Here is a 112,202-nt window from a genome sequence, read left to right as displayed (position 1 = left end):
AGCGAGGGGGTTGCGATGAACCAGATCGTGCATTCCAGCAGCCTCACCTCCTGCGTCGCCATGGCAGTCGACGGCATGGGCCCCGCGCTGCTCCCGCGCCCCATGGTCGCCGAGGAGATCGCCGCCGGACGTCTGCGCGAATTCTCCTGCGGTTGGTTGCCCGAGACGCTGGAGCTTTTCGCGCGCTTCGATCCCAGACGCACGCCCCGCTTCGTGCAGGATGCGGCCGAGCTGGCAACGCGCATCGCAGGATAAGAAATAGCTATCACCCCCTGAAACTCAATTGATTGGACGTCTCCTGCCCCTTGGCGTTCTATGGCCGCGCGCACTTTCATCGTTAAGGACCCGCCATGACCTCTGCCTCCTACCGCCTCGGTGTCGATATCGGCGGCACCTTCACGGACGTCGTGCTGGAGGGCGCGGGCGGGCAGGTCTCGACCAAGGTGCTCACGACCTATGCCGCGCCGGAGAACGCGATCATCGACGGGATGCAGCAGGTCTGCGCGAAGGCGGGCATCACGCCGGCGGAGATCACCCAGATCATCCACGGCACGACCCTTGCGACAAACGCGCTGATCGAGCGGCGTGGCGCGAAGACGGCGCTGATCACCACCGAGGGCTTCCGCGACGTGATCGAGATGCGGACCGAGAGCCGCTTCGAGCAATACGACCTCAACCTCACCCTGCCCGAGCCGCTCCTGCCGCGACAGATGCGCTTCACCGTGGCCGAGCGGGTGAACGCGAAGGGCGAGATGATGATCGAGCTGGACCCGGAAGAGGTCCGCAAGGTTGCAGAGCGGATCAAGGCGGCGGGATTCGAGAGCGTCGCCGTGGGGCTGATCCACGCCTACCTGAATCCGGCCCACGAGCAGATGATCCGCGATATCCTTGCCGAGGTGGTGCCGGACGTTGCCGTCTCGCTCTCCAGCGAGGTCTCGCCCCAGATGCGCGAGTACGAGCGCTTCAACACGGTACTCGCCAATGCCTATATCAAGCCGCTGATGGCTTCCTACCTTGGACGGCTGGAGGAGCGGCTGGCCGGTGAGGGCGTCACCTGCCGCATCTTCCTGATGCATTCGGGCGGCGGCATCATCTCGATCGCCAATGCAGCCGAGTTCCCGGTCCGGCTGGTGGAAAGCGGTCCCGCCGGCGGTGCGGTTTTCGCCGCCCATATCGCGGCGCGCTACGGGCTGGACAAGGTGCTCTCCTTCGACATGGGCGGGACCACCGCGAAGATTTGCCTGATCAAGAACCAGACCCCCAAGACCAGCCGCGTGTTCGAAGTGGCGCGGACCTATCGCTTCAAGAAGGGCTCGGGGATGCCGATCTCGATCCCCGTCATCGACATGGTGGAGATCGGGGCCGGCGGCGGCTCGCTGGCCCATGTGGACGCGATGCGGCAGATCCGCGTGGGGCCCGAGAGCGCAGGTTCCGAGCCCGGCCCCGCCTGCTACGGGCGCGGCGGCGCGCGGCCTGCGGTGACCGATGCCGACCTCATGCTCGGCAAGCTGGACCCGGCCAATTTCGCGGGCGGCTCGATCGCGCTCGACCCCGATGCCTCCGCCGCCGCGTTGGAAAGCGAGTTGGGCCAAACGCTCGAGATGGACGCGGTAGAGGCCGCCTTCGGTGTGGCCGAGGTGGTGGACGAGAACATGGCCAACGCGGCCCGCGTCCACGCGGTGGAGAACGGCGAGGACTTGGGCGATTACACGATGATCGCCTTCGGCGGCGCGGCTCCGCTCCACGCCGGGCGGCTCTGCGAAAAACTGGGCATCGACCGCTGCCTCGTGCCGCCCGGCGCAGGGGTGGGCAGCGCCATCGGTTTCCTGCGCGCCCCCTTCAGCTTCGAGGCCAACCGCTCGGTCTACATGAAGCTCTCGGACTTTGCGCCGGACACGATCCGCACCCTGCTCACGGACCTGCAGGCCGAGGCCACGGGCTTCGTGCGCACCTGTGACGCCGAGGCGCCGATCCTGTCGGAGTTCAAGGTCTACATGCGCTACACCGGACAGGGGTGGGAAATCCCCATCGACCTGACCGAAGCCCAGGCCATGAACCCCGACGCCGCGACCTTCCAGGCGCGGTTCGAGGAGGAATACGCCAAGCTCTTCGGACGCACCGTTGCGGGCATGGATATCGAGATCACCGTCTGGTCGGTCAACGCCACCACCCCGCCCGAAGAGGTCGCGCGCCTCGACGAGGCCGCACCCGGCGCCACGGCCACGGCCCAAGGGGAGCGCCAGCTTTTCGACCCCGCCGAAGCGCGGTTCTTCGATGCCGCCGTGGTCGACCGCACCACAATGGCAGAGGGTCAGGTCGCCCACGGTCCGGCCGCCGTGACCGAGGACGAGACCACCATCATCCTGCCCGCCAGCCGCAACGCCCTGCGCCAGCCCGACGGCTGCATCGACATGATCGCGAAGGATTGAGCCATGACCACGGATAGCCAGAAGCCCTCGACCGTCGCCTACCAGGTCATGTGGAACCGCCTGATCTCGGTGGTGGAGGAACAGGCCCAGGCGCTGGTGCGCACCGCCTTCTCCACCTCCGTCCGCGAGGCAGGTGATCTTTCCGCCGGGGTCTACGACACCCATGGCCGGATGCTCGCGCAGGCCGTGACCGGCACGCCGGGCCACGTCAACGCCATGGCCGACGCCGTGCCTCACTTCATCCGCCGCATCGGGCGGGAGAACATGTTCGAGGGCGACGTCTACATCACCAACGATCCCTGGGAGGGCACCGGCCACCTCCATGACATCACCATGGTCTCGCCCTCCTTCCGGAACGGCGCGCTGGTGGGCTTTTTTGCCTGCACCGCCCATGTGGTCGACGTCGGCGGGCGCGGCTTCGGGGCCGATGCCCATTCCGTCTACGAGGAAGGCATCTACCTGCCGATCATGAAATTCGCCGAGCGGGGCGAGGTCGACCAATCCCTGATCCGCATCGTGCGCGGCAACGTGCGCGAGCCCGACCAACTGGTGGGTGACATGTATGCGCTGGCCACCTGCAACGAGATTGGCCACCGCCGCCTGATCGACATGATGGAGGAATTCGGCCTCGACGACCTCGACGGCATCGCGGGTTTCATCCTCGACAACTCCCGCCGCGCCACGCTGGAGCGGATCGCTGCCCTGCCCCGCACCTCCGCCGAGGGCGAGATGACCGTCGACGGCTTCGATACGCCGATCACCCTCAAGGCGCGGGTCACGGTGCACGAGGATCGCATCGTCACCGATTTCGACGGCACCTCGGGCGTCGACAAGAAGGGCATCAACTGCCCGATGGTCTACACCAAGGCCTATGCCTGCTACGCGCTGAAGGTGGCGATTGCGCCGGAGATCCCCAATAACGCGGCCTCGCTCGCGCCCTTCGAGGTGACCGCGCCCGAGGGTACCATCGTCAACGCCGTGCACCCCGCCCCGGTGGCGCTGCGCCATATCGTCGGCCACTTCGTGCCGGACGTGGTGTTCAACGCCTTCGACCAGATCGTGCCCGGCCTCGTCCCCGCCGAGGGTGCGGGCTGCCTGTGCAATTTCCAGATGTCGGTGCGCCCCACGGCGTCGGGCGGACGCCGGGCCGAGGTGCTGACCTTCAACTCCGGCGGCTCGGGCGCGCGGCCGGATGTCGACGGGCTGAACGCCACGGCTTTCCCCTCGGGCGTGATGACCATGCCGATCGAAGCGACGGAGCACGCGGGCCCGGTGATCATCTGGCGCAAGGAGCTGCGTCCCGGCTCGGGCGGCGCGGGCCGGACGCGCGGTGGTCTCGGGCAATTCATGGACGTGAGCGCAATGCCCGGCCACGAGTTCGACATTCAGGCGATGTTCGACCGGGGCGATCACCCGGCCCGCGGGCGGCGCGGCGGCCATGCGGGCGGTGAGACACGGATCGCGCAGGACGACGGCACGCCGATGCGGGTGAAGGGCAAACAGTTCGTCCCCGAGGGCCGCCGCGTGCAGATGGCCTTCCCCGGCGGCGCGGGCTACGGCGACCCGGCCGAGCGCGACCCGGCGCTGGTCCGCCGCGACCTCGCACGGGGCTATATCAGCGCCGAGGAGGCGACACGGGACTACGGCCTGTCGGATGAGGATATTGGTGACGTCGCCGCCGCCGTGGCGCGGGGTGAGGACGTCTGAGGGCGGGATACAGCGCGATTTCCCGGTCCGCGCGTCGCGGGCCGCGTAGCCGATTTACTGACCGCCCTCGCGCGACAGTCCTGCATACCTGAATACTTCTCACATCCGCTCCAGCCCCTTTATTGCTTGACGATGGACGCGTCGGGCCTCCGCTCTGGAACCGCTGCAGCCTGTCAAACCACCGCTAAAACCGGTTCTGTCAAGCGCCCGCCCTCCTGACAAACTTGCCTAGCCGGTTGCATCTAGAGCTTGAAACGCAGACTATCGCGGGCAGAATGACCTGACAAACAGGCCGGGCAAACCGGTCAGAAGTCACAACAGTGGAGACATCAATGACCAAGTTCAACCGACCCGGTGGCGTGAGCCGTCGGACCATGCTTCAAGGCACCGCTGCCGTTGGCACCGCCGCCCTCATCACGCCTTGGGGCACGCCGCTCCGCGCGCAACCGGTCCGGGGCGGTACGCTGCGTATCGGTATGGCCCATGGCTCCACCACCGACTCGCTCGATCCCGGCACATGGGAAAACGACTTCACCATCCTGCAGGGCCACACCCGCAACAACTACCTGACCGAGATCGCCGCCGATGGCACCCTCGTGCCCGAGCTGGCAGAGAGCTGGGAAGCCTCGGCCGACGCGAAGACCTGGACGTTCCGCCTGCGCGAGAACGTGGCCTTCCACTCCGGTCACATCATGACCGCCGAGGATGTCATCGCCTCGATCAACTATCACCGCGGCGAGGATTCGACCTCGGCGGCGGCCCCCATCGTGGCGCCGATCACCGACATCACCGCCGATGGCATGACCGTGGTCTTCACGCTGGAATCCGGCAACGCCGACTTCCCCTTCGTGGTCTCCGACTACCACCTGCCGATCCTGCCCGCCGTGAACGACGGGGCGATCGATCCGATGACAACGGACGGTTGCGGGCCCTACGTGCTCAACGATCTCGAGTTCGGCGTCTCGGCCAGCTACACGCGCCACGACGGCTACTGGAAGACCGACCGCGCGCATTTCGACGCGATCGAGCAGATCGTGATCCACGACAACGCCGCGCGCCAGAACGCGCTGATCTCGGGCGAGGTGGACTACATCGACACCGCGGACCTGAACACGGTGCACCTGCTGGAACGCGCGCCGGGCATCCAGATCCTCTCGGTCGCGGGCACGCAGCACTACGGCCTGCCGATGGACACCCGTGCGGAGCCGTTCAACAACAATGACGTGCGCATGGCGCTGAAGTTCGCCATCGACCGGCAGCAGCTGGTAGACACGATCCTCAACGGCTACGGCGAGATCGGCAACGACCACCCGATTGGCTCGGGCCAGCAGTTCTACAACGCCGAGCTGGAACAGCACAGCTACGACCCCGACCGCGCGCGCTTCCACCTGCGTGAGGCCGGCATGGAGAACCTCGACGTGCAGATCCACCTCGCGGACGCGGCCTTTGCCGGTGCGCTGGATGCGGGCGTCCTGTTCGCGGAATCCGCGGCGGCGGCGGGCATCAACCTTGAAGTGGTGCGCGAGCCCGACGATGGCTACTGGTCCAACGTCTGGATGCAGAAGCCCTTCGCCGGCACCTACTGGAGTGGCCGTCCGACGGAAGACCTCATGTTCTCCACCGCCTACTCCGAAGGTGCGGCATGGAACGAGACCTATTGGTCGCACGAGCGGTTCAACGAGCTGCTGGTTCAGGCCCGCTCCGAGCTGGATCAGGACCTGCGCCGCGAGATGTACTACGAGATGCAGGACATCTGTGCCAACCAGGGCGGTGCGCTCATCCCGATGTTCGCCTCCTACGTGGGCGCGCATACCGAGGCGCTGGCGCGACCGGACGAAATTGCCGCCAACTGGCGCAACGATGGCCAGCGCATCGCAGAACGCTGGTCCTTCGCTTCCTGAGCCAAATTCCCCCCCGGCCAGCCATCTGGCCGGGGGTTTCCATTTCATCTGCACTCACGTCCGTTCCGACCGGAACCAAAAACAGCAAGAATCCGGGCAAATGCCCGCCCTGAAGGGACCCCATGTCACATATCTCGACGATGATTTTGCAGCGTCTGGCCCTTGGCCTCGTCACGTTGTTCGTCGTGTCATTGATCATCTTCCTCGGCACCGAGCTTCTGCCCGGCGACTTCGCGCAAGAGATCCTTGGCCAATCCGCCACCCCCGAAACCGTCGCCGCGCTGCGCAATCAACTGGGCCTCAACGACCCGATGCTGGTGCGCTATGCCAACTGGCTCGGCGACGTGGTCCGGGGTGATCTGGGCCAGAGCCTTGCCAACGGGCAATCCGTATCCGAGCTGATCGGCCGCCGCCTGAGCTGGACGCTCTCGCTGGCGCTTTACGCGGCCATCATCGCGGTGCCGCTGTCGCTGATCCTCGGCATCCTCGCGGCGCTGTTCCGCAACTCCTTCTTCGATCGTTTCGCCAATGCCTCGGCACTGACCTCGATCTCCTTTCCCGAATTCTTCGTCGCCTACATCCTGATCTTCTATCTCGCAGGCGCGGGCGGGCCGTTCCCCTCCATGTCGTCAATGCGCGGCGAAGTCAGCTGGGGCGAGTACCTGCACCGGGCGTTCCTGCCAGCCCTGACGCTCACCCTCGTGGTCACCGCGCACATGATGCGCATGACGCGGGCCGCGATCATCAACCTGCTCGCCAGCCCCTATATCGAGATGGCGCGGCTCAAGGGCATGTCGCCGATGCGGGTGATCGTGAAACACGCGCTGCCCAACGCGCTGGCCCCGATCATCAACGTGATCGCGCTGAACCTCGCCTACCTGATCACCGGCGTGGTCGTGGTCGAGGTGGTCTTCGTCTACCCCGGCCTCGGGCAGCTCATGGTAGACAGCGTGTCCGCGCGGGACATGCCGGTGGTGCAAGGCATCGCACTGATCTTCGCCGCAGCCTACGTGCTGCTGAACCTCACCGCGGATGTGTTGGCGACCTTGTCCAACCCCCGCCTCGTGCACCGTCGCTGAGGGGGCTGAGACATGGCATTATTCATTGGTCTTCTCTGGCTGGCCCTCGCCATCGCGGTCGCGATGGGCGCCGGGTTGGTATTCCGCCAAGGCGCTGTCGCCGTCGCCCCCCGAGGCGTGGCGAAAGAGCTGCGCACCGCGCCCATGACGGCGAGCTTCGGCATGATGATCATCGTGATCTACATCATCGTCGCCGTCTTCGCGCCGCTGATCGCTCCGTTTGGCGAGACCGAAATCGTCGGCCGCGAATATGAGCCCTGGAGCGAGGTGAATCTTCTGGGCACCGACAATCTCGGGCGCGACATGCTCTCGCGGATGATCTACGCCGCGCGCAACACCGTGGGCATCGCCTTCCTGACCACCGCGCTCGCCTTCATCATCGGCTCGGTCCTTGGCCTTCTGGCGGCAATCATGGGCGGCTGGCTGGACCAGATCCTGTCGCGCACCGTGGACGTGCTGATGGCGATCCCGGCGCTGATCTTCGCGCTGCTCCTGCTGACCATCGTTGGCACCTCCATCGTCAACATGATCATCATCATCGCCCTGATCGACAGCACCCGCGTGTTCCGCCTAGCGCGCGCGGTGGCGATGAACATCGTGGTGATGGACTACGTCGAGGCTGCCAAGCTGCGTGGCGAAAGCCTGTGGCGGCTGATCACCCGCGAGATCCTGCCAAACGCCATGGCGCCGCTGGTGGCAGAGTTCGGGCTGCGGTTCTGCTTCGTCTTCCTGATGATCTCGGCGCTCTCTTTCCTCGGCCTGGGCATGCCGCCTTCCACAGCGGACTGGGGCTCGATGGTGAAGGATAACGCGACGCTGATCACCTTTGGAGACATCACGCCGCTTCTGCCCGCCGGCGCCATCGCGCTGTTGACGGTGAGCGTCAACTTCGTGGTCGACTGGCAGCTCCACCGCGCCTCCGGCTTGAAGGAATAACGACATGACCGAGAAAGAAATCCTTCTGACGATGAAAGACCTGCGCATCGAAGGCCGCGCCGATGAGGAGTGGCTGGAGATCGTCAAGGGCGTGGACCTGACGCTGCACCGGGGCGAAGTTCTGGGCCTGATCGGCGAGTCCGGCGCGGGCAAATCCACCATCGGCCTCGCCGCCATGGGGTTCGCGCGCGACGGCTGCCGGATCTCGGGCGGCGAAATCATGTTCGACGGCATCGACCTGCGTAACGCATCGGAGGCCGAGCGCCGAAACCTGCGCGGCAAGCGGATCGCCTATGTGGCGCAATCGGCGGCGGCGAGTTTCAACCCGGCGCATCGGCTGATCGACCAGTATTGCGAGGGCCCGGTCGAGCATGGCGTCATGGGCCGGCGCGAGGCGGCTTCGGACGCGACGGTGCTCTACGAGAAGATGCATCTGCCCGAGCCCGGCACCATCGGCTTCCGCTATCCCCATCAGGTCTCGGGCGGGCAGTTGCAGCGCGCGATGACCGCCATGGCGATGTCCTGCCGCCCTGACCTGATCATCTTCGACGAGCCGACCACGGCGCTCGACGTCACCACCCAGATCGAGGTTCTGGCCTCGATCCGGGACATCGTCGAGCAGTTCAACACGGCGGCGATCTACATCACCCATGACCTCGCCGTGGTGGCGCAGATGGCGGATCGCATCAAGGTTCTGCTGAAGGGGGAAGAGGTCGAGGAAGCCGAGACTGGACGGATGCTCACCGCTCCGACGGAAGAATATACCAAGTCGCTCTGGGCCGTGCGCAGCCATGCGCGGGTCGAACAACCCCCTGCCCCGGCCGACGCCGTGCCCGTGGTCTCCGTCCGACATGTCACCGCCGGCTATGGCACGCTGAACGTGCTCGAGGACGTCTCCTTCGACATCCACGCCAAACGCACCGTCGCGGTTGTGGGTGAATCGGGGTCGGGCAAATCGACGGCCGCGCGGGTGATCACCGGGCTGCTCCCGCCGCGCGCCGGTGAGGTGCTGTTCAACGGCACGCCGCTGCCGCTCGACTACCGCAAACGGACGAAGGACCAGCTGCGTCAGGCGCAGATGATCTACCAGATGGCCGACACGGCGCTGAACCCGAAACAGAAACTGCGCGAGCTGATCGGGCGTCCGGCGCAGATGTACCTCGGCCTGCAGGGCCGTGCGTTGGAAGAACGCGTGCGCAACCTATTGTCGCTGATCGAATTGGAGCCCGACGATTATATCGACCGCCTCCCGTCCGAGCTTTCGGGAGGTCAGAAGCAGCGCATCGGCATCGCCCGCGCGCTTGCCGCCGAGCCGCAGTTCATCATCTGCGACGAGGTCACGAGCGCGCTGGATCAGCTTGTGGCCGAGGGCATCCTGAAGCTCCTCGACAAGCTGCAGACCGAGTTTGACCTCGCCTATATGTTCATCACCCATGACCTCGCGACGGTGAAAGCGATCGCCGATGAGGTCGTGGTGATGCGGCAGGGCGTTGTCGTCGAACAAGGCCCAAAGCAGGAGATGTTCCAGCCGCCGCATGATCCCTACACGGAATTGCTGCTCTCCTCGGTGCCGGAGATGGACCCGGATTGGCTCACCAAACTGCTGCAGGAGCGCGCCGAAGGCGGCGCGGGCGCGGGTGTGGAAGCCGCGGGCAACTGACAGGAGCCCGCGCAAGGCCGCGCCCTACGGGACGATCATCTCGATCAGGTAGGACTTGCCCGTGGCGGCAGCGCGGGCAAGCGCGTCGGCAAGGCCCGCCTCTCCCTCGATCCGCTCCGCCGCCATGCCATAGGCGCGGGCCACCGCGACGAAATCCGGTGCCGAGGGCTTTACCCCTTCCGGCACGATCTGGTTGTCGACCATGTAGCGCTCGATCTCCTGATAGCCGTGGTTGTTCCACACCACGAAGATCACCGGCGTTTCCTCGTCAACCGCCGTACCCAGCTCGGACAGGCAGAATTGCAGACCGCCGTCGCCAGTGATGCAAACGGTCGGCGTGGCGGCCCCGCCCAGCGCCGCCCCGATCGCGGCCGAAGGGCCATAACCCAAGGCGCCATATCCCGTCGCCGCGTTGAACCAACCGCGGGGCTGGCTGATGTCGGCGTACATGTTGCCCGCATAGATCACCTGCGTGCTGTCGCCCACGATCCGGCTGTCGGGCAGCGCCTTCGTAATGGTGTCGATGACGTCGATATGGCTGAGATATTCCGCCGACAGCTCCGCCAGAGCATCCTTCCGCGCCGTTTCCGCCAACCACGCGCCCGCGGCCTCTGACGCGCGCGGGGTGACCGCTTCAACCAGCGCCGAGACGGCCGCGTGGGCGTCGGAGACGATAGCGAGGTCCGGCAGGCGACCGCGGGTGATCTGGACGGCATCGCAATCCACGCGGATCAGGTCGGAGAGGGCCGGAGCCTTGCCATCTTCATACATGTCATAATCGGTGCGCCCGAATTGCGTGCCAATGGCGAGCACGGCGTCGGCCTCGGCCATCAATTGCCGCACGGAGGGCAGAGACGGGCTGGCGGGAATGCAAAGCGGGTGGCCGCCCAGAACGCCCCGCGCGTTGGTTGTGGTCACGACGGGCGCGTCGAGCGCCTCTGCCAGTGACCGGATCGCCTCCGCCGCGCCCACCGCGCCGCCCCCTGCAAGGATCATCGGGCGTTTTGCTGCGCTCAGCCGGGCGGCCGCGTCAGAGATCTCGCCCGCGTCCGGGCTCCGACGCGTCTCGACCGCCGCGCGCTCAGGCGGCGTCTCGATCTGTTGCTTCATCACGTCGAGCGGCACCTCGATATGGACGGGGCCGGGGCGACCCGTCGTCATCGCCGCGAAGGCTCGGTCCACGACCCGCTCGAGGTCTTCGCCCCTGTGCAGCGTCTGCGACAGAACCGCGACCTGCGCCATCATCGCTTGCTGGTCGGGAAGTTCGTGGAGGAACCCTTCCTCCTGTCCGAATGTCTCGGCGCGATTGACGCCGGAGATCACCAGCATCGGGATGCTGTCGGCGCGGGCCTGCGCCATCGGCGTGATCGCGTTCGTGACGCCGGGACCGGTGATCAACAGGCAGACGCCGGGCTTGCCGGTGGCGCGGGCGTAGCCGTCGGCCATGAAGCCCGCGCTCTGCTCGTGGCGCGGAGTGATATGGCGAATGGGCGACCCGTCGAGCCCGCGATACATCTCGACCGTGTGCACGCCGGGAATGCCGAAGATGGTGTCGACGCCGCGCCGCTCCAACAGGGTGATCAACACCTCACCTACCGTACGTTTCATCGCCCCTCCGATCTGCGCCCGGTCTGTGCCGAGCCTTCTGTCTTCACCGCCGCCCGCGCGGCCGATGGTGTGATCCCGAATTCCGCCTTGAAGGCGCGTGTCATAGCCGTCGCATCGCGGTAGCCCGAGCGCAAGGCCACCTCTGCCACGCTGTCGCGGGTCTGCTCCAGCCGCCGCCGCGCCTCGGCCAATCGGATGCTGCGATAAAGCGCGCCGGGTGACAGGCCGGCGTGGTCGCGAAACGCCAGCTCCAGCGCACGGCGGGTGAGGTGCAGCTTGGCGGCGAGCGCGTCGATCTGCAGGGGGTCTTCCACATGGCGCCGCATGAGGGCCGCCGCCGCCTTGACCGTCCGATGGGAGGGAAACAGGCGATCCGGCGGGACGGAAGGCGCCCTCTCGCCATACATGAACAGCGCCGCCACCTCGAGCGAGAGCGCCGCGCCGTGACGCCGCTCGATCAACTCCAGCATCAGTTCCAGCGTCGTCGTCGCGCCCCCGCAACTGACGCGGTCCCCGTCGATCACGAAGCGGTCCTCGGTGAAATCGACCTCCGGAAACGTCTCGGCCGCCTGCGGCAGCGTATCCCAATGGCAGGTCGCGCGCCGTCCGTCCAAAAGGCCCGCGGCGGCCAGCAGATAGGCACCGGTGTCGAGGCCCACGAGCGTCTCGAACCGTTTCGACGCCGCCCGCAAGGCACGCGCGGTCGCAGGCGTCGCCAGAGCCTCGAAGCCGTAGCTTGGCATCGCGAAGAGATAGGCACCCGACAGCAGCGAGGACAGCGGCGTCGCCTGCACCGGCAGGCCGCTGGACGAGTGGATCGGTGCCTCGGTCAGCGACAGGAAACTCCATTGGTAGAGCTCGCGCCGCGCCAAGGTATTGGCCGCGCGCAGAGGCTCCACCGCATTGGCGAGACAGAGGTTCGAGAACCCGTCAAACAGAAGCATGGAATACGTATCCGGCATGGTTTCGTCGCATACAGCAAGATTGACGGTATGACGAGCGTTATCCTCGGCGCAACTGAAAGGACACGCCATGGATTTCGGCCTCAGCCCAGAACAAGAGATGATCGTCTCCACCGTCCGCAGCTTCGTGGAGAAGGAGATCTACCCCCACGAGGCCGAGGTGGAGCGCAACGCCCATGTGCCGCTGGAGCTTGGTCAGGAGATCAAGCAGAAGGTCATCGACCTCGGGTTCTACGCCTGCAACTTTCCCGAAAGCGTCGGCGGCGCGGGGCTGTCTCACCTCGATTTCACGCTGGTGGAGCGTGAGTTGGGGCGCGGGTCGATGGCGTTGACGCATTTCTTCGGCCGCCCGCAGAACATCCTGATGGCCTGCGAAGGGGAGCAGGTTGAGAAGTACCTCCTGCCCGCCGTGCGGGGCGAGCGGATGGACGCGCTGGCGATGACCGAGCCGGATGCGGGCTCGGACGTGCGCGGCATGAAATGCAGCGCGGTGCGCGACGGTGGTGATTGGGTCGTCAACGGCTCCAAACATTTCATCTCGGGCGCGGAGCACGCGGATTTCTTCATCGTCTTCGTTGCCACCGGCGTGGACGAGACCCCGCGCGGACCGAAGAAACGGATCACCTGTTTCCTCGTGGATCGCGGGCATCCGGGGTTCGAGGTCCGCGACGGCTACAATTCCGTCAGCCACAAGGGTTACAAGAACTGCATCCTGAGCTTCGACGATTGCCGCCTGCCCGACGCGCAGGTTCTGGGCGAGGTCGACGGCGGCTTCGCGGTGATGAACGAATGGCTCTACGCCACCCGCCTGACGGTTACCGCTTTCAGCGTCGGCCGCGCCCGGCGCTGCTTCGACATGGCGCTGGAATATGCGGCGGAGCGCAAGCAGTTCGGCCAGCCGATCGCGAAATTCCAGGGCGTCAGCTTCCAGGTCGCGGACATGATCACCGAGATCGACGCCGCCGATTTCCTGACCCTTGCCGGCGCCTGGCGGCTGGACCAGAACCTGCCGGCGAACCGCGAGATCGCCTCGGCCAAGGTCTACGCGACCGAGATGCTCGCGCGGGTGACGGACACCACGCTGCAAATCTTTGGCGGCATGGGGTTGATGGATGACTTCCCCATCGAGCGGTTCTGGCGCGATGCGAGGGTCGAGCGGATCTGGGACGGCACCAGCGAAATTCAGCGGCACATCATCAGCCGCGACCTTTTCCGTCCGTTGGGCGCGTGAGGATGCTTTCGCTTTGCTTCACAAAGCGACCGCGCGGGGGTTCCCCCCGCACCCCCACCGTATTTGTGAAAAGATGAAGGAGGGGCGTTCCTTGGATCGGTTGCTGCGACCCGGATCGATCGCCGTGATCGGCGGTGGCGCATGGTGCGAGAGCGTCATCCGTGAGTGCCGCAAGATCGGCTTTGAGGGGGAAATCTGGCCTGTGCACCCGACGAAGCCGGCGGTAGCCGGCGTGGATGCTTTCGCCTCGGTTGCCGAACTGCCCGGGGCGCCTGATGCTGCCTTCGTTGGCGTCAATCGTCATGCCACCGTCGAGGTCATTGCGGCGCTCGCGTCTCGTGGCGCGGGCGGGGCGATCTGTTTTGCCTCGGGCTTCAGCGAAGCGGTGGAAGAACTGGCCGGTGCCGATGATCTGCAGGCGTCCTTGCTGGATGCGGCGGGTGACATGCCGATCCTGGGGCCGAACTGCTACGGTTTGGTCAATGCTCTCGACGGTGTGGCGCTATGGCCGGATCATCATGGCACGCTGCCGGTCGCGCGTGGCGTCGCGCTGGTGACGCAATCGTCGAATATCGCGATCAACCTGACCATGCAGACCCGTGGCCTGCCTCTGGCCTATGTGGTCACCGCGGGAAATCAGGCGCAGACGGACCTGGCCCAGATCGGCATGGCGCTGCTGGATGATCCGCGCGTCACGGCGCTTGGACTGCATATCGAGGGTATTCGGGACATCCGGGCCTTGGAGGCTCTCGCAGAGAAGGCGCGGGCGATGGGCAAGCCTGTGGTGGCGCTGAAGGTGGGCGCCTCGGACCAGGCCCAGGCGGCGACGGTTTCGCACACGGCCTCCCTCGCGGGGAGCGATGCCGGAGCGCGCGCCTTGCTGGCGCGGCTTGGGATCGGCCAGGTCAGTGGCCTGCCTGCCTTGTTGGAGGTTCTGAAGCTGCTGCATGTCACCGGGCCGTTGCCGTCCAACAGGATCGCGTCCATGTCGTGCTCTGGTGGTGAGGCCTGTCTCATGGCTGACACGGCGATGGCGCATGATGTCGTCTATCCAGGCCTCTCGGAATCGCAGCGAACCGCCCTGCGCGCGGCGCTCGGACCCAAGGTGGCCCTGGCCAACCCGTTGGATTACCACACCTATATCTGGGCGGACCGCGCAGCCATGGCGGCTTGTTTCACCGCCATGATGGACGAGAGCCTGGCGCTCGGGCTCGTGGTGCTCGATTTTCCGCGACCGGACCGGTGCCCTGCGCCGGATTGGGACCTTGTCATCGACGCGATCTCCGACGCGCAGGCGGCCTCGGGGCGGCCCATCGCGGTGCTCTCAAGCCTGCCGGACACGATGCCCGAGGCAACGGCGCGGGCGCTCATCGACCGTGGGATCGTGCCGCTCTCTGGCTTCACGGACGCATTGGAGGCGGTCGCCGTTGCGGCGAGACTGCACGCGCGCACCGCGCATGATCCGGTGCTGCTGCCGGGGCCGGAAGGGGCAACCGACGTGCTTGGCGAGGCAGATGGCAAGGCATGCCTCGCCGCACATGGGGTCGAGATCCCGCAGGCTCGCTTGGTCGAGACGCCGGAAGACGCCGAAGCGGCCGCCGCCTCGATCGGCGGCAGCATCGCCCTCAAGGGTGTCGGCTTCGCGCATAAGACGGAAGCGGGCGCCGTGCGCCTGAACCTGAGCGCCGAAACAATCGGGGATGCGGCGCGTGCCATGGGCGCCGGCTCATTTCTTGTAGAAGAAATGATCGACGGGCCGGCGATCGAATTGCTGATCGGCGTCACCCGCGATCCCGCCCACGGCTTCGTCCTGACCCTTGGCGCCGGCGGCACCCTGACCGAGATCCTTGACGACACGACACATCTGTTGTTGCCCTGCACCGAAGACGACATCAGCGTCGCCCTGTCGCGCCTGCGCCTCGCGCCGCGGCTGGCGGGGTATCGTGCCGCGCCGCCCGCCGATGTGGCGGCGATTGTCCGCGCAGTCCTTGCCGTGCAGGACTACGTCATAGCCGAGGCGGCGGATACCTTCGAGGTGGAGATCAACCCGCTGCTTTGCACACCCAACCGCGCCGTCGCCGTCGATGCGCTTATCCGAAAAAGGGAGACACCATGACCGATACGCCGATCAAGACCGCCCGCCGCGGCCATATCCTCGAGGTCACGCTGGATCGTGGCAAAGCCAATGCGATCGATTTGCAGACCAGCCGGCTCATGGGTGAGGTGTTTACGGACTTCCGCGATGATCCCGACTTGCGCGTCGCCATCGTCACCGGCGCGGGCGAGAAGTTCTTCTGCCCCGGTTGGGACCTGAAGGCCGCCGCCGATGGCGATGCCGTGGATGGCGACTACGGCGTCGGCGGTTTCGGCGGGCTGCAGGAATTGCGCGGGCTCAACAAGCCGGTGATCGCGGCGATCAACGGGATCTGCTGTGGCGGCGGGTTGGAACTGGCCTTGGGTGCCGACATCATCATGGCCGCCGAGCACGCGACCTTTGCCTTGCCGGAAATCCGCTCAGGGACGGTGGCGGATGCCGCCTCGATCAAGCTGCCCAAGCGCATCCCCTATCACATCGCCATGGAGATGCTGTTCACCGGGCGCTGGCTCGATGCAGAAGAGGCGGCCCGGTGGGGCCTGATCAACCGGATCGTTCCGGCCGAGGACCTCATGGATCAGGCCCGCGAGATGGCCGAGCTTCTCGCGAGCGGGCCGCCGCTGGTCTATGCCGCGATCAAGGAAGTCGTGCGCGAGGCCGAGGACATGAAGTTTCAGGACGCGCTCAACAAGATCACCAAGAGCCAGTTTGAAACCGTCGAGAAGCTCTATCGCTCTGAGGATCAGCTAGAAGGCGCGCGTGCTTTTGCCGAGAAACGCGATCCGGTCTGGAAGGGCCGCTAACCCATTTACGAATGATCATTCACGGGACCGCGGATCCGCAGGGAAACGCGGCTGTGACAGAAGGAAACAACATGCCACTGACCATGAACAAAGACGTCTTCATCACCTGCGCCGTGACCGGCTCGGGCTCGACCCAGGACCGCAGCCCCCACGTGCCGCGCTCGCCGCAGCAGATCGCCGAGAGCGCCATCGACGCGGCAAAGGCTGGCGCGGCCGTGGTCCATTGCCACGTGCGCGATCCCGAAAGCGGCACGCCCTCGCGCGACCTCGCCTATTACCGCGAGGTGACGGAGCGCATTCGCGACGCTGACGTCGATGTGGTCCTGAACCTCACCGCCGGCATGGGCGGCGACATCACCTTCGGCTCCACCGAGGCGCCCTTCCCGGTCAACGAGGCGGGCACCGACATGGTGGGCGCGGCCGAGCGCGTGGCCCACATCGCCGACTGCTTGCCCGAGATCTGCACGCTCGACTGTGGCACGATGAACTTCGCCGAGGCCGACTATGTGATGACCAACACCCCCGGCATGTTGCGGGCCATGGGGCAGATGATGACCGATCTCGGCGTGAAGCCCGAGATCGAGGCTTTCGACACCGGCCACCTGTGGTTTGCCAAGGAGTTGGTGAAGGAGGGCGTGCTCGACAGCCCGGCGCTGGTGCAGCTTTGCATGGGCGTGCCATGGGGCGCGCCGGACGATCTGAACACCTTCATGGCGATGGTGAACAACGTGCCCGATGACTGGACCTTCTCGGCCTTCGCGCTCGGGCGCAACCAGATGGCCTATGTCGCGGCCTCGGTGCTGGCAGGCGGCAACGTCCGCGTCGGGCTGGAGGATAACCTCTGGCTGGAGAAGGGCGTGCTGGCGACCAACGCGCAGCTGGTGGAGCGTGCCGTGGGCATCATCGAGGGGATGGGGGCAAAGATCATCGGACCGGATCAAGTCCGCGAGAACCTTGGCCTGACGAAACAGGCGCCGCGATGAGGCTTCCGCTTTACGGGCTGCTCCCGGCGCTGTTCGCTATCGCGTCCTGCGGGGCTGTCATCGGGCCGAGTTACCGCGATGACAGCGTGACGATCGCCTCCTCGGCCAGTTTCGATGCGTCCCGCTATGTCGGGCGCTGGTACGAGGTGGCGCGCTATCCGAACCCGTTTCAGGCCGATTGCCCCGGTGCCATCGCCGACTACGCCCTGACCGAAACGCCGGGCGTGCTGAGCGTGACGAATACCTGCCTCGATGCTGCGGGCCGCGCGGTCGACACGATCTCCGGCACCGCCACGGACGAGGGGCTTGGCCGCCTCTCGGTCCGGCTGGAGGGCGTGCCGGTGGCAGCGCCCTACTGGGTGCTCTGGGTCGACGAAGGCTACCGCACCGCCGTGGTTGGCGCCCCCAATGGCCGGGTCGGCTGGATCCTGAACCGCGAGCCGGAGATCCCTTCCGACCGTCTCGCCGCGGCACGCGAAGTGCTTGATTTCAACGGCTATGACCTGGCCCCTCTGACGCGGAGTGTGACCCCATGAAAGCAGCAATCATCGGCGGTGGCGTCATCGGCGGCGGATGGGCCGCGCGGTTTCTCCTGAATGGATGGGACGTGGTGATCCACGACCCCGACCCGGAGGCCGAGCGCAAGATCGGCGAGGTGCTGGAAAACGCCCGCCGCGCCCTGCCCTCGCTCTACGATACTGCTTTGCCGTCCGAGGGCAGCCTGCGCTTCGCCAAGGATCTCGCCGAGGCCTGCTCCGACGCCGATTGGGTGCAGGAGAGCGTGCCCGAGCGGCTCGACATCAAGCACCCGATCCTCGCGCAGATCACCGAGCTTGCGCCCGAACACGCGGTCATCGGCTCCTCCACCAGCGGCTTCAAGCCCTCGGAGCTGACCGCGAAGGGCGCCCGCGTGATCGTCGCGCATCCGTTCAACCCGGTCTACCTGCTGCCGCTGATCGAGCTGGTGGGCGACGCCGACCACTGCGCCCGCGCGGCGACGGTGCTCGAGACCGTGGGGATGTATCCGCTTCACGTCCGCAAGGAAATCGACGCTCACATCGCCGACCGTTTCCTCGAAGCCGTCTGGCGCGAGGCGCTCTGGCTGGTGAAGGACGGCATCGCCACGACGGAGGAGATCGACGAGGCGATCCGCATGGGCTTCGGCTTGCGGTGGGCGCAGATGGGCCTGTTCGAGACCTACCGCGTCGCCGGGGGCGAGGCGGGCATGAAGCATTTCATGGCGCAGTTTGGCCCCTGCCTGTCCTGGCCCTGGACCAAGCTGATGGACGTGCCAGAGTTCACCGAGGAACTGGTCGACCTGATCGCCGGCCAATCCGACGCGCAATCGGGCCACATGAGCATCCGCGAGTTGGAACGCCTGCGCGACGACAACCTCGTGGGCATCATGCGCGCGCTGAAGCATTCCGGCTCCGGCGCGGGCGGCGTGGTCGCGCGCCATGAAGCGGCACTGCCACGGGCCGAGGCCCCGGTGACGCTCGACCGGCAGGTGCCGCAGGCCTGGACTGACTACAACGGCCACATGAACGAGACCCACTACCTCGAAGCGGGCTCGAAGGCCTCGGACCGGTTCATGGAGATGGTGGGCGCCGATGCGGACTACATCGCCTCGGGGCTGAGCTATTTCACGGTGGAAAACCACGTCCGCTACCTCGACGAGGTGCACGCGGGCGACCGGCTGCGCGCCGAGACGCGGATGCTGGACGGTGCGGGCAAGAAGCTGCACCTCTTCCACACGCTCTATCGCGGTGACGGCACGGCTGCGGCGACGGTGGAAAGCCTGCTGCTGCACGTCGACCTCACCACCCGCAAGACCTGCCTTCCCGGCCCGGCGGTGGCCGAGGCGCTGGCGAAACTTGCCGAAGCGCAGGCCGATCTCCCGACCCCGGAAGGCGCGGGCAAGGTCGGACGCTAACGGGTTTTTGCCCTGTCGGAGGAGGCCGTCCGTGGCCTCCTCCACGCGACAGGAAGGCGAGGGAGGGGGGCCGATGCCCGCCCACCGCCATCACCAAGCTTGCTGTATCCAATGACAAAATTGGATGACGCCACGGCGTGGCCTCCCTTGCACCTTCCGCGAGCGCCGTGCATCACTCGGCCCATAGGAGGAACCGATGACCATCCGAGTGGCGATTAACGGGTTTGGCCGGATTGGACGATCCGTCCTGCGGGCATGGATCCTGGGTGGTGGACGTCTTGGACCCAACTGGCCTGACGTTGAAATCGTCGCGGTGAATGACATCGCCCCGCCCGAGACCTGCGCCTACCTCTTCGAGTTCGACAGCGTGTTCGGCGCCTTTCCGGGGGATGTCCTCGTCGAGGACGGCGACCTCGTCGTGAACGGTCGCCACATCCGTCTGACCCAGGAATGCAACACCGGCGCGCTCGACCTTTCGGATATCGACATCCTGATGGAATGCACCGGGCGCGGCACCCGCGACGTGGCCGAGGCCGCGCTGGCGGCCGGTGCGGGCCGGGTCCTGATCTCGGGCCCCGCGCCCGAGCCGGACCTGACGGTGGTTCTCGGCGCCAACCACGAGGCGCTTTCGCCCGAGCATCGGATCGTCTCCAACGCCTCCTGCACGACCAATGCCGTCGCGCCATTGGTGCGGCTGATCGACGAGGCCTGGGGCCTCGACAGCGCGCTGATGACCACGGTGCATTGCTATACCGGCAGCCAGCCCACCGTGGACATGCCGATGCGCGACCCCGCCCGTTCGCGCGCCGCGGCCCTGTCGATGGTGCCGACCACGACCTCGGCCGAGCAGCTCGTCGACGTGGTGCTGCCGCATCTGGCCGGACGGATCACCGGATCGGCGGTCCGCGTGCCCGCGGCCTCGGTCTCTTGCGTCGATCTGGCGGTGATGACGCGCGAGATGCCAAGCGCCGAGACCGCCCGCGCTCTCTTGCAAGAGAAGACCAACGGGATACTTGGATATACCGACAAGCCCCTCGTCAGTTCAGACCTGCGGGCACGCCCCGAGTCGCTGATCGTAGCGGGGCCGGAGATCAAGCGGTCGAAAGGCGGCATGCTGCGCGTCTTTGGATGGTACGATAACGAATGGGGGTTCTCCTGCCGGATGCTGGATGTCGCCTCGGCGATGGGACCCCGCCCTTAGAAATTTTTCGCGAGTGCAGGGCTGCACCGCGCACAACGAAGGAGAAGCAGATGGCCGATTGGATAGCATGGATGAAAGAGGCGGCCTTCGTGGACGGCGCCTGGATCGGCGCGGACAGCGGCGAGACCATCGACGTGACGAACCCGGCGACCGGCGAGGTGATCGGCACTGTTCCGAACTGCGGCACTGCCGAGACCGAACGCGCCATCGCCGCTGCCCAGGCCGCTTTCGGCGAGTTGGCCGCGATGTCACTGATGGACCGCGTCGGGCTGCTGTGGAAGCTCCATGACGCGCTGATGGACAACCAGGATGCGCTCGGCGAGCTGCTGACTGTCGAGATGGGCAAACCGCTCGCAGAGGCCAAGGGCGAGGTCGCCATCGGCGCGCAATACGTGCGCTGGTTTGCTGAGGAGGCGCGCCGCGCCAAGGGCGAGATCGTGCCCGCCGGCACCAACGGCCGCCGCATCCTCGTGACCAAGCATCCTGTGGGCGTTGTGGGCATGATCACGCCGTGGAACTTCCCCTCCTCGATGCTGGCACGCAAGGTCGCCCCGGCGCTGGCGGTGGGCTGCCCGGTTGTGGCCAAGCCGGCGACGGCCACGCCCTACTCGGGTCTCGCCTGGGCCGCGCTGGCCGAGGAAGTGGGCTATCCGGCGGGCGCGGTGAACGTGCTGACCGGCTCGGCCCGGAAGATCGCGGGCGCGATGATGGAGGCGCCCGAGGTGCGCAAGATCACCTTCACCGGCTCCACCGAGGTCGGCAAGGAGCTGATCCGCCAGTCCGCCGACACGGTGAAGAAAGTCTCGATGGAACTGGGCGGCAACGCGCCCTTCATCGTCTTCGACGACGCCGACATCGACGCCGCCGTGGAGGGCGCCATGGTCTCGAAGTTCCGCAACTCGGGCCAGACCTGCGTCTGCGCCAACCGGATTTACGTTCAGGCCGGCATCCACGACGCCTTCGTCGAGAAGCTGGTCGCGAAGACCCGCGAGATGAAGGTTGGCGACGGTCGCGAGGAAGGCGTGGTGCAAGGCCCGCTGATCGACGGCGACGCGGTGGAGAAGGTGCAGGAACTGCTCGACGACGCGAAGTCCAAGGGCGGCAACGTCGCTTGCGGCGGGGCGCCCCACGAGTTGGGCGGCAGCTTCTTCGAGCCGACGGTGATCACGGGGGCCACGCAGGAGATGGCCTTCGCGCAGGAAGAGATCTTCGGCCCGCTGGCGCCGGTGTTCAAGTTCGAGACCGAGGAAGAGGCCATCGAGATGGCCAATGACACGGTCTTCGGCCTCGCCAGCTACGCCTATACCTCAGACCTCGGCCGCGCCTTCCGCCTGAACGAGGGGCTGAAATACGGGATGATCGGCATCAACTCGGGCCTGATCACCACGGTCGAGGCGCCCTTCGGCGGCGTCAAGGAAAGCGGCCTCGGCAAGGAGGGCGGCAGCCAGGGCTTGGAGGATTACCTGGAGACGAAATACGTCTGCATCGACGGGATCTGATCCCGCTGGTTTCGCCCGGGCTTCGCCGGGGCGACCAACCGGGGGGCTTTGCCCCCCGGACCCCCCAGAGTTGTACGGCCAAGATGAAGACGCGCCGCGCGCTCAGGTCCAGATGACGCCGGCGGGCGGGATCGTTTGGCCATTGAAGGTGACGGGCTCGGGGCCGTGGTTGAAGACGAAACGGGTGTTGCCCGTGTCCCGGATGCGGATGTCTTGTGGCAGCACTTGCGGCGCAAGGCCCGCGGCTTCAGCTCTTTGAGCCAGGATGCGTTGCAGGAGGGTCGGGTCAGGCCAGCCTGCGAGATAGAAGAGGTTGCGGGCGCCGACGAGGATGGCGGCGCCGTCCTCGGTTTCTTCGATCATCTGTTCGGTGCTGTCCAACTGCTCGAACCAGAGTTTCACCGCACCGCCGCCCTCGGCCGGGATCGGCATGTCGGGGCGCAGGGTCTCGACCCGCGAGATGGTGACGTCGAGGCCTTCGATGGCCGGGGGAAGCGGCACCGGGGTCGAGAGGTGCTCGGTCTTGGCATTGGTCCGCGGGCCGAGGATCACCTGAGCCGACGTCTCTGAAATCGCCTTGAGGAGCGGCTCGGAGAGGGTGAGCGCGCCCGGGGCCAGCACCAGCGCGTAGCCTGCGAGCGTTTCGGTATCCGGCGGGATGATGTCGACGGAGAGGCCGAGCTTGCGCAGGCCGCGGTAGACCTCGAACACCAGCCGGAAATAGTCGCAGCCCGCGCCCTGGGGCTGCACCGACCAGCCCCAGGCGCTGGCGTAGTCGAAGACCAGGGCGACGGGCGCTTGGGTGTGTTCCACGTCGGGCATCTGCTTCAATTCGGCGGCGACGCGAGCGGCCTCGGCGAAGCCCTCGGCCTCGGCGCTGTCGGGGCGCAGGAGGCCCGCGTGGTATTGCTCTTGCGCGAAGGGGGCCTGGCGCCAGCGGAAGTAGGCGACGCATTCGGCGCCGTGGGCGAAGGCCTCCCATGTCCAGAAGCGCACCATGCCGGGGAGCGGCGCGGGGTTATGGGGTGCCCAGTTCACCGGACCGGGTTGTTGTTCCATCACCCACCAGCGGCCCCGGCCCACGGCGCGGTAGAGGTCGTGGTGGAAGGCCTGGAAATCCGGGTCACCCTGGCGCGCGTAGCGGCGCTTGTGCTCGGGCGAGGCTTCCAGCCGGTCCTCGAGAAAGCCCAGGGGGTAGCTGTCCCAGGTGGCGATTTCCATCTGGCGGCCGGTGGCGAAATGGTCGAACTCGACGATGCGGCCCATGTAGTTGTGGCTGATCGGCGCGTCGGAATGCTGCCGGATCGTGGCCACCTGCGCTTCGTTGAAGCGGGCGACCTGGTCGGAGGAGAAGCGCCGGAAGTCCAGCGCGTGGGCCGGGTTGGGTTCGGTCACCGTGAGGTTGGGCAGGTCGATATCGTCGAAGCTGTCGTAGTCCATCGACCAGAAGATATTGCCCCAGGCGCGGTTCAGTGCCTCGGTGGACTGGTATTTCTGCGCCAGCCAGTCGCGGAAGGCCGCTCGCGCGGGGTCGGAGTAGCTGTAGATCGTGTCGTGGCAGCCGTATTCGTTGTCGGTCTGCCAAGCCTCCACCTTGCGGCCGAAGCGCTCGGCGAGCAGGCGGGTGATGCGCACCGCCTCGGCCCGGTAGCCGTCGTGGGAGAAGCAATAATGCCGGCGCGAACCGAACTTGCGCGGGTTGCCCTGGGCGTCGACGGCGAGCATGTCGGGGTGCTTGTTCAGCATCCACCGCGGCGGCGTGGCCGTGGGCGTTCCGAGGACAACCTTGAGGCCCGCGTCATGGAGCACATCGATCGCGCGCTCCAGCCAATCGAATTGCAAATTGCCGGGGGAAGGTTCCAACCGGCTCCAGGCGAATTCGCCGATGCGGACCCAGGTGAGGCCCAGGTCAGCCATCCGGGCGGCGTCCTCTGCCCAGGTCTCTTCCGGCCAATGCTCGGGGTAGTAGCAGGTGCCAAGGGTCCGCTGCAGGGTCATAGCGAGACTTGCGGTTCGGGTAGCCCCTCGACAGAGACGGCAACGCGGAGGGTTTTGCCCGAATGCGGCGCGGTGTCGAACGCGTCATCCGGCAACCCCTGCAGGGCACTCGTAACGTAGAGGTAACCATCGGCGATGGCCGGGCAGGTCGGCTGCGGCACCGGTAGCGTGATTTCTTCTACAAGATCACCGGCCGAGCTATAGCAGGCCACGCGGGAGGCGCCCCATTCGGCGCACCAGAAGTTGCCCTCCGCGTCCAGCACAGCGCCGTCCGGGTTCAGCCCGGCTTCGCGGTGGTCGAGAAAGACTTCCGGCTCCGCCGCCGGCCAGCCGTCCGCATCCAAGCGGTAGCGCCAGACGGTGCTTTCGGCTGTATCCGCGAAATAGGCGTTTTTGCCGTCAGCAGTGAAACACGTGGCGTTGGGGATGGTCACATCAGCCCGGATGCAGCGCAGCTCACCGCGATAACAGCGATAGAGCGCCCCTGCCCCGGCCTCGGCGTTGCGACCCATGGTGCCGATCCAGAAACCACCCTGACGGTCGGCGCGGCCATCGTTGCTGCGCGTGGCCGGGTTGTTGTCTTCCAGCGGGGTCACGCGCGTCTCGGTGCCCGTTGTCAGGTCGAAGGTGAACAGGTCCACGTCCGAGGCGATCAGAAGCCGGTCGCGATCGATCCATCCTGCGGCGGATACCGGCCTATTGAAGCGCCATTCCTGCGGCCCCGCGTCCGTGCGTGTCATCAGCTTCTGGCCGATGATGTCGAACCAGAAGAGCTGCCGCCGCTCCGGGTGCCAGAGCGGCCCTTCGCCGAGGATGCAGGCGCGGTCGTCGAAAACGTCGACCGTCATACGAGCGGCCCCTTGGTGGCGGTGTCATAGGCCTCGACCATGGCGCGGGCGCGGGCGGCGACCTCGTCCACCGTAAGGCCGGGTTTGTAGAGGGCGGAGCCGATGCCGAAGCCGTCAGCGCTGGCCTTGATCCATTGGCCGAAGTTCTCGGGCCCCACGCCGCCGACGGCAAAGACCTGCGTGCCCTCGGGCAGGATCGCGCGGATGGCGCGCAGCCCCTCGGGGCCGAGCAGCGAGGCGGGGAAGATCTTCAGCCCATTGGCCCCGGCCTGCAGCGCGGCGAAGCATTCGGTGGGGGTCATCACGCCGGGAAAGCTCTGCAGACCCAGACGCTTGGTCTCCCGGATTACCTCGGCGTCCGCGTTGGGAGAGACGATCAGCTTGCCGCCGGCTTCGGCCACGGCATTCACATCCTCCGGGGTCAGGACCGTGCCCGCGCCGATCAGGGCATTCTCGCCGCAGGCCTTGGCCATGGCGCGGATGCTCTCCAGCGGGTCCGGCGAGTTCAGCGGCACTTCGATCCGGTCGATACCTGCATCAATCAGCGCCTCGGCCATGGGGACGGCCTCGGGCGGCGTGAGACCGCGCAGGATCGCGATAAGGGGACGAGACATCAGGCGGACTCCGTCAAGGCTGCGTGCAACCGGGCAAGGCCGGTGCGGGTGAGAGGGGCAGCATCGAAGCTGCGCGCTTCCACGCCCTGGCTCCGCAACGCGGCCTCATAGGCCGCGGTAAGCGCGGGGCTGCCGGCCAGCGCCACCTCCTGCCCCAACCAATAGGGCTTGGTGGAGGCCAGTTCCGCGCCGATCAGATACCCCGAAAGCCGCGCCCGCGCCGTGGCGGGATCGAGCGCGTTCAGAACGTTTTCGCCGCGCAGGTTGAACAGCCGCTGTGACAGTTTCTCGGGCCGCGAGATGGTGTCTGAGACGGCCTCGACAAAGGCGTCCGGGTCGTCCCCCTGCGCGGCAATGGAATGGCGCAGGACAGACTGCTCGGCGAGGAGTTGGAACATCTCGCCGGTCATGCAGGTCTGGAAGCTGACGACCTCTTCAGCCGAGATGCGGACCCACTTGGCATGGGTGCCGGGCAGGCAGAGGACGCCGTCGAAATCCTTGTTCTCGGCCAGAAAACCGGCGATCTGGGTTTCCTCGCCCCGCATCACGTCGGCGGGATCGGCCTGTTTGAGGCCGGGGACGATCATCAGGTTCAGCCGCTTGTCATCCGTCGGCGCCTGCACGGGTTGCAACTCGCCGGGCTTGGCGGGAACGGCGACGTAGGGCGCCTCGAACCAGCCCTGTCGCGCACCGATCATGCCGCAGGCCACGACCGGGGTCGCAGCCGCCCCCAACCATGGTTCGATCAGGCGCAACAAGGCGGGCTCGAATGCTTCGCGGGTCAGGCTGGCCATGCCGTCTTCGCTGAACGCCTCGGCCTTGACCGTGTCGCCGGACATGGCCCAGGCGCGCAGGTGCGTGGTGCCCCAGTCGACGGCGATCCATTCCGCATATGTCGTGTTGCTGCTCATGCCTCGTTCATCCCGTCGTCACCACGCCGCCGTCAATCACCATCGTCTGGCCGGTCATCGCCTTGGAGACCCCCGAGGCGAGGAAAAGCGTGCCGCCGACGATGTCCTCCGGCTTCAGATGCTCCTTCAAACACATCCGCTGCATATGTGCATCCAAGTCCTCGGGGGAGGCCCAGAGTTCAAGCTGCTTGTCGGTCAGCACCCACCCCGGCGCGAGCGCGTTGACGCGGATGCGATCCGGCCCGAATTCGCGCGCCAGCGAGCGGGTCATGGCGGTAATGCCACCGTTCGCCGTGGTGTAGGCGGGATAGCCCGCGTTGCCCATCATGTAGCTGATCGAGGACATGTTGATGATCGACCCGCCACTGGCGGCGCGCATCCCCTCGATCACTGCCTGACAGCCGAAAAAATAGGCCTTGAGGTTGATCGATTGGGACCAGTCCCAGAACGCCTCGTCCACCTCCAGCGTCTTGTGGCGCTGATCGTTGGCGGCATTGTTCACCAGCACCGTGACCGGCCCATGGGCCTCGGCCGCCTCGTTGATGCAGGCGCGCAGCCGCGCCGTGTCGGTGATGTCGCAGACCAGCGCGAGGGGGCGGTTGCCTGTCTCGGCCTCCATCTCATCGGCGAAAGGCGTGGCGTCGGTGCGCTGCACGAAAGTCACCTTCGCGCCTTGGCGCAGGAAACCCGCCGTCAGGCTGGCACCGATGCCCGAGCCGCCGCCGGTGATGAAGACCGAAGCCCCCTTGAGATCGGGATATGTCGCAAGTTCGTTCATAGACGTTCGCCTTCCAGTACCCACATCGTGTCGGGGAAGTTCCAGGGCAAGGTCAGCCCCTGATGCATCAGCCACGCGCCGGAAACCTCGATCGGGCCTTCTTTCAGGGCCGGCATGCCGCGGCTCAGCGCGGGCGCGGTGCCCCGGTTGAGCAATGTCACGCGGTAGCGCGCCGCCGCGTCCAGCGCGGTCAGCCGCAGGGGCCGCGGGCCGATCTGCTCGGACGTCGCGGCCTTGCCCGCAAAGACCACGAAGCGGTCGCCCTCCCGTGCCATCTGTTGCTCGGCCATCACCGCGGGGTCCGCGCTGTCGAGCCGCAGGATATCGGCCTTCAGCAACCACGCCCGGTTGTCTTTCCACCAGGACGTGACCTCGCGCAGGACCGTCGCTTCATGGGCATCCAGCTCGCGCGGGTCCATCTCGAAGCCCATGTGGCGCTGCGCGGCCACCCAGGCGCGGAACGAGATGTCGAAAATCCGCCCCGAGGTGTGGCAGCGCCGCGGTCCCACATGGGAGCCGGTTACCGCCATCGGCAGGAACAGCGCCGCATCGTGCTGGATGCGCAGCCGCTCCAGCGCGTCATTGCTGTCCGAGAGCCAGACCCGCTGCGTGCGCTTCATGATGCCGAAGTCGATCCGCCCCCCGCCCGAGGCGCAGGACTCGATCTCTACCTGCGGGAAATCGGCGCGCAGCCGGTCGATCAGCGCGTAGGAGCCGCGCGTCTGATCCGCGTCGGGCATCGGCAGGACGCGGTTGTGGTCCCACTTGATGTAGTCGATCTCATGGGCCGAAAGGATCGCGGCCATCCGGTCGTAGATGAAATCCCGCACCTCCGGCAACGCCATGTTGAGCGCCTTTTGCTGACGGCCGAGGGTCTGATCCTCGCTTCCGAGCGCCCAATGGGGATTGGCGCGGTGGATGTCGCTGTCGGGGTTGATCATCTCCGGCTCGAACCAGATGCCAAAGGTCATCCCGAGCCCGTGGACATGTTCGATCAGCGGCCCCAAGCCATCGGGATACTTGCGCGCGTCGACCTCCCAATCCGAAAGCGACCGGGTGTCGTCATCGCGCTGCCCGAACCAGCCGTCATCGAGCACGAAACGCTCGGCCCCGAGGTCGGCGGCGCGGTCGGCGATATCGGTCAACACCGGCAGCGAATGGTTGAAATAAACCGCTTCCCAACAGTTGTAATGCACCGGCCGCAGCCGGTCTCGGTCGGGCCACGTCACGATCCGGTCGCGCAGATGGCGCTGGAAACTCACCGCGCAGCCATTCAGCCCGCTGCGGGAATAGGTGACGTAGAGGGTCGCGGATTCGAAGGCTTTGGCGGCCTGGGTCTCCATCCGTGTGGCATGGCCGAACTGGATCTGACGGCGCCCGTCGGGGAGCTCCTCGGCGATCATCTTGTGACCACCGGACCAGCCGTAATGGAAGCCGTATGCCTCACCCTCGGTGTTGGTGCAGCCCTTCAGGGGCACAAGCAGGCCGGGGAAATGTTCGTGTCCGGTGCGCCCCGTACGGTTCTCGCGGTAGCGCATGCCGGGGGACCAAGGCGTGCGGTTGGGCTGGAATTCTCCGCACCAACGGCCCGAGAAATCGATCATTTCTTCCGATTGCTGCGGCGCAGGCAGGACCGGCGCGGCCAGCCAGTGCAGATGCACGGGCCGGCTCGCCTTGAGCTTCGTCTTCGCCGTCACGATCCGGGTAGAGGCGTCGGTCTCGAAATGAAACGACAGGCTCAGGCCGTTGTCAGCGTCGGTATAGGTCAGCACCAGCCCGGTGGCGCTGCGCTCTTCCTGACCGAAGCAGAACTTCGGCAGCAGCGGCGTGCCATCGCCATCGCGCAGGATCAGGCCGGGCTGGCCGGGAAAACTGCGCACCGCCTCGGGGCTGAGGGAGAGGTCGGGGTTCTCGTCCAGCATCCCCCCCGTCACGTCGAGCGCATGGGCCGCGTGTAGCGTGCCGAGGTCCTCGTCCATCGGCAAGGGCGCGCCCCAGTAGACGACCTGCGGCAGCCGGTCACCCGTTGCGGCCAGCACCAGCGTCTGGCGACCGTCGTCGTCCAACCGCCACGTGCGCGTGGTCGAAGTATGCTGCGTCATGGCGCCGTCCATTACTTCACCGCGCCCAGTGTCAGCCCCGCGATGAAGTGCTTCTGCATCAGGAAGAACATTGCCACGGGCGGAATGGCGGCGACGATGCTGCCGGCGCTCATCAAGTGATACATGGCGCGGAATTGCGAGTTGAAGGCGGTGATGCCGGCGGTCACCGGCTGGCTCTCGGGGGATTGCGTCAGCACCACGGCCCAGAAGAAATCGTTCCAGACGAAGGTGAAGATCAGCACGCAGAGCGCCGCGATGGCTGGGCGCATCAGCGGCAGGACGACGTACCAGAAGATGCGGTACTCGCTGACGCCCTCGACCCGCGCCGCCTCGATCAACTCACGCGGGAGGGCGCGGATGAAGTTGCGCATGAAGAGCGTGCAGAAGCCGGTCTGGAACGCGATGTGAAACAGGATCAGACCGGTGCGCGTGTCATAAAGGCCCATCTGGTCGGTCAGGTCGCGCACCGGCACCATGAGAATCTGGAACGGCACGAAGTTGCCCGCGACGAACATGAAGAAGATCAGCAGGTTGCCCTTGAAGCGGTAAACGCCCAGCGCGAAGCCCGTCATGCACGACAGCGCCACGGCCCCCAGCATCGTCGGCACGGTGATGACGACCGAGTTCCACAGGTAGCGCGGCATGTCGGATTCCGTGAAAACCATCCAGTAGTTGGCAAAGCCCTGCAGCCCTTCGCGCGACCATCCCCAGTAGTTGCCCTGGGTGAAGTCATCCCCGGATTTGACCGAGAACCACATCACCGCCAGCAGCGGGATCAGCCAGACCAGCAGCATGAAGGGCAAGAGCATCTGGTAGCCGATGCGCATTGCGGGGGAGGCTTGTTCGATAGGACGTGGAAACATGGCTCTATCCCTTCTCGTCCCGCCACATCTTCCACAGGAAGCCGGCGATATAGACCATCATGATGAGGAACAGGATCACGGCGATTGCCGAGCCATAGCCCATGCGGAACCCGAATTCGGACAGCGCCACGTCGTACATGTAGAACGCCAGCACCGAGGTGTTGTAGAAGCCCGGCCCGCCATTGGTCATGATGGTGATCAGGTCGAAAGACCGCAGCGCGCCGATGACCGTGACGACGATGGCGATGAAGGTCGCGGGCCAAAGTTGCGGCAGCACGACGTACCAGAGCATCTTCGGCCCCTTCGCCCCGTCCAGCCGCGCGGCCTCGATCTGCTCGGGGTCCACGGCGTTCAGGCCCGTGAGGTAGAGGATCATGCAATAGGCCGTCTGCGGCCAGAGGCCAGCGGCGATGATGCCATAGGTGGCCGTATCGGCATTGCCAAGGATGTTCACTGGCCCGGCGCCGAACCAGCCGAGGATCACGTTCAGCAAGCCCTCATCCGCGCCCGGCAACATGAACCACGAGAACACGAGGCCCACGACGACCTGCGACAGCACGAAGGGAAAGAAGAACAGCGACTTGTAAAGCCGCATCCCCACCACCTTCTGGTTCAGGAAAAGCGAGATCATCAGCCCGGCCGGAATGGCGAGGAAGTAAAGCACCAGCCAGATCACGTTGTTCTTGAGCGAGGTCCAGAAGAACGGGTCGGTGTAGAGGTTCCGGTAGTTCTCCATCCCAACGTATTCGGCATTCCAGACGGTATCGCCGGTCAGCTCGCAGCCCGGCTCGCGCCCGGCGCGGTTGCCAAGTTCGAGGCACTGCTGATCGGTGAAACCGTCGACGCCACGGTATTGCGGCGAATAGAGGCCGTTCCACTCGAAGGTCGAGATGTAGAACGACTGCACGATCGGATAGAGCACGTAGGTCGCGAAAAACAGGAAGGCCGGCAGCAGGAACAGCCATGGCGCGATGGTCTGCTGGCTGACCACGCGACGTGGGGGCTTCGAGTCGATTGGCGTGTCAGTCATGACGGTCGTCATGGATCCGGTCCCCCGCGGAGCGATTGAGAGAATTGGGCTCGGTCAGTCCCGAGTCAGAGGGCGCGATTGCCCCCTCTGCGTAGGAAACAGGCGGCGAGGGAATGTCTCGCCGCCTGCCACGATTGGCTTAGTAGATCCGGCTGCGCGCCTGCTCGAGGATCATCAGGACCTGATCAAGCGTCGAGGGATCGACCATGAACTGCTGGAAGCCCTGCATGGCGACCTGCGCCATCTCGGCCGGAGCGTCGCGGTCGAAGAACTGCGCGATGCCGCCCGTCGCATTGTTCGACAGCATGTCGAAGCCTGCGTTCAGGAACTCGTCGTCATCGACCTGCGAGTTGGCGTTAACCGGAAGCTGACCGAGGTTGTCGCCGTTGTTGATCAGCGTCTGGTTCTCGGCCGAAGCCACGAACAGCAGGAAGGCTTCCGCCGCTTCCACGTTCTCGGCGTTGGCCGCGATGTGGAAGGTGTCGGTGGGTGCGTCCTCGCCCGGCTCGATCGAGGGGTCGATCTGCGGGAACTGGTAGAAGCCCAGTTGATCGTCGCTCAGGCCCGCTTCACGCAGCGGTGCCACGGCGAAGTTGCCCATCAGGTAGGCGGTCGCCTCGCCGTTGACCATGAAGGGCAGCGCCTCCTGCCAGCTGTAGGACTGGTGGTCGTCGATGAAGGCACCCATTTCGATCAGGGTCTGCCAGTTCTCGAAGGTGGCGCGCACGCGCGGGTCGGTCCATTCGACTTCGCCTGCGGTCAGGGCCATGTGGAAATCATAGCCGTTGGTGCGCATGTTGAGGTAGTCGAACCAGCCGCCGGCGGTCCACAGGAACTGCGTACCGATGGTGTAGCAGGCACGGCCCGATTCCACGATCACTTCGCAGTTTGCCAGCTCTTCTTCCCAGGTGGTGGGCGCTTCAAGGCCAAGCTCTTCGAAGATGTCCTCGCGGTAGTAAACGCCCCACTGATAATACGTGTAGGGAACGCCCCAGATGCCGTCGTCCATGGTCATGGAGCCCTGCGTCGAGGCGAGCGTTTCCGTCAGGCCGCCCTCCTCCCAGAGGTCGCTGATGTCCATGAACAGGCCCGCGTCCACGTAGGGGGCCATGCGGTTACCGGCGTACCAGTTCACCACATCGGCGGTGCCGGATTGCAGCACGTTGCGGATCTGCGTCTTCCAGGCTTCGCGGTCGGTGATGACCAGCTCGACCTCGACCTCCGGGTTGGCCTCGGTGAAGCGGGCAACCATGTCTTCCATGACCGCGCGGGGCGCCGGGTTCGACATGTCGGAGAAGATGCGCAGCGGGCCGGAAACGCTGTGGCCGTCTGCGTGGGCAACGCCGGTAAGCATGGTCGCTGCTGCCAGTGCTGCCGCACCGGTCTTGAAAATGGATCGCATGGTGTCCTCCCTAGGATCTTACAAAAAATCTAGTTCCACTATGTGAAACTTGGTTTCTTATATTGAAATCTTAGTCCGAACCTGCCTAGTCTTGTCAACAGCAAAGCGCGGCATCGGCAGTCTGGCCCATGATCGCGAGCGGGAGGAAGCGGCGGGCGCGGCCCAATGCAGCAAGGGGAGACAAGACTTTGGCAGCCGATCACGCCGACAGCTCTGACGGGACCGTGGGTAAAGCACTCTCGGTGTTGGATGCCGTGGCAGGCTTCGGTCGCCCGGTCCGATTCGGAGAGATCCTGGCCGAGAGCCCGTTTCCCAAGGCGACGCTCTACCGGCTGGTTCAGGTGCTCACGAAGCAATCCATGCTGACCTACGACCCCGACCGACAGACCTATGCACCGGGCCTGCGCCTTGTCCGCCTTGCCCATGCCGCGTGGCAGACCACGTCCCTGGCCCCCGTGGCGCGCCCCTATCTCGAAGCGCTCGCCGCAGACGTGGGCGAGACGATCCACCTCGCACAGCTTGACGGCGGCTCGGTCCTCTACGTCGACAAGATCAACGCCCATGACCCTCTCAAGATGTATTCCCAGGCCGGCAAGGTCGCGCCCTGCTATTGCACCGGCGTCGGCAAAGCGATGATCGCCTTCCTGCCCGAGGACGAGTTGGAACCGATCCTGCGTCAGCAGAGCTTCCACGCCTTCACGGCCCACACCTACGCAGACGCCGCCTCCTTGCGCGAGGAATTACGCGCCATCGCCGAGCGCGGGCACGCCTATGACCGGGAAGAACACGAGCCGGGAATCATCTGCGTCGCCGTCCCGATCCGCACCCGCTCGGGTCGCGTATTGGGCGCGGTCTCGGTCACATCCTCGACCGAACGCACCACGCTTGCCGGGCTCGATGCCCATCTGCCGCGCATCCACGCCGCGGTATCATCCATCGCGGCGGAGGCGCAGGACTGGCGCTTTCCCGACGCAGCAGAATAACCTCAGGGAGGACGCGGCACATGTCGGGCCTGCAACTTACGAACGTCATCAAACGCTACGGAAACACCCAGGTTATCCACGGGATCGACCTGCAGATCGAGGACGGCGAGTTCTGCGTCTTTGTCGGCCCCTCGGGCTGCGGCAAGTCCACCCTCCTGCGCATGGTCGCGGGGCTGGAGGAGACGACCGAGGGAAAGATCGAGATCGGCGGCCGTGACGTGACCCGCGCCGACCCCGCCGCGCGCGGCGTGGCGATGGTGTTCCAGACCTACGCGCTCTATCCCCATATGACCGTGGCGGAAAACATGGGCTTCGGTCTCAAGATGAACGGCCACCCCAAGGCCGAGATCGACAGCAAGGTGTCCGAGGCCTCGCGCATCCTGAAGCTCGACGACTACCTCGCGCGCAAACCCAAGGCGCTGTCCGGCGGACAGCGGCAGCGCGTTGCCATCGGCCGGGCCATCGTGCGCGGCCCCGAGGTTTTCCTCTTCGACGAGCCGCTCTCCAACCTCGATGCCGAGTTGCGCGTCGAAATGCGGGTCGAGATCGCGCGGCTGCACAAGGAGATCGGCGCCACGATGATCTACGTCACCCATGATCAGGTCGAGGCGATGACGCTCGCCGACAAGATCGTGGTCCTGCGCGCGGGCTATATCGAGCAGGTCGGCGCGCCGCTCGACCTCTACAACGACCCCGACAACAAGTTCGTCGCGGGCTTCATCGGCAGCCCCGCGATGAACTTCTTCGAGGGGCAATGCACCGGCGGCGTCATCATCGTCCCGGCCCTTGGCGGCGCCGAGTTCTCCGCCCCCCTCTCCATGGTCGGCGACGGGCCGGTCACCGTAGGCGTGCGCCCGAACAAGGTGAGACTGGTCGAGGGCGACACGCACCGGGTCGACCTGTCCGAGCGTTTGGGCGGCGTCAGCTATCACTATGTCACCGCCGCCGACGGCGCGCGGATTGTCGTGGAGGCCCATGATCAGGAGGCACCGCCGTCCGGCAGCCCCACCGGCATCGCCTTTGACGTCGCCGACGCCTATTTCTTCGACGCCAAGTCCGAGCAGCGGCTTCGCTAACGCCGCTGAGGGCGGGCGCCGCAAGGCTTGTGTCTGCCCTTCAGCCCGCGGTCTCACACTGTTTGACCTGAGCCATCAGGTCATAGCCCCGTGGGGTTGCGAGGCGATCACACCGCCGCGCCACGCGAAGCGCCGCCTCATGTGAGAGCACCTTGCGCCACTGGTTTTTCTCCGGCTGCGCGTCCTTGGGCGTCCAAAGCCCCGGCGCGTGGTCGACCTGCGCAAACTCGAGAATCGCCGCGATACAGCCCGGCGCATCTGCGAGGATATCCTCGTATCGGATCTCCCGCGTGCGGCCCGACGCGACGCCCGCCACGGCGTCCCAGATTTCGACCGCCTCCGTCCAGCAGTTGATCGCGCCTTGCAAATCGGGGATCGAGACCTGGCGGCCCAGTTGCAAGCTCGCCACGACATTGAGCGGATTACGCACCAGATGCAGGATGCGCGCCCGCGGAAACTCCGCCATGATCAAGGGCAGGCCATAGATATTCTGCGGCGTCTTGTCGAACCACCGGAACGGCGCCTCGACGCCTTTGGCCGCCGCGAAAGCCGAGATGTAGCGCCGCTGGAGTTCTCCCTTCGATTGGCTGCGCCCGAGGATCAGGTCAAACACCTCCTCATCCACGCCATCCATCTCGCGATGCTTGCGCAACAGGGCATTGTTGCGGTGCTGCGTCATCCCGCTCGGGGTGCGAAACGGCTCCGCCCACCGCATGAAATGGGTTTCCTCCGGGCAGATCAGGTTCGGCACCCGCCGCAGCATGTCGCGCAGCCACGTGGTGCCGGACCGCATGGACCCGACGATGAAAAGCGGCGCCTTGTCCGCTGCGGGCGGGGGGAGTTTCGCTGTCATTCTGCCGCCTCCTTTGGCGCAATCTCCAGGTAGAGCGCCTCGATCAGACGCGCGACGGACGTGTCCTTCGGCTCCAGCGGAACGGCGGTGCCATTGGACGCGGCGGCCAGTGTTTCGCCCTGCGCCCCGAGAGAGAATCCCACCACGGGCAGGCCGGTGTCCAACGCCTCATGGGTCGTGAAAGAGAACGTCTCGGGCCAGATCGCCGGCACGAGCCACCCGCTGACCCCGTAGCGTTCGGCAAGGTCCGCAATCTCCTCCCGCCGATAGGCGCCATGCAGGATCACGTTGCGCGGCATGGGAATGGCGCTGTCGGCGTGCCCGATGACAACGAAGGTCTGACCCGGGTGCCGCATCGCCGCTTCACGCAACACCCACGCGCCCTTTTGATGGTTGATGTTGCCAAGGATGCCGATGCAGCCGCCATGGGCCGCCCGAACCCGGCGTACCTGCGTCGGCAACCTGTGGGGCCGCACTACAAGGGGAGCGTCCGGATAGGCCTCTCGCGCCAACGCGGCGGCTGCATGAGAGAAGGCCGTGACTTCCGACGCCGCAGCAACCAGCGCGCCCCATCTGTCGCGCCAGTGCGCGAGGCTGACAGTGGTCCCGTCAGGACGGCCAGCCGTGTGGTGCGGGTCAATGTTGTCGCGGTCGGGTGTGCCTAGGAACTCGCCTTGCTCCAGCAGCGTGTAGGAGGGCGAGAGCGGGAAATAATCGTGGAGCCTCAAGGCGATGGTGTCGTCGCGCCCCGCGCGGCGCAAAGCCAGAAGCGCGTCGGGCAGCGTGATCGGATCGCGGTCGCCCACGCCGCAGGAATAAATCAGGTCGAGCGCCGCAGCCGGGCGCAGGAGTCGTTTCACGACCGACAGGTCATCGGTCTGGCCGGATGTCGTCTGCCCTTTCACCTGCACCTCGACCTGCCACAGGCGAGGTCCGCCGACACGCAGGATCACCGCGGCGCCCAGCGCCTCGATCTCCATCTGCATCGCGATCTCGGCCCCGCCGCCCAGCGAATGCGCGAGGAAGACGGGAAGCCGCGCGCGGTGACGTGAGGCGAGGGCAATCCCCAGGGCGAGCCGCGGCGTGGCGAGCGGATCCTCCGAGATGAACCGCTGCACATTCGCGTCGAATACCGGGTATCGCCGTGAAATCAGAGCGTTGGACGCGCGCATCTGGCGCAGCTTCTCCTCCGAACCGAAGCTTTGCCCGCCGACATGCTCCACGAACAGCCGCGGCTGACAGAGATGCCGGGCCCCGAGCGCCTTTGTCTTCTGGCACCAGTCGACCTCTTCCCCATAACCCCGCCCAAACGCCGGATCGAGCCTTGGCACCTTCGCCAGCCAGGGCCGCGCCATGGCCATGCAGAAGCCGACGCCCGTCGGCACGTCCGTGACCGGCCCCACGCCCAACGTCGTCGCCACGCGGTCAATCGCGTCGACGTCGCCGTCGCCCAGCGCGATGCCGGGGCCGATTTTCGGTACCGACAAGACCTCCGCAGCGTTCGAGAGCGGCGTGACGGAGGCCGCGGCAGGATCCTCAAGCGGCGCGGTGAGGCGGCTGGCCCAGCCGTCGGGCAACATCGCATCGGTGTTCAGCAGCACGATCGGACCATCGCCCCCGCGCCTTTCAGCGGCTTCAAGGCCCAGGTTCACGGCGCCGATAAACCCGAGGTTCCTTGTCTGCGGCAGGTACGTCACCTTGCCGCGCCTCTCGGCCACCCACTCCTCCAGCCACGGCCCGAGCTCGGGGTCTGTGGAGGCATCGTTGACGGCAATCAGGTGCCAAGGCAGGTCCGTGCCCGCTTCGACCCGCGCCAGACATTTTTTGAGGTACGGCAGCGCGTTGTAGATCGGGAGGATGATGGTGACTTCCTCGCCAGCGGCAGCGTCAGGCTCACAGCGATGAGCCGGCAGCCAGGCAGGGTCGATCAGGTGGCCGCGGGCGGCCGTCTCCAGGCCCAAGGCGCGCTTGACGGCGGTCTTTCGCTGCGCTGTCGGGCGCCATTGATACTGCGCGATCGTCGGCAGGGACTTTGTGAGGTCTCGTAAAAACGCGCGGCGCAGGCGACGCCGCGCTCCGTTCGGCACCGCTTCATCGGGGTGGGATAGCGGCACACTTGCAACTTCGCCATCGTCGCGTTCCGCGTGCAATTTCAAGTGTCTGGCCGAGGCGGGGATGGCGCCCTCGAACCCTGTCTCCGGCGCGATCGCATTTTGCGCGGCCACATCGCCGCGGTAGATGTTCGGTGTCAGCCGGCGTTCCCCGCCCGCCCAGGTGACCTTCACATCGCGGGCCTTGGCCCAACCGGTGATCTCGATCACGTCGCCACGCCGCACGACCCGTTCAACCTGGCCGATACGCCGTCCGATCCGGCCCAGAGGCACGCCCCGCAGGCGATCCGCGTGCACCGCTGCATATCTCAGGTAGAGTGCTTGCAGACGACGGATCACCACGGGCGCCTATCCCTTCGCGGTGGTCGCCAGATAGCGGCCGTATTGGGTCTTGCCGAAGAGCCGCGCCCGTTCGACCATGTCGTCGGCGCTGATCCACCCGGCGGCAAAGGCGATCTCGTCAGGTGAGCCCACCTGAAGGCCCTGGCGCTGTGTGAGGGTTCGGACGAAATTGCCGGCGTCGAGCAGGCTTTCATGGGTCCCGGTATCGAGCCAGGCATAGCCACGCCCCATCCGCTCCACCGTCAGGGTGCCATCGGCGAGGTAACTTTCCAACAGGCTGGTAATCTCCAGCTCACCCCTCGCGGAGGGGGTGACGGCGGCGGCACGTTCCGGGGCCGATCCATCGAGGAAATAAAGCCCGGTCACCGCGTAGTTCGAGGGCGCGACCTCGGGCTTCTCGACGATGGCATTCACGCTGCCGTCCGGCGCGAAATCGACCACGCCGTAGCGCTCCGGGTCCGTCACGCGGTAGCCGAAAACGGTGCCGCCGGTCGTGATCGCATCGGCGGCAGACAGCGCCTCTGGCAGGCCGTGACCGAAGAAGATGTTGTCACCCAGAACCATCGCCGACGGCGCGCCGTCAAGGAAGTCTCTCGCAAGAATATAGGCCTGTGCCAGACCGTCCGGGCTCGCCTGTTCGATATAGGTCAGCGCCAAGCCCCATTGGCTGCCGTCCCCCAATGTCCGCTGGAATTGTGCCTGATCTTCCGGCGTCGTGATCACGGCGATTTCGCGGATGCCGGCCAGCATCAGGACCGACAGGGGATAGTAGATCATCGGCTTGTCGTAGATCGGCAGCAACTGCTTGGAGACGCCCACCGTGACCGGATAAAGCCGCGTGCCGGAGCCGCCTGCCAAGATGATACCTTTGCGCGCCATTCTCAGCGTCTCCGTCTTGTGAACTTTCGTCACGGGTAGCCTGTCTGCGAGGATTCGCCAACGATGCCTTGCCCTGCGACTAGTGCAGCAAGAGGGTTAAGATACCCTGAAACGTCTCAGATAATTCTCAACTCGGTGAGGACTTCGCGCAGGCCGCGGTGCCAATCGGGCCGCGAGATGCCGAACGCGGCATGCGTCCCGGCGCAATCGAGGCGCGAGTTCAGGGGGCGGGCGGCCGGGGTCGGGTAGTCCGCGGACGGGATCTCCGTCACCGCGACGTCCATCCGCGCCTCGGCGAAGATTGCCCGCGCGAAGTCGGCCCATGACACGTCAGGCGCGCCGGAAAAGTGGTAGGTCCCGGTGACCGAGGGATCGTGCTGCAGGCGTTCGGCCATGTCCACGCAGGCCCGTGCAATCGCGGCGGCAGGGGTGGGGCCGCCGATCTGGTCCGACACGATCGACAGGGCGTCCCGCTCCGCGCCCAGTCGCAACATCGTCTTCACGAAGTTCGCCCCATGGGCCGAGAAAACCCAACTCGTGCGCAGGATGGAATGGACCGCGCCCGTCATCCTGATCTCGCGTTCGCCCGCAGCTTTGCTGCGCCCGTAGACGCCCAGCGGCGCCACGGGATCACTTGGCGTGAAAGGGGCTACGCCAGAGCCGTCGAACACGTAGTCCGTTGAAATATGGACCAGCGGGATCTTCTTCGCGGCGCAGGCCTTCGCCATGGCGGCCGGCGCCGCGCTGTTGACCGTGAAGGCGAGCGCCTCCTCCTCCTCCGCACGGTCGACGGCGGTATAGGCGGCCGCGTTGATGACCGCAGAGGCGCCCGAGGCCATGATCACCTCGGCGCAGGTCTGCGGATCGCTCAGATCGGCGTCACCGCGCGACAGGGTGCGCACGCCCAGACGCGCCAATTCGCGCGCGACCTGCCCCGTCTGCCCGAAGGCCAACAGGCTCATGGCTTTGCCCCCAATCGCTCTCCCACGCCGTCCCGGTCCTGCAGCGCGCGCCACCAGCTTTCATTCTGCAAGAACCAGTCGACAGTCCTCTCCAGCCCTTCTTCCACGGTGACGGACGGCGTCCAGCCAAGCTCCCGCTCGATGCGGCTGGCATCGATGGCATATCGCAGATCGTGGCCGGGGCGGTCGGCAACGAAGGTGATCAGGTCCGCATGGGGGGCGTTCTCGGGGCGGCGGGCATCGAGCAAGCCACAGATGGTGCGCACGAGGTCGATATTGCTGCGCTCGTTGTGGCCGCCGATGTTGTAGCTGCGCCCCACCTCGCCTTTCTCCAGCACACAGAGCAGCGCGTCGGCGTGATCCTCGACATAGAGCCAGTCGCGAATGTTCCGCCCGTCGCCGTAGACCGGGATCGCCTCGCCCGCCAGCGCCTTGAGGATCACGACAGGGATCAGCTTCTCGGGGAAATGATAGGGCCCGTAATTGTTGGAGCAATTGGTCAGCAGAACCGGCAGGCCGTAGGTCTCGTGCCAAGCGCGCACCATGTGATCGGAGGCCGCTTTGGACGCGGAATAAGGGCTGTTCGGCGCGTAGGGTGTCTCCTCCGTGAACAGGCCGGTGTCGCCGAGGGTGCCATAGACCTCGTCGGTCGAGACATGGTGGAACCGGAATTCCTCTGGCCTGCCGCGCGCCTCCCAATGGGCGCGGGCCGCGTCGAGCAGCGTGGTAGTGCCGGTGACATTGGTGCGGATGAACGCGGCGGGACCGTCGATGGAGCGGTCGACATGGCTCTCGGCGGCAAGATGCAGGATCGCGTCGGGAGCGTGCCGTTCAAGGATGGCGTCAACGGCGGCGCGGTCACAGATATCCGCGTGCTCGAAGCTGTAGAGGTTCGACTCCGCCACCGGCGCCACGTTTTCAAGACAGGCGGCATAGGTCAGCGCGTCGAGGTTGATCACCTCATGCCCCCGCGACACGGCAAGACGGACGACCGCAGAGCCGATGAACCCGGCCCCGCCCGTGACGAGGATCTTCATGGCGTGGCCTCAAAGACAAAGGGGCTGTCCAGATCGGCAAACAGGGGCGCGGCGGCATCCTTGCCAGACAGAATCGGCGCGCTGTCGAGGCCCCAGTCGATGGCGACATCGGGATCATCCCACCGAACCGCGCCCTCGGTCTCGGGCGCGTAGAAATCGCTGCATTTGTAGATGATCTCCGTCCCCGGCTCTCGGGTGATGAAACCGTGCGCGAAGCCCTCGGGTACAAGGAGCTGCCGCCCGTTCTCGAAGGTCAGCTCCGTCCCGAACCATTTCCCATAGGTCGGAGAGCCTCTGCGAATGTCCACCGCCACGTCGAACAGGCGCCCCCGACCGCAGCGCACCAGCTTGGCCTGGGCGTGGGGCGGCGCCTGAAAATGCAGTCCGCGGATGGTCCCGGGCTCGGCGGAGAGCGAGTGATTGTCCTGAACGAAAGTCGTCGTGATCCCCTGCTCCGCGAAGCGCGCGGCGCTGTAGGTCTCGGCAAAGAACCCGCGGTCGTCACCGAAGCGCGGCGGCGTGATGATCAGGAGCCCGTCGAGCCCGGTTTCTTCTATTTGCATCCGCGTCGCCTGCCCTGCCTTCTCAACTTGCGCGACATTGCCATGGCCGCCCGCCCCCCGCAACGGGCGGCACCAAAGCCTTGCAAGGCTTTGTGCAAACCCTTGCAAGGGTTTGCGCGCCTCAGAGCCAGTCGAAGAAGCCCTCGCCGGCGCGCGCGCGCAGGTCCCGCGCCATCGCTGCGCCAAGGGCGGCGCCGTCCTCCACCGGAGCGCTGCGGTCATCGGTCAGCACCTCCGAGCCATCGGGGCGCAGGATCTCGCTGCGCAGGCGCAGCGTGCCGCCGTCCAGTTCGGCCAGCGCCGCGATGGGCGTCTGGCAGGAGCCGTCGAGCCCCTCGAGGAACGCGCGCTCCGCCGCCAGCCGCTGCCCCGTTTCCGGGTCGTGGATCGCGGCGAGCATGTCACCGGCGCGGCTGTCATCGGCCCGGCGCTCGATCCCGATCGCGCCCTGGGCCACGGCGGGCAGCATGTCCTCCACCTCGATCGCGGATTTCGCCACCTCCGCCATGCCAAGCCGCCGCAGGCCCGCCATCGCGAGGAAGGTCGCATCGGCCACGCCCTCTTCCAGCTTTTTCATCCGCGTCTGCACGTTGCCGCGGAACTCGACCACCCGCAGGTCCGGACGCCGCGAGATCAGCTGCGCCCGCCGCCGCAGCGACGACGAGCCGACGACGGTGCCCGCCGGCAAATCACGCAGGCTCTCGTGGTTCAACGAAACGAAGCTGTCGCGCACGTCCTCGCGCGGCAGGTTGCAATCGAGCACCAGCCCGTCGGGCTGCAGCGTCGGCATGTCCTTCATCGAATGCACCGCGATGTCGATCTGCCGGCTCAGCATCGCCTCTTCGATCTCCTTGGTGAACAGGCCCTTGCCGCCGATGGTCTTCAGCGCCACGTCAGCGTCGATCATCGCGCGGTTGTCGCCGGTGGTCTTGATCACCACGATCTCGAAAGCGGCCTCGGGCAGGTCGAACGCGGCCATCAGGCGGTCGCGCGTCTCATGGGCCTGGGCCAGCGCCAGCGGCGAGCCGCGGGTGCCAATGCGCAGGGGGGCGTCGGGGTCGGGTAAATTGATCGTCATGGGGCCTCTTCTCGCACGCCAACTCGGTTGACACGGCGGGTGTCTGTGACACTCATACCGAAAATTCGCGCCCCCACCACCGCAGCCGCAAGGATATCTGGCATGACCGACAAGAAAAAACTCCTCCGGTCCCTGGCGGGCGAGGCGATGGACGTGCCGCCGGTCTGGCTGATGCGGCAGGCCGGGCGCTACCTGCCCGAATATCGCGCCACCCGCGCGCAGGCCGGCGACTTTCTGTCGCTGTGCTACAACCCCGAGCTTGCCGCCGAGGTGACGCTGCAACCGATCCGTCGCTTCGGCTTCGACGCCTCGATCCTTTTCGCCGACATCCTGCTGATCCCCCAGGCGCTCGGCGCGGACCTCTGGTTCGTCACCGGCGAGGGGCCGCGACTCTCCACCATCACCAGCGCCGCCGATATGGCCGGCATGAAGACCAAGGATGACATCCACGAGACCCTGAACCCGATCTACGAGACGGTGCGTATCCTCGCGGAAGAGCTGCCGAAGGACGTCACGCTGATCGGCTTCGCGGGCGCCCCCTGGACGGTCGCCACTTACATGATCGCGGGTCAGGGCACGCCCGACCAGGCCCCCGCCCACAAGCTGCGCGAGGAAGATCCCACAACCTTCGACGCGCTGATGGACCTGATTACCGAGGCCACGATCGAATACCTCGACCAGCAGGTGAAAGCGGGCGCCGAGGTCGTGAAGCTCTTCGACAGTTGGGCCGGCTCGCTCAAGGGCGCGGCCTTCGACAAATACGCCCTCGCCCCGGCCAAGCGGATCATCAGCGAGTTGAAGGCGCGCCATCCGGACCTGCCGGTCATCGCCTTCCCGCGCGAGGCAGGTGACAAATACATCGGCTTCGCCAAAGCGGTCGGCGCAGATTGCCTCGCCATCGATACGGCGGTCGACGTCAAATGGGCGGCAGAGAACCTGCAGGTCGACGGCTGTGTGCAGGGCAACCTCGACCCGAAGCTGATGATCACCGGCGGCGAGGAGCTGGCATCGGAAGCGCGGCGCATTCGCGATGCGCTAAAGGGCGGCCCCCACGTCTTCAACCTCGGCCATGGCATCACGCCACAGGCTGATCCGGAAAACGTGCACGTCCTGTTGGAGGCGATCCGCAGCTGATCCCTGCGGGTGCGCTTCAGTCGGTCGCGAAGGGCACGACGCGCCGCTCTGCCCCCGGCAGACGGCGTAGCTGCCGCAGTCCCATGCGCAGCTGTCCCCGGACGCGACGCAGCTTCTGCCCGGCGGATTTCGCCGCTTTCGGACGCGCCTCACGGTCGATTGAGCTTTCGGTTTCGATCGGCGGCGTCAGCCCCAGGGCCGCGCAATGGTCCAACTGCACCGCCAGCGCCGGCACGGCCTGCCACGCCGTCACCTCGTAGGCCGCGCAGAGGATGCCGTCGGCCAGCCCCGGCGCCTGTGCCGCGCGGTCCAACAGCCTGCGCGCGCCCGCCGGACGCAGCACGTAGGCTGCCGCGCCACTGCGGTCCTGCCAGAGGCGGTGCATCGGCGCCTGCGGATGCGGCGCCCGCGCGATCAGCTTGGCGCGCCCGCGTGTCTCCAACGAGACCAGTTCAGCCTCGGGAAGCCCTTCTACCGCGCGCAGGAACGCCGGCGCATCACGGTGCAGAACAGCGTCATCCTCGCAGATCAGCAGCGGCGCATCCTCCGCCACGACCCGCTCCCACGCGATCCGGTGGCTGGCGAGCGCCGCCATTTCCGTGGTGCGCAACGGCCGCTCGCCCCGCTGCCAGTAAGCGTGGTCAGACGGTGGCGACAGCCTGTCGGGTGTGATGGCGTCCACCCTCTCGAAGGCAATGCCGAGGCGGGTGAGCTGCCCGGCCATGAAGGCCATGCGGGGCGCCTCAGAGGCAAGGTTGATGACCAGTGCCTTCACCCGTGAAGCTCCCCTCGGAAGGCAGCAAGATAGGCGTCCACGATGGCATCTTCGCTGAACATCCCGGCCAGCCGCGCCTGCCCCGCCGCCCCGAAGCGCGCGCGCAGGTCGGGGTTGTCTTTCAGCCGTTGCAGCCCGGCGGTCAGCCCGTCGAGGTCGTCGATCTCGACCATGATCCCGTCCACCTCGGGGCGCAGGAACCAGTCCGGCCCTTCGGCCCGCGTGCTGACCACAGGTACCCCGGCCTGCCAGGCATCGAGGATGACATTGCCCAGCGGTTCATGGCGCGAAGGGAAAGCCACCGCGTCGGCGGAGGCGAGATGATGGATCGGCTCATCGACCCAGCCGATGAAACGTGTGCGGTCCGCAATACCCGCCTCGGCGGCCAGCGCCTCCAGCGTGGTCCGCTCCTTGCCGTCGCCGATCAGCCAGAGATAGGCCCCCTCGATCCGCGCCGCCGCGCGAATGGCAAGGTCGAGGCCCTTGCGGTTCACGAAGCGACCGGCGGCGGCGATCAAAAAGGCATCCTCCGGCGTATCATGCAGGGCGCGATCCACCGCGACGGGTGTCACGGGGCGCGCGAAGTTCGAGATGACGAGGCCCGGACGCTCCCACCCCAAGCCTTCGCAATGGGTGATGATGTCAGGCGTGTTCGCCACCAGCGCGTCGCACCGGCGGAAGTGATTGAGGTGCTGCGGATAATCGCCAAGGCGCGTCAGCTTCACTGCGTCGGGCCAATCGGGAATGGCGCGCGCGGCGCGTGGCATCCAGGCGAGGATCGCATCGGGCTGCCATGTCCGACAGGTCTGGCGCAGCTTCCATTCGAGCCAGAAGCGGCTGAGCGAGAGATAGCGGTAATCGTTGCGGATCACCGGGCCGAGGGGCGCAATCTCGCCGTCCCACGAGCGGTTCGGCCGGATCGCGAAGCGCTGCTCCACGCCGCGACGGTCGAAGGCCTTGGCGAGGTTCACGAAGAACCGCTCGGCCCCGCCCTCCTTGCCGAAATGTATGTGGAGCACTTTAGGCGCTGTCATTTTCTCCTCCGGTGCCAGCGCAGCGCCGCCTGATAGGCGATCTGCGTCTTCAACCCGCGCCACAGCCGCTTCACGCCGCCGCCCGAGGCGTCGCGCCTTGCCTTGCCGATGGTACCCGTCACCGCCTGCTGATCGCCCACCTTGATCGGTGCGGGCAGCGTCAGGGCGACCCGCAGGCCGGTCTCCCAGAAATACTTCTGATCCTCGTCCACCGGACGGAAGAAGGGAACCGCATCGGCCACCAGCTTCCTGGCCGCAGCCTTCGTCAGCCCGTAACCGATGAGGCAGGTCGGCACCCGGTAGGGCACGACGAGGCGGATTTCCGGGGTCAACTGGCGCTCCGACACCAGCCGCGCGTCAGGATCAAAGGTGAAGAGCTTCACCATGTCCCAATCGCTGCCGCCATCCTCGGTCAAGGCCGCGAGGACCGGGGCCAGCGTGTCGTCGGCCTCGAAGTCATCCTCGAAGATGAACCCGCCCTCGGCCGCGCCCGCGGCAATCGCGCGCCAGGCGTCGATGTGAGAGAGGTAGCAGCCGATCTCGGCCGGCACGAGGTCATGACGCGCCCGCGCCGCATTGGCCCGGGCGTCATAAACCCTCTCGATGTCCGCCTCGGGCAACTCCCACCCATTCACCGCCTCGATCCGCCGAAACGCCAGCCCCTGCGCCGCAAACTGCGCCTGCGCGTTGCTCATCCGAACGGTATTGGCATCGAGGTTGATGACGTAGGAGGGCCAGGTTGGTAGAGACATCTCAGACCAGTCCGGTGTTCTCGAAAAGGATGGTTATACGCCGCAGCTCAGCCTTGATCGGTCGAAATCCCAGAGGAAGAAGACGGTCGCAGACATCAATGAACGTATGGCGCTGTTCAGGTCCGCGTTCGTAGCCACAATCGACGGCAATATAGTGCAACTTGGGCAACGTGGCTGTGGCACCGTCAAGGATTTCTGGCTCGGCTCCTTCTGCTTCCAGCTTCAGAATGTTGGGGCCTTCCTCGGACAGCGTGATCCCTGTGTCGTCAAGCCGAACAGCTTCCACGTTCCAACTGGTCGTGGCACGTCGGGACTCGAACGCGGAACTGTCGGCGCTGTCCGGCGCGGAATAGAACGTCAGCGTTTCGGTTTGGTGCCACAGAGCTTGGCGGCGGGTACGCGGGCTACCGTCAAAGTTGTTGATATCCACGCAGTCGGCTTCTAGAGGCTCAGGCTCGAAAGCGTGGTATGTGAGACCATTCGCCCTCGCCCAGATACCAAGCTCACCGACGTTTGCGCCACAATCTATCAGGACGCCACCCTCAGGCGCAGGAATGCTGGAGAGGCCGTACTCATCCGCCAGTCGGTCAGTTCGTGCTTTTATCCCGTTTTTATACAGTCGATGACGGGACCGACGGCAAATGACGATACTCTCGTCACCATGGCTGACTTTGTGCAAACCATCTTCGCGCAAGGCCTCCAGGCGGTGGGGACGCCCCCGCATTCCATTCATCGTGTTTGTCAGCTTGCAATACCGTTCGAGGGGCAGGCCATTGATGAAGCGGCGTTCTGCTCGCTTGAGGGCTTTCGACATGATCTGGCTCCGCCGAGGGGGCATGCGTAGTGCGTCTTGCACGCATCTGGCATGAAGGGGCAGTTCTAAGCAAGCAACCGGCGGTAGACCGCCAAGATCGCTTCGGCTTCCTGCTCGATGCGGAAGTTCTGCTCCACGTGGCGCCGCGCGGCACCTCCCTGCTGTTGGCGCAAGGCGGGGTCCGTGGCGTAACGGGTGATGGCGGCAGTCATGGCGAGGGTGTCTTGGGGGTCTACCAAAGTTCCCGTCTGCTCGGTCAGCAATTCCGGGAAGGCGCCGACGGTGGTGGCGATGCAGGGCACGCCGCAGGCCATGGCTTCCAGCGGCGTGAGGCCGAAGCCCTCCCACCTCTGGGGCGCCACGAAGAGGTCCAGCACGCGGTACCAATCGGCCATCTCGTGGACCGGCACCTCGGGCAGGAACAGCAGCCGGTCCGAGAGGCCCGCCGCCGCAACCCTCTCCTTCAGGCCGGCCTCGTAGGCCCCGTGCTCCGATGTGGCGCGGCCCATCACAAGGCCCACAGCCTCGGGATTTGCCTCTAGCACAGGGATCATCGCCTCGACGAAATCGCCCGTGCCCTTCTGCGCCCTGATGCGGCCATAACAGCCGATCAACACGCCGTCAGGCAGTCCGAGCCGCGCACGCAGAGCAGCGCGATCCTCGGGCGGGGTGAAGGTTGCCACGTCGATGCCGTGCAGGATCACGTCGGCGGGCCGCTCGAGGTAGCTCGCGGTCTTCTGCGAGGTGGCGATGACGTGGTCCATCTGCTCGATCAGCCACTTGGTATAGCCGGTGTGCTTGCGCTGCGAGGCGGAGGTAAAGAGCAATTTCAGCCGCTTGCGCAGCACGTGCTTCAGGGCCAGCCCCGCCAGCATCTCGGTATTGCGCCGGGCGTGCCAGACACGGGCCCCGCTCGGGCCGCGCCGCGCCATCGTCAACAGTTGCGAGAGGCGGATCTGCGGCACATGCCCCGGCAGATCAGGCGACACCGCAGCGAGCGCCATGGCGCGCGCCTGCAACGGCACCAGCCGCACAATGGTCGCCGTGACGCCCGAGAGCCGCTTCTTGAAGTTCGGCACCAGCACGTCGAGCGTATCGGGATCGGGGGTCAGGTCCACTTGGCGATCGGCGGCAAGGACATCAGGACGGCATTCGCATCGTGGCCGGTTTCCAGCCCGAACTTCGTGCCCCGGTCGTAGACGAGGTTGTATTCCGCATAGAGGCCCCGATGCACCAGCTGCGCCTCGCGGTCGGCCTCGGAGAACGCCTCGTGACGACGCTTCTCCACCACGCCGAGGAAAGCGGGCAGGAAGGCGCGGCCGACATCCTGAGTGAAGGCGAAATCCGCCTCCCAGTCGCCGGTGTTGTGATCGTCGTAGAAGATGCCGCCGACGCCCCGCGCGCGCTTGCGGTGGGGGATATAGAAATACTCGTCGGCCCATTTCTTGTAGCGCTCGTAAAGGTCCGCGCCATGGGGGTCGCAATGCTCTTTCAACGTCCGGTGGAAGAAGGCAGTGTCCTCGTCATATTCGATCGCGGGGTTGAGGTCCGAGCCGCCGCCGAACCACCACGCGCCGGGCGTCCAGAACATCCGCGTGTTCATGTGAACCGCCGGCACGCGGGGGTTCTGCATATGCGCCACGAGGCTGATCCCCGAGGCCCAGAAGCGCGGATCATCCTCCATCCCCGGCACGCCGCGGGCCGCCATGGCCTTCTGGGCGCGCTCGCCCAACTCGCCGTAGACCTCCGAGACATTGACACCGACCTTCTCGAACACCCGGCCGCCCCGCATCACGCTCATCAAGCCGCCACCGGCGTCCGAGCCGTCCTCGGAGGTGCGCTTGGTCTCGGTGACCTCGAAACGGCCAGCGGGCGCGTCGCCGCCCTGCGTATCTTCCACCTGTTCGAAGGCCGCCACGATCTCGTCGCGCAAGCTGCGGAACCACGTCGCCGCGCGTGTTTTGTGATCGAGCGTCAGGTCGAGCATCTTGGAGGCTTCCTTTTTGCAACACTGGCCGCCTTGTAGCAGAGCCACATTTCCTCCGCCACAAGGAGCCGCCTCTGCCCGGTGCCACATGTGGCACCATCGCGCCGGCAAACGACGAAATCTGTCAATTAAGTCCACTGGTTTGATTTTTCGGATCAGCCCCATGGATTTCACGCGAATTTTGACGTAGATTTCAGATCAATCGCCGCAACAGACGGCAACCAGAGGCAAATAGAGCAATCATGTTCGTACGGAATCTTCACGCCGCCCTTTTGGGGGCTGTCATGGTGTTCTTCACCGTGATCTCGGGTCCGGTAACAGCCGCACCCTACGCCGCGATGGTAATGGACGCTCGCAATGGCGAGGTCTTGCACTCGCGCAACGCCGATACCCGGCTCCACCCCGCATCGCTGACCAAGATGATGACCCTCTACATCGCCTTCGAGGCGCTGCGGTTGGGGGAAATCACGCTTGATACCGAGGTGCGCATCTCGGCCAATGCCGCCAACGAGCCGCCCTCCCGGCTCGGCTTGCGCGCGGGCTCCACGATCCGCCTGCGCTACCTGATCCGCGCCGCCGCGGTGCGCTCGGGCAATGATGCGGCCACTGCGATCGGCGAGGCGATCTCGGGCTCCGAGGCCGCCTTCGCGCGGCGCATGACCCGCACCGCCCGCGCCCTCGGCATGACGCGGACCACCTTCCGCAACGCCCACGGGCTGACCGAGGAAGGGCACCTCTCCACCGCGCGCGACATGTCGATGCTCGGGCGCCGGCTGATCTACGATTATCCCCAGTATTACAACCTGTTCTCCCGCGTGACGGCAGATGCGGGCATCGCCACGGTGCGCAACACCAACCGGGTCGTGCTGACAACCTATCGCGGCGCGGACGGCATCAAGACGGGCTACACCCGGGCCGCCGGCTTCAACCTCGTGGCCTCCGCGCAGCGCGGGGAAGAACGGATCATCGCGACGGTCTTCGGCGGGCGCAGTTCCGCGTGGCGCAATGACCGCGTGATGGAGCTGCTCGACATGGGTTTCGAGCGTGCGCCAAGCTCCGTGGCCCTGCGCACGCCGCCCTTGCCGACCTATGCCAACGATGGCGGACCCTCCGGCACCAGCAGCACGCCGCGCGGTCAACGGGCGCCGCAACGCTCCCTGCGGCCCATGGTGCGCCCCGGTGGCGGTGTCGATGCCACCGTGATCGCCGCCATCTCCGACGCGGTCGGCGCGGCGCTCGACCCGAACATGCTCGCGGAGCCGGAGGGCTCTGCCGAGGTGGCAGCCGCCGTCGATGCGGCGCTGAGCACGCGGTCGGTTCCGATGGAGCGGCCCTCCCCCCGACCGGAACCGCAAGCCGTGGTCGAGCCGGAGCCCGCCCCGATCCCGCCTCCAGAACCGGAGCTGGTGACGCGGGCGTCGTCCACCGGTTCGCGGCTCTACGGCGTGTCGCTCGGGTTGCAGACCTCACAGCACGCGGCGGAGCGCCTGCTCCTGCGCACGGCGCTCGCGGAACTGGGCACCTTCGACACCGCGCTGCGGCAGGTCGTCAACGAGACCCGAGGTTTCGACGCCCGCTTCGCCGGGATGACCGAGGAGCAGGCCAGCAACGCCTGCGCCCGCCTCTCGGCCCGCGACATGGCCTGCGAAACCTTCGGGCCCTAGCGGACAGCGCATCCAATATTTTGAAACGGCGGCCCTTGCGAGCCGCCGTTTTCTGTTCCGCGCCCGCCCCTACTTCGGGCGGTCGTCGTAATCCTCTCTCAGGATCCGGTGCGCGTCGCCTTCCGGGTCGTCGAACTGCCCCCGACGCAGGAGCCACCAGAACGCCACCAGCCCCAACCCGCCAAGCGCGAGGCTGACCGGGATGAGAAGACCAAGCACCTCCATCAGCGCAGCCTCAAGGCGTTGAGCGAGACGGTCAGCGACGACGACGACATCGCCAGCGCCGCGATCAGGGGCGAGCAGAGGCCCGCGACGGCCAGCGGCACGGCGAGCACGTTGTAGACCGAGGCGATGGTGAAGTTCTCCTTGATCCGTCGGCGCGCGGCGACGGCGGTTTCCATGGCGTCGAGGATCGGCGCCAGCGTTTGGCCCGTCAGCACCATGTCCGACGCGGCCCGCGCAGCCTCCAGCGCCGAGGCTGGCGAGATCGAGACGTCCGCCGCCGTCAGCGCCGCCGTGTCGTTCATCCCGTCACCGACCATGAGAACCCGCGCGCCCCCTTCCGAGAGCCCCGCAATGGCCTCGGCCTTGGCCTCGGGCCGAGCCTCCGCCACGACCTCCGCGATCCCCACCCGCGCCGCGAAATGACGGACCGAGGCCTCCATGTCGCCCGACAGCAGGATCACCCGCTTGCCCTGCGCGTGCAGGCCGGCGACCACCTCCGCCGCGCCTTCGCGCAACGTGTCTGCAAAGGCAATCGCCACCCGCGCGTTCTCGCCAACCGCAAGGTAGGTCGCCGTCGTCGGAAGCGCCTTCGCCCCGACCCAACCGGCGCGGCCCAGTCGCACCACCTGCCCCTGCCAGCGTCCCTCGATGCCGGAGCCGGGGTGCTCCACCACGTCGGATACCGCCGCCGGGCGCACGGCCCTGGCGCTCAGGCCCCGCGCAAGGGACGCGGCGAGTGGATGCGCTGATCCCTGCGCGAGCGCCAGTGCCACCGATTGCGCCTCCGCGCTCAATTCCTCCAACCCCAAGGGCTCCGGCGCGCCGTCGGTGAGCGTGCCGGTCTTATCAAAAACCACGGTATCGACCTCGGCCAACCGCTCCAGCGCCGTGCCGCTCTTGATCAGCACGCCCTTGCGGAACAGCCGGGCCGAGGCCGCGGTCGTCACCGCCGGCACCGCCAGCCCGAGCGCGCAGGGGCAGGTGATGATCAGCACCGCCGCCGCGATGTTGAGCGCCACCCGCAGGTCTGCCGTGGCAATGAACCAACCCACCGCCGCGAGCGCCGAGATGATATGCACCCCCGGCGCGTACAGCTTCGCCGCGGCATCGGCGAGCGAGGTGTAGTTGCCCCGCCCCGCTTCGGCCACGGCGACAAGGTCACCGATCCGCGCCAGCTCCGTGTCGCGGCCCGCCGCCTGCACCTCGACCGTGATCGGCCCCGTCAGGTTCGCCTCCCCCGCGTGGACCGCGTCGCCAAGTGCCACCGCAGCGGGGAGCGTTTCGCCCGTCATCACCGATCGGTCCAGCTCGGTCGCGCCATCGCGTATCACCCCGTCGACCGGAATGCGCCCGCCCGGCAACACGCGGACCCTGTCGCCCGCGCGCAGATCGGCCACGCCGACACTCTCGGTCCGCCCCTGCCCCACCATCCGCAACGCGCGCGGCACTTCCAGCGCGGCCAGCTCCTGCGCCGCCGAGCGCGCCGTCGCGCGGGTGCGGTGATCAAGGTAACGCCCCGCCAGCAGGAAGGTGCACAGCGCGATGGCCGCATCGAAATAGGCATGGGCGCCGCCCTGCGTGGTTTCGTAGAGCGAGGTGCCGACGGCCAGCGCGAGTGCCAAGGTGATCGGCACATCCATGTTCAACCGCCCAGCCCGCAGCGCGCCCCAGGCCGAGGTGTAGAACGGCTGGCCGGTGAAGATCACCGCCGGGATCGCGATGGCCGCGCTGATCCAGTGCATCATGTCCCGCGTCACGCCCTCGGCCCCGGACCAGACGGCTACCGACAGCAGCATGACGTTCATCATTGCGAAAACCGCAACCGCCAACCGCATCAGGAGCGCGCGGCCGCGGGCATCGACCTCGGTGGCGGCGAGGATGCCGGCATCCAGCTCATGCGCCTCGAACCCGGCGCGCTCCAGCGCCGTGCAGAGCGTTTCCACCGCCACCTCCGGATCGGCCTCTACCGCGACCCGGCGCAGCGTCAGGTTCACGCGCGCGTCAGAAACGCCCGGCTGCGACAGCAGCGCCCGCTCGACGCCGGAAATGCACCCGGCGCAATGGATGCCGGGCAGCGCGATCATCAGCCGCGCGGCCTCGGCCGTCGCCCCTGCCATGTGCTGCGCCAGCGGTGCCGCGTCACAGGCCGGGCATGCCGAGGCGCGCGGGGGATCGGCAAGGGCCGTCATGGCGCGGTGACCGTGAAGGTGATGTTGTGGCGATACTCGGTGCCGCCCCGCGACAGGCCGACCATGCGCAGGCGCCAGCGGCCCTCGGCCAGTTCGGCGGGCGCGATGAGCGTGCCGTTCGGCCCCCGGCTCAGCGCCAGCAACTGGTCGTCGGTCCGCGTCGTGGGCCGGGTCAGCAGCGCCTCCAACTCCGCCGGATAGACCGGCCGCCCCGCCCCATCAACGAGGGTGAGGATCACCTCCCCCTCCGCCGCCGCGACCGAGGCCTCCCACCCCAGCGCCTCCTGCGCCTCGCGGCGTAGATCGAAGGTCTGGCTGTCGGCGTAGCTCGACGAGACCTCCAGCCCCGGAAAGGTCGAGACCGCCTGGAAAGCCATGAACAGGTTCACCGCGATGATGACGCCGAAGCCGCCGCCGAAGATGCCGAAGATATGCCAGCCGTTGAGCCCGCGCGCCTTGTCTGTCCGTACCGTCATGGGGTGCCTCGTCCGAAGAAGGTTTGTGCCTGATAGGCCCGTTCGTTGGTGCCAAAGGCCTCGACCCAGAACCGCAGGTCCGTGCGTTCCGCCGTGGCCGCCGGATCATCGGGGCGGGCAATGACATAGACACGCTGCAGCATCGTCTCATCCGCCGGCACGTCCACCATCAGGCTCTGCCGCCCTTCCAGATCGATGCGGAGCACCTCCTCCGAGGTCAGCCCGATCCGGAAAACAGCATCTTCCTGCGTCATGTTGCGGATGCGCACGTCATAGGTGTTGCGGATCGAGCCGTCCGAGAGCGTCACGTATTGCGGATTGCGCACGGCGGCGACGGTCAGCCCGATTTCCGAGCGCACGAAAAGCGCGATGACAAGGCCCACGCCGATCAGCGACCAGAGCGCGGTGTAGATCAGCGTGCGCGGCCGCAGGATATGGCGCAGCACCGGCACCTTGGCGTTGCCCGCGCGCTCATTCGCCTCATCGGTCAGGGCGAGGTAGTCGATCAGCCCGCGCGGCTTGCCGATCCGGTCCATGATCTCGTCGCAGGCGTCGATGCAGAGCGCGCAGGTGATGCATTCCATCTGCTGCCCGTCGCGAATGTCGATCCCCATCGGGCAGACGTTCACGCAGGCGTTGCAATCGATGCAGTCACCCATGGCCTGCACCTCGGGCGCGGCATCCGTGGTGGCGCCGGGGGCGGCCCCCGTCACCAACGGCCCGGCGAGGTGCGATTCCGCGATGGCCTTCTCGGCCAGCGCACGGCGGCGCTTGCCTTTGCCGCGCGGCTCTCCCCGCCAGTCGCGGTAGGCGACGGTCAGAGAATGCTCGTCCATCATCGCCGCCTGGATGCGCGGCCAGGGGCAGGCATAGATGCAGATCTGCTCGCGTGCGAAGCCGCCGAAGAGGAAGGTGGTGGCCGTCAGAACGGCGACGGTGGCATAGGCCACGAAGGCGGCCTGCCCGGTCACGAGGTCGCGCAGCAGCGTCGGCGCATCGGCAAAATAGAAGACCCAGGCCCCGCCGGTCGCCACGGCGATCAGCAGCCAAACGGCCCATTTGGCAAGCCGCAGCCGCCACTTGCGCAGGTCCCATGGCGCGTTCCACAGGCGCATCCGAGCGTTGCGGTCGCCCTCGATCCAGCGCTCGACGGTGTAGAACAGGTCGGTCCAGACGGTCTGCGGGCAGGCATAGCCGCACCAGACCCGCCCAAGCGCCGAAGTAAAGAGGAACAGGCCGAGCCCCGCCATGATCAGCAGGCCCGCGACGAAATAGAATTCGTGGGGCCAGATCTCGATCCAGAAAAAGAAGAACCGCCGACCCGCGATGTCCACCAGCACCGCCTGATCCGGCAAGCTCGGGCCCCGGTCCCACCGGATCCAAGGGGTGACGTAGTAGATCCCGAGCGTCACCACCATGATCGCCCATTTCAGGCTTCGGAAAGGGCCTTTGACCTTCTTGGGGAAGATAGGCTCCTGCGCCGCATAAAGCTTTGGCGGAGCATCGGTTGAAGACATGGGGAATCCTGGGAATCGGTTTCTGTTCGCACCTCAGGACTAGGAGGAAGCGCCGCCGCCTTCCTTGATTTGGATCAAGCCGTCCCGACAAATTCCTGTCGCGCACGAAAAGGGGCAGCCCCGGTATCCGGCGGCCGCCCTTTTCGGTCGTGATCTCTTCGTCAGTGTTTAAGCGGAGGGCGTCGGGATCGGGTCATCCTCGTCAACCAGCCCGCGGGTGATCGCCTCGTCACGCGCGATCCAGAACTCGTCGTGATAGGTGTCGATCGGATGGCCCGAATTCGGCTCGGCGTTCGCGTATTGCGCCGTGTTGTTGTAATGCTCGAGCAGTTGCTGATCTTCGAAGCCTGCCATCCAGGTAGAATATTCCTCGTAGATGCCGGGGTTATGCGCGTCCCATTGCTGACGCTCGAACGCGCTGCCGAACCGCGTGTTGATCTCCTGATCAGCCATCTGGCTCGCGACATCGCCCGAGATGTTCTCGGCGCCGCCGGAGACGACAAGCGTCGTGGCAATGGCGAGACCCGCGAGCGCGGCAGTCAGGACGACCCAATCCACGGTTACGGCGCCGTCTTCGGACTGAATGTACTGCGCGGTGGTGGAACGAAGGGACTTCATGACGGGGCTCCATGTTTCGAAGTGTGCTGCAACTTGGTGCAGGGAAAATCCGGTTGCCCTAGGGGAATTGCGAGGTGAAATCGGTACAAATTCAAGGCAAAGGCCTCATATTGCGGCAAGGTTGCCTTAATCCTTTCCGCCCTGCGCTGCGGGTGCCGAGGGGGTGGGAAGCCCTGCCATCGACGGCCCGTCGCGGACGCGCAGTGTCGGAAGGCAATTGCCTGAAGGGCGACAGCCCCACGCGATAGCGCGAACAGGGCGTGGGGCTGTGCCGGGCACGCGCCGATGGAAAGACGCGTACCGTCCGGAGACCGGGGCGGGCGCTATTCGCCGCCGCCCCGGCTGTGAACATAGATCGCCGTGGCGCGGGTCTCGGCCTCGCTCAACCGCCCCGACCAGGGCGGCATCACCCCGAAGCGCGCATGGCGCACGGTTTCCTCGATCGCCTCGGGCGAGCCCCCGTAGAGCCAGATCCGGTCCGTCAGGTTCGGCGCGCCGAGGATGCGGTCGCCGGCTCCGGTATCCCCGTGGCAGGCCGCGCAATTGTCGAGGAAGACCGCCTCCCCCGCCATGGCCAGATCGGCATCGGCCTCCTGCTCCGACACGCTGAGAACGTAGTGCACGACCTCGTCGATCTCCTCGTCGGACAGGATGCCCTCGAAGGCAGTCATCTCGGACCAGCGCGCGTCGGGGTCTTCCTCGTTGCGGATGCCGTGAGCGATGGTGAGGTGGATGTCCTCCACCGTGCCGCCCCAAAGCCAGTCGTCGTCCAGCAGGCTCGGATAGCCCGAGGCCTGCACCCCCGCCGCCCCGCGGCCGTGGCATTGCGAACACCATGTCGCAAAAGTCGCGCCGCCCGACTGGATCGCGAAGTTGTAGAGGTCGGGCGTGCCCTCCTGCGTGACGCTCGTAAGATCGACCTGCGCAAGCTCGGCCCGAAGATCGGCGTTGAGCGCGTCGTAGCGGTCGATCTCGCCTGCCACCTCGGCGCGGGTGGAATACCCCAAGAGTCCCGGCGTCGCGCCAGAGATCATCGGCCAGGCCGGGTAGGCGATGGTGTAGGCCACGCCCCAGAGGATCGTCGCGTAGAGGCACCAGAGCCACCAGCGCGGCAGCGGGTTGTTGAACTCGCGGATGCCGTCCCACTCGTGACCGGTGGTCTCGGGATCATCGGGATGCAGGTTGGAATGATCTTGATCGGTCATTGGCGGGGCTCCCTTGCATGGGCCGCTTGGGCGTCCGCATCAGCGGCGGGCCTGTCGTCGTGACGAAACGGAATATCGGCCGTGTCCCGGTGCACGCCCCGCGATCCCGGCCGCAGGGCGAAAAGGACGAAACCTGCGAAGCTGAGCACGAGGAAAACGGTGCCGATGCTACCGGCGAGCTCTCTCAATACGGTGTAATCTTGCATCTTTTGCCCCTCCCTATCGGCTCTCTTCCGGCGTAAAGGTCGAGAAATCGACCATCGTGCCCAGCACTTGCAGGTAGGCGATCAGCGCATCCATCTCGGTCACGGCCGGGTTGCCGTCGAAGTCGCGCTGCTGCGCGCCGGGATAGCGCTCGGTCACGCCGGTATCGCCGAAGTCCGTCGCCTGCTCCACGAAATCAAAGCGCGCGTTCTCGATCATCGCGTCGGTGTAGGGCACACCGACGATGCGATGGGTTTGCATCAAGTCGGCCACCGCTTCGCCGTCCAGCCGGGTGTCGGCAAGAAAGGCGTAGGAGGGCATGATGCTCTCGGGCACGACCGACTGCGGGCTGATCAGGTGATCGTAATGCCACTCATCCGAATAGCGCCCGCCCACCCGCGCCAGGTCCGGCCCGGTCCGTTTCGAGCCCCAGACGAAGGGGTGGTCGTACTGGCTTTCGGCGGCCAGGGAGTAATGCCCGTAGCGCTCCACCTCGTCGCGCATGGGTCGGATCATCTGGCTGTGGCAGACGGTGCAGCCCTCGCGGATGTAGATCTCGCGCCCTGCCAGCTCCAGCGGCGAGTAGGGGCGCACGCCCTCCACATCCTCGATGGTGTTCTCCAGGTAGAACAGCGGCGCGATCTCCACGACGCCGCCGATGGTCACGACCACGAAGCTCAGCGCCAGAAGCAGCGTCGCGTTGCGCTCGATCTTGCCGTGGTGGCGAATGAACCACGATTGGTGCGGCAGTTCGTTCGGGATCTCCTCCGGGAAGTCGGAAACGGTCGAGACCTTCGGATCCTGCTCGGGCGGGGTGATCTTGTCGTTGGTGGTGGTCATCTCTCCGACCCTCCTTATTCTGCTGGCACGGCGGAGTTGGTGTCGGCCACGGCCTCACCACTGCGCACCGTCATCCACAGGTTCCAAGCCATGATCAGGGCGCCCGACAGGAACATCACCCCGCCCAGACCCCGGACCACATACATCGGGAATTTCGCTTCCACGGTGTCGGCGAAGGAGTTCACGAGGAAGCCCTGCGCATCCACTTCACGCCACATCAGGCCTTCCATGATGCCCGTCACCCACATCGACGCGGCGTAGAGAACGATCCCTACGGTCGCGAGCCAGAAGTGCCACGACACGGCACGGACGGAGTAGAGCGAGGCCTTGTTCCAGAGTTTCGGGAACAGGTAGTAGAGCATCCCGAAGGTGATCAGCCCGTTCCAGCCGAGCGCGCCGGAATGCACGTGGCCGATGGTCCAGTCGGTGTAGTGGGACAGCGAGTTCACCGCCCGGATCGACATCATCGGGCCCTCGAAGGTCGACATGCCGTAGAAGGCCAGCGAGGTCACCATCATCCGCAGAACCGGGTCCGTGCGCAGCTTGTCCCAGGCGCCCTGCAGGGTCATCAGACCGTTGATCATGCCGCCCCACGACGGCATCCAGAGGATCACCGAGAAGACCATGCCGAGCGTCGCCGCCCAATCCGGCAGGGCGGTGTAATGCAGGTGGTGCGGCCCGGCCCAGATGTAGAGGAAGATCAGCGCCCAGAAGTGGATGATCGACAGCTTGTAGCTGTAGATCGGGCGGTCGGCCTGTTTCGGGACGAAGTAATACATCATCCCCAAAAAGCCCGCCGTCAGGAAGAAGCCTACCGCGTTGTGGCCATACCACCACTGGGTCATCGCGCTCTGGACGCCCGACATCACCTGCACCGAGCGCGACCCGAAGATCGAGACCGGCACCGCCATGTTGTTGACGAGGTGCAGCATCGCCACGGTGACGATGAAGGCCAGCAGGAACCAGTTCGCCACGTAGATATGCGGCTCCTTCCGGGTCAGGATCGTGCCCATGTAGACCACGAGGAAGGCGACCCAGACGATGGTGAGCCAGAGGTCGACGTACCATTCAGGCTCGGCATATTCGAGGCTCTGGGTCGCGCCCAGAACGTAGCCGGTGGCCGCCAGTACGATGAAGAGCTGGTAGCCCCAGAAGACGAACCAGCTCAGGTTGCCGCCCCACATCCGCACCGCGCAGGTGCGCTGGCCGATGTAGAAGGTCGCCGCGATCAGGGCGTTACCGCCAAAGGCGAAGATCACCGCGCTGGTGTGCAGCGGGCGCAGGCGGCCGAAGTTCGCATAGGGCTGCGCCCAGTCGAAGTTGAGCGCCGGGAACGCCAGCTGGAAGGCGATGAAAACGCCCACCAGGAAGCCCGCGCAGCCCCAGAAAACCGTGGCAATCGCCGCCGCCTTCACCGGCCCGTCCATGTATTCGTTTTTAGGTGCCGCCGGTTTCTCGTCGCCTGCCGTGCGCAGGAGCCAGAGGAAAAGCCCGCCGGACACCAGCATGATCAGCATCGCGTGGACCTTGTAGGCCAGATCCAGCCCGTAGTTCGCGGCAATCGCCGCCAGGACCGTGATCAGCCCAAGGATCGCAAGCTTCACGTAATCAAGCATCGATCGTCCCCTCAATTGTGCTCCGAGCTGACAGCGGGACCACGTCCGCAGCTGTCACCCAAAGCTGTTCCATCGCGGCCTTATTCGACGATCGCGGGGAGAGTGACCTTGATCTGGGTCAAGAAGGGGAAAGTTTTGAAAGAGCTTGGGCGCGCCAATGCCTCACTTCGGTCAAGAACCTGTAATCATGAGATAAAATTGACCGCTCAAGTCTGCGCACCCCGGCAGGGCCGGCGCCGGACCCGCCTCCGATGGCCGAATTCAGGCCAGAACGCCGCTCTCGGCGTCGTCACCGGTCTCGCCCAGCAACCTGTCGAAATCCGGCACGATGATCTGTCGCTTGCCCTCCAGCAGAATCACCCCGTCCCGCTTCAGGCCCGAGATCTGGCGGCTCACCGTCTCCAGCGTCAGCCCGAGGTACTCCGACATCGCCTCGCGGGTCAGCGGCAATTCGAACCGCATGTTCACCCCCGGCCGCGCCCCCGCGGCACCGGCGTTGCGACGCGCCAAGATGGCAAGAAAGCTCGCAATCTTCTCCCGCGCCGTCTTGCGGCCCAGGATCAGCATCCACTCCCGCGCGGCGTCGAGCTCGTCGAGGGTCATCTCCAGCAGCCGCTGGCTCAGATGCGGCGTGCCCTCCATCATCTCGTGGAACGGCTTGCGGCGGAAGCAGCACAGTGTCACCTCGGTCGTCGCGGTGACATCATAGGCCACCCGGTCCCGGTTCGGCCGACCTATGAAGTCCGAAGCCAGCAGCAGTCCCACAACCTGCCGCCGCCCATCCTCCATCGTCTGGGTCAGCGTCGCCACGCCGGTCACCACGGAGGCCACGAAATCCATCGCGTCGCCCGCCCAGACAATCACCTCACCGGCGGCATAGGTGCGGTAAAACTTCACCGCCTCCAGCTGCTCCAACTCGTCCGCATCGCAGCGCGCGCAGACCGCACGGTGACGGATCGGACAGTCCGAACAATCGCTGTTTACCTTGAACGGATGTGGTCGGTGGTTCATGGGACGCCCCTTTTCCCCGGAACAATCCCTGGCGTTTGATCTGCATCAAGGCGCCTGTCCCAACAGGGGCGTAGAATAACCCCATGCCCCCCCATGCTCAACTGCGGCGTATCAGCGTATACGCCCCGCTAAGCGTGCCACAATCACACCGCTGAAAAAAGCACGCCACGCTCCCCCTTCATCTTGGCCAATACAACTCAATCCCGCCCTCGCCTCCACGCAGCGCGCACGGTGGCACGCCAACAAGGGCCCCGCGTCACCAAGTCCGCACATGAAACCGCGCTGCAGCCAGCCCCGCTTCAGGCAGGCTCGATCTCGCCAAAGGCGGCTTTCATCAACTCGCGTGTGTAGTCCGTGCGTGGGTTGGCGAAGAGGTCTTCGGTCCGACCGGTCTCCACCACGTCGCCCTGCTTCATCACCATCACCTTATGCGCCAGCGCCCGGACGACCTTCAGATCGTGGGAGATGAACAGGTAGGCGAGGTTGTGATCGCGCTGCAGGCGCCGCAGAAGCTCTACGATCTGCACCTGCACGGTCATGTCGAGCGCGCTTGTCGGCTCGTCCAGCACCACGAGCTTCGGCCGCAGGATCATCGCGCGGGCGATGGCGATGCGCTGGCGCTGACCACCCGAGAATTCATGGGGGTAGCGGTGCATCATGGCGGGGTCGAGGCCCACTTCCTCGAGGATCTCTCCGACGCGCCGGACCTGGCCTTTCCGGAGGCCCTGCACCTCCAGACCCTCCGCCACGATCTGCCCCACGGTCATGCGCGGGCTGAGGGAGCCGAAGGGATCCTGGAACACGATCTGGATGTCCTTGCGGATCGGGCGGAGCTGCGCCTTCTCCAGCGTGTCGATGCGCTGGCCCATGAACTCGATCGGCCCTTCCGAGCGGATCAGCCGCATGATCGCGAGCGCCAGCGTGGTCTTGCCCGAGCCGCTTTCACCGACGACGCCGAGGGTCTCGCCCTCGCGCACCGAGATCGTGGCGTCGTTGACCGCTTTCACATGGCCCACGGTGCGGCGCAGCAGGCCGCGCTGGATCGGGAACCAGATCCGCAGCCCGTCGGTGCGCAGCAACTCCTTGGCGCCCTCGGGCACCGGGTCCGGCGTGCCTGTGGCCTCGGCGCCAAGCAGCTTGCGGGTATAGGGGTGACGGGGGTTGGAGAAGATCTCGGCGGTCGGCCCCTGCTCGACGATCTCGCCGCCCTGCATGACGCAGACCCGGTCAGCGATGCGGCGCACGATGGTGAGGTCATGGGTGATGAACAAAAGGCTCATCCCCTCGCGCCGCTTCAGGTCGGCCAGCAACTCCAGGATCTGCGCCTGAATGGTGACGTCGAGCGCGGTCGTCGGCTCATCCGCGATCAGCAGCTCCGGCCCGTTGGCCAGCGCCATGGCGATCATCACACGCTGGCGCTGGCCGCCCGATAGTTGGTGCGGATAGGCGCCAAGGCGGCTTTCGGGGTCGCGGATGCCCACCTTGTTGAGCAACTCGATGATCCGGACCCGCGCCGCCGCGCCGCGCAGGTTCTGGTGCAGCGCGAGGCTCTCGGTGATTTGCCGTTCCAGCGTGTGGAGCGGGTTCAGAGAGGTCATCGGCTCCTGAAAGATGAAGCTGATGTCGTTGCCCCGGACGCGACGCAGCTCGGCCTCGGAGGCGCCGACCATCTGCGCGCCATTGTAGGTGATCGAGCCGGTCGTCGTGGCCGACGGCGGGAGCAGGTCGACGGTGGAAAGCGCGGTCACGGATTTGCCAGAGCCGCTTTCCCCGACCAGCGCCACGGTCTCGCCCTTGTCGACATGGAACGACACCCCGCGCACGGCATGGACCGTGCGGCCATCCTGCGCGAAATCGACGGAGAGGTCGCGGACGTCCAACACGCGGGTCATCGGGTCAGTCCTGCGTCAGAGAGGGTCATTGGAACGTCTTTCTGGGGTCGAAGCCGTCGCGGATGCCCTCGAAGACGAAGACCAGCAGCGAGAGCATGACGGCAAAGGTGAAGAACGCGGTGAACCCGAGCCACGGGGCCTGCAGGTTGTTCTTGGCCTGCAAAGTCATCTCGCCGAGGGACGGCTCGGAGGAGGGCAGGCCGAAGCCAAGGAAATCCAGCGAGGCCAGCGCGCCGATGGTGCCGGTCACGATGAAGGGAAGCATCGTCAGCGTGGCAACCATCGCGTTGGGCAGCACGTGACGGTACATGATCTTGCCGCTGCCGACGCCGAGCGCGCGGGCGGCGCGGACGTACTCGAAATTGCGCGCCCGCAGGAATTCGGCGCGCACGACGCCAACGAGGCCGGTCCAGCTGAAGGCCACCATGAGGCCTACCAGCAGCCAGAAACTCATCGGGAAGATCGTGGCCATGATGATGATGATGTAGAGGCTCGGCGTCGCGCTCCAGATCTCGATTGCGCGCTGCACCAGCAGGTCCAGCAGACCGCCAAAGAAGCCCTGCACCGCGCCGGCAAAGATGCCGATGACCGAGGCGAGGAAGGTCACGATCAGCGCGAAGCTGACCGAGAGACGGAAGCCGTAGATCACCCGCGCCATCACGTCGCGTGAGGTATCGTCGGTGCCCAGAAGGTTGGTGCCCCGGATATCTTCGGGCAGAAGCCCCCACCGCGCGTCCATGACCGGGTTGCCTGCCTCGTCCAGCACCGGCGCGCCATTCTCCACGACGGGCACTTCGTAGCTGCCGATGACATTGGGCGGCGCGGGCGCGACGCCGGGGCGGTCCACGATGGAGGAATAATCATGGGGCACCAGCGGCCAGATGATCGACCCCTGCTGCACCTCGGTGCCATTGAACGATCCGGACGCCTCGACCTCGTCGATCACCGCCTCGGGGTCGTCCCAACACTCTTCCAGCCCGCCCGAGATGATCAGGCATTGCACCTCGATATCGCGGTAGACGGCCTCGGTGCGGAAATCGCCGCCGAAGGCCGTTTCGGGGTAGAAGTTGAAGATCGGGTAGAAGCGCTCGCCCTGATAGGTGACCAGCAGCGGCCGGTCATTGGCGATCAGCGGCGCGAAGAGGCTGAGCCCGTAGAGCAGCAGGAACAACCAGAGCGACCAGAATGCCCGGCGGTTGGCCTTGAAGTTGCGCCAGCGACGGCGGTTGAGCGGCGAGAGCCAGCCTTTGCGGGGATCATCCATCGGCGTGGGATCGCCTCCGGGGTCACGCGGAACGTGGGGCAGGATCGGCTGGTCGGCGGGCAGTGTCATGCGCTCAACCCTCCCGCTTCTCGAAGTCGATCCGGGGATCGATCCAGACGTACATCAGGTCCGAGATGATGCCCACGATCAGGCCGATCAGGCCGAAGACATAGAGCGTGCCGAACATCACCGGGTAATCGCGGCTGACGGCGGCCTCGAATCCCAGACGGCCCAGACCGTCGAGCGAGAAGATCGTCTCGATGATGATCGAGCCGCCGAAGAAGACGCCCACGAAGACGGCCGGGAAACCGGCGATGACGATCAGCATGGCGTTGCGGAAGACGTGACCGTAAAGCACGCGCCGCTCGGGCAGGCCCTTGGCCTTGGCGGTCATCACGTATTGCTTCTTGATCTCGTCAAGGAAGCTGTTCTTCGTCAGCAGCGTCAGGGTCGCGAAGGCCGAGATGGTGGAGGCCAGCACCGGCAGGGTGATGTGCCAGAAGTAGTCGCCGATCTGCTGCAGCAGGGTCATGTCCTCAAATCCGTCCGAGGTCAGGCCGCGCAGGGGGAACCATTGCAGGTAGCGCCCGCCTGCGAAGAGCACCAGCAGCATGATCGCGAAAAGGAAGCCGGGAATGGCGTAGGCCACGATGATGATGCCCGAGGTCACGCTATCGAAGGTGGAGCCATCGCGCACCGCCTTGCGGATGCCGAGCGGGATCGAGACGAGGTAGGCGATCAGCGTCGACCAGAGGCCGAGAGTGATGGAGACCGGCAGCTTTTCCTTCACCAGTTCCAGCACGCCGATGGAGCGGAAGTAGCTGCGCCCGAAATCGAGGCGCAGGTAGTCCCACATCATCATGCCGAATTGCTCCAGCACCGGGATATCTTCGGCGAAGCATTCCTCGGCATCGAGGTCCGGGATCCCGGTGAACCCCTCCTCGCAGACCACACGCGCGAAGCGGAACTCCACCCGCAGGCTCTCGAGAAACTGCGGCGGCAACCCGCGCGCGCCCTGATAGCCGCTGTCGAGGTCACTGTCGCCCATCGCCTCGGAGCCGCCGCCGGAAATGCCGGCGAAGACATCGCCCTCGCCTTCCAGCTGCGCGATGACCTGATCGATCGGGCCGCCGGGTACGAATTGGATGAGCAGGAAGTTGACCATCATCACCCCGAGCAGAGTCGGGATGACGAGCAACAGACGTCTGAGGATATAGGCTCCCATAGTGGCCTAGAACGCCCCTTGGTCGCGCAGGGCCTGCTCGGCCTCGGGGTCGATCCACCAGAAATCGAGGAAGCCGAGGGAATAGGGCGGCAGGTTCTCGGGGTAGCGGTACATGTCGTAATAGGCGACCCAGTGGTTGGGGTTGTACCATTGGCCGACACGGATCACCCGGTCGCGCAGCACGCGGTCGAGTGCGGTCACGGCGACGTCCAATTCTTCGCGGGTCTCGGAATTCACCACGATCTCGATCAGCGCGTCGATGCCTTCATCGGCAAGGCCCGGCACGTTGAAGAGGCTTTCGTCGGCCCCGATGGAGCCGAAATACTGCCGCAGTCCCGAGCCCGGCTCGTATCCCATCGGGAAATGGTCGGTGATCATGTCGAAATCGGCGTCGCGCTGGCGCTGCTGCAACTGGGCGTTGTCGACCCGGCTGAGCGAGGCGTTGACGCCGATGGCGCGGAGGTTCTCGACGTAGGGGTTGATGATCCGGTCAAAGAGCGGCGAGGAGTTGAGGAATTCCACGTCCAGCGTCTCGCCGTCGGCATTGCGCAGCATCCCGTCGTCGCCCGCGGTCCACCCGGCCTCCTGAAGCAGGGCCGTGGCACGGCGCGACTGGCGGCGATCCAGCGCGCGGTCGGGGTTGGAGAGGGGCACGGCGTAGGCTTCTTGCGTGAAGACCGTCTCGGGCAGCATGTCGCGCAGCGGTTCGAGGATTTCGAGCTCCGCTTCCGAGGGCAGGCCCTCGGCCTCCATCCAGGTATTCTCCCAGAAGCTGACGATGGGAGAATACAGGCCGTAGAACAGCGTCTCGTTCGACCATTCGAAGTTGAACATATGGGCAATGGCGCTGCGCACACGCACGTCCTGGAACTGCGGGTTGCGCAGGTTGATCATGAAGGCCTGCCCCGAGGCGATGGTGCCGTCGGGCAGCTCTTCGCGGATCACGGTGCCGTCGTTGAGGGCTGGAAAATCGTAGTTGTTGGCCCAGGCCTGACTGCTGCTTTCCTGCCGGAAAGTGTAATTGCCGGCGGTGAAGCCCTCGAATGCGGCGAGGCTGTCGCCGTAGTATTCGATCCGGATCGAGTCGTAGTTGTGGCGCCCTTGGGTGAGCCACAGGTCTTCGCCCCAATAATCGTCATCGCGCACGAAAACGGTGCGGCGGCCGGGATCGACCTCGCCCAGAACATAGGGAGCTGAGCCCACGAGAGGCTCCAGCCGGCTGTCCTCGAAGGCAAGACCGCTGGCCTCGTGACTGGCCTGGCTGAACACCGGCAGACCGCCCGCCGACTGGATGCGGTCGCGCAGCGGGGCGTCAGGATTGAAATTGAAGCGGATCGTCCGGTCGTCGATGACCTCCGCGCTTTCGATGGTGTTGGGGATATTCGCCCGGAACGAGGGCAGCCCCTCGTCCCGCAGGATCTCGTAGGAGAAGAGCACGTCCTGAGCCGTCATCGGGGTGCCGTCCGAGAAGCGGACCTCATCGCGGAGGGTGAAGATCACGTAGGCGCGGTCCTCGGGGTAGGCGAATTCCTCGCAAAGGAGGCAATAGGCGGAGCCGATCTCGTCGGCGGTGCCCACCAGCAGCGACTCGAAGAAGACGGAGGACATGACAGCAGCCCGGCCGATCCGGCTGTAGGGGTGCATCGAGTCGAAGGAACCGGAGGACCATGCGAAGGACAACTCGCCGCCGCGCGGCGCGTCCGGGTTCACGTAGTCGAGGTGGGTGGCGTCAGGACCATAGGCGAGTTCCCCGAAAGTGGAGATACCGGAGGCGCGGATCAGGCCATCCTCGCCCACTTCCTGTGCCTTGGTGCTCAACACGGACAGGCCAAGAACCAGCGCGGCACCGGCGAGCGGCAGCGCCAGCGCCTGCCACGGGCTTTGAACCTTGTCCTGGGCTTTTACGGCGACTTTCGGAGCGTCATGGTCGTACATCGGCACCTCCCCTTGGGCGTCTTGTTCATTGGCCGGGCTTTTCGCGCACGGCTCCCCCATGAGTATGGGTCTCATGACGTTAGAGACCAGCCCCCCCAAGGTTCAAGTTGAGATTTCGTGATCTCGCGGTGATGCCTCGATTTTCGCCGGTTTCGCGCCGCGGGGTACGAATGAAACGCAAAACGCCGCCCAGAGGGCGGCGCTGCGGATCGGAATGATCGGAAGGCTTATTGGGTCGCGAGGAAGGCGATCAGGTTGGCGCGATCCTCGATATCGCCCATCCCGCCGTAGCTCATCGCGGTACCCGGCGCGTATTCGCGCGGGTTCTCGATGAAGCCGGAAATCGCTTCGGGGGTCCACTCGCCGCCAAGGCTGGCCAGCGCGTCGGAATAGTTGAAGCCCGCGGCGGATGCGACAGGGCGATCCACCACACCGGCGAGGTAGGGGCCGACACCGTTGCGGCCGTCTTCCAGCGCGTGACAGGCCGAGCACTGGCGCCACAGACGCTCACCCGCGCCGGCGTCGGCTGCGGCGTAGACTTCCTCGAACGGAACGGTCTCTTCTTCGACGACTTCCTCTGCGCCGGCTTCCGGCACGGCCACGCGATAACCGCTGACGTGGTCTTCGCTGTGATTCTCAATGTCATACAGCTCTTCGGCGGCCCAGCTGCCGAGAAGGAATACAAGGAGGGCTGCGCAAAGGGCGCCGCCAACTTTGGTGATGGTCATCGTGTCGAACATGTCGGCTCCGCGGGAATGTCGCTCGTTTCGGGTATCTATTGTGTTCCGTCCGTCCATGGCAAGGTGTAGGGAGCGCGACGAAACGACCTTTTTTGCGTTGGATTTGACCATGACCGACCGTATCGCCTTCCAGGGAGAGCCCGGAGCCTACTCCCACCAAGCCTGTCACGAGGCCCGCCCGAACCTTGAAGCCCTGCCCTGCGCCAGCTTCGAAGACGTGATCGAGGCGGTGCGCAGCGGGGCGGCGCAGCAGGCGATGGTACCGGTCGAGAACTCCACCTACGGACGGGTCGCGGACATCCACCGGCTGCTGCCGGAATCGGGGCTGCACATCGTGGACGAGGCGTTCGTGCGGGTGCATATCAACCTTCTCGGGGTGCCCGGCGCCACGCTGAAGGATGTGAAAGAGGCACACAGCCACCTTGTTCTGCTGCCCCAATGCGGCGAATTCCTTGCCGAGCATGGCATTCGGGGCCGGGTCAGCAGCGACAACGCCCGCGCCGCGCGCGATGTGGCCGCCTGGGGCGACCAGTCGAAGGCCGCGCTGGCCTCGGAGCTGGCGGGAGAGATCTACGGGCTGGACGTGCTGGCGCGTCACATCGAGGATCACGCCCGCAACACCACCCGTTTCCTCGTGATGGCGCCCGAGCCCGACATGACCCGCCGCGCCGAGCGGATGATGACCACTTTCGTCTTCCGGGTCCGCAACATCCCCGCCGCGCTTTACAAGGCGATGGGCGGATTTGCGACAAATGGCGTGAACATGACGAAGCTCGAATCGTACATGGTCGACGGCTCTTTCACCGCAACGCAGTTCTATTCGGACATCGAGGGCCATCCCGACGACGCCAATGTGCAGCTCGCGATGGAGGAATTGGGCTACTTCACCGACAAGCTGAAAATCCTCGGCACCTATCCCACGGACTCCGCCCGCGACTGAGGCGCTAGAGCGTCATCTTGAAAGGCTGGAACCCGGTGTCGACACGCAGGCCGGGCGTGAGTCCAAGCGCCGCGAGGCGCTCCGGATGGCGCAGCGCGCCCGGTCCGGTCTCGAACAGGATCTGCGTGCCCGAGAGCGGGACGAAGGAGAACGTCGGCTCGACCACCGGACGCAGGGGGCCGTCGCGCTCCGCGATGTAGCTTGCCACCGCCTCACGGATCGAGATCCGGGCGCTCACCACGTCCTCGGCCATCTGCGCGGCCCGCATGTGGCCACCCCCGGCCGCCCGGTAGGAATTGCCGATCACCAGAACCTCGTCGTGGGCGCGCAGGGGCGTGCCATCGGCCAAAGTCAGGTTCCGGATCCGGCCCGGCGTGTCGCGGATTTCATCGCCCTCGGCATTGGTGCGCGGCGGGCGCGACACGTCGATCTGGTAGCGCAGCCCGACGAGGCGGTCGAAATTGTAGGGCGCGAAATCGTGGTCGATCAGCGGCTGCGGCGCCTTGGATGCGGGATCGATCTGATGGAACAGGGAGGCCGAGCGCTCCAGCCAATCGCGCACCCCCTGCCCGGTGATCCGCAACACGCTCAACATGTTGGGATAGGTGTAGAGATCGGCAGCGTGGCGTAGCCGCAGCGGGCCGGCGGGCACATCGGTGTAGCTGCGCGAACCCGAGCGGCCACCGGCCTTGAACGGCGCGGCAGCCGAGAGCACCGGCAGACCGGCCAGCGCGGGGGTGGCGGCGATCAGCGGCGCGGCGGCGGCGAACTGGGCATCGGCGATGACCTGCGTCGCGGCACAGGGAGCGATGACCGAGAAATAAGTCTCCAACGCGACGGCGCTATGGCCCAGAGGGCGCGCCACGAAGGCGCGGGTGGTCTTGTGATCGCGGGCGATCCGCTCACGCAGTTCCGGGTAATCGCGCAGCATGGGACCGCCGGTGACCTGCGCGGCGACATTCCGGGCTTCCGAGCGTTGCACCCGCCACGGCGTGCCGGAGGAGCCTTCGTCACGGCAAACAGTCAGATCGATGCAGCCAAGATGAGAGCCGAAAGCGCCCGGTTGCACGATGGGCGCGCTTGCGGTGTCGCCAAGGCACTCCGCCGCCTCGGCGCGCAGGCGATGGGTATGGCCGGCAACAACGCCGTCGACGCCCTCGATCCGGGCGACCTGCGCGGCGACGTTCTCCGCGCCGCGGCCAGCGTCCAGACTGCCATAGCCGGAATGGGCCAGCACAAGCACGAGGTCCGCTCCCTCGGCCCGCAGCTGCGCGACCTCTGTGCGGAGCGTGCTGACGATGTCATCGAAAGCCATGCGCCCCTGCAGGTGCGGCTTGTTCCAGAGCGCGACCTGTGGCGGCACCGCGCCGGTGATCCCGATGCGCAGGGGATGCTTGCGGCCTTCGCTGTCGGTCACCTCGCGGGCCAGCGTCGTGCGCGACGGCAGGAAGGCATGGCCCAGGGCACAGCGCGCATTGGCAGAGACGATCGGGAAATCGGCCCCTTTCAGGGACGCCAGAAGATGCCTCACGCCGAAGTCGAAGTCGTGGTTGCCGACGGTGCCCGCGTCGTAGCCCAGGGCATTCATCGCGGCGATCATCGGGTGCAGGCGGCCCGCCGGTACGATCTCGGCCTCCGAGGCGTCGGCCAGTGGCGCGCCTTGCAGGGTGTCTCCGTTATCGAGAAGCAGGACATTCGCGGCGGAGGCGCGCGCCGAGGCGATCATCGCGCCCAGATGCGCCAGACCCACGGCATCGTCGCGGCGGTCGGTGAAATAATCGAAGGGCAGCAGATGCGCGTGAAGGTCGGTCGTTGCCAATACCTTCAACTGCACCGTCACGTCTGAAGTGTCTGGCGCTGTTGCCATTTCTTGTGAAAGCGTCATCCTCTCCATCACCCCGATTATGGGCGAGCCTCGGCACGATTGCATGGCCTGTGGCGGTGCAACCGGGGTTTGACGGGCAAAATGCCATGGCGTTCCGGCAATCGTTGCCATATCGCAACAGCAAAGGTTAGGGCAGACGGAAAGGTTAACGATGCGCGTGAGCGAAGACGTAACTTTCGGGACTTCGGGCCTCGATCGCGCGGCGGCCCTGCGGCTGAACCCCGAGCGTTTGCGCGCGGCTCTGCAGGCGGGCGCGCCGGTGCTACCGATGTGGCGCGGCAAGATGCTGGTGGAGGGCAAGCCCGAGGACGGCGCGGTGACGCTGGCGTTTCGCACGATGGCGGACAAGGTCCTGTCGCGCACGACGGAAACGCCGGTGCTTCTGGGGCTGCACGAAGATGGCGAGACCCCGGTCTTCGCGCTCGACATCTCCGCATGGACGCCCAAGGCCGTCGACGAGGCGGCGATGGACACATTCCTCGATCCGACAGTGCAGATCCACCCGGCCGAGCGCCTGTCCGGCGCGGGCTTTCGCGAATTGCGCGGGGTGATGACCCACCTCAGCCGCCGCGACGCCGAGTTGGCCGCGACGGCCCGCGCGATCCTGACGTGGCACACGACGCATCAGTTCTGCGCCAAATGCGGCGCGAAAAGCGAGATGACGCAGGCGGGCTGGCAACGCGATTGCCCAAGCTGCGAGGCCAAGCATTTTCCGCGCACCGATCCGGTGGTCATCATGCTGATCACCCACGGCGACCGCGTGCTTGTGGGCCGCTCCCCCGGCTGGCCGGAGGGCATGTATTCGCTGCTGGCGGGCTTCGTGGAGCCGGGAGAGAGCATCGAGGCGGCGGTGCGCCGGGAGGTCTTCGAAGAATCCGGCGTGCACGTGGGCCGTGTCGATTACCTCTCCAGCCAGCCGTGGCCCTTCCCGGCCTCGTTGATGTTCGGCTGCCGGGGCGAGGCGCTGAGTACCGAGATCGATGTTGACCCCGACGAGATCGAGGATGCCAAATGGGTCACGCGCAGTGAGATGCTGGAGGTTTTTGCCGGCAATGATCCAACGATGCTGCCCGCCCGCAAAGGCGCCATCGCGCAGTTTTTGCTGCATCACTGGCTTGCGGATACGTTGAATTGAAACATTAAAACCGGCGCCACGCCCTTGACGCACCCGGTGCGGGGCGGGCAGATCAGGGCGCAGGCAAGGACGAGTGGAACCGGCATGAAATTCAAGGTCTCGGAAGACGTAGACGCCCCGATGGACATCACATGGTCGCGGTTCACCGATTTCTCGGGGATCGAGGCCGAGGCGACGGGACGCGGCGTGGAGCTCTCGCGCGTTGGCAACTGGACCAACCCGGTGGCGGGCAACGGCTGGCGGGGCTCTGCGAAGATCCGGGGCCGGGTCCGCCCGCTGGAATCGAAGATCAGCGCGCTCGACTCTCCTGACCGCTGCGAGATCACCACGACCGTGGGCGGCATGGACGCGGTCTACGAGATGACGTTCCTGTCCCTGCGCGAGGACATGACGCGGGTTCAGGTCATGCTCGACCTCTCGGCAAGCACGCTATCCGCGCGACTGGCCCTGCAAACGTTGAAACTGGCGCGGGGCCGCGTGATGCAGCGCCTGCAAGGGCTGCTGGCCCGTCAAGGCAACCTCGCCGAAGAAGACTACCGCCGCGCCCGCGCCTGACGCCGCCCTACGGCTGCGGCGTGCCCGCCCGGCGCGCGCCGCGCTTGATGCCCAAATGCCGCTCTCGCAGGATGATCGCGATGCCCGCGAATACGATCAGCGCCGCGCCTGAAAGCATGGTGAGTGTCGGGATTTCTCCGAACACGAAATAGCCCACGAAGATCGCCAGCAGCATCGAGGTATATTCGAAGGGCGCGATCAGGGAGGCGTCGGCCTGACGGTAGGACGAGGTCAGCAGGATCTGCCCTACGCCGCCGGCAAGGCCCGCCGCGATCAGGGTGCCGAACTGCAGCGGAGAGGGCCAGACCCATCCCCACGGCAAGGTCAGCAGCGACAGGAACGATGCCGTGACCGAGAACCAGAAGACGATGGCCGCCGTCCTCTCGGTCTGGACAAGTTTGCGCACGAAGACCTGCGCCAACGCCGCGCAGACGGCCCCCATCAGGACCAGCACGGCGCCAAGCGCCTGCGCCGTATCGACATTGTCGGGATCGACGACAAGGCGTGGTGACAGCACGATCAGCACGCCGCCGAGGCCGAGGGCCACCATCGACAGGCGGAACAGCCGCACCTCTTCGCCCAGAAACATCGCCGCGAAGATGACCACGAGGATCGGCGCCGCGTAGCCGATCGCCGTCACCTCGGGCAGGGGCAACAGGCCGAGGCCCGCGAAGCCGAGCCCCATGGCAGCCGTGCCAACGAGCCCACGCCAGACGTGGCCCATGGGGTTGGCGGTCTCGAGCCCGTGGGCAAGGTCGTGACGCATCATCAGCCACGCCAGAATGATCGGGATCGCGAAGAACGAGCGGAAGAAGACCGCCTGCCCCGGCGGAATGGTGCCCGCCGATGATTTGATCAGCGCCGCCATCAGGACGAAGACGCAGACCGAAGCGATTTTCAGGGATATCCCGCGAAGGGGGTTTTGCGGCAGGCTGTCGGAGTCAGGCATGGCAAAGGCCTACGCCTCTCCCGCCCCCCTCCGCAAGGGGTGGGCCTGCGCTCGTGCGATTATTCGCGGCGTTCCGGGTGGTTATCCGTCAGAGCCGCGACGCGCCGAAGGTGTCGCAGGCATTGGGGTCACCGGTCTCGTAGCCCACGGTGAACCAGCGCTGGCGCTGCTCGGACGTGCCGTGGGTAAAAGTATGCGGGTTCACGGCGCGGCCCGAGCGGGCTTGCAGATAATCGTCGCCGATCCGCTCGGCCGCATTCAGCGCCTCGTTCAGATCTCCGGGTTCGAGCAGCCCATCGAGCTGCGAGGCCCAGACGCCCGAGAAGCAATCGGCCTGAAGTTCGATCATCACCGAGATCTGGTTCGACCGGGTCTGGGAAGACGACGCGCGCACGCGGTTGGCTTCTTCGAGGATGCCAAGTTCCTGCTGGATGTGGTGGGCGACCTCGTGGGCGATCACGTAGGCGGCGGCGAAATCACCGCCTGCGCCCAACTCGCGCGACATATAGGCGAAGAACGCGGTGTCGAGGTAGGCGCGCTCATCAGCGGGGCAGTAGAACGGCCCGGTCGCGGCCTGCGCCGCGCCACAGTTGGAGCGGGTCGAGCCCGAGAACAGCACCAGCGCGGGCGGATCGTAGCTTTCGCCGAAGGCGCGGGGGTAAATCTCGCCCCAGACGTCTTCCGTCGTGGCAAGCACCTGGCTGACGAAAAGGCCCGCTTCTTCCTCGGCCGAAGTAAGCTCTCTGGTCTGGGTTTGCTGCGTCTGCGGCTGCATCGGCATGCCCTGCTGGTTGAGCAGCGGCGTGAGGTCGACCCCGAGGAAATATCCCACCGCCACAATGGCCAGCAGTCCCAGACCGCCGCCCCCGGCCATGCGTCCACCGGAAAGACCTCCGCCGCGAATGCCCCGGCTGCGGCGCTGATCGATGATGTTGCGGCTGGTTCTGCGATTGCGCAAACGCATGGGCATTCTCCTCTGTCGACATTTCTCCAACGCACGAGACTGCAAACGGTTCAAATAACTGCGACTTGCGGAACCGGCGCAGAGCCCTTATCTAGCCAATCGAGGGGTTGGCGCGGGCAAGCACTTCGCCAACTCGGTCAGATCCGGAAGGAAGCAGCCGTAACGATTCCCGCTTGGGTCGTTGTTCAGCCTCTCACCAGACATCCGCGCGTTTCGACGCGCCGCCATGGCCCCTGCCCCACGGCCGCGCCGGGCCACCCCTGAACCGGAGGCTTCATGCCGAATGCATCTCCTCTCCGGGCCCGTGTCCGCCATCAGACCGAGTCTTAAGAATTGACGGCGCAGGGGTTTGTGCGCCATTCGTCATGACGTCTCGGGATGCATCACACATGACCACTCTCACACTTGCTGACCTCGGCTGGTCCCCTCGGCATAGCGCGCAGCTCACCGATGAGGACGCCGGCGCCACGCCTGCGCGCGTCAACAAGGTCTCGCGGTCGCGGATCACGGCGTTGAGCGCCGAGGGCCCGCTGCGGCTGATCACACAAGGCGAGGAAAGCACGGGAAATTATGTCACCGGCGATTGGGTTCTGGCCGATGCCGCGCAGGGTATCGTGCTGCGGCGGCTGGAGCGTGACACGCTGCTGACCCGCCGGGCAGCGGGCTCCGGCCTCGATACGCAGTTGATCGCGGCCAATGTCGATACGCTCGGGATCGTCACTTCCTGCAACGCCGATTTCAACATCGCCCGGCTGGAACGCTACCTTGCCATGGCGGCCTCGGCTGGTTGCGTGCCGCTGATCATCCTCACCAAGTCCGACACGGCGGAGGACCCCCGCGATTATGAGCGTCGCGCCGAGGCGCTGTCGCCGCTGGCCTCCGCCATCGCGATGAACGCCAAGGCCGAGGATGCGGCCGAGGTGTTGAAGCCTTGGGCTGATAACGGGCAGACCTTCGCCCTCGTCGGGTCCTCTGGCGTGGGCAAGACGACCCTCGCCAATGCGCTGACCGGGGCCGAGGATGCCACGGCGGGCGTGCGCGAGGATGATGCGAAGGGCCGTCACACGACGACCTCCCGCGGCTTGGCGCAGACGATCTTCGGCGGCTGGCTGATCGACACGCCGGGCATGCGCGCCCTGCGCCTGAACGATGCAGCCGACGGGATCGGCGCGGTTTTCGCCGACGTGGAGGCGCTGACGGAACAATGCAAGTTCCGCGATTGCGCCCATGAGACAGAGCCCGGATGCGCGGTGCAGGCTGCGGTAGCGGCGGGCACGCTGGACGCGGACCGGGTGAAACGCTTCCTGAAGCTGGTGCGCGAGGACGAGATCAACCAGGAGGCAAGCCACGAACGGCGCGCGCGGGAGCGGGACTTCAAGAAGATGACCAAGACGGTGATCGCCGCGTCAAAGCGCAAACGCGGCAAGAAATAGCGCGGTGTGAAAAGCCCCTGCGTCAGAGGTCTTCCCACTTCGACAATCCTGCCTCGGCCCCGGCCCACCGGTAGTAGGCGGCCATCAACAGGCCGATACCCATGCCCGCAAGGATCGAGGCCAGCAGAATCACCGGCGTCGGCACGACCTGATCCGCGCCACGCCCTTGCAACAGCCACATCAAGCCCCCCCACAAGGCCCCGAGGAACGGCCCGAGCAACAGCACGGCGCGGCGAAAGCTCATGTAATGCGGCGGGCGCGGCTTCAGCCCGAGCGCGCGGGCGATGCGAAACATCGGCGGCGCGTAGTTGAGGCGGCGAATCGAGGAAGCCTCCAGCTCGGCCATCGCGCGGGCAAGGCGGGTCTCGTAAGGATCATCCATTGCGGCCTCTCGGAACGTTCGTGATCTTGATAGCGTCTTCACGGGTCGGAACAAGCGGCAGCGGCAGGCCGCGACCGAACCGCGCGTGCAGGTTTCGCCCTTGATGCGCTCGACTTTACGTGTGTCGGCCCTAAACTCACCCCATGGAAGAAGATTACATCTACGACGGCGACAAGACCAAGATGGCCGAGGAACGCACGAACTGGGCGGAGGATCGCACGATCCTCGCCAACGAGCGGACCTTCGCGGGGTGGATGCGCACCGGACTGGCCTCTGTCGCGATCGCCTTGGGCCTGAAGGCCGTTTTCGGTGACTTCGACCCGACATGGGCCGCCAAGGCAACCTCGAGCGTTTTCATCGTGGTGGCTTGCTACATCTTCTACAGCGCGCGGCAGCAGGCCTGCGTGACGCTGGACCGGATGGAGGATCACGCTACTTCGCCGAAATCGAGATCGTCGATGACCATCACGGCGACGATTCTCGCCCTGGGCTCGATCATGACCGGCGTAATTCTCTGGCTGCTCTAATCCGGTGGACGGCGCGCGGGCGGAGCCTTAGTTTGGCGCCAACCACAGGCGCGAGGCGACATGAGCGAAACCCCCGATTCTGGCTACCAGGTTCTTGCGCGCAAGTACCGCCCCGCGACCTTCGCCGACCTGATCGGCCAGGACGCGATGGTGCGCACCCTGAAGAACGCCTTCGAGGCCGACCGCATCGCCCAGGCCTTCATGCTCACCGGTATCCGTGGCACCGGCAAGACGACCACCGCACGGATCATCGCCAAGGGTCTGAACTGCATCGGTGCCGATGGTGAGGGCGGCCCCACCACGGACCCCTGCGGCGTCTGCGAGAACTGCGTCGCGATCGCCGAGGGTCGCCATGTCGACGTGATGGAGATGGACGCCGCCTCCAATACCGGCGTGCAGAACATCCGCGATGCGATCATCGAGACGGTCAGCTACCGCGCCGCCCAGGCGCGCTACAAGATCTTCATCATCGACGAAGTTCACATGCTGTCGACCTCGGCCTTCAACGCGCTGCTCAAGACGCTGGAAGAGCCGCCCGCCCACGTGAAATTCCTCTTCGCCACGACCGAAATCCGCAAGGTGCCCGTGACGGTCCTCTCGCGCTGTCAGCGCTTCGACCTGCGCCGGATCGAGCCTGAGGTGATGATCGCCCACCTGCAACGGGTCGCCGGGCTGGAAGGCGCCGAGATCGCCGAGGATGCCGTCGCCCTGATCACCCGCGCCGCCGAGGGATCGGTTCGCGACGCGATGAGCCTGCTCGACCAGGCCATTGCCCATGGCGCGGGGGAGACCACCGCCGACCAGGTGCGCGCGATGTTGGGCCTCGCCGACCGCGGCCGGGTGATGGACCTCTTCGAGGCGATCATGGCGGGCGACGCGGCAAAGGCGCTCGACGAGTTGAGCGCGCAATACGCCGATGGTGCCGATCCGGTCGCCGTGCTGCGTGACCTGGCCGAGATCACCCACTGGCTTTCGGTGATCTCGATCACGACCGATGCGGCGGAAGATCCGACAATCGCCCCGGACGAGCGCGCCCGCGGGCTGGTGCTGGCCGAGAAGCTGCCGATGCGCGTGCTGACGCGGATGTGGCAGATGCTGCTGAAGGCGCTGGAAGAGGTCGCCATGGCCCCCAACGCGATGATGGCCGCCGAAATGGCCGTGATCCGCCTGACCCACGTGGCGGATCTGCCATCGCCCGGCGATCTGGTGAAGAAGCTGGCCGAGACACCCCGACCCGCAGGCGGCCCGCCGTCCAACGGCGGCGGCGTCGGGGGCGGCGTCTCGGGGCCGGGACCTCAGGCACGCACAGGCGGATCGGCACCCTTGGGCGGCGGCGGCGCGCAGGCAGCGCTGGCACCGCAGACGGGCCCCGACCTCTCGGTCTACCCGACCTTCGCATCTGTCGTGGCGCTGATCGAATCCGCGCGCGATATCAAGCTGTTGATCGAGGTGAAAACCGCGCTCCGTCTGGTGTCCTACGCCCCCGGCCGCCTTGAGGTGGAAGTGACGGAAACCGCCCCCCGCGATCTGATCCCCCGCCTCGGCCGCATGTTGCAGACCGCGACGGGCGCGCGGTGGGGCATCACCGTGGCCTCCTCGGGCGGCGGCGAAACGATTCAGGAACAGGAACAAGCCGCCCAACGCGCGGTCGAGGCCGAGGTCACGAAGCACCCCCTGATGCAGGCCGTCCTGTCGCGCTTCCCGAACGCCCGCATCGCCGAGATCCGCAGCCACGCCGACCTCGAAATGGAAGCCGCCGCCACCGCGCTGGAGGAAATCCCGGAAGAGGCCGACGATTGGGATCCGTTCGAGGACGAGTAGCCACTCCGCCGGTACGGGCTACGTGAGCGGTACTTCTTTGCGCTATCGCCCGTGCGGGCTACTTGAGCGGTACTTCTTTGCGCTATCGCCCGTGCGGGCTACTTGAGCGCGGGTGACTTGTGGGGCGCCGCTCCACAGCATACTTGTGGACAAACGCGATCAATTGGAGAGACCGAGATGTTGAAGGGTTTGGGCGGCATTGGCGACATGGCCAAGATGATGAAGCAGGCGCAGGAAATGCAGGGCAAGATGGCCGAGGTCCAGGAAGGCCTCTCTTCCATCACCGTGCAGGGCGAAAGCGGCGCCGGGCTGGTCAAGGCAACGGCCACCGCGAAGGGCGAGTTGACGGCGCTGGATATCGACCCGTCGATCTTCAACCCCGACGAGAAAGAAGTCGTGGAGGACCTGATCCTCGCCGCGATCAAGGACGCCCAGTCCAAGGCGCAGGACAAGCACAGCGAAGAGATCCAGAAGATGACCGAAGAACTGGGCCTCCCCGCCGGCATGAAGCTGCCGTTCTGACGCGTGGCTGATGCGCCCAAGGATATCGAGGAGCTGATCGGAATCATGGCCCGCCTGCCGGGGCTTGGCCCCCGGTCGGCTCGGCGCGCGGTGCTCACGCTGATCAAGAAACGCGGCGCGTTGATGCGGCCGCTGGCCGAAACGATGGGCCGGGTGGCAGAAACGGCGCGGGAATGCGTGAACTGCGGCAACATCGGCACCGAGGATCTCTGCGCCATCTGCAAGGACGTGCGCCGGGCAACCGGAGAACTCTGCGTCGTCGAAGACGTGGCGGATCTCTGGGCTATGGAACGCGGCCAGGCTTTCAAGGGGCGCTACCACGTATTGGGCGGCACCCTCTCGGCACTCGATGACGTGGGACCCGAAGACCTCGGCATCCCCAAACTGAAGGCACGCATGGCGGATGAAGGCATCACCGAGGTGATCCTCGCCCTGAATGCCACCGTCGACGGTCAGACGACCGCCCATTACATCGCAGATGAACTGGCGGCATTGGGCGTGAGCCTCTCCTCCCTCGCGCAGGGCGTCCCGATCGGCGGGGAGCTGGACTACCTCGACGATGGCACGATCTCCGCGGCGTTGCGCGCTCGGAAAAGCCTGTGACCTGGGAAAAAGGCGCAGCAAAGCTGCACTCTACTATTTGAACAATTTCGCTACCGTCGCGGCGCCTGAAGAACTGCGCCGCGCCGCTGCACCCGTTGCACCATGAGTTGTAAAGCCAAGGTGAAATGGGAGGTCCGCTCTCCCTCGAAGCGGACGCTCACTCGGCGATCGGGGCTCAAACCTGGCCTGCTTCTCCGCCGAATGAGGGTCCACTTGAGCACCGCCTCAGCTCTCACCGCGCGGCGCGCCTCAAGCTTCGACGAAGGACGTTAAGAAAGCGTAAAGGGCCCCTTCATCTTTTCACAAGTACGGTCGGGGGGAGCGCGCCGCAGGTGCGCCGGGGGGCAGACAGCCCCCCGCCCCTCAATCGCGTCTACCGCATTGGTGAGAGAAGCGCGTCCGGGGAGCGGCAATCGCGGATCACGTCGGCGCCGCAAGTTCTGGGTTCCAACTCCCGGGTCAGACAGACGCGCACCTCTTGGATCCGATTTGCCCGGCAGGTGACGGTCAACATATCGGGCTCCAACTGCGGGTTCACCTCCAGAAAGGCCTCCTCGATCACCGTGGCCGGCACGCGTACCTCGTTATCGAGACGCCGCAGGAGATCGGGACGGGTGACGCTTTCGTAAGCCCGCCGCGAGAGGGCAAAGTAGTCGCGCGCCTCCAGCCCGGAGCAGACGCCGTGCTTGCGCCATTGATGCCACGCCAGCCCAGAGGTGCCCATGATATCGGCCATTTCGCCGGTCATCCCGCGAGACGGCGCGCGCAGCGCCGTGGGACAATAGGCCGGCCAACCCTCTTCGTATTGGGGCCAGAGCCCGTGCAGGGTGAAGCCGAACCCCTGCCCCGCGTCGCATTGCGGCGAGCCGCGATCATCGCCTTCCAGCACGCACCATGTGGGCGTCCAGCTCAGGCTCATCACGTAGTAGTCGAAATCCCCGGCAGCTTCGCCGTCTGCCTGCGCCATGCCGGAGGCGAAGATCAGCGCCAATATCAATCGTTTCATTTGGGTCTTCCCTCAGAGCCGTGTTGGGCCTATATACCTCGTGATTTTCCTGAAATCGAGGAACCGCAAGGCCCCGTCTTGCAGCCGCTTCCACCGGCCTTGTTCCCCGTGCTTGGATGTACCCGGAGGGATTTGAGATGAACAAACCGATCATGACGAAAGCCACTGCTGTCTGGCTGGTCGACAACACGACGCTGAGCTTCAAGCAGATCGGCGATTTCTGCGGTCTGCATGAGCTGGAAGTCCAGGGCATTGCCGATGGCGACGTGGCCACCGGCGTGAAGGGCTTTGACCCCATCGTCAACAACCAGCTGACCCAGGAAGAGATCGACAAGGCCGAGGCGAACCCGCATCACAAGCTGCAGCTGAAGTTCAACTCCGCCGCCGTCGGTGAGGAGAAGCGCCGCGGTCCGCGGTATACGCCGCTGTCCAAGCGCCAGGACCGTCCGGCCTCGATCCTCTGGCTGGTGAAATTCCACCCCGAGTTGAGCGATGGCCAGGTCTCGAAACTCGTCGGCACGACCAAGCCCACGATCCAGGCGATCCGCGAGCGGACCCACTGGAACATCAACAACATCCAGCCGATTGATCCCGTGGCTCTCGGCCTCTGCAAGCAGTCCGAACTGGACGCGGCGGTGCAGAAGGCAAACGCCAAGAAGCTGGCCGAAGGGGCCGCGATGTCCGATGACGAGCGTCGCAAGCTGGTGTCCACCCAGACCTCGCTCGGGATGGACGTGGACAACACTGTGCCTTCGTCAATCGCCGGCCTCGAGACCTTCTCGCTCTCCTCGAACGAGGAAGAGGAGAAGCCCGAAGAGACGCCGGATGCCGAGACGTTCTTCAACCTGCCTGCGAGCAGCGAAGACGACGAGGATGAAGACGAAAGCTGATATGCGATGATGGAACCCCGTCTGCCCGGAATTTGGTACGCCAGTGACCGGCAGACGGCGTTCTATCTCGTGCCAGACGGCGCCAGTCAGAAGGCGCTGTTTCGCACCCTGTTCCGGGCCGTTGAGACGCGGCGCGCGACCGAGGGCGGGGTGGTGGAGAACGGCTGCTACCTCACCACGCCGGACGGCGAGAATTTCCACTCAATCACATTTCACGCCAAGCGCCTTGGCCCGTGGCGCCGCGACTTCGCGGAGAGCACGCAGGCCCAGGGCATCGTCACCGCCCGGTTTCGCGGGCGGCGGTTGATCACCTCGGATGGGCGGCGCTACTGGTTTCGCGATCTGGTGGTGGAGCGGTGCTGAACCGCAAGCATCCGTCGCCATCAAGGCAGGGCGCCAGACGTCCCGCGATCAATGCGCCGCGGTCGAGACCGAATCGAGCAGGGTGCGGCCGCCATCGACGGTGATCACTTCCCCGGTCACGAAGCCTGCACCGTCAGACGCCAAGAATTGCACCGCTGCCGTCACCTCGCGCGCTGAGGCGATGCGGCCCATAGGCGTGCACTGGCGGATTTCTTTCCGCAGCCCGTCCGTCTCGTTCAGGGAATCCTTCAGGCTCGCCGACATGACCGAGCCGAAAGCCACGCCGTTCACGCGGATGCGGTGGCTCGCGAAAGCCACGGCGAGGTTGCGCGTCGCCTGATCAAGGGCCGCCGTCGCGATGGAATAGCCGAGCAGATCAGGATGCGTCCGCCGCGCGGCGATGGAGGAGATGTTCACGATCGAGCCGATCGGCCCCTCTTCCTGTCCGTCAGCCTCGGCCTGCGCGATCATCCGCTTTGCCACCGCCTGAGACAGCCGAAGCGAGGGGTAAAGGTTCTGCTCCAGCATCGTCTCGACAGAGGTATCCGTCGGATCCAGCGCGTCGGTTGTCATCACCTGCCGCGAAGCGTTTACCAAGATGTCGACGCGGTCGTAGGCGTCGATGGTGGCAGAGATCAGGTTCTCGACCGTCAGCCTCTCGCGCAGGTCGCCCGAGAAGTAGCGAATGTTCTCGTCGCTGCCTTCCGTCTCGCCGCATTCGTCCTTCAGCCGCGACTTGTCGCGGTCGGCGAACATCACGTTCGCGCCGCGGTCGATGAAGTGGCGGGCAATCGCGAGCCCGACGCCGTTCGCGGCACCGGTCACGATGGCAGTCTTGCCTTGGATGGAAAGGCCCATGGGATCTATCCTTATGTCCTTGGGAAAAGCGCCTAGCGCCTTGGTTTTCCGGACGACAGCCCCTTGGGCTTGGTCGCCTCGTAGATTTTGTAGCCTTCGAGCTCGCCCAGCATCGCGCCGGAGCCAAAGCAGGATTTCAAGGTGTCCTCATAGGGCAAGTGGCGGTTGGCTACCATGATAAAGCGGCCACGCGCCGTCAGGTGGCGGGCGGCTGCCTGAATGAAGGCGCGCCCCAGCCCCGGATCGGCGCGGCGCCCGGTATGGAACGGCGGGTTGCAGATGATCGCGTCATAGGGCGCGTCAGGGGTGAAGCGCGTGACGTCAGCCCAGTGGAAGCGGGCGCGTTCATCGTCGACGTTGACCTGCGCGGCCTCCAGCATGGCGTGATCGGCCTCGACGAGATCCAGCGTCTCGATCCCCTCCTGCTCGGCCAGCACCTCGGCGGCGAGGTAGCCCCAGCCGGCGCCGAAGTCCGCCACGCGGCCTTTCAGCTCGGGCAGCAACGCCACGAGGATCTCGGACCCGCGGTCGGGCCCTTCAACGCTGAAGCCGCCCGGCACGGTGACATAGCCATGGGGGCCCATCTCGGGCTCCACGATCCAGTCCAGCACCTCCGCCGGGATCTTCTCGGGGCGGCGCAGCCAGGCGAGCTTGCCGTGGGCCTTGGAGTAGACGTGATCGAGCTCGAACACCCGCTTGAGCTGTTTGACGATGGCCTCGATGCCCTCTTCCTTCTGCCCGTCCACCATCAGCAGACCGCCAGCCGGAATATGGCCCAAAGCCTCGGCGATCGCCGAGAGCGTGCCGGCCCGCGACTTGGTGATCTGCACGAGAGCCGCATCGAATTCGCCTTCCGCATCCACCGCGACCGGCAGGCCGCGGGCCTCCAGCCGTTCGTGGTCCGGGGCAAAGCCCTGCACGCAGGTCACATCGCCCAATGCGGAAAAATCGCTGTCGGCACGCGCCTGCATCACCAGTACACGGCCCGCAGGCGCATCGAGTTCGCCGCTGTCGAGGGCGAGGGTCCATCTGTCGGGGGTCATAAGATCAGAGGAGGATTACTCCTCCTTCTCCATCGTGCATTGCAGGGGGTGCTGGTTGCGACGCGCGAAATCCATCACCTGCGCCACTTTCGTCTCGGCCACCTCGTGCGAGAAGACGCCCACGACCGCAAGCCCCTTCTTGTGGACGACCAGCATGATCTCCACCGCGGCAGCGTGGGTGATGCCGAAGAAACGCTCCAGCACATGGACGACGAACTCCATCGGCGTGTAGTCGTCGTTGAGCAGCATCACCTTGTACATCGGCGGCCGCTGCGTCTTTGTCTTGGTCTTTGTCGCGACCGAGACGTCGCCGTCTCCGGTGTCGACGTCGTCGGGCTCATCTGCCATCATCTTGGTGGTCATCATCAAGTCTGGTCCCGGTTTCAAGAGCCGTGCTTAGGCCGCACTATATAAGACTGCAATCGATTCCGAAAAGAGGGTCAAATGGGCGAAAGGTTAAGCGTGGTCGGATTCGACGCCGACGATACGCTTTGGCAGAACGAGAGTTTCTTCCGGTTGACGGAGGACAGGTTCGCCGAATTGCTCTCGGATTTCGCCGAGGATAACGACCTGCGCGCCCGCCTGCTGGAGTTCGAGAAGGCCAATATCGGGCACTATGGCTTTGGGATCAAAGGCTTTATGCTGTCGATGATCGAAACCGCCGTGGCGGTGACCGACGGTCGCGTGGACGGCAAGGTAATCGCCGAAATCCTCGCCATGGGCCAGGAGATGCTGCGCCATCCGATCCATTTGCTGCCCCATGTGGAGGAGACGCTGGCCCGGGTGGCCGATCGTCACCCCCTCGTGCTGATCACCAAGGGCGACCTGCTGCATCAGGAGCAGAAGCTGGCCGCCAGCGGGTTGGGGGAACTCTTTGCCGCCGTGGAAATCGTCTCGGAAAAGCACCCCGGTATCTATGATCGCGCCTTCTCGGTCCATGGCGACGGGGCGGAGCGCGCGATGATGGTGGGCAACTCGATGAAGTCGGATATCCGCCCTGCCCTCGATGCCGGCGCCCACGCCGTCTACGTGCCTCACGGCCTGACCTGGGCGTTGGAACATGCCGAGACGCCAGAAGGGCATCCGCGCTATCACGAATTGCCCGACCTCGGCGGCCTGCCCGAGCTGATCGAACGGTTGGAGTAATCCCACCGTGACCGCCGCGACGCCCGACTACCGCCTGCTGGCCGCCCTCCTCGGGGTGGTGCAGATCCTCACCTGGGGCAGCTCGTTCTACCTTCTCGCCATTCTCGCCCCACCCATCGTGCAAGACACCGGGTGGAGCGCCTTCGCCGTGACCGGGGGCATCTCCATCGCGCTGGCAACCTCGGCGCTGATGGCGGGTACCGTGGGTCGCGAAATCAACCGCCGCGGCGGCCGTTTGGTGCTCTGCGCGGGCGTCGGGGTGATGATCCTCGGCCTCGTCGCGCTGGCCCTCGCCCCGAGCCTGCCCGTGTATATTCTGGCCTGGGTGGTGATCGGCGCGGCGATGGCGGCAACACTCTACGAGGCGGCCTTCTCGATGCTGTCGCAGGTTTTCGGCGGTGAGGCGCGGCGCGCGATCACCTCGCTCACCCTCATCGGCGGGTTCAGCGCGACGATCTGCTGGCCGCTCTCCGCGCTGCTGGTCGAGGCCATCGGCTGGCGCGGCACCTGCGCCGCCTACGCGGGGCTGCACCTGTTGGTGACGCTGCCGATCTGCCGGTTCGGCTTGCCGCAACCTGCCGTCAAAACGCCCGAGACCGCCGAGGCCACCGACGACACCGACGACACCGCGCCCATCCCGTGGCGCGACCCGCGCCTGCTGGCCGTCGCCATCGCGGGCGTCTGCCTCGTGTTCATCTTCTCGGCCATGGCGATGCATCTGCCGTCGCTTCTCATGGCGCAGGGCCACACCCTCGCCCAGGCCGCCGCCCTGGGCGCCGTCATCGGCCCGTCGCAGGTCGGCGCGCGCCTGATCGAGATGTTGGGCGGCGGGCGGCACTCGCCGGTGACGACGATGGTGGTCTCGACCCTCTGCGTGGCCGCGGGGCTTCTCAGCCTCTCGCTCAGCGCGCCGGCCGCGCTCTGCCTGATCACCTACGGGATGGGCCTTGGCCTCTGGACAATCGCGCGGGGCACGGTGCCCCTGGGGCTTTTCGGCCCCAAACCCTATGCCGCCACGATGGCACGCCTCGCCCTGCCGGTGCTGACCGTCTCGGCCCTCGCGCCGCTGGTCGGCCTCGGCATGCTGCCCGCCCTCGGCCCGACCGGCACCTTGCTGGCGCTGACCGCCATCGCCTGCGTGCCCCTTGCACTGTCGCTGTTCCTCTGGCGCCAGCGCCCGCGCTGACATTTCTGTGCATTGACGCCTGCCGTGCCCCGCGCCATCACCGTCCCATGATTGACGCGCGCCTTCTCCCCTTGCAGCGCAAGCTGATGCAGCCCCCCGCCCGCTGGCTGGTGGCCCGGGGCGTGCGCGCCGACCAGATTACCCTCGGAGGCTGCGCCATCGGCCTGCTCGCGGCCCTCGCCGCAGCATTCCAGCTCTATCCCCTGGCGCTCGCCGGACTGGCCCTGAACCGCCTGGCCGACGGCCTCGACGGTGCTGTCGCGCGGCTGACCAAGCCGACCGATCGCGGCGCCTTCCTTGATATCGCGCTGGATTTCGTCTTCTACGCGGCCTTCCCCATCGGCTTCGCCTTCGCCGATCCGGCCGCGCACGCCCTGCCCTGCGCGGTGCTGATCGCCAGCTTCGTACTCACCGGAACGTCCTTCCTTGCCTTCTCGGTCATCGCCGAGCGGCGCGGCCTGCGGGCCGAGGATTACCCCACGAAAGGCATCTACTACCTCGGGGGCCTCGCCGAAGGCGCCGAGACCATCGTGGTCCTCGCCGCCTTCTGCCTCTTTCCCTTCGCCTTCGCGTGGATCGCATGGGCCTTCGCCGCGATCTGCCTGATCACCGCGACAACCCGCTACATGGCGGGCTGGAAAGCCTTCGGGGCGACCTGACCCCAAACGCCGGGCCCGCGGCCAAAAACGCTCCTGCCTTCATCTTGGCCCGTACAACTCCCCCCGGAGGGTCCCGCTGCAGGCAACACTCGCAGCCGCCCGCGGTTCCCCAACAGCGTCAGCGCACTTTCAGCACGATCTTCCCGATATGCGCGCTGCTCTCCATCCGGGCATGGGCATCCGCCGCCTTCTCCAACGCGAAGGTCTGGTCCATCACCGGCGCGACGCGGCCGGCGGCAAGCAACGGCCACACCTTCTCGCGCAACTCCTGCGCGATCGCAGCCTTGGCGCCATCGGATTGCGGCCGCAGGGTGGAGCCCGAGATCGTCAACCGGCGCACCATCAGCTGCGCGAAGTTCAATTCCACCTTCGGGCCTTGCAGGAAGGCGATCTGTTGCAGATGCCCGTCATCGGCGAGTGCCTTGATGTTGCGCGGCAGGTAGTCCCCGCCCACCATGTCGAGGATGACATCCGCCCCGCCCACTTCCTTCATCGCGTCGACAAAATCCGCGTCACGGTAATTGATCGCATGCTCCGCCCCGAGGCTCTCGCAGGCGGCGCATTTCTCGGCCGTGCCGGCGGTCGCGAAGACGCGCGCGCCCAAGACATGGGCCAATTGGATCGCTGTCGTCCCGATACCGCTGGAGCCGCCGTGCACCAGAAACCGCTGACCGGCGCGCAGGCCTGCGCGCATGAAAACGTTGCTCCAGACGGTGAAGAACGTCTCAGGCACTGCGGCGGCCTGCGCCATGGACAACCCCTCGGGCACCGGCAGCGCGTGATCCTGATGGGTCACCACATGCTCGGCATAGCCCCCTCCGGGCAGCAGCGCACAGACCGCGTCACCCACGGCCCACCGTGTCACGCCCGGCCCGATGGCCGAGACGCGGCCCGAGGCCTCCAGCCCCGGCAGGTCCGAGGCCCCCGGCGGCGGGGCATAGCTGCCTGCGCGTTGCAGGGCGTCGGGACGATTCACGCCCGCGTGGTCCACCTCGATCAGGATCTGCTCGGCACCCGGTGACGGGATCGGACGCTCGCACAGGCGCAAAGCCTCCGGCCCGCCGGGTTTCGAGATCTCGATCGCGCGCATCATGTCAGACATATCCATCCCTCCGATTGTTGCGCGTAGATCACGCGGAAACGCGGGCGATGACAAGCCGGAACCGCGCAAGCGCGGGCTGCCTAGGTGGGCGGCGTCCAGCGCCCCGGCAGATCATCCTGACCCTTCGCCCGCGGCGCCCGGACCGAGGCGGCAAAGCGCTCGAACCCCGTCGCGAAAGGCTTCAGCATCGCCGAGTTGCGGACCTTGGCCTTGATCTCCTCGATCTTCATCACGTCGCCGATGCGCCGGTCGAGGAACGCCCATGTCGCGATGTGGCCCTCGGATTGATCGCCCAACCAGTAGAGCACCGTCGCCGAATAGACGCCCGCCAGCGTCGCGCGCTTGGTGTACCAGTTGAGGTCATCGCTGCTGTCGCCCAATGCGGTCCAGATCACATCCGCGGTTTCCCACATCAGTTTCGCGCCGTCTGCGGCATGGATCGGCAGGGCAAACAGCGTGGCGCCCCGGCGCACGGCCTCCTTCTCGCCAGCCACCAGTTCCAGCCGCAGCTTTACGGCATGGGCCACACGCTCGCGAAAGCGCATCGTGGCAAGGTCGGTCTCCGACAGGGCCAGCGCCAGCGCGCGGTCGGCGCGGCGATGAAACGCCATCGCCAGATCCACCGCCCCGCGCGGAAACAGCGCCCGCGCCTGCGCCAGGGGCGCATCCACATCGGCGGCCGCAGCCACGAAAGTTGCCTCGGACCAGCCGTCAAAGGGCACGTGCTGCAAGGCGGCGTCGAGGAACGCATCACTCATGTCGGTCATTCACAGTCTCCTTATCCCTTGGCTAGACAACATAGGGGGCAATTGCTATAGCGCCACTTCCTGCAGATCCTTGCAAATCTAACCTAGAAAGGTGGTGACACCACATGCAGGTCAGTGTTCGCGACAACAATGTCGACCAAGCGCTCCGTGCCCTGAAGAAGAAACTTCAGCGCGAAGGCGTCTTTCGTGAGATGAAGCTCAAGCAACATTACGAAAAACCCTCGGAGAAACGCGCACGCGAGAAGGCGGAAGCAATCCGTCGTGCCCGCAAGCTGGCGCGCAAAAAGCTCCAGCGCGAAGGGATGCTCTAAGGAGCCCCGCGTCGGTCGCACATGCGAATCGTCAAGAATTGAAAAACCCCCGCGGCCACGCCGTCGGGGGTTTTTCTTTGTGCTGTGTGATGGAGCGTTGCGCGGATGCCGCGCTTACTGCCCGGCGAGTTGAGCTGCCAGAACCGCGTCGCTGGCATCATCCTCGTCGCCCGTGGTGCCGACGATGGTCGCCTCGCGCACACCGGGGATCTGGGCGAATTGTTCCATCGTGTTGGTCGGAAAGAACGTCGGCCGGATCGAGGTGAAGCCCGGCGTCTGGCTCAGGATCTCGGTGATCGAGCGCGAGCAATAGGCCTGCGATACCGCGCCGTAGCTCTGCACGGCCTGGCTCAATTGCTGTGCCACGGCGGGAGAGACCTCGACCGTCTGGGTCCGCACCTCGAAGACACCGTTCGACTGGAACGCGAGGTACATGTCCATGTAGGCGGGCGACATGCCGAACAGCACGTCATTGCGCTCCGGCACGCCGGGGTTGTGCCAGCTTCCGGCGGGATCGAAGAGCAGACGCTGCGCGCCGTCGATCAAGAGGCCCGAATGCGCGCCCGAGCCGTTGCGGGTGTTGATCGAGGTGATCAGCGTGACCGTGGAAGGTCCGGGAGCCACGTAGGTGGCGCGGGCCACGGCCTCGTCGGAGTCCCACACCGATTCTGCCGAACAGGCGGCAAGAACCAGCGCCAGTACGCCCGCCACGGCAAGACGCGCCGCGCGGATCATGACGCGAAGATCGCCAGGAAAATCAGGACGAGAATGCTGAAAATCGCCACGTTGGTGGACATTTTCATGAAGCCGGCGAATGCCTTCTCCTGCTCGGTGATGTCCATTTCGCCGTGCTTGTAGTCGTCGTGATCGGCCATGTTCGTGTCCTCGGGTCTGAGATGCTTGTCTGTGTTGCGCTCGAAATACCGCAGAACAAGGCGCGTGTCAGCCCCACTCGAACGTGTCTCAATGCCGCGATCACTGTGCCAGGCGGTAGGCCCAGGCCCCGTCTTCGCGCCGGCTTCGCGTCACCTGACCAAGCTGATGCAGATGGTTGAGGTGCGCGACCGCCTCCACCAGCGCCAGGCCATAGGTGCCGCCGTCGATCTTGCGCTTGAACAGGGCCGGGAAACATTCCGCCGCCGAACAGGGGCCTTGGGCGATATGGTCGCGCAATCGCGCCAAGGCTCCATGGTGATTGTCGATCAACTGCCGCATCCGGGCCGGCAGGCCGGTGAAGGGCACCTTGTGGCCGGGCAGCACCAGATGGCTTTCAAGCGCGAAGGGCTGCAGCGCCTCGCAGGCGGCCATCCAGTCGCCCAGGGGATCGGCATCGGGCTCGGTGGCATAGACGCCGATGTTGGGCGAGATCGTCGCCAGCAATTGGTCGCCGCCAATGACGAGATCCTCATCCCGGCTCCAGAACGTCGCGTGATCGGGCGCGTGGCCGTGGCCAAAGCGGATGTCCCACGTGCGCCCGCCCATCTCGATCGAGCCGCCCTCGTGCAGACGCGTGAACCCGAGCGGCATCGGATGGACGATATCGGCGAAGTTGAACGGCCGCTCGGCGCGACGCTCGGCCAGCACCTCGGGCGACATGCCGGCATCGATCCAGAACTGCACCTGTTCGTCGGTTGCGGCGGATTGTTCGTCCAGCGTCAGCATGCGCGCAAAGAGCCAGGCCGTGCGGGTCATGTAGAGCTCAACGCCCCGGCTCTGGAACCAGCCCGCAAGGCCCACGTGGTCGGGGTGGTGGTGGGTCACGATCAGCCGTTTCACCGGCGCCCCCGCAAGCGGGCCTTCGAAGATCTTCTCCCACAGCGCGATGGTGCGGCGCGAGTTCACGCCGGTGTCGATGATCGTCCAGCCGTCATCATCGCGCAGCGCGTAGACGTTCACGTGGTCCAGCGCCATCGGCAGCGGAACCCGCAGCCACAACACGCCTTCGGCCACTTCGACGGCCTCGCCGTCAGCGGGGATTTCCGGGAAAGGGGTTCGGATCGGATTGAAACAACCATCAGGCATTGCGTGCGTGTCCTTTGGATTGGCGTTCGTTGCCGCGCTTGTAATTACCCGTCAGTCGCGCAGCTTCGAGTTGAACGGCACCCTCGTCGCCCGCGGAGGCGAGGTCAAGGAAGGCGCGCGCCTTACGCCCGCGCAGGGTCGTGGCGCGCTTGCCGTGATGAAAGAGCGTCACGTCGCCGGCACTCCCGGCCTGCCACGTGAAGCCCCGGGCCGCCATGTGTCAGGCGGCCAGATCGTCGGCCGACAGATCGTAAAGCCCCTCGGCCCCGCAACGTGCCTGTGCCATCAGCCCCTGGGCCTCCGGCAAAAGCCGGGTCAGGTGATACTGCGCCAGCGCCTGCCGCGTCTTGTCGCCGCTTTCAGCCGCCTTGGCGTGGTAATGCGCGCCCAGAACCCGGGCAAAAGCCATCAGGTAGGGCACCGCGCCGCCGAAACGGTCGTTCGGCTCCAGCGTCAGAAGATGTTCGGTGGTGCGGCGCAGTTCCTGCGCCATGGCGCTCACGGTGTCATGTCCCGCCGCCTCGATCTCGTCGATGAGCGCGAAGGCCGCGGTGCCGCCGTCCATCAGCTTGCGCCCGACGAGGTCCATCGCCTGAATGCCGTTGGTGCCCTCGTAGATCGCCGTCACCCGCACGTCGCGGGCGAATTGGGCGGCGCCGGTCTCCTCGATCACGCCCATGCCGCCGTGGACCTGAATGCCCATGTTGGCCAGCTTGATGCCGGTCTCGGTGCCGTAGGTCTTGGCGATGGGCGTGAGGAGGGCGGCGCGGGCCTTCGCGGCGGCGTCACCGGTTTTCGCAAGGTCGAGCGAGACGGCAAGGTCCAGCGCCATCGCACGGGCGGCGAAGACCTCGGCCTTCATCTCGATCAGCATCCGGCGCACGTCCGCGTGGTCGAGGATCGTGCCGGTCCCGTTCTCCACCGGGCTGCGGCCCTGCTTGCGCTCCTGCGCGAATTCCAGTGCCTGCTGGTAGGCGGCCTCGGCAATGGAAAGCCCCTGCACGCCGACGCCAAGGCGGGCGTTGTTCATCATCGTGAACATCGCGGCCATGCCCTTGTTCTCTTCGCCGATCAGCCAGCCCTGCGCGCCGTCATACTGCATCACGCAGGTGGGCGAGCCGTGCAGGCCCAACTTGTGCTCTAGGCTGACCACGCTGAGGCTGTTGGCCACGCCGGGGTTGCCCTTCTCGTCGGGGATCTTCTTGGGCACGAGGAACAGGCTGATGCCCTTGGTGCCTTTCGGCGCATCGGGCAGGCGGGCGAGGACGAGGTGCACGATGTTCTCGGTCATGTCGTGATCGCCCCAGGAGATGTAGATCTTCTGTCCTGAGATCGCGTAGGTGCCGTCTTCGTTCGGCACCGCCTTGGTGGTCAGCGCGCCAACGTCCGAGCCAGCCTGCGGCTCGGTCAGGTTCATCGTGCCGCTCCATTCGCCGGTGTTCAGCTTCGGCAGGTAGAGGTCCTTGATTGCGTCCGAGGCGTGGTGCTCCAGCGCCTCGATCTGGCCTTGCGTCATCAGCGGGTTCAGTTCCAGCGAGAGGCAGGCGCTGCCGATCATCTCGTTCACCGCCGTCGTCACGGTCAGGGGCAGGCCCATGCCGCCATATTCCGGATCGCCGGAAATCGCGAGGAATCCGGCCTCGGCAATCGCCTTGTAGCCCTCCGCAAACCCCGGCGAAGTGCGCACGACGCCGTTCTCCAGCCGCGCGGGATGCAGATCGCCGGCCCGGTTCAGGGGCGCGATGACCTCCTCGCAGATGCGGCCCGCTTCCGTCAGGATCGCCTGCACGACATCGGTGGTGGCCTCCTCGAAGGTCGAGGCTGCCTGCACACGGTCAAATCCCACGATGTGATCGAGGCAGAAGGTGATATCGGAAACGGGGGCGCGATAGGTCATAATAGGGTCTCCCGGAGACGGGGCCATTTGCGCGCGGGCGTGTTTCGCGCTAGGGCCGGTATCGTGTTGAGGCCAATCATGAAGCCTCGGCAATTGGATCAGCAACTTCAACGTTACGTCACGAGATGCCACCCCTAAAAGTCGAAACGCTGCACGATAATGTCGCGGGCATCGCCCGTGCGGTAGCAATATTGCGTGACGGGGGGCTGTTGGCCCTGCCGACGGAAACGGTCTACGGCCTTGCCGCCGATGCGCGAAACAACACCGCCGTGGCGCGGATATTCGAAGCCAAGGGCCGTCCCACGTTCAATCCGCTGATCGTCCATGTGCTGTCGGTGGAGGCCGCGGCGGAACTCGTCGACTTCTCCGACACCGCCCGCACGCTGGCCGAGGCCTTCTGGCCGGGCCCGATGACGCTGGTGCTGCCATCACGGGGCAATGTGGCGGACCTGGTGTCAGGCGGGCTCGACACCTTGGCCGTGCGGGTGCCCGCGCATTCGCTCGCGCGCAAGGTTCTGGCGGAGTTTGGCGGACCGATTGCGGCGCCATCGGCCAACCCGTCCGGCCAGATCAGCCCGACGCTGGCGCAGCATGTTCTGGACGGGCTGGAGGGTCGGATCGACGCGGTGCTGGACGGCGGCGCCTGCGGTGTCGGCCTCGAATCCACGATCCTCGCGCCCGGCCCGGACGGGGTCCGGCTGCTGCGCGAAGGCGGCATCTCGCGCGAAGCGGTGGAAGCGCGCGTCGGGCCGGTCGTGGCGGATCTGACACCGGGCCGCGTCGAGGCACCGGGACAGATGGAGCGTCATTACGCCCCGCGCACCAAGGTCCTCCTTGGCGGCGACGCGCAGGCGGGTGAGGTGACGGTGGGCTTCGGCGCGACGCCGGGCGAGCTCTCGCTCTCGGAGGATGGCGACCTCGTGGACGCTGCCGCACGGCTCTTCGCGGTGCTCCATGGCGCGGATGCCCTCGCAACCTCGCGTGGGGCGCCGGCGATCCGGGTGGCAGCGGTGCCGGAGGTGGGCCTCGGGCGTGCGATCAACGACAGGCTGCGCCGCGCCGCAACCTAGGCGTGCCCGGCCTCGGATGATAGCATCAGCGGGTTGATCCCGAGGCTTTGCACCGCCGCGTCCCACTTCTTGTCCATCGCCAGATCGAACACCAGTTCCGGCGTGGCATCGGCGGTCAGCCAATCGTTGCGGGCGATCTCGGCCTCCAGCTGGCCTTCGCCCCACCCGGCATAGCCAAGCGCCAGAAGGGCGCGCATCGGGCCGCGTCCGCCGGCAATGTCTTCGAGGATATCGAGGGTGCCTGTCATCGCGAAACGGTGGTCGATGCGCAACGCCTCTTCCCCGCGCGGCGCGTAATCGGGGGAATGCAGCACGAAGCCCCGGCGCATCTCGACCGGGCCGCCGAACCCCACCGGCACGGTGGGCGCGGTGCCGCGGTTGGGGATGTCGAGCTGCTCCATCAACTCCTTGAAGGTGACCTCTTCCATCGGCTTGTTGATCATCAGGCCCATGGCCTGATCCGGCGAGTGCACGCAGAGCAGGATCACCCCGCCCGCGAACCTCGGGTCTTCCATTCCGGGCATCGCGATCAGCAATTTCCCGGTCAGATCGTGGGAGAGGTCTGGCATGGTCATGGCGTCAACATGGGCCTGTTGCGGGATTCAATCAATTGCCTTTCGAGACGCGGGCTTCGCGCGAACGTGACTTTTCATTTCAGCCACGACTTCATACCTCCGTTCCATGACCTTTCTCGCCCGCCTGTTCTGTGCCGCAACCCTCGGGTTGATGTCCGCGCTGCCCGTCTCCGCCCAATATGTCTCGGCCGAGGATGTGGTCGACGTGAGCCTGATGCCCGGCTACCGGCTCGACGGTTCCCGGCACATGGCCGCGATCCGCATTCGGCTGGCGCCCGGCTGGAAGACCTATTGGCGCGCGCCGGGCGATGGCGGCGTGCCGACGGTCCTGCGCCTGACCCGCGCCGAGGGCGTCACCGGCATGGCGATCCATTGGCCGCGTCCGCAGGTATTCTACAGCAACGGCTTGCGCGCCATCGGCTACGAAGGCGACGTGATCCTGCCGCTGGAATTCGCCCTCGACACGGCCGGCGTGGCGCGGGTGTCCGGGCGGCTGGATCTTGGTGTCTGCCAGGATGTCTGCATGCCGATTACGGTCGACCTTGGCGGTGTCCTTCCGGTCGAGACGACGCGCGACGGCGCCATTGCGGCAGCGCTATCGGATCGGCCGTACACTGCGGCCGAGGCCGGTGCGGGCGCCGTGACCTGCGCCATCGAGCCGATCGCCGATGGCTTGCGCGTCACCGTACGTGCGCAGGTGCCGGACACCGGGCGGAACGAGGCGCTTGTCGTCGAGCATCGTGACCCGATGATCTGGGTTTCGGAGGCAGCGACCGAGCGCCAGGGCGGCTGGCTCATCGGTGTAGCCGACGTGGTGCCGGCCGACCACGGCCCCTTCGCGATGAACCGGGGCGATCTGCGCATCACGGTGATCGGCAGCCGCATGGCTGTCGAGTTGAACCGTTGCACCGGCTGAAGCCCGAGTGGTTTTGAGGGGCCAGCCCCTCAAGCTCCCCGCCGTATTTATGAAAAGATGAAGGGTCAGGCCGGGTTTTGCGGCGGTTGCGTGCGGCGTGCTGACTTGGCGATGAGCCCGGCGCCGAGGCCTGCGAGGCAGAGGGCCGCGGTGGCGAGTGCGAAGGCCACGAAGGCCATGGGCGCGCTTGTGCCAAGGGCCGCGAAGGGGCCCCACATGGTGCCGGTGAGGATGAAGGCGCCGAGCGTCGCGGCGAAGATCGCGAGGGTGGCAAGCGTCAGCGCGGCGATGCCCGCGGTGAAGGCCGGGCTGAGGGAGCGGGCCTTGAGCGCGCGCCGGTAGCCGCGCATCTGCTGGCCGAAGTCCTGACCGATGGCCAGAAGCGCGGGCACGACGAGCAGCACGATGACCATGCCGAAGCCCAGGCCGTAGACCAGCGTAATCACCGTGGGTTTGAGGAATTGCGCGTCCTGCGAGCCCTCCCAGAGCAGGGGCATCAGGCCCAGAACCGTGGTGAGGGTGGTCAGAAGCACCGGGCGCAGGCGGTCGCAGGCGCCATCGACGATCGCCGGGAAGAGGCCGCGGTTCTCGGCGTATTCATCGACCGTCGTGACCAGCACGATGGAATCGTTGATGATGATGCCGGTCATGCCGATCAGGCCCACGACGGTGAACATGCTCAGCGGCACGTCCCATGCGACGTGGCCGAAGATCGTGCCGACGAGGCCGAAGGGGATGATCGCCATCACCACCAGCGGCCGCGCCCAGGAGGCGAAGATCCACGCCAGCACGAGGTAGATCCCGATCAAGCAGAGGATGAAGCCGGTGGCGGCGTCGGTGAGGAAAGCCTCCTCCTGCTCGGCAAGGCCCGAGAGCCGTGTCGCCACGCCGAAGCTCTCCTCGATCTGCGGGATGATCACCTCCTGCAGTTCGGACATGATCGCCTCGGCGCGGGCGGGATCGTCGTCGGACAGATCCCCCGTGACCGAGATCAGCCGCACGCCGTTTTCGCGCTGGATGGTGGAGAAGCCCTGGCGCGAGTCGACCGTCACGATGTCGGCCAGCGGCACGTATTGTCCGCTGCCCGCCCGGAGCAGGGTGCGATCGAGGAAATCGGCGGTAAGCTCACCCTCCGGCAGTTCCACCCGGATCGACGCCGTGCGCGGGCCGTCGGGATAGGTGGCGGCCTCGATGCCGCCCAGTCGGTTGCGCAGCGTGGTGCCGAGATCGGCGATCTGGAAGCCGAGCGCTTCGCCCTGCGGGGTGAGTTGCAGCGAGAGCTCCTCACGGTCGTAGGCCATGGAATCCTCCAGGCCCGAGACCTCGGGGAACCCTGCGAGCGCGGCCTGCAGCGCCTCCGAGGCGGCTTTCAGGACGTCGGAGGTGCCGCCGAAGATCTGCACGTCGATGGCATCGCCGCCGGGGCCGCTGCGTCCGCCCCGGAATGCCAGCGTCTCGGTGAGCGGCAATTGGCGGACCTCGTCCTGCATGGCGCTGGCGAAGGCAAAGCTGGAATAGGGGCGCAGATCGGCCGAAATCAGCTCGATCGACAGCGCGCCCAAGAGATCGGCGCTCTTGTTCTCGGTGCCGCTCAATCCGCGGCCGGAGTTGCCACCGACCTCGGCCAGCACATAGGCCAGCGGGTTCACACCGTGCTCGGCCTCGAAGGCGGCGCCTACGGCCTCGGCGGCGCGCTGCATTTCCTGCATCTGCTCGATGCTGTCGTCGCGCGTCGCCCCGTCGAGCATGGCGAAGTTGGCGGTGACGCCGCCGGTCTCGGGCGCGCTGAAGAAGCGGAAGATCACGTCGCCGCGGATGTATTGCGCGGTTTGCGTGGACAGCAGCACGATGATGAAGGCGATCACCGGGTAGCGGGCCCAGACCACGAAGCGCATCAGCGGGCGGAAGAGCCTGAGGTTCACCCAGTCGAAGCCAGCATTCACCACGCGCGAGGGCCAGTCGTACCAATGGGTCTTGGCAGAATGCGCCAGCGCGTGGGCCATGTGGTTGGGCAGGATCAGGAAACATTCCACGAGGCTCGCCAGCAGGACCACGACGACGGTGAAGGGAATATCCGCGATCAGGTTGCCGAACCGGCCGCCGATGGCGACAAGGCCGGTGAAGGCCAGCACCGTTGTCAGCGTGGCGGAGAAGACCGGCGCGGCCATGCGACGGGCGGCGTTTTCGGCGGCGACCACAGGCGGCTCCCCCAAGTGGCGCGCGCGAAAATCGGCGTGCTCGCCCACGACGATGGCGTCATCCACCACGATGCCGAGCGTGATGATCAACGCGAAAAGCGAGATCATGTTGATGGTGATTCCTGCCACGAACATCAACGCGATGGCCGCCGTCATCGCCACCGGGATGCCCATCGCCACCCAGAAGGCCGTGCGCGCGTTCAGGAACAGGAAAAGAAGCGCCACGACGAGCCCGAGCCCCAACAGGGCGTTGTCGAGCAGGATGTTAAGCCGCCCCGAGATCGCCTCGGCGCGCGTGTTGATCAGGTCGATCTGGGTGCCCGCGGGCAGCGTGGCTTGCAACTCGGCCACGACCTCTTCAACAGACGCCTGAATGGCCAGCGCGTCGCCCGCCTCCGAGCGCTGCACGCGGATCACGATGGCGGGGTCTTCGCCGACGAAATAGGCGCGTTCGCGGTCGACACCGTTGACCTCGATCCGGGCCACGTCGCCCACGGCAAGGGCCGAGCCATCATCATCTATGCGCAGGGTGAGGTCCGCGATCTGGTCGGCCGAGCGCGCCTCGCTGCCGGTGCGGATGCGGGCGTTGGCCGCGTCCACGTCGCCCGCGGGCGCCGTATCGGCGGCATCGGCGATGACGCTTGCGATCTCGGCCATGGAGATGTCGTAGCGGATCAGGTTGACCGACGGCACGATCACCATGGTTTCCGGCGCGGCGATGCCTCGGATCGAGGTATTGGTGACACCGACCTCGAACAGCCGCGTGACCAGTTCGTCGGCAAAGCGCCCGATCTGCTCGGTGGCGACGGGCCCGGTGATCACCACGTCGGTGACGCTGTCAAACCAGTTGCCGCGCCGCACGGAGCCCTCCTCCGCGTCGTCGGGCAGATCGGTGACACTGTCCAGTGCCTGCTGCACCTCGTCGGCCGCGCGGGACATGTCCCAGCCGGGCTCGAACTCCAACGACAGCGTGGCGCGTCCTTCCTGCGAGCGCGCCTCGGAGCTCGTCACACCGGGGACGAGCAGCAAGGCCGGCTCCAGCACCGAGACGATGCCGGTGTCCACGTCCTCGGCGCCGGCGCCGTCCCATGACATCACGACGCTGATCTCGTCACTCACCACGTCCGGGAAGAACTGCGCGCGCATCTGTGGCAGCGCCGCGAGGCCTGCGACGACCATCATCACGAGGATCAGGTTCGCCGCGGTCCCGTGGCGCGTGAAGTAGCTGAGCAGGCCACCGGCGGAGGGGGGAAGATCGCGCATCCTAGCTGCCCATCCGCGCTTCGAGGCGGTTCACAATGCGCAGCGGCACTTCCTCTTCGTTGAGTTGTTGCAACATGCGGGTGCGGGCGTCATCGGGGATGAGCCCATCGGTCTCCACATAGGTGATCAACCGCGCCCGGCGTTCAGGATCGAGGGCGATCGTGTCAGACACCTCGGGCGCATCCTCGGCACCGGGTCGGATCGGGTTCACCCGGATGCCCTCGCCCAGCACGGGCGTCCGGACCAGCACCACGTCGCGGCCCTCGAACCGGGTCGCAGTCTGCCCGGCGGGGCGCGCATTGCCCGGCGCGTCTCCATCGGATCGGCCCGCCCCTCTGCGGCCCGCGGCATCGCCCGCGCCAGCGCCTTCACCGTCGCCCGCGCGCGGCGCGGATGCTGTAGGCCGCACCAGAACCTCGTCGCCCTGACGGCTGAGCAGGGCGACCTCCACGGCCTCGAGCACGTTGTCCTCGCCCAAAAGCAGGATTTCTCCGTCCGAGCCAAGTGCCGCGGCAGGCAGGCGCGCCACATCGGACAGCGTCGGCTCATCCACCTCGACGCGGACGAAATCGCCCACCCGCAAGCCGCGGGCGTTGTCGATCCTCGCGAAGAGCAGCCGGCCCGATTGCCCCTCTTCCACCGCGCCGCTTTCGCGGGTCAGCGTCGCATCCGCCGTCATATCGAGACCGAAGACATCAAGGATCACCCGCACCGGGCGCTCCGGCAGGTTGCCGTCTGCGTCCAGCAAGCGAATGTATTGCGCGGTCGAAATGCGGAAGGCGACCTCCAACGCGTCGGCATCGATGAGCGAGGCGAGGCGTTCGTTCCGGCTCACCAGGCGGCCAGCGGCGGCATCCACATCGGTCAACACGCCACTGAAGGCCGCGCGAAGCTCGGTCTCCGCCAGGCGACGCTCGGCCTCCGCCAGGGCAATCTGGCGACGCGACAGCGCCGTGCCCGCATTGTCCACCCGCGCCTCGGCAACCGCCAACGCGCGGCGCTGCGACAAGATCGCCTGGGCCGCCGTCGCCTCCGCCAACTCTGCCGTCTCCACGGCAGCGGTCGAGCCGACGCCCCGTTCCAGCAAGTCGCGGGCGCGCTCCAGCGCGCGGCTGCGGATCTCGGCTTGGTTGCGCGCGGCAGTGACCTCTTCCTCGGCCAGTTCCAGCGCGCGCGTCGCTTCGGCCAATTCGTTCTCGGCGTCCTGCAGATCGGCGGCGGCCGTGTCCCGCGCCGATTGCGCCTCGGCCGGATCGATGCGCGCCAGAAGCTGCCCGGATGTCACCGCGCCGCCATCCTCGAAGCCTTCCGCCAATTCCACGACAGTGCCTTCCGCCGGCGCGCGCAATTCCAACGTCCGCCGCGAGCGGATCTCGCCGAAGGCTGTCAGCACCGGAGTTTCATCCCCGAAGGTCAGCGGCGCCACCTCTGCCGCGAAGACCCGCTCGCGCGTGGGCGGCACGCGCCCCTCGTCCGCCCAACGGGCCTGCAAGGCGCCGTAGGTGATGCTGCCCGCCAATGCGAAGAGCCCCACGGTACAGGCCGTGAGGAAAAGGCCGATCAAGGCGCGTCCGAGAAACCGCATGGAGTCTCCTTGAGTTGTAAAATCGTCTCGTTATCCCAGAGCGCCGAGAGGGCTCTGACAAGGGTACACGCAGCGGCGGGTCACTTCCGTCGCTTATGTTCGTCCAATCGAGGCATTATTTCCACAAAGTTGCAGGGGCGGTGGCGATAATCCAGTTGTTTCACGAGAATTTCATCCCAGGCATCCTTGCACGCACCCCCGCTGCCCGGCAGCGCGAAAAGGTAGGTGCCATTCGAGACGCCGCCCGTGGCGCGGCTCTGGACGGCCGAGGTGCCGATCTTTGCCATGGAAACATGGGTGAAGACGGTGCCGAAGGCCTCGATCTCCTTCTCGTAGACGTCGCGGTGCGCCTCGACGCTCACATCGCGCCCGGTCAGGCCGGTGCCGCCCGTAGTCAGGATCACGTCGATCTCGGGGTCCGCGCACCACGCCCGCAACTGCCCGGCAATCGCCTCCCTGTCGTCGCGCAGAATATGCCGCGCCGCAAGCCGGTGCCCGGCCTCTTCCAGCCGCTGTACCAGAATGTCGCCCGAGGTATCCTCGGCCAGACTGCGCGTATCGCTCACCGCCAGCACGGCGATGCGGCAGGGGATGAATTCACGGGAGAGGTCAAGCTTGCTCATCGGCACTCCAGAAGCTTTGCGGCGAACAGATCGCGCCCGGGCGCACGGCCGCGGCTCACGCGAGCCGTGCCTTGATCGCCAGAAGGTCGGCCCAGGCCTCGCGCTTGGCCTCGGGGTTGCGCAACAGATGCGCGGGATGACACATCGGCATCGCCTCACGGCCGCCCACCGCTTCCCAGGTGCCGCGCATCCGCTTGATCCCCTGCCGTCCCAACAGGCCCGCGCAGGGGTGATTGCCCATCAGCACCACGATGTCGGGATCGACAAGATCGATGTGGCGCAACAGGAAAGGCGCCATCATCGCCAGCTCATCGGGCCGCGGGTCGCGGTTCTGCGGCGGCCGCCAGGGCAGCACGTTGGTCAGGTAGAGCCCCGCCGCCCCCTCCGCCGCGCGATCCAGACCGATGGCTGCAAACATCCGGTCCAGCATCTGCCCGACCGGCCCCACGAAGGGCGTCCCCGCGCGATCCTCGTCACGGTCCGGCGCCTCGCCCACCACCATCACCCGCGCCGAGGGCGCGCCATCGGCGAAGACGAGGTTCCGCGCGCCGCGCTTCAACTGGCAATGATCGAACAGCGCCATGGCCTCGCGCAGAGCCTTGAGCGTCTCGGCGCTTCCGGCCAGTTGCCGCGCAATCGCCACGGCGTCGATCTCCGGCGCAGCAGGGCGGAGCGGCGCAGGCGTACTCGGCGCGCTCGACGCCCCGCGCCCCGGCTGCCCGACGGGCTTCGCCGGCTCGGGCTTGGGCATCTTCACCGGGTTCGGCAACGAAAACCTGTCGAGAGGCGCATCCAGCATCGCCTCGTCCGCACCAAGCTCCACCTGCCACTCCAACGCGGCAAGCGTGTCCCAATAGCTCCAGCCATCCATGCTTTGCTGATCCAACATGACGGCAAGGTATGCGGCTTTGGCGGCGGCGGAAAGACCCTGCGCACCCGCCGCTGCGACCTTATGCGAACAAACCCACCGCCAGCGGAGGCCGCGCCACGCTCCCCTTCATCTTGGCCAATACAACTCAACCCCCCGCCCTGCCCCAGACGCGCCCCCAAAAGAGGCACGAAACGAAACAGCCCCCACCCTACCCTTTTAGACAGGGCGCAGGCGCAACTTGCCGCATCGTCACGCCGCCACGCGGCATCTGCGCGCTTGCCTGTGTCCCGCGTCCCTGCCATCCCGACGGGATGACGACTGCCCGCATCCTCACTGTCTCCGCCTTTTATCCACGCGAAGCCGACACGGTATTTGCCGAGGCGATCAACATCCCCGGAATGATCGACGCCACCCGCGGCCTTGCAACCTACGAGGGCCTGCCCGACGGCGCCTTCGAGGAGGGCCAGAGCTACCAGACCTACGTCACCGTCTGGGGCTGGATGCACAACCCGCGCTACCAGATCCACGTCGAACGCCTGAACCCCGCCACCCGCGAGATGCAGTCCCGCGAACAGGGTCGCGCGATCCGGCAGTGGGACCACACGCTATCGGTCACACCGACGGCGGGCGGCGCCATCTGGCAGGATCGGATCATCGTCGATAGCGGGTTTCTGACCGGCTACATGGTGCGCGTCGGACGCCACATGTACAAGTACCGCCACCGGATGCGGGATGCGTCGCGCATCACCGCGACGATCGACAAACCCTGACGCTTTACGCCCCGGCCCGTGCGCCCCTATAAGCGGGAAACCACGAGGGCCCGGCGCCATGTCGGCCCCTCAAGTCCCAAGGACGCGAAGGCACGGCATGAACGCCTATCACAAGCAACATCTTCTCGGCATCGAAGACCTGTCGCAGATGGAAATCACCGCCCTGCTGGACCGCGCCGACGTCCATGCCGAGGCCGAGCGTGGCGCCCGTGACCATGGCAGCCCGCTCAAGGGTCTCACCCAGATCAACATGTTCTTCGAGAACTCGACCCGCACCCAGGCGAGCTTCGAGATCGCGGGCAAACGGCTCGGGGCCGACGTGATGAACATGGCGATGCAGACCTCCTCGGTGAAGAAGGGCGAGACGCTGATCGACACGGCGCTGACCCTCAACGCCATGCACCCCGACCTTTTGGTCGTGCGCCACCCCCATTCCGGTGCGGTGAAGCTTCTGGCCGACAAGGTGAACTGCGCCGTACTGAACGCGGGCGACGGACGGCACGAGCATCCGACGCAGGCGCTGCTCGACGCGCTGACGATCCGCCGCGCCAAGGGCCGGCTGCACCGGCTCAACATCGCGATCTGCGGCGACATCGCCCACAGCCGCGTGGCGCGCTCGAACACCATGCTTCTGGGCAAGATGGAAAACCGCATCCGCCTGATCGGTCCGCCCACCCTGATGCCCTCGGGCGTCCGCGACTGGGGGGTCGAGGTCTACGACGACATGGAGACCGGGCTTGAGGGCTGCGACGTCGTGATGATGCTCCGCCTGCAGAAGGAACGCATGGACGGGGCCTTCATCCCGTCCGAGCGCGAATATTACCACCGCTTCGGCCTGGACGCGGCAAAACTTGCCGTGGCGAAAGATGACGCCATCATTATGCACCCAGGCCCGATGAACCGTGGCGTGGAAATCGACGGCCTTCTGGCCGACGACATCAACCGCTCGGTGATCCAGGAGCAGGTCGAAATGGGCGTTGCCGTCCGCATGGCCGCGATGGAGATCCTGGCCGAAAACCTGCGCGAACGGAGGGCTGCCGCATGACCCATCTACATATCTTCGCTTTGAACGAGAGCATCGACCTCTCCCACACTCACCTGACCCGCCAGAAGGGCGAGGCCGTGGTGCTGCCACCGCTGTCCGACTGGCTCGGCGTCGAGAGCATCGACACCGACGAGATCGAGCTGTTTCCCGTCAGCGATCTGGGCGACATGACGCTCAGCGATTACATCCAGCTGGCCTTTACCCCGGAGGCGCCGATCCCCGCCGCCACCGCCGCCCGCCTCAACACGCTCGACGGCGGGGTCCTGATGGTGCCGGACAATGCCATGACAGGCACCCCCGCGCCCGGCCCGCAGGCGACGGAAATTGCCAGCATCGCCCTCGCCCGCGCCGATCACGACGCGGAACTGCCCAAGGCCCGCGTCACGCCGATGCCGACCCCCGCGCCGGAACCCCAACGCGAGAAAAGCCCCCCCATCGCCTTGATCGCGCTGATCGCCATGGCGGTCATCGCGGCGATCATCGTGTTTGTCGGCTGGTCCTGATGCGCGACCGCTGCTCCTCTTTCGTCTGAACGGAACCCCTCGCCCATGACGCACGCCCTGCTGACCAATGCCCGCCTGATCGATCCCGAGGCGGGCACCGAGACCCTTGGCTGGCTCCGCATCGAGGACGGCACCATCGTCGAGAGGGGCGACGGCGACCGTGAGGGGGGCGTTGATTGCGGCGGGCGTTGCCTCGCGCCGGGGATCGTCGACGTGGGCGTGAAAGTGGGCGAGCCGGGCGAGCGTCACAAGGAAAGCTTCCGCACCGCGGGCCTTGCCGCCGCCGCGGGCGGGGTCACCACGATGGTCACCCGCCCCGACACCACGACCCCGATCGACACGCCCGAGGTGCTCGATTTCGTCACCCGCCGGGGCCGCGATCATTCCGTGGTCCGCGTCGCCCCGATGGCCGCGCTGACCCGGGGCCGCGACGGCCGCGAGATGGTCGAGATCGGCTTTCTGCGCGACGCCGGAGCCGTGGCCTTCTCCGACGGCGACGCGGTGACCGTGAACACCAAGGTCCTGTCGCGCTGCATGACCTACGCGCGCTCGCTCGGCGCCCTGATCGTGGGTCACCCGCAAGAGCCGATGCTCAGCGAAGGGGCCGCCGTGACCTCGGGCAAATTCGCCTCCCTGCGCGGTCTGCCCGCCGTCTCTCCGATGGCCGAGCGGATGGGGCTGGAACGGGATCTGGCTCTGGTCGAGATGACCGGCGTGGCCTACCATGCCGACCAGATATCCGCCGCCGTGTCACTGCCCGCGCTGCAACGCGCCAAGCAGCATCTGGACGTGACGGCCGGGGTCTCGATCCATCACCTGACGCTGAATGAATTCGACGTCGCCGACTATCGCACCTTCTTCAAGCTCAAGCCACCGCTCCGCGCCGAGGATGATCGACAGGCGATGGTCGAGGCGGTGCGCGACGGCACCATCGACATCATCTGTTCGATGCACACGCCCCAGGACGAGGAAAGCAAGCGCCTGCCCTTTGAAGTGGCAGCCTCGGGCGCCGTGGGGCTGGAGACGCTTCTGCCCGCCGCGATGCGCCTTGTGCACGCGGGCCAATTGACCCTGCCGGAGCTGTTTCGCGCCCTGTCCTTCAACCCCGCGCGCCGGTTTGGCCAGTCGTCGGGACGCCTCTCGGAAGGGGCGCCGGCCGACCTGGTGCTTTTCGATCCGGACATGCCGTTCCAGCTGGACCGCACGACCCTGCAGTCGAAATCCAAGAACACGCCCTTTGACGCGGCGCGGATGCAGGGCCGGGTGCTGCGCACCTGGGTCGGCGGTGAAACTGTATTCGAGGCAAGCCGATGATCCCTGCAATCGAGACCTCTCTGCCCCTGCTCGGCCTGACCGCACTTCTTGCCTATCTTCTGGGTTCGGTGCCCTTCGGCCTCGTCATGGCGCGGCTTTTCGGACTGGGCGATTTGCGCCGCGTGGGGTCGGGCAACATCGGCGCGACGAATGTGCTGCGCACCGGCAACAAGCCGGCCGCGTTCCTGACGCTGGTGCTCGACGCCGGCAAGGGCGCCATCGCCGTGCTGGTGGCCCGTGCGGCGTTTGGGGAAGATGCCGCGCAACTCGCTGGTTTCGCGGCCTTTCTGGGCCATTGCTTCCCGGTGTTCCTGGGCTTCAAGGGCGGCAAGGGCGTGGCGACGTTCCTCGGCACGCTGCTGGCGCTGGCCTGGCCCATCGGGCTGGCGGCATGCGCCACCTGGGCCGTGACGGCGGCGCTGTTTCGGATCTCGTCGCTGGCTGCACTGGTGGCAGCCGCGCTCAGCCCGGTGATGGCGTGGCTTCTGGGTGTTCCCACCGCGATCGTCTTCTGCGCCGCCCTCGCCTCGCTGATATTCATCCGCCACCACGCCAACATCGCGCGGCTCGCGCGGGGCGAGGAACCGCGGATCGGCAAGAAGACCTGAGCCTACGGGTTTCCCTACCCCGCTGCTAATTTCGTTGATTTTGCAAAGACCTCACGCAAAAGTGTCGGCGAACGAGGGCTGCGGTGTCTTTTTGCGCTGAATGACCGTCCTCGTCGCTGACGATAAGTACGGACCCTGAAAGGACACCAAATGGATTTTATGACTGCTGTTAAGCACGTCTTGGCTAATTACGCGAACTTCTCCGGCCGCGCCCGGCGCTCGGAATTCTGGTGGTGGGCCTTGTTCGCCCTGATCGTCAGCGTCGTAGCGCAGATCCTCGACGGCGTGATCGGCATGCCGATTTTCTACATCATCACGACCCTCGGCCTGCTGATCCCCAACATCGCCGTTGCCGTGCGCCGGATGCACGATCTCAACAAGTCCGGTTGGTGGATCCTGATCGTTCTGATCCCGCTGGTGGGCATCATCCTTTACATCTACTGGTTCGTGCAGCGTGGCACGGTCGGCGCCAACGATTACGGCCCCGATCCCTACGACACGCCTGTCACGGTCTGAGTTTCCCAGACCCCGAACTTGCACGCCACGGCCCGCCCTTCCCGGCGGGCCGATTGCATTTGATGAGAATTCTCCGAAGATTGCCCGGTGGCTGCCCTATCCTTGGCACAATTCGGAGCCAATTCTTGACCCGTCACAGATATCCTCAAGAGGGCTATGGGTATGGGATTCGCAAGGGCAGTCGGTCGTGGGTACGTGAACATGCTGCATTTCTCCGGGCGCGCGCGCCGGTCGGAGTTCTGGTGGTTCGCGCTCTGGACCGTGCTTGCGAATTTCGCTTTCGGAGCCGCGGCGGGCTACTACGCCTTCTCCAACCCCGAGATCATGGCCGAGTTTCAGCAGGCCAAGACCTTCGGCGCGCCTGATGCCGCCATGGTCGAACAACTGCGCTACTACACCGGCTATTATGTGGCGGCGCAATTGATCCTGTTCTGGCTTCCCGGGCTGGCCGTCACGATCCGGCGGCTGCACGATACTGACCGCTCGGGGGCGTGGTATTTCATCCAGCTTGTTCCCTTGATCGGCGCGATCTGGTTTCTCGTGCTGATGTGCTTGCCCGGCACCTATGGCAACAATCGCTTCGGCGACGACAGCGCCCCGGACCGCAAGGTTCCGACGCCCTCGCACCCTGCCTTCGCGGGTGAGTTGAAGGGCAAGGCCCGAGCCGAGGCCGAAAGCGCGCGCCGGGCCGAGGCCAAGGAATACTACCGCCGCCACGTCCTGCCGTCGATCCAGCGCGCCTGAGCCTGCGCGGCGGGGACGCGCGCCTTGATGCACGTCGGCGTTCGGTGCAGGCTGCGGGATCCCTCCGGGGGGAGTTGTATTGGCCAAGATGAAGGGGGAGCCGCGCGCGGGGTGATCAGTAGGAATATTCCGCGTAGATCCGGGAGAGGTCGCCGGCCCATTCGCCGGAGTATTTCTCCAGCAGCTCATCGGCTGGCACCTGCCCGGTTTCCACCGAGTCCTTCAGCGCGTTGAGGAAGTGGGTCTCGTCCGGGACAAGCCCACCGGCGCCCGCCATGGCGCGTGCGGCGAGGCCGGCCTCGGAGATCGCCAGCGCTTCGCGGGCGAGGTCGTGGATCTTGTAGCCGCCCGCCGTGCCTGCCAGTCCGTGGACCGAGGCCTCCACCCGCATGGCGTCGCGGGTCTCGACGTCGAAGCCCTTGCAGAGGTCCCAGGCGGCATCGAGCGCCGTCTGGTCGTACATCAGCCCGACCCAGAAGGCGGGCAGCGCGCAGAGCCGGCGCCAGGGGCCGCCGTCGGCGCCGCGCATCTCGATGAACTTCTTCAGGCGCGCCTCGGGGAACAGGGTGGTGAGGTGATCGGCCCAATCGCTCAGCGTCGGCTTTTCGCCGGGGAGCGCGGGCAGCTCGCCCTTGAGGAAATCGCGGAAGGACTGGCCCAGGGCGTCGATATAATTGCCGTCGCGGTAGACGAAGTACATCGGCACGTCGAGCGCGTATTCCACCCAGGCCTCGAAGCCGAAGCCCTCGTCGAAGATGAAGGGAACGGTGCCGGTGCGGTCCGCGTCGAGGTCGCGCCAGACCCGCGAGCGCCACGACTTGTGGCCGTTGGGATTGCCGTCGAGGAACGGTGAATTCGCGAAAAGCGCCGTGGCGAGCGGTTGCAGGGCGACGGCGACGCGCATCTTCTGCACCATGTCCGCCTCCGAGCCGAAGTCGAGGTTCACCTGCACCGTGCAGGTGCGTCGCATCATGGTGCGGCCCATGGTGCCGACCTTCTGCATGTAGCCGTCCATCAGCTTGTAGCGGCCCTTGGGCATCAGCGGCATGTCCTCGTGGCGCCAGATCGGCGCGGCGCCGAGGCCGATGAAATCGACGCCGATCAGGTCCGCCACCTCGCGCACCTGGCGCAGGTGATCGTTCACCTCGTCACAGGTCTGGTGCACGTTCTCGAGCGGCGCGCCGGAGAGCTCGAGCTGTCCGCCGGGTTCCAGCGACACGTTAGCCCCGTCCTTTTCCAGCCCGATGATATGCTCCCCTTCCATGACCGGCGCCCAGTTGAAGCGGTCGCGCAGCCCCTCCAGCACGGCCTTGACCGAGCGTTCGCCCTCGTAGGGGATCGGCTTTTGCGTGTCGCGGCAGTAGCCGAATTTCTCGTGCTCGGTCCCGATGCGCCACTCCGACTTCGGCTTGCAGCCATCCGCCAGGTATTCTGCCAACTGGCTGTAATGCTCGATGGGGCCGCCGCCGGATTGAGGGATCGACATGGGGTGTCTCCTGAGATGCCGCCCCCCGTGGGGCGTTGTTGGTCAGGCCTCGCCCGTGGCGCTTACCGTGTCAAGGCTACGCGCGAAGCGGAAGCGCCCGGCCGCGCCCATAAACGCTGCGAGCCCCCTGTGCGGCTCTGCACAGAGGCGATGACCTTGTCGAGGTTCAGCCCCGGCAGCGCCGCGAAGGCATCGAACAGCGCATCGGCGCCGGCCGCGTCCACCGGGATCACCAGAAGCTGCGTCGCATCGGCCAGAACCCAGGCTGTGGCCCCATCGCGGCTGCGGCGTACCGACAGCACGTTGAGAGCGTCGAGCGCCATGGCCCCGCCGGTCTCGGGCCCCATGAACAGGATGCGCCCCTCGTCGATCTGCACCACGCCGGGCCCGTCGCCGCCGTTGAAGAACCGCGCCCGGCGCACCGCGGGCACCATCACCACGGCGCCGAGGCCGATCAGCACATAGCCGAAGCCGGTCACGATCATGCCGGCGGGCTTGGCCGCGATCCACACCCCTAGGGCGATGATGGCCGCCGCGACCAGCACCTCGCGCCAACGGGTGACGGCGGCAATGGCCTCGGGGCGGAAAAAACCGCTCATTGGGAAACCCCCTCGTAAGGTGCCTGAAGGCTCTCGTATGTCATGGCCGCGAAGTCATGGATCATCGTGGGAGCGTCCCATCCGGACGCCGATTTTGGCAAGAACCAAAGCGCGCCCTTCGCGGCATATTGCAGGCCACCGTGCCAAGGCTCGGCCCATTCCCACGCGGCGCAATCAACCGCCTCATCGCCATGGGCCAGCGTGTAGACATGGTCGAGGATCGGCGCGGCGGAGCGGTAGCCGTGCGCGAACCGCAAGCCAAGCCGCCAGCCGTCCGCCAATTCCTTGCCGAGCCGCACGTCATAGCCCGTGCCGCCCTCGATCTGCCAGCCGCGCGCCGCCATCATCGCGGCGAACAACCCGCCCATGTGGAAGCCGTCCGTGGCCGACGGATAGGCATCGCTTGGCGCGACCCTCAGCCCGTCGGGCAGGTCCTTGGCCACTTCCATGCCGTTGAAGAAGACGGCGCCGTCCTCGGTGAATGCGCCGCCGCCGAACCAGGTGTCGTTCTTGGGATAATAGGCCAGGGCGCGCAGCCAGGGCGCGCGGCTGAGGGCAGTCCAGCTGCGACCGCCGCGTCGGGCATGGATGATCATGTGCTGTCCGTCCGGCGACAGGTCCGAGCGGTGCTCGTAGATCCGCGCCTTGAGCCATTGGCCAAGCGTCACGCGGCCCTCGGCCCGGTCCCAGAGGCAAGCCGCCACCTGCATCGTCGGCCCGCGTCGCAGCACCAGCGCGCGGTCGCATCGGGTGGCCGGGATCACGTGCAGCCGGGGCGGCGGTGCCGCCGTCACTTCCAGTCTCCCTGGTGCTCTTGCCACAGGGTCAAAGCCGCGACCGCCGCCGTATCGGCGCGCAGGATGCGCGGCCCGAGAGAGATCACATGGACAAACGGCAACGCCCGCAACCGCGCCCGCTCGGCCTCCGAGAAGCCGCCCTCCGGCCCGATCAGGATCGCCGCGGGTGCCGGAGCGCGCGACAGGGGCGCGCTTGTCGCTGGCTCATCCGAGGCCGCATCCGCAGACGTTGCCGCGTCCGCCGCCGTTGTCTCGTCCGCGAAGACCAGCACCCGGCTCTCGTCCCACCCATCGAGCACCTCCGCCAGGGACCTGATCTCGGAAACCGGAGGCACATAGGTACCGCCGCATTGCTCGGCCGCCTCCATGGCGTGGGCCTGCAGCTTGTCCTGACGGATGCGGTCGGAGTTGGTGTAATCCGTGCGCACCGGCAGGATGCGCGCCGCGCCCAGTTCGGCGGCCTTCTCGACGATGAAATCCGTGCGCGCCTTCTTGATCGGCGCGAACAGCAGCCAGAGGTCCGGCGGCATCCGTTGCGGGGCGCTCTGCCCGGTGCAAAGCAGCACGCCGCCGCGCTTGCCCTTGGCCGCCACCTCCGCCCGCCATTCGCCGTCGGTCCCGTTGAACAGAGCCACTTTAGCCCCGACACCAAGGCGCATCACGTTGAACAGGTAATTGGCGTGGTCCCGCGACACGGGAACGCTTTGCGCCTCCCCCAAGGGGTGATCTACATAGAGGCGAATTTTGGGGCGGTTTTTCATGGGACGGAACGTATGAGCGTGCAACGCGATGGACAAGACACTCCGACCGATCCCGATGGGAAAGTCGCGGATGCGGTCTCGGGCAATTGGGTCGACCGGATCGCGCCGCCCGCGACCCGCCCCTACCTGCGCCTGAGCCGCGCAGACAGGCCCATCGGCACATGGCTCCTGCTGCTGCCCTGCTGGTGGGGCCTGATGCTGGCGCTGGCGAGCGCGCCTTCGACGGCCACGTGGTTCGACGTGTGGATCTTCGGCGGCTGCGCCATCGGCGCGTTCCTGATGCGCGGGGCGGGCTGCACATGGAACGACATCACCGACCGTGACCTCGACGGCGCGGTCTCGCGTACCGCCTCGCGGCCGATCCCCTCGGGGCAGGTCTCGGTTCGGGGCGCGCTGATCTGGATGGTGGTCCAGGCGCTGGTGTCGCTCCTGATCCTGCTGACGTTCAACTGGACCGCGATCGCGCTTGGTGTGGCCTCCTGCGCGCTGGTGGCGATCTACCCCTTTGCCAAGCGCTTCACGTGGTGGCCGCAGATCTTCCTCGGGCTCGCCTTCAACTGGGGCGCGCTTCTGGCCTGGGCCGCCCATACCGGCAGCCTGTCGCTTGCGCCCGTGCTCCTCTATCTCGGCGGCATTTCCTGGACGCTGTTCTACGACACGATCTACGCCCATCAGGACCGCGAGGATGACGCGCTGATCGGCATCAAGTCCACGGCGCGGCTGTTTGGCGAGAACACCAAGGCATGGCTGCGGCTGTTCCTCGTGCTGACGATCTGCCTGATCGGCATGGCCGTCATCGTGGCGGTCATCCCAAGCGACGACACGCTGGCGCTGGTCATCGCGCTGGCCGGGGTCTGGGCCATGGGCTGGCACCTGTGGTGGCAGCTCGTGCAGTTGGACATTCACGATGGCGCTACCTGCCTGCGCCTTTTCAGATCGAACCGGAATGCAGGGCTGATCCCTGTGCTGTTTTTCGCCGTCGCCGCACTCGTCTGATTGAAAGCGCGCGCCGGACGGGGTACTGCGGTGCACGTTCAGGACCCGAGCAGGGATTTCGCGTCGCACCGCCCATGTCAGACAATCACCGCATATCCGCATTGGTCGGTCCCGCCTCCTTCGTCCTGGCGGCCGGCCTTGCCGTCGTCACCGCGATCTTCGGGGCCTTCACGATCGAGAAACGCTCGACCGAGGACATCCGCTTCTCGCTGCAGTCCGACGGCATCGACTGGGTCGAGGTCTCGGCCAATGGCCTGCAGGTCTTCCTCGACGGCACCGCCCCGGACGAGGCCACGCGCTTCCGCGCCGAAACCCGTGCCAGCGCGATCATCGACGCCGACCGCGTCATCAACCGCCTGGAAGTGGCCGCCATCGAAACCGCCGCCCCGCCGCGCTTCTCTCTCGACATGCTGCGCAACGGC

106 protein-coding genes, 1 other RNA gene and 1 pseudogene (2 of these 108 only partly in view) are annotated in these 112,202 nt (G+C 66.2%); 45 read left to right on the top strand and 63 right to left on the bottom strand.

The annotated features are described in order from the left end of the window. From KYE46_RS04050 to KYE46_RS04020, 7 genes are all read left to right on the top strand, one after another. On the top strand, window positions 1–255 hold the 3' end of the coding sequence (locus KYE46_RS04050) for a LysR family transcriptional regulator (protein WP_219005000.1). It extends 627 nt beyond the left edge of the window; 255 of the gene's 882 nt are visible here — the last part of the coding sequence; its start codon lies beyond the left edge, outside the window; its stop codon occupies window positions 253–255. A gap of 95 nt (window positions 256–350) precedes the next feature. Then, window positions 351–2,429 (top strand): hydantoinase/oxoprolinase family protein, encoded by a 2,079-nt coding sequence (locus tag KYE46_RS04045; protein WP_219003643.1) that lies wholly within the window; start codon window positions 351–353, stop codon window positions 2,427–2,429. 3 nt (window positions 2,430–2,432) lie between these two features. Continuing rightward, window positions 2,433–4,136 (top strand): hydantoinase B/oxoprolinase family protein, encoded by a 1,704-nt coding sequence (locus KYE46_RS04040; RefSeq protein ID WP_219003641.1) that lies wholly within the window; start codon window positions 2,433–2,435, stop codon window positions 4,134–4,136. A gap of 332 nt (window positions 4,137–4,468) precedes the next feature. Beyond that, window positions 4,469–6,037, top strand: a complete 1,569-nt coding sequence (locus tag KYE46_RS04035) for an ABC transporter substrate-binding protein (RefSeq protein ID WP_219003640.1) — start codon at window positions 4,469–4,471, stop codon at window positions 6,035–6,037. 122 nt (window positions 6,038–6,159) lie between these two features. After that, entirely contained in the window at window positions 6,160–7,116 is a 957-nt protein-coding gene (locus KYE46_RS04030) for an ABC transporter permease (RefSeq protein WP_219003638.1), read from the top strand. A 12-nt stretch (window positions 7,117–7,128) separates the two neighbouring features. Beyond that, on the top strand, window positions 7,129–8,052 hold the full coding sequence (locus tag KYE46_RS04025; RefSeq protein ID WP_219003637.1) for an ABC transporter permease: 924 nt from the start codon (window positions 7,129–7,131) through the stop codon (window positions 8,050–8,052). A gap of 4 nt (window positions 8,053–8,056) precedes the next feature. Next, complete coding sequence (locus tag KYE46_RS04020; protein ID WP_219003635.1) at window positions 8,057–9,712, top strand: ABC transporter ATP-binding protein; 1,656 nt, start codon at window positions 8,057–8,059, stop codon at window positions 9,710–9,712. A 24-nt stretch (window positions 9,713–9,736) separates the two neighbouring features. Here the strand turns inward: KYE46_RS04020 and KYE46_RS04015 are convergent, their stop codons facing one another. Further along, complete coding sequence (locus tag KYE46_RS04015) at window positions 9,737–11,320, bottom strand: 5-guanidino-2-oxopentanoate decarboxylase (RefSeq protein WP_219003634.1); 1,584 nt, start codon at window positions 11,318–11,320, stop codon at window positions 9,737–9,739. Next, the gene (locus KYE46_RS04010) at window positions 11,317–12,264 is read right to left on the bottom strand and encodes a GlxA family transcriptional regulator (RefSeq protein ID WP_247716906.1); all 948 of its coding nucleotides are present in this window, start codon (window positions 12,262–12,264) and stop codon (window positions 11,317–11,319) included. The genes KYE46_RS04015 and KYE46_RS04010 overlap by 4 nt, the downstream gene beginning before the upstream one ends. Before the next feature lie 88 nt (window positions 12,265–12,352). Between KYE46_RS04010 and KYE46_RS04005 the strand changes: the two genes are divergently transcribed. The 8 genes from KYE46_RS04005 (at window position 12,353) to KYE46_RS03970 (ending at window position 22,027) form a co-directional block, all read left to right on the top strand. Next, complete coding sequence (locus KYE46_RS04005) at window positions 12,353–13,513, top strand: acyl-CoA dehydrogenase family protein (RefSeq protein WP_219003630.1); 1,161 nt, start codon at window positions 12,353–12,355, stop codon at window positions 13,511–13,513. A gap of 73 nt (window positions 13,514–13,586) precedes the next feature. Beyond that, on the top strand, window positions 13,587–15,629 hold the full coding sequence (locus tag KYE46_RS04000; protein WP_219003629.1) for an acetate--CoA ligase family protein: 2,043 nt from the start codon (window positions 13,587–13,589) through the stop codon (window positions 15,627–15,629). Beyond that, entirely contained in the window at window positions 15,626–16,411 is a 786-nt protein-coding gene (locus KYE46_RS03995; RefSeq protein ID WP_219003627.1) for a carnitinyl-CoA dehydratase, read from the top strand. The genes KYE46_RS04000 and KYE46_RS03995 overlap by 4 nt, the downstream gene beginning before the upstream one ends. 71 nt (window positions 16,412–16,482) lie before the next feature. Then, complete coding sequence (bcoG, locus tag KYE46_RS03990; RefSeq protein WP_219003625.1) at window positions 16,483–17,394, top strand: 3-dehydrocarnitine:acetyl-CoA trimethylamine transferase BcoG; 912 nt, start codon at window positions 16,483–16,485, stop codon at window positions 17,392–17,394. Next, window positions 17,391–17,930, top strand: coding sequence for a lipocalin family protein (locus tag KYE46_RS03985; RefSeq protein WP_219003622.1), 540 nt, complete (start codon window positions 17,391–17,393; stop codon window positions 17,928–17,930). The genes bcoG and KYE46_RS03985 overlap by 4 nt, the downstream gene beginning before the upstream one ends. Next, on the top strand, window positions 17,927–19,327 hold the full coding sequence (locus KYE46_RS03980) for a carnitine 3-dehydrogenase (RefSeq protein ID WP_219003620.1): 1,401 nt from the start codon (window positions 17,927–17,929) through the stop codon (window positions 19,325–19,327). The genes KYE46_RS03985 and KYE46_RS03980 overlap by 4 nt, the downstream gene beginning before the upstream one ends. Window positions 19,328–19,523: 196 nt before the next feature. Next, window positions 19,524–20,528 (top strand): type I glyceraldehyde-3-phosphate dehydrogenase, encoded by a 1,005-nt coding sequence (locus KYE46_RS03975; protein WP_219003618.1) that lies wholly within the window; start codon window positions 19,524–19,526, stop codon window positions 20,526–20,528. Window positions 20,529–20,578: 50 nt separating this feature from the next. Then, a complete protein-coding gene (locus tag KYE46_RS03970) occupies window positions 20,579–22,027 on the top strand; it encodes an NAD-dependent succinate-semialdehyde dehydrogenase (protein WP_283095207.1) in 1,449 nt (482 codons plus the stop codon). Between the two features lie 102 nt (window positions 22,028–22,129). Here KYE46_RS03970 and KYE46_RS03965 read toward each other — a convergent pair whose 3' ends face one another. The 9 genes from KYE46_RS03965 to KYE46_RS03925 all read right to left on the bottom strand — a co-directional run bounded on the left by KYE46_RS03965 (window position 22,130) and on the right by KYE46_RS03925 (window position 32,573). Then, entirely contained in the window at window positions 22,130–24,025 is a 1,896-nt protein-coding gene (locus KYE46_RS03965) for a beta-galactosidase (protein WP_247716905.1), read from the bottom strand. Continuing rightward, on the bottom strand, window positions 24,022–24,873 hold the full coding sequence (locus KYE46_RS03960) for an SMP-30/gluconolactonase/LRE family protein (protein ID WP_219003616.1): 852 nt from the start codon (window positions 24,871–24,873) through the stop codon (window positions 24,022–24,024). Before KYE46_RS03960 ends, KYE46_RS03965 begins: the two co-directional genes overlap by 4 nt. Continuing rightward, window positions 24,870–25,487 carry a 2-dehydro-3-deoxy-6-phosphogalactonate aldolase gene (locus KYE46_RS03955; RefSeq protein WP_219003614.1) on the bottom strand — a complete coding sequence of 206 codons (618 nt, stop codon included), beginning with the start codon at window positions 25,485–25,487 and terminating at the stop codon, window positions 24,870–24,872. Before KYE46_RS03955 ends, KYE46_RS03960 begins: the two co-directional genes overlap by 4 nt. Then, on the bottom strand, window positions 25,487–26,398 hold the full coding sequence (locus KYE46_RS03950) for a 2-dehydro-3-deoxygalactonokinase (RefSeq protein WP_219003613.1): 912 nt from the start codon (window positions 26,396–26,398) through the stop codon (window positions 25,487–25,489). Before KYE46_RS03950 ends, KYE46_RS03955 begins: the two co-directional genes overlap by 1 nt. A 7-nt stretch (window positions 26,399–26,405) precedes the next feature. Next, a complete protein-coding gene (locus tag KYE46_RS03945; protein ID WP_219003611.1) occupies window positions 26,406–27,176 on the bottom strand; it encodes an SDR family NAD(P)-dependent oxidoreductase in 771 nt (256 codons plus the stop codon). Then, window positions 27,173–29,278, bottom strand: a complete 2,106-nt coding sequence (locus KYE46_RS03940) for an alpha-galactosidase (RefSeq protein ID WP_219003609.1) — start codon at window positions 29,276–29,278, stop codon at window positions 27,173–27,175. Before KYE46_RS03940 ends, KYE46_RS03945 begins: the two co-directional genes overlap by 4 nt. Before the next feature lie 11 nt (window positions 29,279–29,289). Further along, the gene (locus tag KYE46_RS03935; protein ID WP_219003607.1) at window positions 29,290–30,141 is read right to left on the bottom strand and encodes a carbohydrate ABC transporter permease; all 852 of its coding nucleotides are present in this window, start codon (window positions 30,139–30,141) and stop codon (window positions 29,290–29,292) included. A 4-nt stretch (window positions 30,142–30,145) separates the two neighbouring features. Next, window positions 30,146–31,183: a carbohydrate ABC transporter permease gene (locus KYE46_RS03930; RefSeq protein WP_219003606.1), complete on the bottom strand. Its 1,038-nt coding sequence runs from the start codon at window positions 31,181–31,183 to the stop codon at window positions 30,146–30,148. 127 nt (window positions 31,184–31,310) lie between these two features. Further along, window positions 31,311–32,573, bottom strand: coding sequence for an ABC transporter substrate-binding protein (locus KYE46_RS03925; protein WP_219003605.1), 1,263 nt, complete (start codon window positions 32,571–32,573; stop codon window positions 31,311–31,313). 188 nt (window positions 32,574–32,761) lie between these two features. On the opposite strand from KYE46_RS03925, the gene KYE46_RS03920 reads away from it, so the two are divergent. Continuing rightward, window positions 32,762–33,556: an IclR family transcriptional regulator gene (locus tag KYE46_RS03920; RefSeq protein WP_247716904.1), complete on the top strand. Its 795-nt coding sequence runs from the start codon at window positions 32,762–32,764 to the stop codon at window positions 33,554–33,556. Between the two features lie 20 nt (window positions 33,557–33,576). Continuing rightward, window positions 33,577–34,632, top strand: coding sequence for an ABC transporter ATP-binding protein (locus KYE46_RS03915; protein ID WP_219003602.1), 1,056 nt, complete (start codon window positions 33,577–33,579; stop codon window positions 34,630–34,632). Between the two features lie 40 nt (window positions 34,633–34,672). Here the strand turns inward: KYE46_RS03915 and KYE46_RS03910 are convergent, their stop codons facing one another. From KYE46_RS03910 to hemC, 7 genes are all read right to left on the bottom strand, one after another. After that, entirely contained in the window at window positions 34,673–35,485 is an 813-nt protein-coding gene (locus KYE46_RS03910) for a sulfotransferase family protein (protein ID WP_219003601.1), read from the bottom strand. Next, complete coding sequence (locus KYE46_RS03905; protein WP_219003599.1) at window positions 35,482–37,938, bottom strand: glycosyltransferase; 2,457 nt, start codon at window positions 37,936–37,938, stop codon at window positions 35,482–35,484. Before KYE46_RS03905 ends, KYE46_RS03910 begins: the two co-directional genes overlap by 4 nt. A gap of 6 nt (window positions 37,939–37,944) precedes the next feature. After that, window positions 37,945–38,817: a glucose-1-phosphate thymidylyltransferase RfbA gene (gene rfbA, locus KYE46_RS03900; RefSeq protein ID WP_219003598.1), complete on the bottom strand. Its 873-nt coding sequence runs from the start codon at window positions 38,815–38,817 to the stop codon at window positions 37,945–37,947. A 116-nt stretch (window positions 38,818–38,933) separates the two neighbouring features. Further along, window positions 38,934–39,779, bottom strand: coding sequence for a dTDP-4-dehydrorhamnose reductase (gene rfbD, locus KYE46_RS03895; protein WP_219003597.1), 846 nt, complete (start codon window positions 39,777–39,779; stop codon window positions 38,934–38,936). Next, window positions 39,776–40,816, bottom strand: a complete 1,041-nt coding sequence (gene rfbB / locus KYE46_RS03890) for a dTDP-glucose 4,6-dehydratase (protein WP_219003596.1) — start codon at window positions 40,814–40,816, stop codon at window positions 39,776–39,778. The genes rfbD and rfbB overlap by 4 nt, the downstream gene beginning before the upstream one ends. Continuing rightward, a complete protein-coding gene (gene rfbC / locus KYE46_RS03885) occupies window positions 40,813–41,379 on the bottom strand; it encodes a dTDP-4-dehydrorhamnose 3,5-epimerase (protein ID WP_219003594.1) in 567 nt (188 codons plus the stop codon). The genes rfbB and rfbC overlap by 4 nt, the downstream gene beginning before the upstream one ends. Window positions 41,380–41,500: 121 nt before the next feature. Then, window positions 41,501–42,457 (bottom strand): hydroxymethylbilane synthase, encoded by a 957-nt coding sequence (gene hemC, locus KYE46_RS03880; RefSeq protein WP_219003592.1) that lies wholly within the window; start codon window positions 42,455–42,457, stop codon window positions 41,501–41,503. Between the two features lie 102 nt (window positions 42,458–42,559). On the opposite strand from hemC, the gene hemE reads away from it, so the two are divergent. Next, window positions 42,560–43,591 (top strand): uroporphyrinogen decarboxylase, encoded by a 1,032-nt coding sequence (gene hemE, locus KYE46_RS03875; RefSeq protein ID WP_219003591.1) that lies wholly within the window; start codon window positions 42,560–42,562, stop codon window positions 43,589–43,591. A 16-nt stretch (window positions 43,592–43,607) separates the two neighbouring features. Here hemE and KYE46_RS03870 read toward each other — a convergent pair whose 3' ends face one another. The 6 genes from KYE46_RS03870 to hemF all read right to left on the bottom strand — a co-directional run bounded on the left by KYE46_RS03870 (window position 43,608) and on the right by hemF (window position 48,953). After that, window positions 43,608–44,366, bottom strand: a complete 759-nt coding sequence (locus tag KYE46_RS03870) for a glycosyltransferase family 25 protein (protein WP_219003588.1) — start codon at window positions 44,364–44,366, stop codon at window positions 43,608–43,610. Then, window positions 44,363–45,400, bottom strand: a complete 1,038-nt coding sequence (locus KYE46_RS03865; protein ID WP_219003586.1) for a glycosyltransferase — start codon at window positions 45,398–45,400, stop codon at window positions 44,363–44,365. Before KYE46_RS03865 ends, KYE46_RS03870 begins: the two co-directional genes overlap by 4 nt. Further along, a complete protein-coding gene (locus tag KYE46_RS03860) occupies window positions 45,397–46,152 on the bottom strand; it encodes a glycosyltransferase family 25 protein (RefSeq protein ID WP_219003585.1) in 756 nt (251 codons plus the stop codon). The genes KYE46_RS03865 and KYE46_RS03860 overlap by 4 nt, the downstream gene beginning before the upstream one ends. 1 nt (window position 46,153) lies before the next feature. Further along, window positions 46,154–46,966, bottom strand: coding sequence for an FkbM family methyltransferase (locus KYE46_RS03855; RefSeq protein ID WP_219003584.1), 813 nt, complete (start codon window positions 46,964–46,966; stop codon window positions 46,154–46,156). Between the two features lie 65 nt (window positions 46,967–47,031). Then, a complete protein-coding gene (locus KYE46_RS03850) occupies window positions 47,032–48,078 on the bottom strand; it encodes a glycosyltransferase family 4 protein (RefSeq protein WP_219004997.1) in 1,047 nt (348 codons plus the stop codon). Further along, on the bottom strand, window positions 48,075–48,953 hold the full coding sequence (gene hemF / locus KYE46_RS03845; RefSeq protein ID WP_219003583.1) for an oxygen-dependent coproporphyrinogen oxidase: 879 nt from the start codon (window positions 48,951–48,953) through the stop codon (window positions 48,075–48,077). Before hemF ends, KYE46_RS03850 begins: the two co-directional genes overlap by 4 nt. Before the next feature lie 242 nt (window positions 48,954–49,195). On the opposite strand from hemF, the gene KYE46_RS03840 reads away from it, so the two are divergent. Beyond that, the gene (locus tag KYE46_RS03840; protein WP_219003582.1) at window positions 49,196–50,617 is read left to right on the top strand and encodes a D-alanyl-D-alanine carboxypeptidase family protein; all 1,422 of its coding nucleotides are present in this window, start codon (window positions 49,196–49,198) and stop codon (window positions 50,615–50,617) included. A gap of 69 nt (window positions 50,618–50,686) precedes the next feature. Here KYE46_RS03840 and ccoS read toward each other — a convergent pair whose 3' ends face one another. The 15 genes from ccoS to KYE46_RS03765 all read right to left on the bottom strand — a co-directional run bounded on the left by ccoS (window position 50,687) and on the right by KYE46_RS03765 (window position 67,574). After that, on the bottom strand, window positions 50,687–50,842 hold the full coding sequence (ccoS, locus tag KYE46_RS03835) for a cbb3-type cytochrome oxidase assembly protein CcoS (protein WP_219003580.1): 156 nt from the start codon (window positions 50,840–50,842) through the stop codon (window positions 50,687–50,689). Beyond that, window positions 50,842–53,031: a heavy metal translocating P-type ATPase gene (locus KYE46_RS03830; RefSeq protein ID WP_219003579.1), complete on the bottom strand. Its 2,190-nt coding sequence runs from the start codon at window positions 53,029–53,031 to the stop codon at window positions 50,842–50,844. The genes ccoS and KYE46_RS03830 overlap by 1 nt, the downstream gene beginning before the upstream one ends. Beyond that, a complete protein-coding gene (locus KYE46_RS03825) occupies window positions 53,028–53,507 on the bottom strand; it encodes a FixH family protein (RefSeq protein WP_219003577.1) in 480 nt (159 codons plus the stop codon). The genes KYE46_RS03830 and KYE46_RS03825 overlap by 4 nt, the downstream gene beginning before the upstream one ends. Next, window positions 53,504–55,024, bottom strand: a complete 1,521-nt coding sequence (ccoG, locus tag KYE46_RS03820) for a cytochrome c oxidase accessory protein CcoG (RefSeq protein WP_219003576.1) — start codon at window positions 55,022–55,024, stop codon at window positions 53,504–53,506. The genes KYE46_RS03825 and ccoG overlap by 4 nt, the downstream gene beginning before the upstream one ends. A gap of 168 nt (window positions 55,025–55,192) precedes the next feature. Then, the gene (locus KYE46_RS03815) at window positions 55,193–55,642 is read right to left on the bottom strand and encodes a hypothetical protein (RefSeq protein ID WP_219003574.1); all 450 of its coding nucleotides are present in this window, start codon (window positions 55,640–55,642) and stop codon (window positions 55,193–55,195) included. Between the two features lie 323 nt (window positions 55,643–55,965). After that, the gene (gene ccoP, locus KYE46_RS03810) at window positions 55,966–56,847 is read right to left on the bottom strand and encodes a cytochrome-c oxidase, cbb3-type subunit III (RefSeq protein WP_219003573.1); all 882 of its coding nucleotides are present in this window, start codon (window positions 56,845–56,847) and stop codon (window positions 55,966–55,968) included. Then, window positions 56,844–57,053, bottom strand: coding sequence for a cbb3-type cytochrome c oxidase subunit 3 (locus KYE46_RS03805; protein WP_219003572.1), 210 nt, complete (start codon window positions 57,051–57,053; stop codon window positions 56,844–56,846). The genes ccoP and KYE46_RS03805 overlap by 4 nt, the downstream gene beginning before the upstream one ends. A gap of 13 nt (window positions 57,054–57,066) precedes the next feature. After that, window positions 57,067–57,891, bottom strand: a complete 825-nt coding sequence (gene ccoO / locus KYE46_RS03800; RefSeq protein ID WP_247716903.1) for a cytochrome-c oxidase, cbb3-type subunit II — start codon at window positions 57,889–57,891, stop codon at window positions 57,067–57,069. A gap of 14 nt (window positions 57,892–57,905) precedes the next feature. Beyond that, window positions 57,906–59,507: a cytochrome-c oxidase, cbb3-type subunit I gene (gene ccoN / locus KYE46_RS03795; protein ID WP_219003569.1), complete on the bottom strand. Its 1,602-nt coding sequence runs from the start codon at window positions 59,505–59,507 to the stop codon at window positions 57,906–57,908. A gap of 261 nt (window positions 59,508–59,768) precedes the next feature. After that, window positions 59,769–60,518 (bottom strand): transcriptional regulator FnrL, encoded by a 750-nt coding sequence (fnrL, locus tag KYE46_RS03790; protein ID WP_219003566.1) that lies wholly within the window; start codon window positions 60,516–60,518, stop codon window positions 59,769–59,771. 299 nt (window positions 60,519–60,817) lie between these two features. After that, window positions 60,818–62,410, bottom strand: a complete 1,593-nt coding sequence (locus KYE46_RS03785) for an ABC transporter ATP-binding protein (protein WP_219003564.1) — start codon at window positions 62,408–62,410, stop codon at window positions 60,818–60,820. Window positions 62,411–62,435: 25 nt separating this feature from the next. Next, the gene (locus KYE46_RS03780) at window positions 62,436–63,674 is read right to left on the bottom strand and encodes an ABC transporter permease (RefSeq protein WP_247716962.1); all 1,239 of its coding nucleotides are present in this window, start codon (window positions 63,672–63,674) and stop codon (window positions 62,436–62,438) included. A gap of 73 nt (window positions 63,675–63,747) precedes the next feature. After that, window positions 63,748–64,899, bottom strand: coding sequence for a microcin C ABC transporter permease YejB (locus KYE46_RS03775; protein WP_219003560.1), 1,152 nt, complete (start codon window positions 64,897–64,899; stop codon window positions 63,748–63,750). A gap of 6 nt (window positions 64,900–64,905) precedes the next feature. Then, window positions 64,906–66,834, bottom strand: a complete 1,929-nt coding sequence (locus KYE46_RS03770; protein ID WP_219003558.1) for an extracellular solute-binding protein — start codon at window positions 66,832–66,834, stop codon at window positions 64,906–64,908. Window positions 66,835–67,061: 227 nt separating this feature from the next. Then, the gene (locus KYE46_RS03765; RefSeq protein ID WP_219003556.1) at window positions 67,062–67,574 is read right to left on the bottom strand and encodes a c-type cytochrome; all 513 of its coding nucleotides are present in this window, start codon (window positions 67,572–67,574) and stop codon (window positions 67,062–67,064) included. A 109-nt stretch (window positions 67,575–67,683) separates the two neighbouring features. Between KYE46_RS03765 and KYE46_RS03760 the strand changes: the two genes are divergently transcribed. Continuing rightward, entirely contained in the window at window positions 67,684–68,514 is an 831-nt protein-coding gene (locus KYE46_RS03760; RefSeq protein WP_219003554.1) for a prephenate dehydratase, read from the top strand. Window positions 68,515–68,518: 4 nt separating this feature from the next. Here the strand turns inward: KYE46_RS03760 and KYE46_RS03755 are convergent, their stop codons facing one another. Continuing rightward, window positions 68,519–70,381, bottom strand: coding sequence for a bifunctional 2',3'-cyclic-nucleotide 2'-phosphodiesterase/3'-nucleotidase (locus tag KYE46_RS03755; protein ID WP_219003553.1), 1,863 nt, complete (start codon window positions 70,379–70,381; stop codon window positions 68,519–68,521). Window positions 70,382–70,550: 169 nt separating this feature from the next. Here KYE46_RS03755 and nudC point away from each other — a divergent pair, with 169 nt between their 5' ends. Together nudC and KYE46_RS03745 are read left to right on the top strand one after the other, a co-directional pair. Further along, entirely contained in the window at window positions 70,551–71,534 is a 984-nt protein-coding gene (nudC, locus tag KYE46_RS03750; protein ID WP_219003552.1) for an NAD(+) diphosphatase, read from the top strand. An 84-nt stretch (window positions 71,535–71,618) separates the two neighbouring features. After that, entirely contained in the window at window positions 71,619–72,089 is a 471-nt protein-coding gene (locus KYE46_RS03745) for an SRPBCC family protein (RefSeq protein ID WP_219003550.1), read from the top strand. A gap of 7 nt (window positions 72,090–72,096) precedes the next feature. Here KYE46_RS03745 and KYE46_RS03740 read toward each other — a convergent pair whose 3' ends face one another. Then, window positions 72,097–73,038 carry a DMT family transporter gene (locus KYE46_RS03740; protein WP_219003549.1) on the bottom strand — a complete coding sequence of 314 codons (942 nt, stop codon included), beginning with the start codon at window positions 73,036–73,038 and terminating at the stop codon, window positions 72,097–72,099. An 88-nt stretch (window positions 73,039–73,126) separates the two neighbouring features. Continuing rightward, the gene (gene ypfJ, locus KYE46_RS03735) at window positions 73,127–74,002 is read right to left on the bottom strand and encodes a KPN_02809 family neutral zinc metallopeptidase (protein ID WP_219003548.1); all 876 of its coding nucleotides are present in this window, start codon (window positions 74,000–74,002) and stop codon (window positions 73,127–73,129) included. 101 nt (window positions 74,003–74,103) lie between these two features. Here ypfJ and ffs point away from each other — a divergent pair. Beyond that, an RNA gene (gene ffs, locus KYE46_RS03730) (signal recognition particle sRNA small type) lies at window positions 74,104–74,200 on the top strand. A 191-nt stretch (window positions 74,201–74,391) separates the two neighbouring features. After that, window positions 74,392–75,435, top strand: a complete 1,044-nt coding sequence (gene rsgA, locus KYE46_RS03725) for a ribosome small subunit-dependent GTPase A (RefSeq protein WP_219003546.1) — start codon at window positions 74,392–74,394, stop codon at window positions 75,433–75,435. 22 nt (window positions 75,436–75,457) lie between these two features. Here rsgA and KYE46_RS03720 read toward each other — a convergent pair whose 3' ends face one another. Further along, window positions 75,458–75,817: a DUF6404 family protein gene (locus KYE46_RS03720; RefSeq protein WP_219003544.1), complete on the bottom strand. Its 360-nt coding sequence runs from the start codon at window positions 75,815–75,817 to the stop codon at window positions 75,458–75,460. Window positions 75,818–75,960: 143 nt separating this feature from the next. Between KYE46_RS03720 and KYE46_RS03715 the strand changes: the two genes are divergently transcribed. The 4 genes and pseudogenes from KYE46_RS03715 (at window position 75,961) to recR (ending at window position 79,290) form a co-directional block, all read left to right on the top strand. After that, the gene (locus KYE46_RS03715) at window positions 75,961–76,344 is read left to right on the top strand and encodes a YidH family protein (protein WP_219003543.1); all 384 of its coding nucleotides are present in this window, start codon (window positions 75,961–75,963) and stop codon (window positions 76,342–76,344) included. Window positions 76,345–76,392: 48 nt separating this feature from the next. Beyond that, a pseudogene (locus KYE46_RS03710) lies at window positions 76,393–78,165 on the top strand (DNA polymerase III subunit gamma/tau); the annotation flags it as partial. A 177-nt stretch (window positions 78,166–78,342) separates the two neighbouring features. Beyond that, window positions 78,343–78,687, top strand: coding sequence for a YbaB/EbfC family nucleoid-associated protein (locus KYE46_RS03705; protein ID WP_219003540.1), 345 nt, complete (start codon window positions 78,343–78,345; stop codon window positions 78,685–78,687). Window positions 78,688–78,690: 3 nt separating this feature from the next. Next, on the top strand, window positions 78,691–79,290 hold the full coding sequence (recR, locus tag KYE46_RS03700; RefSeq protein ID WP_219003539.1) for a recombination mediator RecR: 600 nt from the start codon (window positions 78,691–78,693) through the stop codon (window positions 79,288–79,290). Window positions 79,291–79,663: 373 nt separating this feature from the next. On the opposite strand, the gene KYE46_RS03695 is transcribed toward recR, so the two are convergent. Then, window positions 79,664–80,296 (bottom strand): ribonuclease T2 family protein, encoded by a 633-nt coding sequence (locus KYE46_RS03695; RefSeq protein ID WP_219003537.1) that lies wholly within the window; start codon window positions 80,294–80,296, stop codon window positions 79,664–79,666. Between the two features lie 137 nt (window positions 80,297–80,433). On the opposite strand from KYE46_RS03695, the gene KYE46_RS03690 reads away from it, so the two are divergent. Then, on the top strand, window positions 80,434–81,186 hold the full coding sequence (locus tag KYE46_RS03690; protein WP_219003536.1) for a DUF1013 domain-containing protein: 753 nt from the start codon (window positions 80,434–80,436) through the stop codon (window positions 81,184–81,186). Window positions 81,187–81,195: 9 nt separating this feature from the next. Continuing rightward, entirely contained in the window at window positions 81,196–81,549 is a 354-nt protein-coding gene (locus tag KYE46_RS03685; protein ID WP_219003535.1) for a hypothetical protein, read from the top strand. 48 nt (window positions 81,550–81,597) lie between these two features. On the opposite strand, the gene KYE46_RS03680 is transcribed toward KYE46_RS03685, so the two are convergent. From KYE46_RS03680 to clpS, 3 genes are read right to left on the bottom strand one after another with little or no spacing between them, the layout of a single operon-like run. Next, entirely contained in the window at window positions 81,598–82,407 is an 810-nt protein-coding gene (locus tag KYE46_RS03680; protein WP_219003533.1) for an SDR family NAD(P)-dependent oxidoreductase, read from the bottom strand. 32 nt (window positions 82,408–82,439) lie between these two features. Continuing rightward, entirely contained in the window at window positions 82,440–83,450 is a 1,011-nt protein-coding gene (locus KYE46_RS03675; RefSeq protein ID WP_219003532.1) for a class I SAM-dependent methyltransferase, read from the bottom strand. A gap of 15 nt (window positions 83,451–83,465) precedes the next feature. Further along, on the bottom strand, window positions 83,466–83,816 hold the full coding sequence (clpS, locus tag KYE46_RS03670) for an ATP-dependent Clp protease adapter ClpS (protein ID WP_219003531.1): 351 nt from the start codon (window positions 83,814–83,816) through the stop codon (window positions 83,466–83,468). A gap of 78 nt (window positions 83,817–83,894) precedes the next feature. On the opposite strand from clpS, the gene KYE46_RS03665 reads away from it, so the two are divergent. From KYE46_RS03665 to KYE46_RS03655, 3 genes are read left to right on the top strand one after another with little or no spacing between them, the layout of a single operon-like run. Further along, entirely contained in the window at window positions 83,895–84,596 is a 702-nt protein-coding gene (locus KYE46_RS03665; RefSeq protein ID WP_219003530.1) for an HAD family hydrolase, read from the top strand. Window positions 84,597–84,603: 7 nt separating this feature from the next. Further along, on the top strand, window positions 84,604–85,782 hold the full coding sequence (locus KYE46_RS03660) for an MFS transporter (RefSeq protein WP_219003529.1): 1,179 nt from the start codon (window positions 84,604–84,606) through the stop codon (window positions 85,780–85,782). A gap of 47 nt (window positions 85,783–85,829) precedes the next feature. Further along, on the top strand, window positions 85,830–86,441 hold the full coding sequence (locus KYE46_RS03655) for a CDP-alcohol phosphatidyltransferase family protein (RefSeq protein WP_219003528.1): 612 nt from the start codon (window positions 85,830–85,832) through the stop codon (window positions 86,439–86,441). 118 nt (window positions 86,442–86,559) lie between these two features. Here the strand turns inward: KYE46_RS03655 and KYE46_RS03650 are convergent, their stop codons facing one another. Together KYE46_RS03650 and KYE46_RS03645 are read right to left on the bottom strand one after the other, a co-directional pair. Then, the gene (locus KYE46_RS03650; RefSeq protein WP_219003527.1) at window positions 86,560–87,543 is read right to left on the bottom strand and encodes an NAD(P)H-quinone oxidoreductase; all 984 of its coding nucleotides are present in this window, start codon (window positions 87,541–87,543) and stop codon (window positions 86,560–86,562) included. Between the two features lie 80 nt (window positions 87,544–87,623). After that, window positions 87,624–88,310: a COQ9 family protein gene (locus KYE46_RS03645; protein ID WP_219003526.1), complete on the bottom strand. Its 687-nt coding sequence runs from the start codon at window positions 88,308–88,310 to the stop codon at window positions 87,624–87,626. Between the two features lie 104 nt (window positions 88,311–88,414). Here KYE46_RS03645 and rpsU point away from each other — a divergent pair, with 104 nt between their 5' ends. Beyond that, window positions 88,415–88,621, top strand: a complete 207-nt coding sequence (gene rpsU / locus KYE46_RS03640) for a 30S ribosomal protein S21 (protein ID WP_011457005.1) — start codon at window positions 88,415–88,417, stop codon at window positions 88,619–88,621. 114 nt (window positions 88,622–88,735) lie between these two features. Here rpsU and KYE46_RS03635 read toward each other — a convergent pair whose 3' ends face one another. The 5 genes from KYE46_RS03635 to KYE46_RS03615 form a co-directional block, all read right to left on the bottom strand. Then, a complete protein-coding gene (locus tag KYE46_RS03635; RefSeq protein ID WP_219003523.1) occupies window positions 88,736–89,356 on the bottom strand; it encodes a hypothetical protein in 621 nt (206 codons plus the stop codon). Further along, on the bottom strand, window positions 89,353–89,496 hold the full coding sequence (locus KYE46_RS03630) for an aa3-type cytochrome c oxidase subunit IV (protein ID WP_219003521.1): 144 nt from the start codon (window positions 89,494–89,496) through the stop codon (window positions 89,353–89,355). The genes KYE46_RS03635 and KYE46_RS03630 overlap by 4 nt, the downstream gene beginning before the upstream one ends. Window positions 89,497–89,596: 100 nt before the next feature. After that, entirely contained in the window at window positions 89,597–90,643 is a 1,047-nt protein-coding gene (locus tag KYE46_RS03625; RefSeq protein WP_219003519.1) for an MBL fold metallo-hydrolase, read from the bottom strand. Then, a complete protein-coding gene (locus KYE46_RS03620) occupies window positions 90,636–90,815 on the bottom strand; it encodes a hypothetical protein (RefSeq protein ID WP_219003517.1) in 180 nt (59 codons plus the stop codon). Before KYE46_RS03620 ends, KYE46_RS03625 begins: the two co-directional genes overlap by 8 nt. Window positions 90,816–90,863: 48 nt before the next feature. Then, window positions 90,864–92,540: an acyl-CoA dehydrogenase family protein gene (locus KYE46_RS03615; protein WP_219003515.1), complete on the bottom strand. Its 1,677-nt coding sequence runs from the start codon at window positions 92,538–92,540 to the stop codon at window positions 90,864–90,866. Between the two features lie 125 nt (window positions 92,541–92,665). Between KYE46_RS03615 and KYE46_RS03610 the strand changes: the two genes are divergently transcribed. Continuing rightward, window positions 92,666–93,610: an L-threonylcarbamoyladenylate synthase gene (locus tag KYE46_RS03610; protein ID WP_219003513.1), complete on the top strand. Its 945-nt coding sequence runs from the start codon at window positions 92,666–92,668 to the stop codon at window positions 93,608–93,610. Here KYE46_RS03610 and KYE46_RS03605 read toward each other — a convergent pair. Then, window positions 93,607–94,185, bottom strand: a complete 579-nt coding sequence (locus KYE46_RS03605; protein ID WP_219003512.1) for a YqgE/AlgH family protein — start codon at window positions 94,183–94,185, stop codon at window positions 93,607–93,609. The two genes, KYE46_RS03610 and KYE46_RS03605, sit on opposite strands and share 4 nt — an antisense overlap. 106 nt (window positions 94,186–94,291) lie before the next feature. On the opposite strand from KYE46_RS03605, the gene KYE46_RS03600 reads away from it, so the two are divergent. Further along, the gene (locus KYE46_RS03600) at window positions 94,292–95,101 is read left to right on the top strand and encodes a protein-disulfide reductase DsbD domain-containing protein (protein ID WP_219003511.1); all 810 of its coding nucleotides are present in this window, start codon (window positions 94,292–94,294) and stop codon (window positions 95,099–95,101) included. Between the two features lie 65 nt (window positions 95,102–95,166). On the opposite strand, the gene KYE46_RS03595 is transcribed toward KYE46_RS03600, so the two are convergent. The 4 genes from KYE46_RS03595 to KYE46_RS03580 all read right to left on the bottom strand — a co-directional run bounded on the left by KYE46_RS03595 (window position 95,167) and on the right by KYE46_RS03580 (window position 101,641). Beyond that, window positions 95,167–98,562, bottom strand: coding sequence for an efflux RND transporter permease subunit (locus tag KYE46_RS03595; protein WP_219003510.1), 3,396 nt, complete (start codon window positions 98,560–98,562; stop codon window positions 95,167–95,169). A 1-nt stretch (window position 98,563) separates the two neighbouring features. Continuing rightward, window positions 98,564–100,147 carry an efflux RND transporter periplasmic adaptor subunit gene (locus KYE46_RS03590; RefSeq protein WP_247716902.1) on the bottom strand — a complete coding sequence of 528 codons (1,584 nt, stop codon included), beginning with the start codon at window positions 100,145–100,147 and terminating at the stop codon, window positions 98,564–98,566. Window positions 100,148–100,227: 80 nt separating this feature from the next. Next, window positions 100,228–100,770 carry a molybdenum cofactor biosynthesis protein B gene (gene moaB / locus KYE46_RS03585; protein WP_219003509.1) on the bottom strand — a complete coding sequence of 181 codons (543 nt, stop codon included), beginning with the start codon at window positions 100,768–100,770 and terminating at the stop codon, window positions 100,228–100,230. A gap of 55 nt (window positions 100,771–100,825) precedes the next feature. Continuing rightward, window positions 100,826–101,641 carry a uracil-DNA glycosylase gene (locus KYE46_RS03580; RefSeq protein WP_219004995.1) on the bottom strand — a complete coding sequence of 272 codons (816 nt, stop codon included), beginning with the start codon at window positions 101,639–101,641 and terminating at the stop codon, window positions 100,826–100,828. A 311-nt stretch (window positions 101,642–101,952) separates the two neighbouring features. On the opposite strand from KYE46_RS03580, the gene KYE46_RS03575 reads away from it, so the two are divergent. The 7 genes from KYE46_RS03575 to KYE46_RS03545 all read left to right on the top strand — a co-directional run bounded on the left by KYE46_RS03575 (window position 101,953) and on the right by KYE46_RS03545 (window position 107,141). Further along, a complete protein-coding gene (locus KYE46_RS03575) occupies window positions 101,953–102,411 on the top strand; it encodes a hypothetical protein (protein WP_219003508.1) in 459 nt (152 codons plus the stop codon). 97 nt (window positions 102,412–102,508) lie between these two features. Continuing rightward, a complete protein-coding gene (locus KYE46_RS03570) occupies window positions 102,509–103,456 on the top strand; it encodes an aspartate carbamoyltransferase catalytic subunit (RefSeq protein WP_219003507.1) in 948 nt (315 codons plus the stop codon). After that, window positions 103,453–103,959, top strand: a complete 507-nt coding sequence (locus KYE46_RS03565) for a hypothetical protein (RefSeq protein WP_219003506.1) — start codon at window positions 103,453–103,455, stop codon at window positions 103,957–103,959. Before KYE46_RS03570 ends, KYE46_RS03565 begins: the two co-directional genes overlap by 4 nt. 45 nt (window positions 103,960–104,004) lie before the next feature. Then, the gene (pyrC, locus tag KYE46_RS03560) at window positions 104,005–105,273 is read left to right on the top strand and encodes a dihydroorotase (protein WP_219003504.1); all 1,269 of its coding nucleotides are present in this window, start codon (window positions 104,005–104,007) and stop codon (window positions 105,271–105,273) included. Then, complete coding sequence (gene plsY / locus KYE46_RS03555) at window positions 105,273–105,881, top strand: glycerol-3-phosphate 1-O-acyltransferase PlsY (protein WP_219004994.1); 609 nt, start codon at window positions 105,273–105,275, stop codon at window positions 105,879–105,881. Before pyrC ends, plsY begins: the two co-directional genes overlap by 1 nt. Window positions 105,882–106,040: 159 nt before the next feature. Then, a complete protein-coding gene (locus tag KYE46_RS03550) occupies window positions 106,041–106,397 on the top strand; it encodes a DUF805 domain-containing protein (protein ID WP_247716901.1) in 357 nt (118 codons plus the stop codon). 201 nt (window positions 106,398–106,598) lie between these two features. Beyond that, a complete protein-coding gene (locus KYE46_RS03545) occupies window positions 106,599–107,141 on the top strand; it encodes a DUF805 domain-containing protein (protein WP_219003499.1) in 543 nt (180 codons plus the stop codon). A gap of 115 nt (window positions 107,142–107,256) precedes the next feature. Here the strand turns inward: KYE46_RS03545 and KYE46_RS03540 are convergent, their stop codons facing one another. The 4 genes from KYE46_RS03540 to KYE46_RS03525 form a co-directional block, all read right to left on the bottom strand. Beyond that, on the bottom strand, window positions 107,257–108,627 hold the full coding sequence (locus tag KYE46_RS03540) for a glutamate--cysteine ligase (protein WP_219003497.1): 1,371 nt from the start codon (window positions 108,625–108,627) through the stop codon (window positions 107,257–107,259). Between the two features lie 62 nt (window positions 108,628–108,689). After that, entirely contained in the window at window positions 108,690–109,226 is a 537-nt protein-coding gene (locus tag KYE46_RS03535) for a hypothetical protein (RefSeq protein WP_219003495.1), read from the bottom strand. Then, window positions 109,223–110,020: a hypothetical protein gene (locus KYE46_RS03530; RefSeq protein WP_219003493.1), complete on the bottom strand. Its 798-nt coding sequence runs from the start codon at window positions 110,018–110,020 to the stop codon at window positions 109,223–109,225. Before KYE46_RS03530 ends, KYE46_RS03535 begins: the two co-directional genes overlap by 4 nt. After that, a complete protein-coding gene (locus tag KYE46_RS03525; protein ID WP_219003491.1) occupies window positions 110,017–110,784 on the bottom strand; it encodes a 16S rRNA (uracil(1498)-N(3))-methyltransferase in 768 nt (255 codons plus the stop codon). The genes KYE46_RS03530 and KYE46_RS03525 overlap by 4 nt, the downstream gene beginning before the upstream one ends. A 12-nt stretch (window positions 110,785–110,796) precedes the next feature. On the opposite strand from KYE46_RS03525, the gene ubiA reads away from it, so the two are divergent. Further along, window positions 110,797–111,780: a 4-hydroxybenzoate octaprenyltransferase gene (gene ubiA, locus KYE46_RS03520; RefSeq protein WP_219003489.1), complete on the top strand. Its 984-nt coding sequence runs from the start codon at window positions 110,797–110,799 to the stop codon at window positions 111,778–111,780. 74 nt (window positions 111,781–111,854) lie between these two features. Further along, window positions 111,855–112,202, top strand: partial view of an OmpA family protein gene (locus KYE46_RS03515; protein WP_219003488.1) — the start only. It continues 1,611 nt past the right edge of the window; only the first 348 of its 1,959 coding nucleotides appear in the window; its start codon is at window positions 111,855–111,857; the stop codon falls past the right edge of the window.

This window comes from Gymnodinialimonas ceratoperidinii (assembly GCF_019297855.1).
In the GTDB taxonomy this organism is placed as follows: Bacteria; Pseudomonadota; Alphaproteobacteria; order Rhodobacterales; family Rhodobacteraceae; genus Gymnodinialimonas; species Gymnodinialimonas ceratoperidinii.
Note: the sequence above shows the minus strand (reverse complement) of the source record. Positions and strands in the feature narration are given on the sequence as shown.

Excerpts from the sequence above, each read along its gene's own strand:
- clpS (WP_219003531.1), bottom strand. The coding sequence starts at position 83,816 with ATGATGACCACCAAGATGATGGCAGATGAGCCCGACGACGTCGACACC.
- KYE46_RS03665 (WP_219003530.1), top strand. The coding sequence starts at position 83,895 with ATGGGCGAAAGGTTAAGCGTGGTCGGATTCGACGCCGACGATACGCTT.
- KYE46_RS03625 (WP_219003519.1), bottom strand. The coding sequence starts at position 90,643 with ATGCCTGATGGTTGTTTCAATCCGATCCGAACCCCTTTCCCGGAAATC.
- KYE46_RS03840 (WP_219003582.1), top strand. The coding sequence starts at position 49,196 with ATGTTCGTACGGAATCTTCACGCCGCCCTTTTGGGGGCTGTCATGGTG.
- KYE46_RS04040 (WP_219003641.1), top strand. The coding sequence starts at position 2,433 with ATGACCACGGATAGCCAGAAGCCCTCGACCGTCGCCTACCAGGTCATG.
- rfbC (WP_219003594.1), bottom strand. The coding sequence starts at position 41,379 with ATGCAAATAGAAGAAACCGGGCTCGACGGGCTCCTGATCATCACGCCG.
- KYE46_RS03925 (WP_219003605.1), bottom strand. The coding sequence starts at position 32,573 with ATGCGATCCATTTTCAAGACCGGTGCGGCAGCACTGGCAGCAGCGACC.
- KYE46_RS03705 (WP_219003540.1), top strand. The coding sequence starts at position 78,343 with ATGTTGAAGGGTTTGGGCGGCATTGGCGACATGGCCAAGATGATGAAG.
- KYE46_RS03815 (WP_219003574.1), bottom strand. The coding sequence starts at position 55,642 with ATGAAGTCCCTTCGTTCCACCACCGCGCAGTACATTCAGTCCGAAGAC.
- KYE46_RS03690 (WP_219003536.1), top strand. The coding sequence starts at position 80,434 with ATGAACAAACCGATCATGACGAAAGCCACTGCTGTCTGGCTGGTCGAC.
- KYE46_RS03570 (WP_219003507.1), top strand. The coding sequence starts at position 102,509 with ATGAACGCCTATCACAAGCAACATCTTCTCGGCATCGAAGACCTGTCG.
- KYE46_RS03540 (WP_219003497.1), bottom strand. The coding sequence starts at position 108,627 with ATGTCGATCCCTCAATCCGGCGGCGGCCCCATCGAGCATTACAGCCAG.
- rfbA (WP_219003598.1), bottom strand. The coding sequence starts at position 38,817 with ATGGCGCGCAAAGGTATCATCTTGGCAGGCGGCTCCGGCACGCGGCTT.
- pyrC (WP_219003504.1), top strand. The coding sequence starts at position 104,005 with ATGACGCACGCCCTGCTGACCAATGCCCGCCTGATCGATCCCGAGGCG.
- nudC (WP_219003552.1), top strand. The coding sequence starts at position 70,551 with ATGCGCGTGAGCGAAGACGTAACTTTCGGGACTTCGGGCCTCGATCGC.
- KYE46_RS04035 (WP_219003640.1), top strand. The coding sequence starts at position 4,469 with ATGACCAAGTTCAACCGACCCGGTGGCGTGAGCCGTCGGACCATGCTT.
- KYE46_RS03680 (WP_219003533.1), bottom strand. The coding sequence starts at position 82,407 with ATGGGCCTTTCCATCCAAGGCAAGACTGCCATCGTGACCGGTGCCGCG.
- KYE46_RS03595 (WP_219003510.1), bottom strand. The coding sequence starts at position 98,562 with ATGCGCGATCTTCCCCCCTCCGCCGGTGGCCTGCTCAGCTACTTCACG.
- ccoN (WP_219003569.1), bottom strand. The coding sequence starts at position 59,507 with ATGCTTGATTACGTGAAGCTTGCGATCCTTGGGCTGATCACGGTCCTG.
- KYE46_RS03775 (WP_219003560.1), bottom strand. The coding sequence starts at position 64,899 with ATGGGAGCCTATATCCTCAGACGTCTGTTGCTCGTCATCCCGACTCTG.
- KYE46_RS04000 (WP_219003629.1), top strand. The coding sequence starts at position 13,587 with ATGAAGGAGGGGCGTTCCTTGGATCGGTTGCTGCGACCCGGATCGATC.
- KYE46_RS03635 (WP_219003523.1), bottom strand. The coding sequence starts at position 89,356 with ATGATCCGCGCGGCGCGTCTTGCCGTGGCGGGCGTACTGGCGCTGGTT.
- hemE (WP_219003591.1), top strand. The coding sequence starts at position 42,560 with ATGACCGACAAGAAAAAACTCCTCCGGTCCCTGGCGGGCGAGGCGATG.
- ccoP (WP_219003573.1), bottom strand. The coding sequence starts at position 56,847 with ATGACCGATCAAGATCATTCCAACCTGCATCCCGATGATCCCGAGACC.
- KYE46_RS03830 (WP_219003579.1), bottom strand. The coding sequence starts at position 53,031 with ATGACGGCCCTTGCCGATCCCCCGCGCGCCTCGGCATGCCCGGCCTGT.
- rfbB (WP_219003596.1), bottom strand. The coding sequence starts at position 40,816 with ATGAAGATCCTCGTCACGGGCGGGGCCGGGTTCATCGGCTCTGCGGTC.
- KYE46_RS03590 (WP_247716902.1), bottom strand. The coding sequence starts at position 100,147 with ATGCGGTTTCTCGGACGCGCCTTGATCGGCCTTTTCCTCACGGCCTGT.
- moaB (WP_219003509.1), bottom strand. The coding sequence starts at position 100,770 with ATGAGCAAGCTTGACCTCTCCCGTGAATTCATCCCCTGCCGCATCGCC.
- KYE46_RS03980 (WP_219003620.1), top strand. The coding sequence starts at position 17,927 with ATGAAAGCAGCAATCATCGGCGGTGGCGTCATCGGCGGCGGATGGGCC.
- KYE46_RS03535 (WP_219003495.1), bottom strand. The coding sequence starts at position 109,226 with ATGAGCGGTTTTTTCCGCCCCGAGGCCATTGCCGCCGTCACCCGTTGG.
- KYE46_RS03955 (WP_219003614.1), bottom strand. The coding sequence starts at position 25,487 with ATGTCTCGTCCCCTTATCGCGATCCTGCGCGGTCTCACGCCGCCCGAG.
- hemF (WP_219003583.1), bottom strand. The coding sequence starts at position 48,953 with ATGCTCGACCTGACGCTCGATCACAAAACACGCGCGGCGACGTGGTTC.
- KYE46_RS03910 (WP_219003601.1), bottom strand. The coding sequence starts at position 35,485 with ATGACAGCGAAACTCCCCCCGCCCGCAGCGGACAAGGCGCCGCTTTTC.
- ypfJ (WP_219003548.1), bottom strand. The coding sequence starts at position 74,002 with ATGCGTTTGCGCAATCGCAGAACCAGCCGCAACATCATCGATCAGCGC.
- KYE46_RS04045 (WP_219003643.1), top strand. The coding sequence starts at position 351 with ATGACCTCTGCCTCCTACCGCCTCGGTGTCGATATCGGCGGCACCTTC.
- KYE46_RS04005 (WP_219003630.1), top strand. The coding sequence starts at position 12,353 with ATGGATTTCGGCCTCAGCCCAGAACAAGAGATGATCGTCTCCACCGTC.
- KYE46_RS03965 (WP_247716905.1), bottom strand. The coding sequence starts at position 24,025 with ATGACCCTGCAGCGGACCCTTGGCACCTGCTACTACCCCGAGCATTGG.
- KYE46_RS03865 (WP_219003586.1), bottom strand. The coding sequence starts at position 45,400 with ATGACAGCGCCTAAAGTGCTCCACATACATTTCGGCAAGGAGGGCGGG.
- rsgA (WP_219003546.1), top strand. The coding sequence starts at position 74,392 with ATGACCACTCTCACACTTGCTGACCTCGGCTGGTCCCCTCGGCATAGC.
- KYE46_RS03600 (WP_219003511.1), top strand. The coding sequence starts at position 94,292 with ATGACCTTTCTCGCCCGCCTGTTCTGTGCCGCAACCCTCGGGTTGATG.
- KYE46_RS04015 (WP_219003634.1), bottom strand. The coding sequence starts at position 11,320 with ATGAAACGTACGGTAGGTGAGGTGTTGATCACCCTGTTGGAGCGGCGC.
- KYE46_RS03805 (WP_219003572.1), bottom strand. The coding sequence starts at position 57,053 with ATGCAAGATTACACCGTATTGAGAGAGCTCGCCGGTAGCATCGGCACC.
- KYE46_RS03605 (WP_219003512.1), bottom strand. The coding sequence starts at position 94,185 with ATGACCATGCCAGACCTCTCCCACGATCTGACCGGGAAATTGCTGATC.
- KYE46_RS04025 (WP_219003637.1), top strand. The coding sequence starts at position 7,129 with ATGGCATTATTCATTGGTCTTCTCTGGCTGGCCCTCGCCATCGCGGTC.
- KYE46_RS04020 (WP_219003635.1), top strand. The coding sequence starts at position 8,057 with ATGACCGAGAAAGAAATCCTTCTGACGATGAAAGACCTGCGCATCGAA.
- KYE46_RS03740 (WP_219003549.1), bottom strand. The coding sequence starts at position 73,038 with ATGCCTGACTCCGACAGCCTGCCGCAAAACCCCCTTCGCGGGATATCC.
- KYE46_RS03645 (WP_219003526.1), bottom strand. The coding sequence starts at position 88,310 with ATGACCGACATGAGTGATGCGTTCCTCGACGCCGCCTTGCAGCACGTG.
- KYE46_RS03975 (WP_219003618.1), top strand. The coding sequence starts at position 19,524 with ATGACCATCCGAGTGGCGATTAACGGGTTTGGCCGGATTGGACGATCC.
- ccoG (WP_219003576.1), bottom strand. The coding sequence starts at position 55,024 with ATGTCTTCAACCGATGCTCCGCCAAAGCTTTATGCGGCGCAGGAGCCT.
- KYE46_RS03780 (WP_247716962.1), bottom strand. The coding sequence starts at position 63,674 with ATGGATGATCCCCGCAAAGGCTGGCTCTCGCCGCTCAACCGCCGTCGC.
- KYE46_RS03715 (WP_219003543.1), top strand. The coding sequence starts at position 75,961 with ATGGAAGAAGATTACATCTACGACGGCGACAAGACCAAGATGGCCGAG.
- rpsU (WP_011457005.1), top strand. The coding sequence starts at position 88,415 with ATGCAGGTCAGTGTTCGCGACAACAATGTCGACCAAGCGCTCCGTGCC.
- KYE46_RS03675 (WP_219003532.1), bottom strand. The coding sequence starts at position 83,450 with ATGACCCCCGACAGATGGACCCTCGCCCTCGACAGCGGCGAACTCGAT.
- KYE46_RS03610 (WP_219003513.1), top strand. The coding sequence starts at position 92,666 with ATGCCACCCCTAAAAGTCGAAACGCTGCACGATAATGTCGCGGGCATC.
- KYE46_RS03825 (WP_219003577.1), bottom strand. The coding sequence starts at position 53,507 with ATGACGGTACGGACAGACAAGGCGCGCGGGCTCAACGGCTGGCATATC.
- KYE46_RS03695 (WP_219003537.1), bottom strand. The coding sequence starts at position 80,296 with ATGAAACGATTGATATTGGCGCTGATCTTCGCCTCCGGCATGGCGCAG.
- KYE46_RS03525 (WP_219003491.1), bottom strand. The coding sequence starts at position 110,784 with ATGAAAAACCGCCCCAAAATTCGCCTCTATGTAGATCACCCCTTGGGG.
- KYE46_RS03985 (WP_219003622.1), top strand. The coding sequence starts at position 17,391 with ATGAGGCTTCCGCTTTACGGGCTGCTCCCGGCGCTGTTCGCTATCGCG.
- KYE46_RS03580 (WP_219004995.1), bottom strand. The coding sequence starts at position 101,641 with ATGGATGGCTGGAGCTATTGGGACACGCTTGCCGCGTTGGAGTGGCAG.
- KYE46_RS03615 (WP_219003515.1), bottom strand. The coding sequence starts at position 92,540 with ATGACCTATCGCGCCCCCGTTTCCGATATCACCTTCTGCCTCGATCAC.
- KYE46_RS03650 (WP_219003527.1), bottom strand. The coding sequence starts at position 87,543 with ATGTCTGACATGATGCGCGCGATCGAGATCTCGAAACCCGGCGGGCCG.
- KYE46_RS03945 (WP_219003611.1), bottom strand. The coding sequence starts at position 27,176 with ATGAACGAACTTGCGACATATCCCGATCTCAAGGGGGCTTCGGTCTTC.
- KYE46_RS03950 (WP_219003613.1), bottom strand. The coding sequence starts at position 26,398 with ATGAGCAGCAACACGACATATGCGGAATGGATCGCCGTCGACTGGGGC.
- KYE46_RS03960 (WP_219003616.1), bottom strand. The coding sequence starts at position 24,873 with ATGACGGTCGACGTTTTCGACGACCGCGCCTGCATCCTCGGCGAAGGG.
- bcoG (WP_219003625.1), top strand. The coding sequence starts at position 16,483 with ATGCCACTGACCATGAACAAAGACGTCTTCATCACCTGCGCCGTGACC.
- KYE46_RS03855 (WP_219003584.1), bottom strand. The coding sequence starts at position 46,966 with ATGTCGAAAGCCCTCAAGCGAGCAGAACGCCGCTTCATCAATGGCCTG.
- KYE46_RS04010 (WP_247716906.1), bottom strand. The coding sequence starts at position 12,264 with ATGCTTCTGTTTGACGGGTTCTCGAACCTCTGTCTCGCCAATGCGGTG.
- ubiA (WP_219003489.1), top strand. The coding sequence starts at position 110,797 with ATGAGCGTGCAACGCGATGGACAAGACACTCCGACCGATCCCGATGGG.
- KYE46_RS03785 (WP_219003564.1), bottom strand. The coding sequence starts at position 62,410 with ATGACCCGCGTGTTGGACGTCCGCGACCTCTCCGTCGATTTCGCGCAG.
- KYE46_RS03565 (WP_219003506.1), top strand. The coding sequence starts at position 103,453 with ATGACCCATCTACATATCTTCGCTTTGAACGAGAGCATCGACCTCTCC.
- KYE46_RS03940 (WP_219003609.1), bottom strand. The coding sequence starts at position 29,278 with ATGACGCAGCATACTTCGACCACGCGCACGTGGCGGTTGGACGACGAC.
- KYE46_RS03655 (WP_219003528.1), top strand. The coding sequence starts at position 85,830 with ATGATTGACGCGCGCCTTCTCCCCTTGCAGCGCAAGCTGATGCAGCCC.
- ccoS (WP_219003580.1), bottom strand. The coding sequence starts at position 50,842 with ATGGAGGTGCTTGGTCTTCTCATCCCGGTCAGCCTCGCGCTTGGCGGG.
- KYE46_RS03685 (WP_219003535.1), top strand. The coding sequence starts at position 81,196 with ATGGAACCCCGTCTGCCCGGAATTTGGTACGCCAGTGACCGGCAGACG.
- KYE46_RS03745 (WP_219003550.1), top strand. The coding sequence starts at position 71,619 with ATGAAATTCAAGGTCTCGGAAGACGTAGACGCCCCGATGGACATCACA.
- KYE46_RS03860 (WP_219003585.1), bottom strand. The coding sequence starts at position 46,152 with ATGTCTCTACCAACCTGGCCCTCCTACGTCATCAACCTCGATGCCAAT.
- KYE46_RS03765 (WP_219003556.1), bottom strand. The coding sequence starts at position 67,574 with ATGTTCGACACGATGACCATCACCAAAGTTGGCGGCGCCCTTTGCGCA.
- fnrL (WP_219003566.1), bottom strand. The coding sequence starts at position 60,518 with ATGAACCACCGACCACATCCGTTCAAGGTAAACAGCGATTGTTCGGAC.
- KYE46_RS04030 (WP_219003638.1), top strand. The coding sequence starts at position 6,160 with ATGTCACATATCTCGACGATGATTTTGCAGCGTCTGGCCCTTGGCCTC.
- KYE46_RS03760 (WP_219003554.1), top strand. The coding sequence starts at position 67,684 with ATGACCGACCGTATCGCCTTCCAGGGAGAGCCCGGAGCCTACTCCCAC.
- KYE46_RS03550 (WP_247716901.1), top strand. The coding sequence starts at position 106,041 with ATGACTGCTGTTAAGCACGTCTTGGCTAATTACGCGAACTTCTCCGGC.
- KYE46_RS03720 (WP_219003544.1), bottom strand. The coding sequence starts at position 75,817 with ATGGATGATCCTTACGAGACCCGCCTTGCCCGCGCGATGGCCGAGCTG.
- KYE46_RS03630 (WP_219003521.1), bottom strand. The coding sequence starts at position 89,496 with ATGGCCGATCACGACGACTACAAGCACGGCGAAATGGACATCACCGAG.
- KYE46_RS03770 (WP_219003558.1), bottom strand. The coding sequence starts at position 66,834 with ATGTACGACCATGACGCTCCGAAAGTCGCCGTAAAAGCCCAGGACAAG.
- KYE46_RS03545 (WP_219003499.1), top strand. The coding sequence starts at position 106,599 with ATGCTGCATTTCTCCGGGCGCGCGCGCCGGTCGGAGTTCTGGTGGTTC.
- KYE46_RS03575 (WP_219003508.1), top strand. The coding sequence starts at position 101,953 with ATGACGACTGCCCGCATCCTCACTGTCTCCGCCTTTTATCCACGCGAA.
- KYE46_RS03970 (WP_283095207.1), top strand. The coding sequence starts at position 20,579 with ATGGCCGATTGGATAGCATGGATGAAAGAGGCGGCCTTCGTGGACGGC.
- KYE46_RS03995 (WP_219003627.1), top strand. The coding sequence starts at position 15,626 with ATGACCGATACGCCGATCAAGACCGCCCGCCGCGGCCATATCCTCGAG.
- KYE46_RS03935 (WP_219003607.1), bottom strand. The coding sequence starts at position 30,141 with ATGTTTCCACGTCCTATCGAACAAGCCTCCCCCGCAATGCGCATCGGC.
- ccoO (WP_247716903.1), bottom strand. The coding sequence starts at position 57,891 with ATGACCACCACCAACGACAAGATCACCCCGCCCGAGCAGGATCCGAAG.
- KYE46_RS03930 (WP_219003606.1), bottom strand. The coding sequence starts at position 31,183 with ATGACGACCGTCATGACTGACACGCCAATCGACTCGAAGCCCCCACGT.
- KYE46_RS03915 (WP_219003602.1), top strand. The coding sequence starts at position 33,577 with ATGTCGGGCCTGCAACTTACGAACGTCATCAAACGCTACGGAAACACC.
- rfbD (WP_219003597.1), bottom strand. The coding sequence starts at position 39,779 with ATGAGCCTGTTGGCCTTCGGGCAGACGGGGCAGGTCGCGCGCGAATTG.
- KYE46_RS03755 (WP_219003553.1), bottom strand. The coding sequence starts at position 70,381 with ATGGCAACAGCGCCAGACACTTCAGACGTGACGGTGCAGTTGAAGGTA.
- hemC (WP_219003592.1), bottom strand. The coding sequence starts at position 42,457 with ATGACGATCAATTTACCCGACCCCGACGCCCCCCTGCGCATTGGCACC.